The organism is Cupriavidus sp. MPR-AND1C (assembly GCF_058809705.1).
On record NZ_JBXASU010000002.1, the window covers coordinates 1 to 115,343 of the forward strand.

Below are 115,343 nucleotides of genomic sequence, written 5' to 3' on the forward strand. Positions count from 1 at the left end.
CCCTCCACTGCCGCCACCCGGCCAAGGTACATGTCCCGGGGCTCGGTCTGGATGACGTTGCCGAACACCACATGGCCGACGTCGTCGCCGCTGACCTGCGCGCGGGCCAGCGCTTCGCGCACCACCATGGCGCCCATCCGGGTCGGGGAAAGATCCTTCAGGCTGCCGCCAAAGGTACCGATCGCGGTCCGGACGCCGCTTACCACCACCACTTCACGTGTCATCTCTCATCTCCACAGTTTCAGTTGCCAGGCGCGGTCCGGTTTCACGTACCGGTGCGCGGTGTTGTTTCGAGCGAGGAGCGGCAAGAGTGGCTCTGCCAGAGGCAGACCGCATCGGCCTCGGCGGCAAATGCACGCCAGCGCTCAGCCTGCCTTTTGACCTGGATGATCGACGACTCCATCGCCTCCTCGCCCGGACTGCGGACCGGACACGGTCCACTGTCCTCGATAGATACACCCATGCTGCTCCCTTTAGCGGTCGTTGGTCAGGGTGCGGAAATGGCGTGGCTGGATCAGCCATGCGTCGTGCTGCACTGTCGAAGATGCAATCATCGGCACGCGCTGCGAGAGCCAGCAGCGTGTCGGCAGTTCCCAGTCGGCGACACTTGCGCGTAGCGCGGCGATGTCACTGGGCAGGTCGGCGAGCGTGGCACGGATCGCCTCAATCTGCGCCGCAGCGAGATTCCGGACAATGAAGACCAGCCGCCCGCGACCATCCTCGAACGGCCTTCCGTGCGGCCAGGCCCGCAAGCGCACCGGCGGATACGCCACGTCCTGCACGCACTGTACGACCCGAGGGTGCGCATCGCCTGCCACGCACATCAAGCCTTTGGCACGCAGCAGCGCAGCACCATGCCGGCGCAGGATCTGCCCCATCGCGACCGCGAAGCCGAACCACGGCACTGGCCGGTCGAAAGTGATGACGAAGCTGTGAACATGGGCGCTATGGCGTCCGCGCTTGTGTGCTTGGGGCAGATAGCGTCCCGATCCGGCCACCTCAGCGCCACTGATACCCCCTGCGGCCTCGTTCTGGTGCGCAATCTCGGTGCCCAGCCACGCCTGCAAACCAGGTGCCAGGTCGGTGCGACCGTAGACACCAGTGGATGACAGTAACACGCCAAGATCGGCAACACCGTGACGCACCTGAACACGGCTCGCCTGTGGGTTTAGCGACTGCAACTCCTCCTCAAGCCGGCCCAGTTCCGCCGTAGACGCCCGGTCGCATTTGGTGATCAGCACCCGGTCGGCTGCCATGATCTGTCGCCGACTCTCGGCGTATTCGTGCAACTGCTCCAGCCCATGGGTCGCCGAGATCGCCGTGACGACCTCAGCGCACACATATCGCGCACAGACAAAGGGTTCTTCCATCAGTGTGTAGAGCACGGGCACCGGGTCCGCGAGACCGGTGGTCTCGATCACTACACGCGTGATCGGCGCAATCTCGCGGCGCGCGACACGCGTGAACAGGCTCTTCAGCGCGGCAACCAGATCGCCCTGCATATTGCAACATAGGCAGCCCGAATCGAGCAGCAGCATCCGATCGCTGACAGCGTCGACAAGGTGATGATCGATGCCGACCTCACCGAACTCGTTGACCAGTACGGCCACGCCAGCCATGCCTGGCTGGTGGACCCAATGGTTCAGCAAAGTGGTCTTGCCCGCGCCCAGGAAGCCGGTAAGCAAGCTGACCGGAATGCGATCGACGGGGACCTTGCCCGCTACGGGCGGCGTGGCGGAAATGAGATTCATCGAAAAGCCTCCTGATAAGCGGATGTCATTGCAGGTACGATCCCTGGCTGGCGTAACGTCTTAGCATGCACAGCATCACGCCGAAAGTGCCCGCAGACGCACCAACATCTCAAGCACCGCCTCGGGTCGGAGCCCCGGCGCGATCTCAACGAATTGGAACTGTCCGGTCGGGGGCGGTGCAATGGTCTGACCGGCCGCGAACGCCGCACTAATGTCGCTTCCGAACGGAAGTGAGCCGTCATAGCTCCCAGCCTCGGCGATCACCGCGTCGAGCCCGGCCATTGCCTCGGCTGGCACCTGGGTAAAAGCGGGCAGCCGCAGCGCCACCGACCAGCGATAGTGACGCGCAACGTTGATCACCGACCTGTAAGGCTCGACAAAGGCCGTCCCGAGGTCTCTGTCATCCGTCTGTTCCTCCAGCAACAGGCCCGAGATCGGGAAGGTCGAGACCGAGCGGATCAGGTCGGCCACGTACATCGCTGCATCCTCGATGGCATCGGGGGCGAGGTCTTCGTCAGCGCCGCCGGCCAGCCGGTTGGCGTGCATCAGCCACGCGCGCGGCGATGGCATCGCCAACACGAGCGGCGTCTGACCACGCAAGTGCGCCAGCACCGCCTCTACCACCTCAGCCAGCACTGCCTTGGGTGCCGCAGGCTCCAGCAGCTTGCGCAGCGCCGTCGCCGGCCGGCGACGGCTTCCAAGTCGGGCCTCTAGCCCGCCCTCGCGTCTGCTCCAGGCTTCGAAGAGATCACCGACCTCGATAACCGCCACGTCCGGCTTCAGCAGGCCATGTGCTTGTGAGAAGTAGGCCAGGAAGCCCGCGGCACTTCCCCACGGGTCCGCATCGTCCGCGCCGAGCAGCAGGCGCTTCGTGTAGGCCGAGGATTTCAGCCACACACGGATCGCGCTACTGCCCGCCGAGCGCGGCAACAACTCGGCGAATGGCGTGCTCATTGCTTCGCGTCCTTCAGCACGCCGGCGACGGCCAGTCTGGCTTCCAACTCCTCGATGCGCACGTCCTTGGGATTGCGCATGTAGTTAGGCTTGGGTTCCCTTGCGCTACGAGTGTTATCTGGGCTGCCAACGTAGAGCGTGTCCACGTCATCGCCCCAACAGCCAAAATACTGCATGTGCGACGGCGGCTTGGGCTGGTTCCACGTCTTGACGAACTCCTTGAACGGCACGCTGCGAGCGATGCGCGCCTTGCGCTCAGCATCGCGCGCGGCCTGAGTTGCCTGGTGATTGATCGCCAGTGTCACAGGGTCGAACTTCACCTTGTAGAGCCGCTCGGCTACGCCCGGGGAGATCAGGCCATCCTCAATGTCCTTGATGACACCAGCCGGGTCACGCTCCAGCAAGTCGCCGTAGCCGGCGCCTGCTCCTTGCGAGATCATGAAAAGCTCCCCTCGTTTGGAGATCTCGAATCCCATGCCCATGTGGTGGGTGGTATAGCTTGCGCCCTCGAACGGCTGCTCGTTCATGATCTCCTCAATCGAGTGCTTGAACTTCTCCGGCTCGTTCATCAGTACGTCGTACACATCGACGTCCTGCACCTTGCACAGTGGATATGCGCCGCAGGCGTAGCCACCAAACAGGCCCTGGATGGGCGGGATCTTGGCGCCCTGGCAAACGGTCATGAAGCCCCACTGGTCGCTGTCCTTGGTGGCCACCATCATGGTGTAGCCCTGACCACCGCGGTACTTGCCGGGGGCGATGGCGTCCCGCGTCATCTTCTTCGAGACGAGTTGAAGAAACGGCACTTCCTCTTCATTCAGTTCCTGCTCGCCGATGTCTGCCATGGTCGCGAAGATCGGCGCCAACGCATGCTCGCCGTCGCGATCGACCGTCGCACCCGCGCCCATGCCATTCAGGTCCGCGCACAGATTGCCCAGCGTCTCGCCGTGCTGGCTGACCCCACCCCAGATGAAGGTGTTGATCATGTTAAAGGTTGGCGCATGAACCTTGGTGTACTTCTCCGGGCAGCTGTAGAGGAATTTGGCCACCGCATGCTGACCGGCGGTGAAGCCGGTAAAGATCGACATCAGGCTCTGCGAGTTCGGCGCTGCATACGAGCAGTTGACGATCGAATGCGGATCGGTGATGACCTCGATTGGCGCGAACGCCGCCTGGCCGCGCGGCAGATCCGGCCAGACATAGCACAGGAAGACCTGTGCCAGCATGCCTTTGAGCCCGGCGACGATCGTGTTGGTGGCGCGATTGGTGAATTCCGGGCTGGATCCTCGGAAGTCGAAGATCAGCCTATCGCCAGTTTTGGTGAGCTGGCAATTGATTCTCACCACGCAGTTCTCACGCAGCGTCGAGTCCTGGATGATATAGGTGCGCACCGTCATGTCAGGCCACTCGCTAATGCGGCGCTTGACCTCGGCACGGACATTCTCCATTGTCAGGCGCAGCGTTGAAACCAGAGCCTGCGGGCCGTCGGTATTCAGTGTCTCCTCGAGGCGCTGCTTAATGCGCAGGCAGGCAAAGAGCTTGACTTTCATATCCTCGTACTGCAGCTTGGGCTCGCGCACAGAGTTCTGCAGGAAGGTCAGGATGTCGCGCTTGATCTGATAGTTTTCAACCACTTTGAAGGGCGACATCTTGAGCCCCTCGTCGCAAGGGCTCTCGGCCATCGAGGGCATGCCGCCGGGCTCAATGGCGCCGTTCTCACCCTCATGCACCGTGGACGCGACCCAGCATACCAGCTTCCCTTCGTGGAAGATGGGCAGGATCATGCTCTGGTCGGTATTGTGGACGTTACCGTAGCGTGAGTCGTTGTGGATGAATCCGTCGCCCTCGCGCACGCCCACAGTCGGGTCGTTCATCCAGTTCTTGACGATGAACTTGATCGGATGGTGCACCAGCGCCGAAAAGATCAGCACCCCGCCCGCACTGGCAATCGCCAGATCGCCCGAGGCGGAATACACACCGGTGATCACGTCGCCCCACTTGGCGCCGGGTGCTGCGCCCATCTGCTCGACCATCTCGTAGCCCTCGTCGCAGCCAGCCTGGATGCGGTCGCGGATCTTTGCGACGGTGTGAGCGTCGCTGACCTGGTGGATGGCTACGTCCTCGTCCGCCGTGCGCGGCATCAGGTCGTGGTTCTGCATAATCTCGGGGTCGGGTCCGAGGAACAGCGTTGTGTCGTTGAGAAATTTCTTGATCAGCGCCACTTCCTCGGCGCTGGGCATCTTTGCCTTGACCGGCACATTAAGTTCGCTCATGTTCAGTCCTGCAATTGTGAGTGTTGGATGAGGTTGCGGCCGCGCTCAGGCACGCAGAAACCAGGAGGCGCCCTGGCGCGCTGCGACGAAGTTCCATCCCGGGTTGACCAAGAAGGTAGTCACCTCGGAAGCGACAACGGCCGGCCCCGAGATCTGCACACCCGGCTTGATGTCGGCGCGGTTCCACACCGGGGTGTCTAGCGAACCCTGATGGCCCACGAAGTAGCACTTTCGCGAGCTACCCGGAGGCGGCGGCGCCTTACGCTGCTCGGGAGGTAGCGGTTTGATGTCCTCGAATTGCACCGTTTCATGCCGCACGAAGGCCGCCACGCGAATGGTGTTGATGCGAATGCCCGCCTCGGGTGCTTGCGAACCCTCGCCGAAGCGCTTGCCGTAATCATTTGAGAACTGCGAAATCAGCGCCAGCACGTCGCCAGGGCCATGCACCTCATGATTGGGAATCACCGCCGTGGTCTGCACCAGCTGATTGCCATATCGCATGTCCAGTTCCAGGTTGTGGCAAATGTCCTCGCGCGAAGCGCCTTGGCGTAGCAGGTCCTGCGTGCCCAATTCCTTTAACTCGGTGACGATGCTGTTGAAGCGGTCGTAGTCATCGAACAGGTGACGGGTGTTAGAGTCGTACAAAACCATGTACAGCGACTGCTCGTGGATATGCAGTTGATGCATGTTGCCGGCGCCCACCGCCGAGAACACCGAGCTAAGCGGCGGCGCCAGGATCTTGTCGATGGCCAGATTCTGTGCGATGCCACAGCAGTGCAGGGGGCCATTGCCGCCGTAGGCCAGCATCGTGAAGTCTTTCGGGTTGTAGCCACGCGCGCGCAACTCGGTGAACAACCCGTTTGCCATGTTGTCGTCCACCTTCTCGCGGACTAACAGCGCCGCTTCGATGACCGAGCAGTCGAGGTCGTCACAGAGCGTGTCTTCGATTGCCGCCTTCGCGCGGCGCGGGTTTAGCGGAATCGATCCGCCTGCGTAGTTCTTCGGGTCCAGATAGCCCAGCACAAGGTCTGCGTCCGTCACCGTCGGGCGCATGCCGCCGCGATCGTAGCAAGCAGGACCGGGGTCGGAGCCAGCCGATTCCGGACCGCACTTCACAGTGTTGTACATGCGGTCATAGCTGGCAATCGAGCCGCCGCCGGCGCCCAGCGTCACCAGGTGCACCATGGGCACCGACACCAGCCAACGGTCGATCACCGGGTTGAAGTCGTAGTGCTTGATGCCGCCGTCAACGACGATGCCGATGTCGTAGCTCGTGCCGCCCATGTCGGTGGCCACCACGTTGCCCAGACCGGCCTGCATTGCAAGGTGCTCGGACGCGCCTATGCCAGAGACAGGGCCGGAGTGGATGGTCTGCAGCGCATCGGTCGAGTTCAATTGCGCCATACCGCCGGAATTATGGATCACCAGCATCGGCTTCTCGTAGCGGTGCGCGCGCAGGTTCTGCTCCAACGCCGACAACGCGTGGTACATCGTCGAGTGCAGGTAGCCATCGACAATCGCCGAGGTAGCGCGCACGTACTCACCCTTGCGTCCCGCCACCTGATGCGACAAGATGACAGGGATCGCGCCTAGCAGGTGCGATGGGTATTCTTCCAGCAAGATTTCCTCGATGCGCTGCTCGTGTGTCGGGCTCACCACCGCATTGACCAGGGCGACAACGATGATCTCGGCACCCCTGTCCACCAGCAAACGGATCTGCGTGCGTACATCGTCTTCGTCCAGCGGCATCACCAGCTTGCCCTGAAAATCTACCCGTTCGCGCACACCGCAGATCATGTGCGGCAGCACCAGCGGGTCCGGACGCTGCGCGTTGGGCATGTCCTGTTGGCCGAGGTTGTCCAAACCTTCGCCATAGCCGCGTGCCCGGCTAAGGGGCACCGTGGCTTCAAAGCCGGCCGTCACCAGCATTCCGATCTTCGGGCCCTTGTGCTCGATCAGCGCATTCGTGCCCAGCGTGGTGGCGTAGCGTACCGAATCGACCTGCGACAGAATCTGCTCCAATTGCAGATCCAGCACGTTGCAGGCCTTGCCCAGCGCCTCATTGAATCCCAACGCCAGATTGTGATGGGTGGTCAGGGCCTTGGCTTCAATGTACTCGCCATCCCAGACTACGAAACAATCGGTGAACGTCCCACCGATGTCGACAGAAACTCGCCTCATGCTATCTCCTCAATTCATGGGTACCGGCGTGCGCCGACCCGGCGGCGGGTGCGTACACCCTCCTCCGCATCGGCTCGCCAAGCCGGTTCAGGTAGTCAGTTCAGCAGGGGTTCAGTGGTTGTGTCCCTGGTCGGGCACGACGGCCGGACCGACCACCGCCTCGCCCATTTCCCCGCGCCGCGCCCACTGTGCTTTCAGGGCGGGCAGGTCCGGCTGCATGTCGTGCAGCGGCGGGTGGCCAGGAATCGCATATTCGACTTCGGCCTGCGTGCCGCAGCCCGGGCAGCAATATTCGAGAATCCGTACCCACTCCGGATCGGGGCTGAAAGTGAAGCGGTACTTCTCGGGATCGATGATCGGTGGGTGGATCTCGCGCGGATCCCGGTTATGCACCAGGAGCCCTTCCTTGTAGCTTTCGCTGGCTGGTCCGATCACATGCCCACAGACGCGGCATTCCCATTTCTCGGTCTCCAGATCGATCTGGAGATACTCCGTCATTAGCACTTTCATGGCTTCAGCCTTTCCTGTTAAGCAGAATATCGCCGGCATCGCTGATGGCGAATGCCCAGCCATCGAGCACCCGACAGGTGAAATAATCTTCTTCGAGAATCGCTGGCCCGGTCGCCCAGTCCCCGGCTTTCAATTGCGCCAACTTGTAGACCGGTACGTCAATGCGGCCCCTATCTCGCGTGAGGACGTTGCGCACCCCGTCGGACGGGGCAGGATTAGCCTTAGCGAAGGAGGCAGTCCTGGACGCGTTGGAACGCAACGCCTTGACCGCCTTGAATTCCAGCTCAACCGAGCGGGCTCTGGCGAATGCGGTCGGAAAGACCGGCGACGCATCGAGCGACTGCACCGCCTCCTCCCCATCTCCCAAATCGGCCACCAGCTTCGCCTCGACCGTGTAGGATCCCGCAGCGCAGCCTTCGGCAAACATGTCACGCGATGCCTTAACCTCCAGTGCGTTGAGCACCTCCTTCAAGCAATCCGTGCTGTGGTCCCCCAGCGTCACCGTGTAGCGCTGCGAGATATCGCAGGCGCCGATGCCGTAGGCGCTGAACACCGCTGCCATCTGCGGAATCGCCACCTGATCAATACCGGCCTTCTCCGCCACACCGCAGGCGTTTAGCGGGCCAGCACCACCGAAGGCGAGCATCACGGTGTCCTTCGAGATCGTTGTGAACCGATGCAATTCGACGGCGATCTTCTCTTCGTAGGCGTGCTCCATCTGCAGGATCGCCTCGTCCGGACTCACCTGCAGCGGCTCGGCGATGTTGATGTAAATGGCAGTCGCGGCCCGATCCAGATCGAGCGCCATATCGCCGCCGAAGTATGACTTCGGGTCCAGCAACCCGCACAGCAAACCGGCATCGGTGATCGTCGCCTCTTTGCCGCCACGACCGAAGCAGGCTGGGCCGGGCACCGCGCCGACGCTCTCGGGGCCGATGGTGATGCGGCCGTTGACAACCTTGAAAATCGAGCTGCCACCTGCCCCTGCACTCAGGATTTCGCACAGTGGGAACGAAACACTGATCCCCTCCACGTGGCCGCGGCGCACCTCTGCAACTGCGCCATTCAGGTACTGGCCGATGTCGGTGGTCGTCCCGCCGACGTCGATTGAAACGGTGTCATTGAAGCCGTAGCGCTTCGAGAAAGCCTTAACGCCTTCCATGCCACCGCGCGGGCCGGAACTGTAGGTCTTGATTGCTACCGTTTTGGCGACGCGCGAGGCGTCGCCGTCATTGCGGAAGATCAGCAGCGGATTCTTCGTCCGATAGGCGCGCAGGCGGTTTTCCGCGTTGAACAGGAACGCCTCCATCGCCGGATGGAGAAACGAGTTGATCAGCGCCGTCCAGGTGCGGCGCACCACGTCACGGTCGGAGGTCAGATCGCTGCCGTACAGAATCGGTACGGCACCCAGCAGGTGCCGGGGATACTTGCGCAACGCGATCTTCTTGAAGCGGTCTTCCACCGCCAGGAAATTGCTGCCGCCGAAACTCGCCACCAGGCGGTTCGCGCCGTTCGCGGTGAGGTGGTTAATTGCCTTGACCACGTCGATCTCGGCCTGGTCGCCCATCACGACCGCGGAATCGAGAAAAGCCACGCGGTCGCCTACCAGCGCCTCGAATACATCCGGGTCATGCTCGGCCAAGCGCACCGGCAGATCGCGCGCTTTCGCGTCGACAATTAGCCCCAGCCGCGGCCCTTTGCGTTCGCAGATGGCGTTGGTGCCCTGCGTCGTCGAATAACGGATCAGGTCTACCTCTTCCAGCAGACGCTTTACGTCCGGCTTTCCGTAGACAATGCCCGATGCCTTTTCCAGCCCCTCGAAAAAACACTTGCTCAGGTCGTATGGCGTGGTCAGGACTTTGGTCTTCCTGACCGTCGAGTCATCCAATATGCAGATATCGGTGAGCGTCCCGCCGTTATCGATGTTGATTTGCAACGTCATGTCGTGCCGTCTCCTAGCGTTGATCTCGCAGTCATTGCCCCCGATGTCCGGGTAGCGTCGGTTGAGTTCCGCAGTCCCTATAACGCGAAACCCGTGCCAGATCTGGAGAGGCCGACAAAAAAATCTATCTACTTGATTTCACTGTATTTTTACTCCCTTCAGAAAAGACCGCCTCAGATCTACTGTCCGATTCCCGGACAGACATCATGAGCCTCGCTGGACATTCTGCGACGCAACATTGGGAAACCGGAAGTGCAGCTGCCGAAAAACCCGGCAAATACCCTGGCGAGGTAATGAACAGGATGCAACGTTATTCCGAAAATTCATTGCGATCTTGTCCAGAGCAGGGTAGTGGCCGGATTCCCCAGGACAGGCCGACGGGAGCGCAACGTCAATCGATGAGGCAAACAGATGACAAGACACCGCCGACAATCCGGTGCCAGCCGAAAGCGAGAAGCCGTATGGATTTTCAAGACTCTAGCCCTATCGGTTAAGGAAATAGACCGATGGATAAAGGCGGAATCGTGCGCTGCGTTCTGCCGGAACGCGCTAGTTTTCGATGGCGACCCATGGTAAACATGATCAACCATTCACGGGGAATGCAATTGACCGGCAGTGCGATTGGTTCGAGCAATACTGGGCGCGAGTATCGTATGTCGCGTAGATCTGCTCCGCCCGGCGCTGGATGTACCAGGCGGTGGCAGTCCATATGCCTGCACTGAGCACCGGGCGATGCACGCGCGCCGCGCGATCGTTTGCAGTGTGAACTGCAAGGGGTGCCGGACCTTCCCTTATTGGGCGCTACTTGCTGGATCTGACGATGGAGAGGCAGGGGCAGTATGCGAATCAAACCGACGCCCGGCGTGATATCACCTGGTACATTGCCGGGCATCTATAATCCGACGCGTTTGCATGCACGCCCATGCGCTCGATCGCCCCAAGCCTACGAGGCGAAGCTGGCCGCAAAGCAACCTGGCGGCTTATCCGGAATGACTTGCCCACCGGACGCGCTGCTGCGCAACTCATCCACTACGCCGTCAAGACCGAAGCGCTCGAGCTTGAGGTATAGGGTGCTCCTGGCGATCCCCAGGTGACGCGCCACGGCAGTCATGTTGCCCTGGCATTGCCGAATGGCCTCGTACAGCGCCCTCCGCTCGGCTGCCTCTAGACGCGTCAGAACACGCGGCCGACGGCCGTTATCGACAGCCATTCGCTCGCGATCGCCTGCCTGGGGCTGAAAAAGCTCCACCGGCAGATCTGCCTCGGTGATCAGGGTATTGCCTGCCGTCAACAGCATGTTCTCGATCACATTCCTGAACTCGCGCACATTTCCGGGCCAGGCATAATCCTGAAGCCGCTCGAGCACGCCGGGCGTCACCTGCACAGACTCGAGTCCGTGTTGCCGCGACAGTAGTTTCAGATAGTGATCGACCAGCAAGGGAATATCATCGGCGCGTTCACGCAGTGGCGGGATGTTGATGCTGGTGACCGCAATACGATAGAACAGGTCCATCCGGAAGTTGCCATCGCTGATCTGCCTGCGCAGATCACGGTGCGTGGCGGCGATCAGGCGGAAGCTGACCTTGCGAGCCTTGTTCTCGCCGAGGCGATAAACCTCGCTCTCCTCCAGCACGCGTAGAAAATGCGGCTGCAGGTCGATCGGCATCTCGCCGATCTCATCGAGAAACAGCGTGCCTCCGTCAGCTGCTTCGATCTTGCCAATCATCCCGCCACGCTTTGCGCCAGTGAACGAACCCTCGGCATGACCGAACAGCTCACTGCTAAGCAGCTCGCGTGAGAGGCCGCCACAGTTCAGTGCCACGAATGGCGCGCTCTTGTCCGCATTTGCTTCGTGAATGCCGCGCGCGAACACCTCTTTGCCGACTCCGGTTTCGCCGAGCAGCAGCACCGGCACGCGTGACTTTCCCAGATGCCTTGCTCGGGAGATGGTCTGCTGAATCGCCGCGGAGTGGCCGATAACGCGCTCAAACGAGCGGTCGGAAGACGCAGCCACGGGCTCAGGAACCGACCGGGCGGTGCCGCGCGCGCGCTGGTGGAAGGGCAATGTCAGCAGCGCCCCGACCTGTCTCCCGCTAACCATCACCGGCTCCAGCCAGTCACGACTCGCCCACGCCGGCAGCGTGATCGGCACACCGTTGCCACCGATCGTGATCTCGGTCAGCCGCGGTCCTGCGGGGCGACCATCTGCGCGCCCTAGCTCGGCCAGCATCTGCGTGGCGAGGCCGTTGGCCTTGATTGCCCTGCCTCTGCGATCAAACAGAATGACGCCATCGCTCATATTGTCCGTAACGCGCTCGATGCAAGCCTCAAGCAGGCTGCAGCGGATGTCCAATTCGGTCTGCGCCAGCCTTCCCTCGATGCGCGCCGCCGTAGATACCACCAGCGCCAGCGCGTGGCGGCTGTAGGACGTGGTGAGACCCGACACATCGAGCACCCCCAGCGTGCTGTTGTCGAGCGGATCGCGGATCACCGTGGCGGAACACGACCAGCGCTTGATGCCCTCGCAATAGTGTTCTGCCGAGTGTATCTGCACGGGCTGCCCGATCTCCAGCGTTGTGCCGATCGCGTTGGTGCCGCAGGCCGGCTCGCTCCAGTCGGCCCCCGAGATCAGATGGACGTTCTCCGCAGCGCCCAGTGTTGAGGTATCGCCCTCCAGATTCAGAACCGTGCCGCGGGCATCGGTCAGGACCATCACCGTACCCGTCTCAGTCAGGAAATCTCGCGCCAGTGCCATCACCGGCGTGCTGGCGCCGAGCAATTCGGCGCATTGATCCCGCAGTAGATGCAGCTTGTCCTCGGACATCGGTAGCGGTGCGTTGGCGCGGTCCGGGTTGACGCTGGCTTGCTGGCAGCGGCGCCATGAATCGTCGATCAGCCGCCGGAGGGTGCTCGAGTCGGCTTCGCGACCGCACTGGAATCGTTCCCAAGCGGACATGACGCGGCCGTCATTCTCCGGTCGCGAGAACATCTGCTCTAAAGCTCTGGCGGGCATTCTGGTTGTCTCCTGCGTGTGTCGTTCACTTCTCATCGACCAGAGTCTGATCATTCAGCCGGACAACCGTAGGTTAGAGCCGGTGGCGAATTGGATCACCACCTAAAAGAGTGGTATGGCTGGATACATTGGGTAGTACTGGCGCCGCTGACAGCACACCCACCTCCTGAGGCTTGGGCAACAGCGACGAGTCGGCGAGGAATTCACCCGGTCCACTCGCCTATCCGCGATGGTCTGCATTCGAAACCTGCGCGCTACCAGCCTGCCAACAGCAAGAGTGCGAGTGCAATGGAGAAACTTCCGGGGGAACCCTGACGGCGGCATAACGTGGTCAAGCAGCGTTGGCTATGTGCGCGTCCGCTTGGGGTTTTACGGACTCTGGGGGTGATTTATAGTAAGGGTACCAGGGCCGGAAATGCCGCATCGCAGCATGGTCCCTCAAAAATTGCTACATCGGAGACAAGTTGAATGACAGCGTCAGCACCCCCGTCAAGGCCCGCCAGTCCGTCGGCGATGTGCACGTTAGAGTTCACATTCTTCCCGCAACGTCAACAATGACGCGTCAGTCGTCGGTCAATTTCCCTCGCATGCAAGACAGAAGACAGACCTCATGACTGAACGTGTACCCAAGTTTCCGCCCACGACGGGTGTGGGCAATCCCAGTCAGGAAGAGAGAGTCGGAATCCGCCAAAGCCCACTGGTTACAACAAAGCTAAAACCGCCCTTCAACAAGGCGAAGCTGATTGAACGCGCGCGTCTTGTGGGGATTCTCGGGCAAACACTAGCCCATAAGCTGGTACTGATCCACGGCCCCGCCGGCTTTGGCAAGACAACGCTGGCAGCACAATGGTACGCACGGCTTTCACAAGAAGGCGCAGTGGTTGCCTGGCTCTCTGTAGATGCGTCGGACAACGACCTTGAGCGCCTTCTTGCCTATGTCGTCGAAGCCATCCGCACCGTTGAGCCGGATATCGGCTCCGGTCTGGCACAAGTGATTGAATCGAATCCTGGCAATGCCACGGAATTCGTCATGGGTAGTCTCATTAATGAATTCGAGCTTTATGATCAGGAATTCGTGCTCTTCCTGGATGATTGGCACCTGGTCAGCGAGCCAAAGATTCATGCGGCATTGGAACTCTTCCTCTCACGCGTTCCACCGAACTTCCATCTGGTCGTCGCAAGTCGGACTCGGGTTGGCTTGCCGCTAGCGAGGCTCAGAGTACAAAACGAACTCATCGAAATTAACGCGACGGATCTGCGATTCGACTACGAAGAATCGAGCATGTTCCTGTCCAATACCAAGGCGCTCGAACTTAGCCCAGTGGATTTAGCCACGTTGTGGCGCAGCACGGAGGGATGGGTCGCAGCACTTCAACTGGCGGCAATATCGTTGCGACGTGCCGGGAACCGAGAGAGCCTCCTACACTGGGCTTCCGGCACACCTCGCGATATCGGTGAATATCTCGCCGAAAATGTGCTGGCCAGCCTGCCCAATGACATGATCGACTTCCTGCTCAAGACTTCGTTGCTAGGGCGACTATCTCCTGGCCTGTGCAACGCTGTCACCGGGCGGCAGGACAGCGCGCACATTCTGGATGTGCTCGAACGACAGGATCTCTTTCTGCTGCCCTTGGACGAGGACAGGCAGTGGTTCCGCTATCACCATTTGTTCGCCGGGTTCCTGCAGCGAAAACTGGAGAGGGACTTTCCCACACTCATCCCGTCCCTTCATCTTGCCGCCTCAGTCTGGTTTTCTCTGCATGGGCAGACCATGGAGTCTCTGAGTCATGCATTGGCCGCCGGTGAGAAACATCGTGCGATCGAGCTGGTTGAAAAAGATGCGATGTCGCTGGTGCAGAACAGTTATATGGGTTCCCTGCTCGGCCTCGTGAGCCAACTGCCGAAAGACCTGCTTGTCGACAGGCCTCTACTCCAGACGGCGATAGCGTGGGCTAACTGCCTCACACATCATCCTCACGCGGCAGAGGAGGCACTATCGCATGTTGCGCGAATTGCGGCCAATGCTACTCCCTCGGAAAAAAAACTTCTGACTCATGAGGCTGATGTCATTCGCGCCTGCATTGCCATATATGCGGACGAAATCGATGACGTGGAGCGAATGGTCCAACCATGCCTTGAATCCAGCTCCGAATACCCACCCTGGGTCGTTGGGGTCGCAGCCAATATCTTGACTTACCGATACATCCATACGTTCCAGTTTGACAAGGTTCCGCCATTGCAGACTTGGGCTCGCGATTTCCAGGACCGTGCGCAGGGGCTATTCAGTGCGGTATATGGTCGTTGTTTCTCCGGTATTGCAGCCTACTTGTCCGGAAACCTCCACCTAGGCAAGAAGCATTTTCTTGACGCATTTGTACTGGCTCAAAACACCGCCGGAAAAGAATCACACGCCGCCCATCTATCAGGTTCCCTCCTGGGTCAGATGAAATACGAGATGAATGAGCTTGAAGAAGCGGAACAACTCCTTCAAGACAGCCGAGTACTTGGATTCGAAGGCGGAGTTGTTGACTTCTATATGGCGACTTTCATTTCCTCTGCCAGGTTGATGGTTCTGAAGGGTGATCGCGGCGCCGCAAGCATTATCCTCAAGGAAGGTCAGGAAACAGCCAAGCATGTGGGACTCACTCGCCTCGGTGTGGCCGTTGCCTGCGAGCAGGCACGGATCAGCCTCTTGGCTGGCGACATTCACACAGCCGAGCAAATACTAGACGGCTCGCACTTCCAGCAATACCACGGTGAGGTGCCAGCCGCAGGGATAGGGGGGCAAATTTGGGATACCCTCCAAGTTGCGAGAGCTCGTCTACTCTGTGAGCAGGGTCATCCGGAACAGGCGATCGCTATCCTGCGCCTCCAATCAGAGCGCGCCAGAGCAACTGGACGCATGTATCACGAGATCGTAGTGAGCGTCTTGATGGCTATTGCACTCAGTCTCTCTGGAAAGGAATCGGAAGCGGAAGACGTGTTGACAAGAGCGGTAACAGAAGGGGTATCGCTCGGCTTCGTTCGAATCTTCCTGGACGAGGGACAGCGCGTCATCAGGCTTCTGGAGCGGCTGCGTGAGAAAGCACGCCGTCACCAAGGATCCTCCGGCGCGCACTCCGATGTCGGCGCGGCAGCAAACCTGTTGATCACAGCTAGTAGAGCCCCTGCTCGAGGTCTGCCTCTACAATTGCCAATGAAGCAGCCAATTCCTAAGCTAGATGCTGGAGACGATCCAAAGCCACCCTTCGATGATCGCCTGAAAGGTCGTGAAATCGAAATTCTCAAACTTATTGATCAAGGTCACTCAAACAAAGAGATCGCGCGAGCGCTGAGCATTAGCGTTGATACGGTCAAGTGGTACCTTAAATCGATATTCAATAAGCTGTGTGTGGCGCGCCGCGGTCAAGCGATTGCTGAGGCGAGAAGGCTACGGCTGCTTGATAAGGCGTAACACGGATCCAGATTGAGCAGCCCCTTCGCTAAGGCTGCTATTGAAGAGAATGACGACCTGTGCAAGCTGCTTGCGCATGAGACGACGTAGAAGTGTCTTACTAAAAAGGCTGAGACCAATGTTTTCAGTCAATGACAAACCACGATCAGGATAATTACCTCTAAATTCTTTGTAAGCAAAAAACACGGCGGACGCCACGCAGAAAACAAAGAACCCGATCATAATCCATGCGGTTATACACATCTCTGACCTATCAAGGCGACCGAGGGGACGCAGGAAAGCTGTTTACTTTCAATGACTTGAGACGGCACTTGTAAACTCCCCGAGCCTCGCGCTTACTCTCGCATTTTGGGCGACGCATTATCTACTGAATCGACGCACTGGGCAGCGACTGAATTTGCTCAACTGGATCTCGGTGATGCGCACCTCGACAAGCGAACGAGGATATTCATGGAGCGATTGGCGGCCGATCCGATGGCCAGCGTTCCGAAGGCATGTCACGGCTGGGGAGAGACTATGGAAGCCTATCGCTTCTTTGGCAACGACAGCGTTGACTGGCGCGATATTCTGGCGCCGCATTGGCAGCAGACCCAACAGAGAATGCAGGCTCAGCCGGTCGTGCTGCGTCTTCAGGACACGACGGAACTTGATTTCAACGGCCAAGGGCCGATCGGTCTGGGGCCGCTGAGCTATGAAGCGCAGCGCGGCATGTATTTGACCCGCCCTATGCCGTCACACCGCAACGCGAGCCGCTTGGCGTGCTGCACGCGTGGATGTGGGCACGCGAGAAGCGGGACAAATTTGGCAAGTGCAGTGGGCCAAAGGTACCTGTTGACCCGTGTCAGGCAGCCCGCCAAGCCAAGCCTGAACGAAGTGCTGCGCCCGATTGCTCGCCTTGGCGGATTCCTTGGTCGCAAGGGCAATGACGATCCAGGCGCGAATACGATTTGGCTTGGCTGCAAGCCAAAATGATTTCCGCGCAGTGACCACGCAGTAATCGGGTCATTCCAAGATGTTGTGGTTCGCCATTCCGTTCACGCTCTCCCGGATTCCATTCCTCGCCATCCCGTCGCATCGCCAACTGTACTGTCTTGCACATGACAATGTGGCGTCTCACCGGGCAGTAGCATCCGGCCTGACGCTTGTACAACGGACACAGAGAATAACTGAAGCGTCTTGACGAGACGCAATGGTCATGGGCGAGTGGCCGACCATTGCTACAAAACATCAGAGGAGACCAGACACATGAAGTACCATGCATTCATGCACACAGTCCGCAAGGGCTTTGTTCTCGCTATTGGATCGACCGCAATACTTGCTGCATGTGGAGGAGACGATAATACGGCATCGTCTGCGGCGACCACGACATCACCAAGTAGCCCGAGCGCGCCAAGCAAGACTCCTGCCGAGTTGTGTGCGGGTTTTCAAAATCTCGAGATTCCCGCTTCGGCGATAGGTCTTCCCACAACTGGCGCATCTGTATCCAGCGCGACCTTGGTAGCGTCAACTGAAACCGGCAACCAGTCGGGCGAATATTGCAAAGTGTTGGGGAAGATTCATCCGGTGGATTTTCAGGCGCCTGATATCCGCTTTGAAGTGGACCTTCCGAGCAACTGGAATGAAAAGTCCGTTCACTTCGGTGGCGGTGGCCTGGACGGTACCATTCCGGCAACTGCCAGTTTCGCTAGCTCCGCGCTCACTCTCACGGAGCGCACCGGAACCAAGACGCCGTTGGCACGGGGCTTCGTGACCCTCGGCAGTGACAGCGGGCACCAGGGAACCTTTTCTGAAGGCGTGTTCTTGCAGAACGATGAAGCTCTGGCGAACTACGCCGGTGAGCACGTCAAGAAGACGCACGACGTCGCTGCGTTTCTGGCGCAAAGCCGCTATGGAAAATCCTTCCTTCACAGCTACTACATTGGTGGTTCGGGAGGCGGCCGACAAGGCCTGGTGGCCGCCCAGCGATATCCAGCCGACTATGATGGCGTAATTTCAACTTACCCGGCCTCCGAGCTTCTGGGCCTCTCCTTTGCCATGGGACGGGTCTCGCAGGCCTCGCTTGCACCTGGAGGATTTATTACATCGGCGAAGGCGACAGTTCTTAAAGCGGCTGTGATGGCTCAATGCGATGCGCTGGACGGCGCAACAGATGGTCTCATTAGCAACCCGTCGACCTGCAACTTCGATCCGTCGACATTGCGGTGCCCAGGGGGGGCTGATACAGGCAATACCTGCTTGTCTGACGCACAACTTAATACCGTCAACACTATCGCTACGCCGTTGACGACCACTTTTGATTTCGCTAACGGCATCCATACGATCCCCGGTTACAACATCCTCGCCGGGACCGACTTCTGGAACGGCCTCGTGGCGCCTCTGGGTCTGTCCCCAACAGAGGCCTTGGCGGATCCTGCCTCGGGCCAAGGATCGTTCTTCTATGCGTTCCCATATGCGCTTGTGAATTTTGCGATTTCCCGCACCCAACTTGTAGACTTCATGTCGTTTAACTTTTCCAATCCCGGCACCCTCACGGCGCGGACGCAGGCGGTCAGCAACATGATGGATGCCACGAGCACCGATCTGGCCACCTTCAAGGCGCGGGGCGGAAAGCTGATTCTTCAGCACGGGCAGTCCGACCAGTTCATCCCTGCCCAGATGTCAGTTGATTACTACAATCGTCTTTTGACACGATATGGGCAAGCGACCGTTAATGAATTTGTGAAATTTTATCTGGTGCCAGGGGCGGCGCATGGCTTTGGCGGACAATTTGGGGGGGCCTATGACGCCCTGACTGTCCTTGACAACTGGGTGACAAGCGGTAATCCGCCCAACCAACTCGTCGTCACGGATGCGAATGGGCCGACAGCCAACCGCACGCGTCCCCTTTGCGAATATCCAACGTGGCCAAAGTACGTCAGCGGCGACGTGAATTCCGCGACTAGCTTTACCTGCGCACAATAGCGACGAAAGCACGTTGACGATACCTCCACGGTGCTACATTGCGGCGCCGGCATTCATGCCGTCCAGCTAGCCGCCAATGGTTGTTCGAGGTCTCCAGACCTTTGTCACATGGCGTTAGGGGTAGTGCCAGGCATCTTTAATTGGAGGGGCGCAGGGCCTAAGAACGGAGCGAACTTTGCGCAGGTTTTACGGGTGGGCCGAGGAGAAGCGTTTGCTCCAAAGCGCCGGACCCACCCCTTTTCGCTCCCACCTAGCCCACCGCTGTCAGCCTTGCGTCACAAGCCTATACCGTTCGGACTATCGGTGTGCAGACTAGATCCTGAGATCCGCGACGACTCGTCAAAATGCAACCGAGCTGCTTCGACCTCGGGCAACTTGGCAAGCGTCCATTCGTGCAGCGCTCGAAACGGTTGTTGCAAGGTTCGGCCAAGCGGAGTGATCTCATACTGCACCGCCACCGGCGAAAACGTGATGACGTGCCGCGAGACCAGGCCATTACGTTCAAGCCGCCGGAGGCACTGCGTGAGCGCCTTCTGCGTCACCCCCTCAAGTCGACGCCTGATGGCGTTGAAGCGCTGCGGCCCGTCATCGAGGACGGCCAGAACCATCATCGACCACTTATCTGCGATCTGGTCAAAAAGCGCCCGGCTAGGGCAATCCGACGAGAAGCATTGCGGCTTTAATTCGAGCACTGGAGGTTTCCTCTGATATACCTAGGCTACTAGTGGCGCCTAATTGAAATTTGATTTACCAAATATACTACATGCCCTCCTGACGCAATAGGGTTCATTTCGATGTCAATCCTGATACCAACCGAGTGCCGCCCACCCTCGCCGCGGGGCAGAGGGTCCGAACTGCGCAGGTTGGGCGAAGAAAGTGAAGGGAGTCGCCACAATTGGTGTTGGTTCAGTTGGTCTGGACAGGACGTCACTAGCGCCTATGCCGACATGGGTTCAGCCCCGTACCCTGACAGTAGGTATCCTCAGACCTACTAGGGCGATCAAGAGTGCCTAATTGACACTAGGTTTGTTATTGATACCATGCCCATTGTCACCTTGAGGAAAAACGGTCCGAGCCGTCACCCTCGTTCGCCACGCTTGCTGGCGGTTTGCAACCCGTCAATAGTCATCCGACAGGAGGCACTTCTTTGATTAAACCGTGGGTGAGCAATCGTTGAGCGCGAGTGGACACCCATAGATTGAACATCTCAGGAAAGAATGAAAAACTCAAAGCTTTTAACTGCCGTGGGCAACGAAGATCTCTCCTTCAAGAATCGAGTCTTCATGGCACCGATGACAAGAGGTCGATCCAAGGATCAGGTTGCCAACGAATTAACTGCGACCTATTACGCGCAGCGCGCATCGGCGGGTCTTATTTTCTCAGAAGGCACTCAAATCAGTCCCCAGGCGGTCGGATGGGCGAATACCCCCGGAATTTATGCTCCTGAGCAGATTGCGGGTTGGAAGAAGGTAACCCAGGCTGTTCATGAAGCCGGTGGTCTTATTTTCGCCCAGCTCTGGCATACCGGAAGAGCATCCCACCCTGATTTTCATGGTGGAAAACTCCCGGTCGCACCATCGGCAGTCCCCTTCCATAGCCAGGCGTTCACGCCAGAAGGCGTCAAACCGTCTGTGACACCACGCGAACTGACAATCGATGAAATCAAGGCCACCATCGCAGACTACGAAAAAGCTGCACAGGCCGCGAAAGAGGCGGGCTTTGATGGTGTCGAGGTTCATGGTGCCAATGGTTACCTGCCCGCCCAGTTTCTAGAGGACGGCCCAAACAAACGAACAGACGATTATGGCGGCACCATTGAGAAGCGAGCTCGGTTCCTGCTTGAGGCCACCGACGCTGCAATAAAGGTCTTCGGACCGGCCCGCGTCTCGGTCAGGCTTTCGCCCCGTATTCCGTACAATGACATGGGCGACTCCAATCTCGAGCAGACCTACATGTTCGCGGTGGAAGCGCTGGAAAAGAAAAAGATTGGAATCCTGCATTTCATGGAATCTGCGACCCTACCGGAAGGTCTGAAACCGCTGGCGCCCGAGGCTCGAAAGCGTTTCTCAGGGCTTCTCGTATTAAACGTTGGCTATGATCAGACGTCCGCGGAACAGGCGCTGCAAGCTGGCTTGGCCGATGCAATTACATTTGGGACCCTGTTCATAAGCAACCCTGACCTGCCGCAACGCTTCGGCTTGGATGCGCCTCTGGCCACCTCGGACACCTCTACCTACTACAGCGGTTCCGAAGAAGGCTATATTGACTATCCTCCGCTGGCGTAGCCGACATCCTGGCTCCAGACTCAGGAGAACTATATAGATCGAAGCGGAATCGGTTAGCTGAGGTTTCCTAATCTTTCTCATCTTGTTCCGTCCAGCTCTACGCTTTCGCACCCCGGCGACGGACAAGCCTGCATCGCACTCGTTGCCTAGGACAACAATCCGAGCTGGGAACACCTCTGCGAGGGGCTGTCGGAGTTGGCCACCTTGCTTGGCCTGCCGCGGTGCCGCGCCATCCGCCTAGTCCAGCGAACCGGTTCGGCCCAAGGATTCTGATCACGGCCCTGGCGCGAGCCGGCGAAGGCGCCTTGCCCTGATCCGGTGGCATAATTGGCTCAGCGTTATCGATGACTTCGCACTTTCCTGGTGCGAGCAGAGCGACGAGTAGCCTGGCATGCAAGATCTTTTGAATCCCCAGCGTGTTCGCATCCGGCGCCGCGGCGCCGACAAGCATCCGCTTATTCTCAAAGCTGCGCGGGACCTGGTTTCACGGTCGGGATTTCGCGAGGCACAGATGACGGCTATCGCTGATGCCGCGGGCATCGCCATTGGCACGCTTTACCGCTACTTTCCCTCCAAGACCGAGCTCATGGTCGAAGTCGTCAAGACCACGGCGCAACGGGAAGTGGATGTGGTCGCAGGCATCGCCATGGGCGACGGGACTGCGTGCGAGCGGCTCGGTGCGGCCGCCTGGACCTTCGCCAGTCGTGCCTTGCGAGGTCGCCGGCTCGCGCACGCGCTGGTTGCTGAGCCGGTAGAGCCAGAGGTGGAGGCTGCAAGGCTGACTTATCACCGTGCGCTGTCCAGGGTATTCAAGACGATCATCGAGCAGGGCGTTGCCGGGGGCGAGTTTCCAGCCCAGGATGTTGCGGCGTCGGCTGACTGCATCGTCGGCTGCCTGTTCGAAGGGCTCGTCGCGCCGCTGAGCTCCGAACCCCGGCCAGATACCGCGCCGTTGATCCCGCAGGCGGCAACCATTATCACTTTCTGCCTTCGCGGTGTTTCCGGTCGCCCTTTGCGTTTCCCGCCCTAGGAGTGCGTCGTTCGCGGCTCATGCAGGCATGTGCGACACGCCTTTCACATAAAATGAACCTCCGTTTCACTTACGGTAAACTATCGACGCACACGATTTGTGGCTCTTGCGCCGCAAATCTTCCGGATGATCCCCTTTTGTTAGGATTTTCCCTGCCTAGCTAATCCTTGACAGAGGATGGGACGCGCCGTAGTCTTAAGTGAAATCACAATTTCACTTAAGACTGCGGCAGCCTGACCGGCGCTGAATGCAAGGAGACACGCATGCACACTCAATCGTGCCACCCACGCAAGAAAGGAGTTGTCATGCAAACGCTGTCGAACCCGCATCGGGAACGATCCGTTACCCCCGAATTTCTCCTGCGCACGCGCTCGTCCCGCTCCGCCTCATTAGAATCCTTCGTCGAAAGCGCTACGTGGTTTGCTGGCTTGACGGCCGAGGAACAAGCCAGAGTGCAGGCCGACGCCTACGAGCGCCAATATCCCGCCGGCGGAGTGGCTTGCCATCGTGGGGACCCCGCCGATCACTGGCTGGCCGTGATCGAAGGCATGGCGAAGGTCGACACCGCATCGGCCTGCGGGCGGGCTATCACGTTCGCCGGCGTTCCGGCCGGATCATGGTTTGGTGAGGGGGCGGTCCTGAAGCGCGAGCCGCGCCCATATTCGGTAGTTGCGATCAAGGAGAGCCGCGTGGCCTTTGTGCCCCGTGCGACTTTCCTTTGGCTCCTTGACCGCAATCCCGCCTTCAGCCGCTATGTCATCGACCAGCTCAATGCCCGGTGCGGCTACTACGTTGGCCTGGTCCACAACCTGCGCCTGCATGAAGCTGCAGCTCGCGTCGCATTCTGCCTGGCCGAACTGTTTCACCAGCAACTCTACCCGTCCACCGACCGGACACTGAGCCTGTCTCAGGAGGAAGTCGGCCGTCTGTCCGGCCTGTCAAGGCAGAACACCAATCGGGCGCTTCGCGAACTGGCCGACGCCGGCATGCTTGCCATGGAGTATGGCTCCATACAGATCCTCGATCTCGAAGGGCTGCGGCAGTTTGCCCACATCGGTGACTGAAGGCCGCCGCAGGGGCTCCCGTGACGCGCGCTGGAAGACAAATGGCGGCGCGCCACGTTGCCATTGATGGCGTCAGACCAGTTCGACTGCCACAGCGGTAGCCTCACCGCCCCCGATACAGAGGCTTGCAATACCTCGCTTGCCACCGATTCTTCGAAGCGCACCAAGCAGCGTGACGAGAATTCGCGCGCCCGAAGCGCCGATAGGATGTCCCAATGCGCACGCCCCGCCGTGGACGTTCACCTGGTCCCGATCCAACTTGAGATCATGAACAGCCGCCATTGCGACCACTGCGAAGGCCTCATTGATTTCCCACAGATCGACATCGGCGGTCGCCCATCCGGCGCGATCCAGGAGCTTGCGAATGGCATCAATCGGCGCCGTCGCGAACTTGGCGGGCTCCTGGGCATGGCTCGCATGACCGACGATCCGCGCGAGGGGGCGTACGCCCATGCGCTCGGCGACGGACTGGCGGGTAAGCACCAGCGCCGCGGCGCCGTCCGAAATCGAACTGGAGTTTGCTGGCGTCACGGTGCCATCCTGCCTGAAAGCGGGCTTCAGGGTAGGAATGCGGCACAGGTCGGCCTTGAGCGGCTGCTCGTCTTCCCGGACCGTCGCACTGCTCTTGCGCCCCGTGACGGTCACCGGCACGGTCTCCCAGGAAAAGTGCCCCGCCTGAATGGCCGCCTGCGCGCGCAGCGTCGAGAGAACCGCCCACTCGTCCTGTGCATGCCGGCTGAAGCGATATGCGTCGGCGCAATCTTCCGCAAACGTTCCCATCAACCGGCCACGCGTATCGTCGCCATAGTGGTCCTCGAGGCCATCGAAGAACATGTGGTCAATGAGCTTGCCGTGGCCAAGCCTGTATCCCGCACGCGCTTTCGGCAACAAGTACGGCGCGTTCGACATCGACTCCATGCCGCCTGCCACCATGAGGTCGTTCGATCCAGCAAGAAGGAGGTCATGGGCTAACATCACCGACTTCATGCCCGAACCGCAGACCTTGCTGATCGTCGTGCATGGCACGCCAAGCGGCAGGCCTGCGTTGATGGACGCCTGCCGCGCCGGGGCTTGCCCAAGTCCGGCGGGAAGGACACATCCCATCAGCAGTTCCTGGACCGACGCGGGATCGATCTTTGCCCGCTCCACGGCGGCCTGGATGGCGGCGCCCCCCAGCTCCGGCGCTGTCAACGATGCCAACGCGCCCTGGAAGCCACCGATCGGTGTGCGGGCCGCGGACATGATCACCACGGGATCGTTTGTGTTCGTCATGCCAATCTCCTTCATTTTGCCGCCATGCGGATTGCGCCATCGAGACGAATGACTTCGCCGTTCAGATATGGACTGCCGATGATGTGTTTCACAAGGTCCGCGAACTCCGTTGGCCGTCCCATACGCTGTGGAAAGGGCACGGCGTCCCCAAGCGCCTTTTGCACTTCTGCCGGCATACCCAGTAGCATCGGCGTCTCCATGATTCCCGGCGCGATTGCCATGACCCGGATGCCGAAGCGCGCCAGCTCGCGGGCCAGCGGTAACGTCATGGCGACGATGGCGCCCTTCGAGGCGGCGTAGGCGGTCTGCCCAACCTGGCCATCGAATGCGGCAATGGAGGCCGTGTTGACGATGACGCCCCGCTCGCCATCCGCCAGCGCCTCCTGACCGGCCATAATCTCCGCCCCAAGGCGCAGCACGTTGAAGGTGCCACCGACGTTGATCTGCATGGTCCGGCTGAAAGAAGCCATGGCATGCACCCCGCTCTTGCCAATGACTTTCTCAGCGGGCGCCACGCCAGCGCAGTTGATCACGCCGCGCAGTACGCCCAATCGCGTTGCGAATGCGTACATGCCCTGCACGCTTTCTTCGTCCGTGACATCGGTCCGCACGAAGGCGCCGCCTGATGTTTTGGCGACAGCTTGGCCGGCATCCGCATCGCGGTCCGCGATCACGACTTTGGCGCCATTTTCGGCAAGGGCATGTACCGTGGCAGCGCCCAGCCCAGATCCGCCGCCCGTCACTATAAAAACATTGTCCTGAATTTGCATATCGGTAAATCGGTAAGAGTGGTTTAGTGATGAGTGGACGACCGTACATCCAGCGAGGCGAGCGAACTACCTTGTTTCGTCCGCACGGAGGCGCTGCGGCGGTGGTCGACCAGCGTGACGGCAAGCGTTCCAATCACACCGGCAATACCGATCGCAAGAAAGTTCTGCTCAAGCGGCAGCTTCATAGCGACCAGCATCCCAATCAGCACCGGTGCCACGATGGCGCCAAGACGGCCAATTCCCGAGGCGAAGCCGACGCCGGTCGATCGAATGGAGCCGGGGTAAAACTCGCCAGCGTATGCGTACGCGAGCAACTGCGTACCCAGCGTCGATGCGCCGACGACGAAGACAAGTACGAAGAGCAGCTCAGTAGCCTTCGTGTATCCCATGAGGGTGAGCGACACCGCACCGGTCGCGTAGAAGGCCACCAGTACATGCTTGATGTTGAACTTGTCGCCCAGCCACCCACCGCCAATCGCCCCGCATGCTGCCCCGATGTTGAACACCAGCACGAAGTTCAGCGCCGATCCGAGGCTGTAGCCAGACATCGCCATCAGCTTAGTCAGCCACGAGCTGAGCGAATAGACCATGAAAAGCCCGGTGAAGAACGCCGTCCACAGCATGACAGTGCTCAGCGCACGGCCATCGGCGAACAATGCCTTGACGGGAGCGTTGGACGCCATCGCTTCCTGCGGTACGACAAGACGATCGTCATCGGCGATGCGTAGCTCCGGCGCGATCTTCTGTACAACACGCCGGAGTGCCTCCTGCCGATTCTTCTTGGCGAGGAAGGCCATCGATTCCGGCATCGTCCACAGGATGAACGGAATGAAGAGGACCGGCAGGCCCGCCACCAAAAACACGGCCGGCCATCCGTAGGCGCCGATGAGCTGCTTGCCGGTCAGGGCGACCAGGATGCCGCCGATGGAATAACCGGCGAATACGATCGTCACCAATCTCGCCCGCACCTTGCCAGGGGCAAACTCTCCCATCTGGGCAGTGACCACCGGCAGGACACCGCCGATCCCCAACCCGGCGAGAAAGCGCATCGCGCTGAAACTGACCGGATCGCTGGTCAGGCCTGCAGCGGCAGTGAACACACTGAACAGCCCCACGCAGATGCAAATCGACAGCTTGCGACCAATCTTGTCGGCAAGCGTCCCCAGGTAGATAGCGCCCAGCATCATGCCGAACAGAGCCGAACTGGCCATGAATCCGGCCTTGGTGGCGTCCACGCCCATTGCCTTCATGATCGAAGGAAGTGCAGCGCCGACGACCGCCAAGTCATAGCCATCGAGCACGAGAATCACCACACACCAAAACAGGATGATGCCGTGAAACCCGGAGAACCGGGCGTTCTCTGCAACCTTTTGCACATCGATATCTTTTTTCATCGTCTCCTCCATGCGTGATGGATCAAGTCATTGTTGTGAAATCTTCGGTCAAGCGCGTTCCAGGCCGTGGAAACAGGTGAAGCTCGACACCGGCTCGCGCTCGGACACGAGTGTGTTTTCCACGCGGCTCTCGTCTGCGTAGCCGAGGCTCATTCCCACCAGGAACTTCTCGGTTGGCGCCAGGGAAAGCTGCTGTTCGATGATCGTGTGGTACTTCATGAACGCCGCCTGCGGGCAGGTGCTTAAACCGTGTGCACGGGCGACCACCATGATGTTTTGAAGGAACATCCCGTAGTCAAGCAGGCTGCCCTCGCTCATCACTCGGTCCACGGTGAAGAGCAATCCGACCGGCGCATCAAAGAACAGGTAATTGCGGCCATGCTGCTGCTGCATCCGCGACTTGTTGCCTTTTTCGATGCCAAGCAGCCCGTAGAGCTGCCATCCCAATGAACGGCGACGGTCCACATACGGCGAGACCCACTGCTCCGGGTAGTAGTCCCATTCATCGGAATGGCTGGTGGAAAGCGCAGGATCGTCATCGACGCGCCGGATCGCTGCGCAAAGGCGTTCCTTTGCCTCTCCGGCAACCACGTGGACCCTCCACGGTTGAATGTTGACGCCTGTTGCGGCGTAGCGAGCCACGTCAAGGATCGCTTCAATCGTTTCGACCGGGACCGTCTTCTGCAGGAAGGCCCGCACGCTGCGGCGGGTGACGATGGCCCATTCCACGGCCTGACGAATCGTTGCCAACTCGCCAGGCGGCGACGCCAATCTGTTTGCTTTCGCTTTCACTTTCACTTTCGCTTCCCTTCTCACCAGCTCACACGAGCGTGTGGGAAGGAGCGTAGTGCCGGCCCAGAGTTCTCACTGTCACGTAGCCGACAATCGCGTCAGATGGCTGCGGATGCTTCGAGCACGGCATTGTCCTGTGCAAGACATTGTTTGCGCGCCATGAGCGGTATCGTCACCCACTTAAGCACCTAAGATCAATCGCTGGCGGAGCACGCCCGCCAGCCTCGAAAATCTGCAGGAGACAACGCATGAACACGAACATCTACCAGGTCGGACTGGATCGCCGCGCCGCGAACCACATGCCGCTCACCCCCCTGCACTTTCTTGACCGGTGCGCCGAGCAGTATCCGGACCGCACCGCCATCATCCATGGCCCCGCTCGCCAATCCTGGAAGGTAACAAGGGAGCGTTGCAGGCAACTGGCCAGCGCGCTGGTCAAGCGCGGCGTCGGCCGCGGAGATACGGTGTCGATTCTGGCGCCAAATACACCCGCAATGGTCGAAGCCCATCACGGCATTCCGCTTAGCGGTGCCGTGCTGAATGCGATCAACTGTCGCCTGGATGCTGACGGCATTCGGTTCATCGTCACGCACGGAGAATGCAAGGTGTTGTTCGTGGACCGTGAGTTCTCGGCACTGGCTGCCGAGGCCTTGCAAGGCTTGCCGAATGCGCCACTGGTGATCGACATTGCCGACGCGCTGGCGCCGGCGGGCGAACCGATCGGCGCAATGGAGTATGAGCAATTCCTGCGCGAGGGCGACATCGACTTCCCCGGAGTCTGGCCCGATGACGAGTGGAATGCGATCGCGCTGAACTATACGTCCGGCACGACATCCGACCCCAAGGGCGTGGTGCCTAGTCATCGCGGCGCATATCTCATGAGCATGTTGCAGCTGACAGACTGGGGAATGCCGCGCGCGCCGAAGTACCTGTGGACGCTCCCCATGTTCCATGCGAACGGCTGGTGTTTTTCATGGGCCGTCACGGCGGCCGCCGGCACCCACGTTTGCCTGCGCAAGGTGACCGCTGCCAACATTTTTAGTGCAATCGAGGCATACGGTGCGGACCATTTCTGCGCCGCGCCGATCGTGCTTGCGTCACTTGCCACCGCGACGCAGGAGGAGCGCCGTCCCTTCTCGCACGTTGTGCGTATCCGCACCGCTGGGTCTCCGCCGCCTGCAAGCGTGCTCAAGGCAGTGATCGAGCAGGGCTTTGACGTCGAGCATGTGTATGGCATCACCGAAGCGTCGGGAACGCCGGTGAGTTCGTACGCGAATCCCGCATGGAATGAAAAGTCCGGCGATGAGAAGGCCCGCTTGATGGCTCGCCAGGGCAACCGCGCCGCAGGCCTCGAAGGGCTCCGTGTGGCCGACCCGGACACGATGGAATCGGTCCCCTGGGACGGCACGACACAGGGCGAGTTGCTCTTGCGCGGCAACATCGTGATGAAAGGCTACCTGAAGAACCCCGAGGCCACCGAGGCGGCTTTCGCCGGTGGGTGGTTCCACACGGGTGACCTCGCCGTCGTGCATCCGGACGGGTACGTCCAGATCACCGATCGGTCGAAGGACGTGATTATTTCAGGCGGAGAGAATATTTCTTCGGTCGAGGTCGAGGACGTCCTCCACCAGCATCCCGCCGTGCTGATTGCCGCTGTCGTGGCGCAACCTCATCCCAAATGGGGCGAGTCGCCGTGCGCGTTCATCGAACTCAAGAACGGTGTGGCAGCGCCGACGGAAGCTGAGATCATTGCGTTCTGCCGCAGCCGTCTGGCCCACTACAAGTGCCCGACCAGGGTTGTGTATGGGGCGTTACCCAAGACGGGAACCGGGAAGATTCAGAAGTATCGCTTGCGTGCGTTAGCGGGCAGCCGGGAAGCGATCACGGAACTGGCTGCCAATCACACAGATTGAGGGCACTGTCCGCGATCTACGATAGTCAGCTGCGTCGCTCTTCGCTCGTCGCCATTCGGAGCATCAGTTATTCGCCATCTGGCCCGCATGACTGATGCAGATTTTCCCGAAATGTTGGCCAGTAGCCAGGTAATCCATGGCGTCTCGCAATGCTTCGAACGGAAATACGCTGTCGACGACCGGGCGCAGCCGTTGTCCGGCAATATGTGCCGACATGGATTCGAAGTCCGCCCGGCTTCCGACGGTAATGCCTTGTAGCCGAACATGGCGCGTGACAACCTGGCCGAGAGGAATCCTGGGTTCGGAACCGGAGAGCACGCCGATCATGCTGATGGTGCCCCCCGTGCGAACTGCACGCAGCGACTGCTCGAGCGTCCCCGCTCCTCCGACTTCGATAACGTGGTCAACCCCGGCTTCGTCCGTCATCGCTTTGACGGAGCGTCCCCATTGCGGATCCGTGGTGTAGTTGATGGTCTCATCCGCACCGAGCTCTCGTGCCCGCGCCAGCTTCTTGTCACTCGACGAAGTGATGATCACATGCGCACCCAGCGACTTGGCGAACTGCAAAGCGAATAGCGAAACGCCTCCTGTGCCCTGCAACAGGACCCTGTCTCCCCCCTTCAGTCCCCCTTCAGTCACCAAAGCACGCCACGAAGTGACAGCCGCGGTGGGCAGTGTGGCCGCCTCAAAGTCGCTAAGGTGTGAAGGGACGTGACAAACGCCTTCGGCCGGCAGCACCATGTAGTCACTCATGGTTCCATCCTGTTCGCAACCCAAGCTGGAGAGCATTGTCTCGTTGCTGGGCTTTCCAGCCAGCCAAGTCTGGTAAAAAATCGGACAAACTCGATCACCCAATGCCACTCTTGACACACCATCACCCATAGCGTCAACGATGCCCACACCATCGCTAAGCAGAATCAATGGCAGATCCTGCATTCGCCTACCGTATCCACGCATGGGAATGATGAGGTCACGATAATTCAACGCCGCAGCGCTCATTCTCACTCGCACCTGGCCAGGCCCTGGTGTCGGTCGCGTACGGGTGGCCATTTTGACGTTATCCATGGACCACGCCTGATCTACTTGAAACGCGCGCATCAATTCCACCTCTCTTGTCAGCTCTTCCACTGGATCGTTGAACCGGTACTGTGCCAATTGAACTCAGGACCGCGCCTCACCGATATCGACCTTAATCGACTCTTCTGGTTCCAATAGTGCCCCGCCTGTGTCAGCCTCAATTAAGTCGCGAAGGCTCCTGTACTGCACTCACATCTTTCCGGGCGGCAGACTTGGCTCCACTTCTGCGCATGTTCAGTATCAATGTATTGAGTTCGCCGACTACGCCCATTCGAAAGACTAGCACGCAGCCAATAAACGTCAAACCAGTCACGATAGTCACCGATTCGCCGAGGGCTCCGAACCATTCAATATGCGTGAGATCTGCGAGGAATACACCGATTTCGCCAAGCTTGTTCTCGAGGATGAGAATGATGATTGCACCGACTATCGGCCCGGTGAGCGTGCCAACACCGCCGACCAAGGTCATCAAAACCACTAGTCCCGACATTTGCCAGTGAACATCCACGAGCGTTTCGAACCCGAGGACAAACGCTTTTGTCGCGCCCGCAAGCCCAGTCAGCGCCGCGGAAAGAATGAAGGCAACAAGCTTGTAGCGATCTGCATCGTACCCGAGCGAGATGGCACGAGGCTCGTTCTCCTTCACCGCTCGCAGGATTTGCCCAAACGGAGAATGGACAATGCGGGCAATGAGTGCGAGTGTCAATGCAAAGATGACCAGGACGACGTAGTACATGACCGTATCATCAGAAAGGTCGATCATCCCCATCAGTTTCCCTCTCGGAATTCCCTGCATTCCATCCTCGCCACCCGTGAAGGAAGCTTGAAGGAAGACAAAGTAGACCATCTGCGCCAGCGCAAGGGTAATCATGGTGAAGTAGATACCCTTTCGCCGAATTGCCAGACCCGCCATAAGGAACCCCAACAACGCAGATGCCAACACGCCAAGAACGATCGATCCTTCAATCGGAATGCCCAGGTCCCTGGCTGCGTACCCTGCCATATAGCCAGCTGCGCCGAAGAGCGCGGCATGTCCAAATGAAAGGAGTCCGGTAAAGCCAATTAACAGATTGAAGGCGCAGGCAAACAGTGCGAAGCACATGATCTTCATCAATAACACCGGGTAGATCAGTGAAGGCAGGAAAATGGCGCCGCACAGCGCGATGAAACAGAACGCTATCTTACTCATCGACTACTCCATCAATTCTCTTTACCAAACAGCCCGGATGGCCGTACCAGCAGCACGATCGCCATGAGGATGAAGACCACGGTCGCGGACAATTCAGGGTAGAAAACGCGTGTCAGACCCTCAATTACGCCAAGTCCGAGACCTGTCAGGATCGAACCGATGATCGACCCCATCCCCCCGATGACGACCACCGCAAAGACTGTGATGATCAGGCTCGAACCCATGAGCGAAGACACCTGGATCACGGGCGCAGCGAGAACTCCGGCGAACGCGGCAAGCGCCACGCCAAACGCATATGTCAGCGTGACCATGACTGGCACATTGACACCGAATGCCTCAACGAGCTTCGGGTTCTCCGTCCCCGCCCGGAGGTAGGCTCCAAGCTTCGTGCGCTCAATCACGTACCAGGTACCCATGCAGACCAGAAGTGAGGCTGCCACGACCCATGCTCTATAGGTAGGCAACACCATGAACCCAAGGTTTATGCCACCGGACAGCGCATCCGGTGCGGCATAAGGCTGCCCCGAGACACCGTAGGCGGCCCGGAATACACCTTCCACAACCAAGGTAATCCCAAGGGTCAACAGTAAGCCGTAGATATGGTCTACCTTGTACAGCCAACGCAGCATGGTCCGCTCGATCAGGAGTCCAATAACGCCAACAATGAGTGGCGATGCGAGCAGCATCACCCAATAGTTGATACCAAAGTAATTCATCCCCATCCAGGCGAGGAACGCTCCTACCATGTAAAGCGCCCCATGCGCGAAGTTGATGACGTTGAGCAACCCAAAAATGACTGCCAGCCCAAGCGAAAGCATCGCGTAGAAGGAGCCATTAATGAGGCCAATCAAAAGTTGGCTCATCAGGGCTGGCATTGGAATTCCAAGAATCTCGTCCATCTCATCAGACTCCCAGTAGTTCACCTAGCAACGAGGTCTTTTCATGAAGCTCGCCCGCGGTAAAATGTTCGATGGTTTCGCCATGCTCGACGATGTAAAAGCGATCCGCCAACGGCGCCGCAAAGTTGAAGTTTTGCTCTACCATGACGATGGTGTACCCTTTTTCCTTAAGCCTGAGTATCATGCGCGCGAGAGCTTGAACGATCACGGGGGCCAGACCCTCCGATATCTCGTCAAGAAGAAGTAGCCTCGCGCCGGTGCGGAGAATTCGCGCCACAGCAAGCATTTGCTGCTCTCCTCCAGACAATCTCGTGCCGGGGCTATTTTTTCGCTCCGCGAGGTTCGGAAACATGCCGTAGATCTCATCGATCGACATGCCACGGTCGGATCTCGACAACGTAGGCGGCAGCATCAGGTTCTCTTGCGTAGTGAGACCGGAGAAGATGCCGCGCTCCTCCGGGCAGTAGCCGATCCCCAGGTGGGCAATCCTGTGGGTTGCCATATGCACTGACTCGATCCCACCCACCTTAATCGAACCCCTCCGGCTACCTGTAAGCCCCATAATTGCCCGGAGTGTTGTGGTTCGGCCGGCACCATTTCGGCCAAGCAGCGTAACAACCTCCCCCTTGTTCACCGAGAAGTTGAGCCCGTGCAAAATGTGGGACTCCCCATACCAGGCATGCAAATCGACGACCTCAAGCGCCTTTTCCATCCCCACTCCCCCTGGCGAGCAATCTCGCCCTATGTTCAATGCGAGCCCACCAAGGACCCGCTTGTAGTTCCCATATACGCTTCCATGACCTGCGGAATCGCGGATACCTCCGCATACGTTCCTTCGGCCAGTAGCGCTCCACGCTGCAAGACGGAAATTCGATCGCAGATGCCAGAGACAACATTCATGTTGTGCTCAACCATCAGGATGGTTCGGCCTGCAGATACGCGTTTGATCAGCTCGGCTACCCGGGAGACATCTTCATGCCCCATCCCCTGCGTCGGCTCATCGAGCAGCATCAGCTCTGGCTCCATGCCCAGAGTGGTTGCAATCTCGAGCGCCCTCTTTCGCCCATAGGGAAGGTCTACAGCGATGGCGTCGGCATAAGCGGCGAGGTCAACCTCCTCCAGCAACGCCATGGCGCGCTCATTGAGACGATGCAGTGTGCGATCGCTCTTCCAGAAGTGGAAGGAGGTACCAAGCGCGCGATGAAGGCCGATCCGCACGTTCTCCAGGACCGTAAGGTGGGGAAACACCGCAGATATCTGGAACGAGCGGATGATCCCGTCTTTCGCCAACTGTGCGGGCTTGGCACCGGTGACGTCTCGACCGTTGTACAAGATTGCCCCGCTACTCGGAGCAAGGAACTTCGTCAGAAGGTTGAAGCAGGTTGTCTTGCCTGCGCCGTTTGGTCCAATCAATGCGTGAATATGGCCACGTTGAATCTTCAGATTCACGTCTGATACGGCGGTAAAGCCTTTGAACTGTTTCGTAAGGCTGCGCGTCTCTAGGATGACGTCCATCATCGTCACCTCCCAATCATGAATGTAGGTCGCTCCGTGCAGTGCGGCCGCAGCGATGAGCCGCTCGCGGGTCGGGTTGGCGGTAGGGCCAATCCCGACGCGTTGGGAGCAGGGAGTGATATCTGTCCTGGAATCTCAAGCGCTGGAGGAACTTGGCTCCAACGCGTGCCAGCCTGATCGAAAACAAAAATCGTGCGGAACCACGCTTCGCTCGCGCTTGAGAATAGGCGTCCGGCTATAGGTCTAGCCTTTCTTGAGCAAGGGGCACTTGCTCTGTTCAACCGGAATAGTCACGGTACTCGCGGGCAGCGTCTTCTTGAGTTTGTAGTAGTCCCACGGGTACTTTGACTCCGCAGGACTTTTCACCTGCATCAGATACATGTCATGCACCATTCGTCCGTCTTCGCGAATCTTTCCATTTTTCGCGAAGAAATCGTTAATGGGAAGCTCGCGCATCTTGGCCATGACGTCCTTTGCATTATCGGTACCTGCGGCCTGAACCGCTTTGAGATAGTGCATGATCGATGAGTAGTCGCCGGCATGAACCATATTCGGCATTTTATTCATCTTGTCAAAATAACGCTTCGACCATTTTCTCGTCTCGTCGTTCATGTCCCAATAGAACGGCGTCGTCAGCAGGAGGCCTTGCGCAATATTCAACCCCATCCCGTGAACGTCGGTAATGGTGGTTGCAAGCCCGACGAGGCTTTGCTTTCCACTTCTGGTTACGCCAAACTCCTGGGCGGACTTCATGGCGTTGACAGTGTCAACACCTGCGTTGGCCAGGCCGATAACTTTTGCCTTCGACGCCTGTGCTTGCAATATGAATGAAGAGAAATCCGACGCACCGAGCGGGTGCTTTGCGGAACCGACGACTTTTCCTCCTCCGCCCTTTACGGTGCCAGCGAGTCGGTCCAGCATGAGGGTGCCAAACGCGTAGTCAGCTGCCAGAATGAACCAGGTGTCGCCATTTTGCTCAAGCATCGCCTTCGCGGTTCCGTTGGCAAACGCGTATGTATCTGCAACGTAGTGGACTGTGTTCGGTGTGCATTCCTCGTTGGTCAGCTTCTCGGTCATCGCGGCGGTCACAATCGCGATGCGATTCTTTTCGTATGCGAGCTTGCTTACCGCAATGGCTACAGCAGAGTTCGTCAGATCCGCTACCACGTCTACCTTCTGCGTGTCGAACCATTCCCGCGCTTTGGTTGACGCCGCATCTGGCTTGTTGAGGTGATCGGCAACCACGACTTCGATCGGCTTGCCTAAGACTTTCCCACCGAAATCTTCGACTGCCATCTTGATGGCTGTCACTGCTCCAGGCCCGGAGAACTCGGAGTAGGTGCCAGACAGATCCGTCAACACACCGATCTTGATGACGTCGTCCGACACCTTCGACTGCTGTGAATGCGCCGTATTGACACTCAGCGCGACGCTGATCGCCGCAGCGCCAAACTTGATGTAGCGTTTCATCCTGTCTCCTTATTTTCTTTAGTTCTGTCTCTTCTACATCTTGAACATCTGCACAATCGCAGTGATGTCCTTCGATCCTTCACCCTTCAGACTCAGCAACTGGAAGAGTTGCTTGGACAACGCTGTCATGGGCAGCGGTTGCCTCGTGCCACTCGCTGCATCAAGAGCAAGAGAGAGATCCTTGATCATCAGATCGCAGGCAAAGCCTCCGGAGAAGTCGTTCGATGCAGGCGCACTCTTCACCACGCCGGGGTATGGGTTGTAGACTTCGGATACCCAGCAACGGCCTGAGGACGTATTGATAATTGCGGCCAGCACGTCAGGAGCCAAGCCGAGGCTCACACCGAGGCACATCGACTCGGACACGGCGATCGTGGATACGCCAAGCAGGAGGTTGTTGCAAATTTTGGCCGCTTGTCCGCTTCCTGCAGGCCCGCAGTTGACAATATTCTTGCCCATTGCCATAAGGATTGGCCGGGCTGCAACGAATGCCTCTTCCGTGCCACCGACCATGAACGTCAGCGTTCCTGCTTCAGCGCCCGGGACACCTCCGGAAACCGGAGCATCAATCATCGCTTTGCCGGACGATTGAGCCATCGACTCCAGGTCACGAGCCGTTTGAGGGTCACTTGTGCTGCACTCGATGATCAGCGTGCCGTCCTTGGCATGTGCGAGCACACCGTCCGGCCCGGCAACGACACTGCGTACAATGGCCGGATTGGGGAGCATGGTGATGACGACGTCCACGGCTGCCGCAAGGTCGGCAATCGATCCGGTGGCGATGGCCCCGCGCTCAACGGCAAGGCCGATGGCCTGGGATGAAGTGTCAAATACGTGTACGGCATTCCCGCTTCGCAGCAGGTTGGAAGCCATGGGCAGGCCCATGTGGCCAAGACCGATAAAGCCGATTTTCATAGCGTCTCCTGATCGTTTGTTTTCTATTCGCGTTGGGCGGTATTAGGGATGAAGCAAGATCTTCCCAAAGTGTTTGTCCTCTGCCATGGCGTCTTGCGCGGTCAGTGCTTCAGACAATGGGTAGGTGGCCGCGATGACTGGCACTAACGCCCCGGAGACGAAAAAGGGGTAGACGTCGCGCGCGAACTCCGCAAACAGCGCGGTCTTTTGCTCGATGGTTCGCGTTCTGAAGGAGACGCCGACAAGGCTGATCCGCTTCTTGGCCAGCGTGTCAAGGTCAATCTCGCCTTTCGTGCCGCCAACCCAGCCAACGTTCACAATTCGCCCCCCAAGGGCGACGCATTCGAGGTTGTCCGAAATGACAGGACCGCCGACCATGTCGACCACAACATCTACACCGCGCCCATCGGTGACCTTGAGCACTTCTGTCGGGATATCGTGCTGTCCGTTGATCAAGAACCGATCCAAGCCCAGTTCCGCCAGACGGTCTGCTTTGGCATTGGGTCGTCCCGTGCCGATCACCCGCTTTGCCCCCATTGCCTTCGCAATTTGCAGCGCGGCAATCCCTACCGCAGAAGCGACACCTTGGATCAAGACAGTCTTGCCGGACGAGAATTGACCATTCGTGACAAGTGCGTTATGCGCGGTGGGATACACGGTTGCTACCGCGGTCGCCTGGTCGTAAGTGAACGTTGGCGGCAGACGCAGTGCGACACGGTGATCGATCGTGGCGAGCTCAGCATAAGCGCCCATCGTCATCCCCATTACCTTGTCGCCGATTTTGAATTCGCTGACGGCGGCGCCGACCGCAATGACGTCACCGGACATCTCGAGCCCGGCGATCAAGGGCTTGCCAGCTGCGGGCCCACCGTGCGCAGTGGAACGATGCAGGTCGATGCGATTGATCCCGGCGGCACGCACTGACACCAGGAGTTCGTTGGCCTCGGGTACTGGATCTTCAACGGTTCGGTACTCGAGCGTCGGACGCTCTTGTCCTGCTCCATTCACAATAACAACTGCTTTCATCATTCGTCTCCATTCCTCTATGTAGATCCGATGTTTCCATGGCCTGGGCGGCCTGACGGCCGCCGCGTATGGGATTTACGCGCTGGGATTGAATGCGAGAGAGATAGGCAGTGCGCGTTCGTCAGGCTCGGGCCAGCGTTGCGAGACCGTTTTGATCTTCGTGTAGAAGCGGGCGGCATCCGGGCCGTAGAGGTGTCCTTCGCCAAACTTGGAGCGGCGCAAACCACCAAAATTGAAGTAGGCGGACGGCAGCGGAACGGGAACATTCACACCGATCATGCCGGACTCGACCTCCATCATGAAGCGATGTGCCGACTTTCCGTCGCGGGTGAAGATCACCGAGCCATTGCCATACTCATGCATGTTAGTGATTTCGATTGCCTCCTCGAAGCTTGTTGGCCGCATGATTCCTCGCACGGGGCCAAACACTTCCTCTTTATAAAGGTGCATGTCGGTTGTGACGCGATCAAACAAGGTCGGGCCCAGGTAGAAGCCATTGGGATGGCCGGGAATCTCGATCTCTCGTCCGTCAATCACCAGCTCGCCACCTTCCTCGATACAGCGGGAAATGGCGCGTTCGACAGACGTCCTCGATTCCCTGGACACAACCGCGCCGAAGTCCGCGCTGGCATCGTTGTAGGGTCCGACCTTCAGCGCCTGGATCTTCGGAATGATGAGATCCCGCAGGCGTTCAGCCGTTTCATGGCCCACGGGAAGGAGAAGCGAGACCGCCATGCACCGCTGGCTCGACGACCCAAAACCGGCAGAAACAAAGGCACTTGCTGCAGCTTCCAGGTCGGCGTCGGGCAGCACGACCATATGATTCTTTCCACCTGTGAAGGCCGCGACCCGCTTGTTGTGTGAGGTACCCTTCTGGTAGATGTACTCCCCGACAGTGGTGGAGCCCACGAAGCTCACACCAGCGATTCCCGGGTGCTCGAGAATCGCGTCCACCACTTCCTTGTCGCCCTGCACGACGTTAAACACGCCGTCCGGCAGGCCGGCCTCTTTCCACAGGCGGGCAAATTCGAGCGCCGCGCTGGGTACCTTTTCGGAAGGCTTCCATACGATGGCATTTCCGACAGCGACCGCCATCGTCATCATCACGGCAGGAACCATAATCGGGAAGTTGAACGGGGTAATGCAACCAACGACACCGATTGGTCGACGCATCGAGAAGACCTCAATATCGCCGCCGACGTTGTTCGCATATTCCCCCTTGGCCACATGGGGGGCGTTGCAAGCGAACTCAATGCCCTCAATCGCCCGACCCAGTTCGCCCTTCGCGTCCGGGATCGTTTTGCCGTGCTCGCGCCCGATTGCCTCTGCCAACGTATCCAGATTGGCGATCATCAGCTCACGCAGTTTGTAGATTACTGCCTGGCGCGCAGCATGCGAGGCACGCCCCCAGCGCCGCCCGGCCTCGGTGGCCACCATCACCGCGTGGTCTACGGTCGCGAAAGAGCCATAAGCGCACCGGGCGATCTCTTCGCCCGTGGACGGATTGTGTACGGCGCCGGTACGCGTACGAGGTTCGGAATAGGTCGTGCCGGCGATGAAGTGCTCGATCAGGCTGGACATGGGAAACGTGCCTCCGTGGTTTCTATGGACTGTCGGTCTCGGGCTCCAGTGACACCCGGGCCCTCGGTAGGAGGCATCTTATTTCAGCGTTTCTGCATTTGGTATAAGATAAATTGGAAGATCGGTATCCAAAAATGCATACGCAAGATGACCATGAATCACTTTGATTGGGATAACCTCAGAATTTTCTTAGCGGCGGCCCGCTCACAGTCGGCCTCGGAGGCGTCGCACACGCTCAAGTTGAGCCAGTCGACGATATCGCGACGAATCCAGCGCCTGGAACGCGATACCGGATCGAAGTTGTTCGAACGTAGCTCTCTGGGCCTTAGCCTGACAAGCGCTGGTCATCGGCTCTTAGAGCATGTCGAGAAGCTGGAAAGCACGTTGTCCGCTGTCGAGACAAGCGTGTTCAGTGACAGCCTGGCGTTAACCGGTGAGATCCGTTTGGGCGCCACGGAGGCCTTCGGAACATTCTTCCTCGCACCGCATGTTGGCCAGTTTTGCGCTCGACATCCGGCCATTGCGGTTGATGTTCTCCCAATGCCTCGTTCCCTGAATCTCTCAAAGCGGGAAGCGGACGCTTCAGTGGCCATTGACCGGCCGAGTGCAAACAGCTTTGTGACCTGCAAGCTTTCCGACTACCGCTTGCTGCCATATGCAACGCCCGCTTACTTGGCGGAACATCCTCCAATCCGAGAGGTGGAAGATCTTCAAAGCCATAGATGGATTGACTACGTTGATGATCTGATCTTTTCGCCGCAACAATTCTCACTGCAGAAGTGGTTGCCCTCCAGCAAGCCATTCCTGCGTAGTACAAGCGTCATTGCTCAAGCTCAGGCAGTGAAAACCGGGTTAGGCATCGCCGTCCTTCCCTGCTTTCTGGGCAGCGTGACTGAGGGATTGGTGCCAATTCTCTCGGACAAGGTAGACGTCACCAGAACGTTCTGGCTGGTTGCTCCGCCTGAGCGAAGAGAGGTAGCGCGGGTCAAGGCACTCTGGGACTACATTCGCGAAGTCGCAGAAGTGAATCGGGACTTTTTGCTAGGTCGAACGGCGACCATAACATGGGTGCCATAGTCGTGATTCGCCCGATTTTCTGAGCGTGAGCCAACAACTTCAGCCTGAGGAGCGCGTGACGATCGCGAGCATGAGCTAGAGCCGTTCGAGTGTGCTGGCCATGGCCCGCACACTCGGGCGCTCGGCGGGCATCATCAGCTTTTGTTGAAGATCGTCATTCGTACGACCCGCGCTCATCATTCAAGCGACCATCGCTTTTTGCTCGCATCATTCATGCGAATGTAGCTTTTCAATGCGAAACGAGGTCCCGGTGGCGTTTTGCGCTCGCTGTGCGAGGCAACGGATTTAAGTTGCCAATCCCGTTGAGCCGCCAGTACCCAATCGTTTCGAGCTCGTGAAGTGAAGCAATCGCGGGTCTTCCGCAATTTGTGTGACGACGGCGAACTCGCGTGGAGGACCTCGCCGCCGTCTTTCCCGCCCCACCACCACTCTTCTGCCTGTTGACAAACGTGGGCGAGACCGCCAGCTTCGTCCTGGCCGTACAAACTCACCCGCCTGCGATGGCGACCAGACTATCCGGTCCGGCACGACAAAGCAGGCCGGCTTAACTTGGCTTCAATACCCGCAGCCGTAGAAGCTCGATATTCGCGCGGCCATACATCGGGCGCTTGAGGAACTTGAGCCGGTTGACGTGACCCTCGGTCTCGCCATTGCTCCAGGGCAGCATGACGGCCGCCCGCACAGCCGGTAAGTCGGCTCGCAGGCTCGGAGTAGGCGCCGGCCCGGTTTGGACTAGAACTTGTGGCGAATGCTCATGGATACGCCGGTCTGGTTTTGTCCCGGACCGATTGCACTGCCAAAGCCATTCAGGCCCAGGTTCGAACCCGCTTTGTTCTTCACGTAGCCGACCGTCAGGAACGCATCAGTACGCTTCGAAAAAACGTAGTTGGCGGAGACAACGGTTGCCCAAGGATCGCGCGCCGTATCCTTGTCGTTAAAGTAGTAGCCTGCGGCAGTCAGCGCGAGCGCGGGGAGCAACTGGTAGCGATAGCCCAGCCAGTACACGTCGTTACGTTTGGGGGCGGCAATACCACCGTTCAGCCAGCGGTATCCGACGTAGACATTGGAGCTTCCAATAGCCAGGTTGGCGGCGGTGGCAAACCGCCGATCGCGCTGGCCGGAGTTTTGCCCGACAACGCCTGCTGTGCCGTCTTGCTGCTCGAAGATGGCAGTCACGCCAAACGGGCCAGTGGCGTACTCCACGCCTGCGCTGAACGCGCGATCGCTCTGGGGATCCCCTGGCACTTCGCTCGCGAAGCCGCCCCCAGCCAGGGACGTGCCACGCGCTGCGCTATACACAGCAACGGCGGAGATGGGACCAGACTTTCCAGCAAACTTCACCGAATTGTCGTATCGGCCAACGAAGTTCGGCTCCACGAGCTGCGCGGAGTATTTGCCGCCGAGCATCATCGGATCATAGTTAATCAGCAGATCGTAGAACGCATTCTGCTGCCGGCCGAGTGTCAGGCGGCCCCATTGGTTTTCAAAGCCAACGAAGGCTTGCCGCCCGAAGAGCCGGCCGCCCTGTGAAGAGACGCCGGTATCGAGTTCAAATCCGCTTTCAAGCGCAAATACGGCACGCAGCCCACCGCCAAGATCCTCGGAACCGCGCAAGCCCCAACGCGACCCGGACATGGTGCCGGACGTCACACGCGCGAGGCTGTTGCCAGCAGCGTTGGCGTGCGTAAGGTACTCCAAGCCTGCATCGGCGACGCCGTACAGCGTAACGGAAGACTGCGCCCATGCGGCTGGCGCGACTGCTGCAAGCAAAGCGACAAACGGCAACTTCTTTCTCATGCCCCCTCCTGTTTTGGGTACGCTCACACGTGCCCGTATCTTGTTTCAAAGCAAACGAACCTGGACTCCGGACCGTGACGCCAAGGCGCGGCCATTCCGGTTCGGAAGATACGAACCGGAAGCGTGTAAAGGCGCCAGAAGAAGCTGGCTCGACCTATACCATCTTCTTCAGCGAAGTCTTGTAGGTAGCGCCGCGCTTGACGTAGTCGGCAGCATTGGCGTGCAGGTTCGCGACTTCGCTGTCGGAAAGCTCCCGAACCGCTTTCGCCGGTGAGCCCAGAATGAGCGACCGCGCAGGGAAGCGCTTACCTTCCGTCACGAGCGCACCGGCCGCGACCAGCGAGTCTTCGCCAATCACCGCCTTGTTCAGAATCACTGCCTGGATGCCTATCAGAGACCCGCTCCCCACAGTGCATCCGTGTAGCATGGCCTGATGACCAACGCTGACGTTCGCTCCGATGGTAAGAGGGATGCCGGGATCGGTGTGCAGAACGGCGCCTTCCTGAATGTTGCTTCCCTGCCCGACTTTGATGGGTTCGTTGTCAGCCCGAATGACGGCGCCCGGCCAGATGGTGACGTGTTCTGCGAGTTCCGCGCGGCCAATGACAGTGGCCTCCGTTGCGACGAACGCCGAGTCGGAAACGAAAGGTGAATGTTCGCCGAGCTGATATAGGGACATGCTAATTTCCTGTTCTAGTAATGAGACCAACGACAGTGCTATTCGATGGTGACGTTGGCTTTCCTGACAAGCGCGGCATAGCGTTCGGCTTCGGACTTGAAGTACTTGATCGCAGCTTCCGGGGTGCTCGGATTCACGCTGGTTGCTTGCTCCTCCATGGCCTTCAGGACTTCGGGGCTCGTGAATGCTGCTGCGAAGGCGTCATGGACTCGCTTGACTTCGGGCGGCTTCATTCCTGCGGGACCGATGACTGCAATCCAGCCTTCAACGTTGAAGTTGCGAAGTCCTTGTTCTGCGAGCGTGGGAATTTCGGGCGCAGCGGCGGATCGCTTATCGCTCAGCAAGCCAATCGCGCGAAGACTGCCTGCCTTGAGAAATGGCTGCACCGCGTTGAGTGCAACTACGCCCATCTCGACCTGGCCGCCGAGAATGTCGGTCACCATTGGGCCGGTTCCCTTGTAAGGAATGTGACGCGCCTTGACGCCCGCCTCGAACAGGAACATTTCTCCCGCAAGGTGGAGAATTGTTCCATTTCCAGACGAACCCATATTGAATCCGTCGGGCTTGGCCTTCATGAGAGCCACGAGCTCTTTCATGTTCTTCGCAGGCACCTTCGGATTCACAACCAGGACAAAGGGCACGGCACCAATGATGCTGATCGGCGTGATGTCCTTCAACGCATCGAAGGGCATCGACTTGTAGACACTTGGATTAATGACGTGGTTGTTTGACACAAGACCCAGCGTGGAACCGTCAGGAGAGGCCTTGGCAACTTGTGCGGTTCCTGTTACTCCGCCAGCACCCGGCAAGTTCTCGATCACGACCGGCTGCCCCATGGCTTTGCTGAGCGCGGGACCAGCAGCTCTTGCGATGGTGTCGGTTCCAGATCCAGCGCTCAATGGCAAGATGAGTCGCACTGGCTTGCCGGTCTGCGCAAGGGCGGGAAGGCTAGGCATGCCTGCCATCACCGCCGCAAAGGATGACGTGGCAACGACACAGAGCAATTTGCGGCGGCTGAGCGACGGCCACTGCGTCGAATGAAAAAGCATCAGTTGTCTCCTTTTTATTGATGTATGGGTTCTTTACCCTGCTAGACAGTCGAACGTAGTCGCGACAGGATCTCGGCGTTATGCTCACCGGCACTCGGGAGAGGCCTGCGCACCCCGGGGCGTCGACCATTCATGGTCAGCGGCAACAAGACGACCGGCGCCGTGGACCCGTCCTCCACTTGCATCGGGACAAGGCCGCCGCTCGCCTTCAGGTGCGGATCCTCGATCAGTTGATCAGGGCGGACAATGGGAGCGTATGGGACACCGGCGGCTTCCAGTTTCGGCGCCAGCTCAGCGACGGACATCTGACTCAAAATCTGGCCAAGTTCTTGGAGCATCGTCGGTCGCGCTGCCACGCGCAGCGTGTTGTCCGCATACTCCGGCCGGCCGATCAGTTCAGGATGCCCCAGCACGTTGCACAGTGCGACGAATTGCTTGTCGCTCACCGCGCCAATGAAGAGCTGCTCTCCTTCGGCGAGCGCAAAGATGTCGTATATGCTCCAAGCCTGTGCCCTGGCAGGCATCGGGGGTGGCGCTTCGCCAGTCATTGCATACTGCTGCATGTGCTGTGCCGACAGAAACACGCAATTTTCAAACAGCGCACTCTGGATCTCCTGTCCGCGCCCCGTATGGTCGCGCTCGCGCAACGCCGCAAGTACGCCAATCGCACCGAACATCCCACCCATGATGTCATTCACGGACGTGCCAGCACGCAGCGGCTGACCGACCGGACCCGTCATGTAGGAAAGGCCAGCCATCATCTGGACGACTTCATCCAGCGCCAGCCGATGTTCATAGGGTCCCGGCAAGAAGCCCTTGTGGGTCACGTAGATGAGCCGAGGATTCTTCTCGGCAAGGGTCTTGTAGTCGAGGTCAAATTTCTGCATCAGGCCGGGGCGGAAATTCTCGATCAGAACGTCGCACTGCTCCGCGAGCTCGGCGGCGGCGGCACGCCCCTCTTCGGTCTGGATATCCAGTACAACACTCTTCTTGTTGCGATTGAATGTCCGGAAGAAACCAATACCGACGCCAAGCATGTGCCGCGTCTTGTCTCCACCAGGCGGCTCGATCTTGATGACTTCGGCGCCAAGGTCGGCGAGAATCATCCCGCATGTTGGGCCCATGACCATGTGTGAAAACTCGAGCACCCGGATGCCGGCCAGCGGGAGCCCCTGTTCGTCCGACTGCTTCACTTCGTATTCCATGTTGCCTCTCTGGCTGCTGCGGTGACTTGGGTAGGCTCAAAAGTTCTCGGAAGCCCGGCTTTCCACAAGGTTCCATGCATGATTTCGCCTGCCAGCCATGCGGCAAGCTTTTCGCGCAAGGTCAGCAGTGCAGGGATGTCGACTCCCGTCTGAATGCCCATGCTCTCCAGCATGTAGGCCAAGTCCTCGCTGGCCACATTGCCGCTTGCACCCGGTGCGTGCGGGCAGCCGCCAATACCGGTCAGACAGGCGTCGAAGCGCGTGACGCCTGTCTGAAGTGCAGCAAACACATTGGCGAGGCCTAAGCCGCGAGTGTCGTGAAAGTGACCACACCAGAGCTTGTCGCCAGCGACAGCGCGCGCTCGCTCAAAGAGGTCCAGGACCATCAGGGGATCGGCATAACCAACCGTATCGGCGAGACAGACGCGGTCCGCACCAGCATCAAGCAACGCTTGCATCAATCGAAGGACTTCTGCGATCTTCACTTCGCCCTGGATGGTGCAGCCGAAAGCGGTCCCTACTCCGCCTTCGATAACCGTCTTCGAACCAGCGGCATCTCGTGCAGCGCGAATGCGCCCGACGTCCGCTACCACCTCGTCGGGGGTCTTTCTCAGGTTCGCAAGGCTGTGCGCGTGGCTTGCAGACAAAGGCACGATCATCAAGTCCGCACCGCTGGCGATGGCGTCTTCTGCGCCGCGCAGGTTTGGTACAAGAACAGAAACAAAGAGGCCTCGGAAAGTGCGGGCGAACGCTACGATCTCCGCCGTGTCGGCGAGTTGTGGCAAAAGGCGGGCTGGCACAAAGGAGCCGACTTCCAACTCCCTGAGTCCTGCGTCGTAGGCCGCGCGGATCCATTCCTTTTTCCGTTCGGTCGGCAGAATTGTCTGGATGCTCTGAAGTCCATCGCGTAAGCCGACTTCGCGGATCACAGCGCGGTGTGGGAACGTAGCTGCCATGTGTGATTTAGATGAGATTGGGTTGTTGGCCATCAATTTATGACGTTAACGACACGACGAACAGCGATCATTCGTGTAGGCTATCGTGACGAACTGGAACGGCTGACCCACCACTGAAGCTCAGCCAACACTTGGGGGAATGCCTAGGTTGCTCTCTATGCAGCTCTTCCGATATGGCCTATGAGAGACTTTGACCTAACATCGCTGCGCCTATTTGTCGCCACGTGCGAAAACCAGAACATCGCTCGTGCGGCGGAACAATCGCACGTGGTTGCTTCCGGTGTCAGCAAGCGCCTCACTCAGCTAGAGGATCTGGTTGGAGCGAAGCTGTTCGAGCGGGGCCGGCGCGGCGTCATTCCGACGGCTGCGGGCGAGGCGCTGCTAGCCCATGCGCGTGCCATGATTGCTGCAGCGGACCGCGCCGCTCGCGACCTGGCGGACTTCGGAAGCGGCATACGAGGTCACGTACGTTTAATCGCTACGGTGTCATCGATGGCGGAGTCGCTGCCGCAGGACATAGCATCGTTTTTACGGATCCCGGAGCATCGAGACATTGCTGTGACGGTCGATGAGGGATTGAGCAATGACATTGCTCAGGCTCTGCGGGAAGGCACCGCTCCCTTGGGCATATGCTGGAACGCGGCGGGCCTGGAGGGGTTTCAGACAAGACCCTATCGCAGCGATCATCTGGCGGCAGTTGTCCCTGTCGAACACCCCCTCGCAAACGCGGATCGATGCACGTTTGCACAAACGCTCGCGTTCGACCATATAGGCATGCCCGCGCAATCCGCCATTCAGGCATTACTAGGTAGGCAGGCGGCCATTCTTGGCGCAAGGATGCTCTATAGAGCGGTGGTCTCCACGTTCGATGGCGCTCTTCGATGCGTCCAGGCAAACCTCGGGGTCTGCATCATTCCGGCCGAAACGGTACTGCCCATAGCTGGAGCCTTCGGAGCCAAAGTGATCCCCCTTGACGATGCGTGGGCGCGGCGAAGCTTTTCACTTTGCTTCCGCAACTTTGAGGCTCTGTCGCCCGCGGCGCGCCTTCTCGTCGCCCACTTGTCAGAAAAACGCCATGCGGAGCAGTAGAGAGAGAGAGCAGCAGCCACCCCGCCGCACCGGTTCCTGAGCATTGCCACTTCTGCCACTGCGTCTGTTCAGGCGTTGTACGCCTCGGGCCGTTGCGCCGTCGGGTCTTCCTTGAAACTCCTGCGACAGGATGCGACCCATGACCATTGGAGCCGGACTCCAAGCGAAAATCCTGCGCTACTACCGTGCCGACTCGTACGCTCGCAACGCGCATCAAGTCCGCTGCCCGACCACGCTCGCGTCGTGGCTGTGCGAAGAGGCCGACGACTTATGCTTGATCAGCGCAACCGCGACACCGCCGATCACCGCGGCCATTGCAATCGCGAGGAAGTTCTGCACCAGCGGCAGCTTCATCGAGACCAGCAGCCCGATCACGATCGGCGCCGCGATCGCGCCGATGCGCCCGACCCCCGAGGCAAAGCCGAGTCCCGTCGAACGGATCGACGTCGGGTAGAACTGCCCGGCATACGCGTACAGCAGGATCTGCGTGCCCAGCGTCGACGCGCCGACGACGGCAACGATGAGGAACAGCGGCCGCGCGCCGTAGCCGAGCAGCGTCAGCGAGACCGCCGCGACCGCGAAGAAAGCGGTCGTCACCCACTTGATGTTCAGCTTGTCGGCGAGCCATCCGCCACCAACGGCGCCGACGACTGCACCGGCGTTGTAGGCGAGCAGGAAGTTCAGCGCCGAACCGAGACTGTAGCCGGCCATGCCCATCAGCTTGACCAGCCACGAACTGAGCGCATAGAGCATGAACAGGCAGGTCATGTAGGCGACCCAGAACATCACCGAACTGAAGCCGCGGCCGTCCAGGAACAGCCTGCCTACGGTCGGACCTTCGGCCTTGTCCTCGGCCGGAACGAGGAACTCTTCGTGCGGCTCGAGCCGCATGTCCGGCCGGATTTTCCGGACCACTTCGCGCAGATGCGTGTCGTCGTGCTGCTTCATCAGGAACGGCAGCGACTCAGGCATGTACTTCAGGATGAACGGGATCAGCACCGCCGCGGCGCCCGCGGCGATGAACACAGATTGCCAGCCATAGGTCTCGATGAACTGCTTGCCGAGCAGTGCGGCGAGGATGCTGCCGACCGCGTAGCCGCAGCACATCAGCGTGACCATCACGCTGCGCACCTTCTTTGGCGAGTATTCGGTCATCTGCGCGGCTGCATTCGGGATCGCGCCGCCGATGCCGAGCCCGGCGAGCAAGCGCATCACGCTGAAGGTGATCGGGTCGTTGGTGAACCCGGCGGCCGCGGTGAAAGCGCTGAACAGGAACACGCAGATCGCGATCGCCCAGCGGCGACCGATCTTGTCGGCCAGCGCGCCGAGCGCGATCGCTCCGAACATCATGCCGAACAGCGCCGAACTGGCCATGAAGCCCGCGGTCGCGGCATCCACATTCATCGCTTTCATGATTGACGCAAGCGCGGTGCCGGCGACCGCCAGGTCGTAGCCGTCGAGCACCAGGATCACGAAACACCAGATCAGCGCGGACCAGTGAAAGCTGTTGAACTTGGCCTCATCGGCCAGTTTTTGAACATCGATCCGGTGCACGCTTGAAGGTGCTGTTGCCAGCTCAGGGCGGATTGACTTCATTGACTTGTCTCCTTTTATCTTCAGTTTGAGGTTCGGCATGCGGCGCAGTCACACATTCCGGGCCGACACCTCACGGCCAACGACCGCCCGAGCATAGACAAGGTCGCTCCCCTTGGTCCGTGCAGGCTGCCCCCCCTCACACGCGAGGGGCTTCGGGCAGGCGTTCACCGCCGCGCACGACGTATTTGGCGGGATACAGTGCGACGAGAACCTCGACTTCGTCCTCCGTTGCCCCGGTGCTCGCGCTCCAGATCGCGCTCACCTTTTTGGCCAGCGATAGCACGGCGCCGTCGCTGCGCCCATCACGTATGTGGCAGAAGATCAGCGTTTCGGATGTGGGCTCTCCCGAACGGTAGGTATTCTCGGGCGTGGATTCATGGAATACGACGCTAATCAAGTCGAGCGGCGAGAGGATGATCTCCCTGATCGCGCTCGTGAACTCGCTGGCGATCTTGGCCTTGACGCCTGCTTCGATTCCGACCTTGCATTCGCAAACAATGACGGGCATGTTGTGTCTCCGTGAAGATAGGGTTGTTGAGGCTTCAGTCTCTCGGAACGTCGCCGCGGGCGATTGCATCGGGGTGCCACCACTTGCTTGGAAGTGCCATGACATGGCGTCGTGCCACCGGTCCAGGCCAAGCTCCCTATCGGTGGGCCGGTGCCCGCCAGTGCGACGTGCACCAAACAGCGCCCACGCGTTTGGCCTTTCGTGCGAACGTTCTTCCAGCGAGCACTGCCTTACCCTGGTCCCCGGGGTCGGGGAAAGCACCGACCGGCTAGCGCCGCGAGTCACGCTCAAGAATGGATGGAGGAAACCCTCGTTGACAGGGGACTGGCGATAACATACGCTTCGTTTACTAAACGATCGTATTGTTAAGCGCACCTGAGGTGTGGCCGCGCGTCTTCTTACTCATCCATGGAGAAATTCACATGGCAGGCAAGAAAGCCATTCTGGTGATTGGAGCCGGCGACGCTACCGGCGGCGCCATCGCCAGGCGCTTTGCCAAGGAAGGCTACATCGCGTGCGTTACCCGCCGCACCGTCGACAAGCTCAAGCCCCAGTTTGACGAGATCAGGATCAAACGCGGCGAGGCGAACGGCTTCGGTTCCGACGTGCGCAAGGAGGACCGCCAATGCTGCCACGGGAGCCCGGCACCATGATCTTTACGGGCGCAACGGCCAGCTTGCGCGGACGCGAAGGTCTCGCCGCATTCGCCGGCGCAAAGCATTGCCCGCGCGTACCCCTCTCAGCGCTTCGCCCACGCCGTCACGAATATGCACGCATGACTCGGGACCGCGTCTCTGGCTAAGCCTTCAACGTATCACTCCTTCTTTCACAACAATTTGCCGGCTTTGACCGGCGTACGGAGACAAACCTTGGCACAAAGTCGCAGCACATTTCTCAAGGCCGCCGTCGCGCCGGCGGCCTTGCCGGTCGCCGGTTGCCGCTCGTCATCGGATGACAGCGCCGCACTGAAAGCCAACGCCGATCCCGTGCTGATCCGTGCCGTCGCATCCGGCGACACAGCCGGCGTAGCCGCCGCGGTGATCACTCGCGATGAGACCCTCTACACCGCGGCGCAGGGAGCGCGCACGCTGGGCGCCTCCGCAGCGATGGACCTGGACACGGTGATGCGCATCGCCTCCATGACCAAGCCGATCACCAGCGCCGCAGCCATGCAGCTGGTCGAGCAGGGCAAGTTGAGCCTGGACGGACCTGCGGCCGCGGTGATCCCCGAGCTGGGCGCTCTCAAGGTTCTGAAGGGATGGGACACGAATGGCGCACCCCAGCTGCGAGATGCCAAGGGCCAGCTCACCCTGCGGCATCTGCTCACCCACACGTCCGGCTTCACCTACGAGATCTGGAACGCGGACCTGGAGCGCTTCTACCGCACGCAGAACGTCCCAGACGTCCTGACGGGGCAGAAAGCGGCGCTGCGGGTGCCTCTGTGCTTCGACCCCGGCACGCGCTGGGAATATGGCATCGGCATCGATTGGGTGGGCCAGCTGGTCGAAGCCGCAAGCGGCATGCGCCTGAGCGACTACTTCCAGCGCAATATCACAGGACCGCTGGGCATGGACAGCACGGCGTTCAAGATCAGCACGGCCATGCGTACTCGACTGGCCGGCATGCACTCGCGCGGAGACGACGGCGAGTTATCCGTGATCGATCTCGGAACAGTGCAGGATCCCGAGTTCGAGTCGGGCGGCGCAGGCCTGTACTCCACCGCCAACGACTACCTGAAGTTCATGCGCATGATCCTCAATGCGGGGCGGGGCAACGGCAACCAGGTCCTCAAGCCGGAGACGGTGGCCCTGATGTCGCGCAATGCCATGGGCGCACTTCGCGTGAGCAAGCTGCCGACGCAGCTTCCTTTTTTCTCGCGCGACATGGAATTCTTCCCCGGCGTGCCCAAGACCTGGGGCCTGGGCTTCATGATCAACGAGAGCGCGACGCCCACGGGCCGCAGCGCCGGCAGCCTGGCATGGGCGGGACTGGCCAATACGTACTTCTGGATCGACCCCACCCTGAACATCGCAGGCCTGGCCATGATGCAGTCGCTGCCGTCCGTGGATCCGAGAACCGTGGACGTGTTCTACGGTTTTGAAAAGAGCGTTTACGCCTCGCTGATCTGATGCCTGAAGGGCAGTGACCGCCCTTCAGGATCGAGGGCGCAGGGTCTATGACATGGCTTGTTCATTCACAACACTTTGCCGGTTTGACCGGCGCACGGAGACAAACATGAAAACACTGACTCGCAGACTCTTTGATGCCGCTGTCATGGTCGCGCTTTGCAGCGCCGCCGCCGCGACGGCGCAGCCCTATCCGAACAAATCCATCCTGATCAAGGTCGCTTACCCGCCCGGGTTCGGGGTTGACGCTTCAGTGCGTCCATCCGCACCCGTGCTGGAGCGCGCCCTTGGGCAGACTCTCGTGATCGACAACATGCCCGGTGCGAACGGCTCCATCGCGGCGATGAATGTGTTGAAGGCGTCGCCCGATGGATACACGCTGCTCGCGACGGCCGGCCCGGATTTACTGGTGGCGCCCCTAACGGTCGCGTCGGCCAAGTACACCTTCGACAGCTTCAAGCTCATCGGTTCGTTCGGGATCTCGGACATGGTCCTCGTCAGTCATCCCGACCGCCCTTTCAACAACCTCAACGCGCTCCTCGAACAGATGCAAAAGCGTGGCGCGAAGGAGCTTTCCATTGCCCACTGGGGCCAGGGCACGCTCGCTCATCTCGCGGCCGCTGAATTCCAGAAGCGAGTCGGTGTCAAGTTGCTGGAGGTGCCGTACAAAGGCATCGCTCCCATGGCCACGGCCGTCGCCGGTGGCGAGGTGGACCTCGCGTTTGTTCCTCTAGCGGGGCCGATCCTGGGAATGATTCAGACCGGGCGGATCAAGGCCGTCGCCTTCGCGAGCGCCAAGCGACATCCGCTCATTCCGGACGTCGCGACGTTGAGCGAGCACGCTCGATTCAAGAACTTCGAATTCGGCATCTGGACGGGCTTGTTCGCGCCCGCGCGCACCGCCGATGCTATCGTCGCGCGCCTTAGCAAGGCCTTCCAGGAGTGGAACGACAGCCCGGAATTCCTCGCGCTCGCGACCGCGCAGGGCTTTCGCAAGCTGGACCCAATGACGCCGCAGCAGGCAGCGGCCTTCTTGCGTGTAGAGAACGAAAAGTTCATCAACATCGCGAAGACCCTTAATCTGGCGGCGCAATAACGCCACCGCACCGGAAAGGCCCATACGATGACCGTTCGAGACTTTCACTACTACGAGCCCGCCAAGGGCCACGGGCTGAGCCACAACCCGCTCAATGCGCTGGTCGCCCCGCGGCCCATCGGCTGGATCTCGTCACGCGACGCGCAGGGGCGGGTCAATCTCGCGCCCTACAGTTTCTTCAACGCGTTCAACTACGACCCGCCGATCATCGGATTTTCTTCGATCTCCTGGAAGGATAGCGTTCAAAACGCATCGGAAACGCGCGAGTTCACCTGGAACCTGGTCACCCGCGAACTGGGTGATCAGATGAACCAGACCTCATCACCACTTCCGCGCGGCGAGGACGAGTTCCAGTTCGCCGGCCTCACGGCCGTGGCGGGTCGCAAGGTCAACGTCCCGCGAGTGGGCGAAAGCCGCGCGGCCATGGAATGCAAGGTGATCGACATCGTGCAATTCCGAAACGCCGAAGGCGAAAAGGTAAGTGGCTGGCTCGTGTTGGGCGAAGTGGTGGCCGTGTACATCGACAAGACACTCCTGAAAGACGGCGTTTATCAGACAGCCGACGCCTATCCGATCATGCGGTCCGGCGGACTGAATGACTATGTCCAGGTCTCGCCAGACAATGTCTTTCAGATCGCGCGGCTCGCGGGCGCCAGCAGCCCGTCGTCGCACGGCAAGGGATAGCGACATCCGAAAGACGGCACATGCCAAGGAGATGCAACACCCCCATGCCGGACTGGTACCTGCACACGCAGCCGCGTGATGCCTGGACTTACGAACTCGATCTCAGGCCCCGCATGAAACGCGTCTGAGACGGACCCGACCCACAACCACTACGACTCAATCCCATGAAGACACGAATCACTGAGCTGTTCGGCATTCGACACCCCATCGTGCAAGGCGGCATGCACTTCGTTGGACTGGCCGACCTGGCGGCCGCCGTCTCGAATGCCGGCGGGCTGGGCGTCATCACCGCGCTGACGCAGCGCACGCCAGAACTGCTGGAGAAGGAGATCGCCAGATGTCGCGACATGACGGACCAGCCTTTCGGCGTCAACCTCACTTTCCTGCCGACTTTTTCCGCCCCGCCCTATGCAGAGTACATCCAGGCAATCGTGGAGGGAGGCGTGCGCATCGTCGAAACAGCAGGGCGCAGCCCTGAGGAGTACATACCGGCGATGAAGGCGGCCGGCATCAAGGTGATCCACAAGTGTACGTCAGTCCGGCATGCTCTGAAGGCTGAGAGGATCGGGTGTGATGCGGTGAGCGTGGACGGCTTCGAGTGCGGCGGCCATCCCGGCGAGGATGATATCCCGAACATGATCCTGCTGCCCCGGGCCGCCGACGAGCTCTCGATCCCGTTTGTGGCCTCCGGCGGCATGGCGGACGCCCGCAGCCTGGTGGCCGCCCTCGCCCTTGGCGCCGATGGCATCAACATGGGCACACGATTCGTGGCGACCAAGGAAGCGCCGGTTCACCAGAACGTGAAGCGCGCCATCGTCGCGGCCACCGAGCTCGACACACGACTCGTGATGCGCCCGTTGCGCAACACGGAGCGTGTGCTGAAGAACGCCGGCGTCCAGAAGATCCTGGATATCGAGCGCGACAAGGGTGAGCAGATCCAGATCTCCGACATCCTTGAGCAGGTCGCAGGCGTCTATCCGAAAGTGATGGTCGACGGTGAGATGGATGCAGGGGCCTGGAGCTGCGGGATGGTCGCCGGCCTCATCGACGACATTCCGAGCGTACGCGAGCTCATCGATCGCATCATGGCCGACGCCAGCCACCTGATCGGGCAGCGCCTCTGCCGAATTCTCGGGTCCGAACAGACGCCCGAGGACAGCGTTGCCCCCTGACGAAGCTCGACGTACACATCGGAAATCCATCAGACTCAGGAGAAAACTCATGTCCAGGACCGCGGAGTTCTATTTCGACGTCGGCAGCCCGGCATCGTACCTCGCATGGACGCAATTGCCGACGATCTGCGAAGAAACTGGTGGCACACTTGTCTACAAGCCCATCTTGCTCGGCGGGGTATTCCAGGCTACTGGCAATGCCTCGCCCGCGACAATCCCGGCCAAGGGCGCATACACCAACATCGATTACGCCCGGCACGCAAGGCTCTACGGCGTTCCCTATCAGAGCAACCCGCACTTTCCCGTCATTTCGCTCACGCTAATGCGAGCCGCCACTGGCGTACAGATGAGAATGCCCGAACGGTTCCAGGACTATCTGCGCAGCGTCCTCCATGCGTTGTGGGTCGATGCGCTGAACCTCAACGAGCCCCAGGTTGTCGCCAAAACGCTGGTCGACGCGGGGTTCGACATCGAGGCGATCCTGGCGCTCGCCAACGATGCCGAGGTGAAGTCGCAGTTGCGCTCGACGACGGAAGAGGCCGTCAAGCGTGGCGTGTTCGGCGCCCCGACCATCTTCGTCGGCGAGCATATGTTCTTCGGCCAAGACCGCCTCGAATGGGTCTGTCACGCACTGCAAGGCAAGCCTCTGTGAATGGATCCGGCCGTCTCCGGCGGCCTGGTTCTGCCGCTGCATTTTCCGCTCGCGAATGCTTCTTCGCTGCCGTGTATCACCACAGCGCGAATTTATTGCTGTCTCCTAAACACCGCGCCGATTTGGCCAGCTTGTGCGATACCATTTCCCATCGTTCCAGCGCCGGCAATTCCTGCTATTTGCATTGCCTCAGATAACGATTCTTTTTGCTATGTAGACCAGATGGGCTGCGCCCCCATTTCCGCATCCGCCGCGACGTTCGTCAAAGCCTTGACGGCATGGCGGCGCAATCGAAGGCAGGCAGCCACCTGGGCGGGCTGAGGCCGGTTTGTCGGCCGTCAGCACATGCGGCTATCCTGCGGCCTTGACCATGTCCTCGACCACCTTCTTGGCGTCGCCGAACACCATCATGGTCTTGTCCAAATAGAACAGCTCGTTATCCAGGCCAGCATAGCCGGCCGCCATCGAGCGCTTGTTCACGATGATGGTCTTGGCCTTGTACGCCTCCAGGATCGGCATGCCGGCGATCGGCGAGTTCGGGTCGGTCTTGGCCGCCGGGTTGACCACGTCGTTGGCGCCCAGCACCAGCACCACGTCGGCCTGGCCAAACTCGCTGTTGATGTCTTCCATCTCGAAGACCTGGTCGTAGGGCACCTCGGCCTCGGCCAGCAGCACGTTCATGTGACCCGGCATGCGGCCTGCCACCGGGTGGATCGCATACTTTACCGTCACGCCGTGCTCCGTCAGCTTCTCGGTCAGTTCCTTGAGCGCGTGCTGGGCGCGCGCCACCGCCAGCCCATAGCCCGGCACGATGACCACCGTCTCGGCATTGCTCATCAGGAAAGACGCGTCATCGGCCGAACCCGACTTGACGTTGCGCTGCTCGGCGTTGCCGCTGACCGCGGCCGTCGCCGCACCGCCAAAGCCGCCCAGGATCACGTTGAAGAACGAGCGGTTCATGGCCTTGCACATGATGTACGACAGAATCGCACCGCTGGAACCCACCAGCGAGCCGGCGATGATCAGCATCGGGTTGTTCAGCGAGAAGCCGATGCCGGCCGCGGCCCAGCCCGAGTACGAGTTGAGCATCGACACCACCACCGGCATGTCCGCGCCGCCGATCGGGATGATGATCAGGACACCGAGCACGAAGGCGATCGCCAGCATCAGCAGGAACGGCTGCCAGTCCTGCGTGAGGAAGAACGCCACGCCAAAGCCGACCATCGCCACGGCCAGCGCCAGGTTCAGCATGTGCTGGCCGGCGAAGACCACCGGCGCGCCCTGGAACAGGCGGAATTTGTAGCGACCTGCGAGCTTGCCGAAGGCGATCACCGAACCCGAGAACGTGATGGCACCGACGAAGCAGCCGATAAACAGTTCGATGCGGTTGCCCGTCGGGATCTCATGCGAGCCCGCGGGCGCGATGCCGAAGGCCGACGGCTCGGCCACTGCCGCCACCGCGATGAACACCGCCGCGAGACCGATCAGCGAGTGCATCGCCGCGACCAGCTCAGGCATCTTGGTCATCTCGACCTTCTTCGCTACGTAGGCGCCGATGCCGCCGCCCACCACCAGCGCGCCGAAGATCAGCGCCAGGCCCGATGCGACCGAGGACTGCGCCGTGCCGGCCGTGAGGAACTCGTTCTTGAGCTTGACGATCAGCGCCACCGTGGTAATTGCGGCCACCGCCATGCCGAGCATGCCGAAGGCATTGCCCTTGCGGGCCGACGCTGGGTGCGAGAGTCCCTTGAGCGCCTGGATGAAGCAGATCGATGCCAGGAGGTAGAGCAAGGTCACAAGATTCATGCTGACGACATCCATCACACACCCTCCTTGCTAGCCGCCTTAGCCTTGGGCTCCTTCTTCTTGAACATCTCCAACATGCGCTGCGTCACCAGGAAGCCGCCGAACACGTTGACTGCGGCCAGCGCCACAGCAAGCGTGCCCATCGCGCGGCCCACGCCGCCTTCGGTCAGGCCGGCAGCCAGCATGGCGCCGACGATGATGATGGCCGAGATCGCGTTGGTCACCGCCATCAGCGGCGTGTGCAGCGCAGGCGTGACCGTCCACACCACGTGGTAGCCCACATAGATCGCCAGCACAAAGATGATCAGGTTGATCACCGTGTGATTAGTCATTTCCATTTGTGTCTCCTTAGCCGGCCAGCGCCGCTTCTTCCTGCCCGGTCATCAGGCAGGCGGCGACGATGTCGTCCTGTCGGTCAATCACGAGCTTTCCTTCCTTGTCGAGAATCAGCTTGAGGAAGTCCAGCACATTGCGCGCGTACAGCGCCGAAGCGTCTGCCGCGACCATGCTGGCCAGGTTGGTATGGCCAACCAGCACCACGCCATGCCGCTCGACCACCTGGTCGGCCACCGTCAGCGGGCAATTGCCGCCTTGCGCGGCGGCCAGGTCGACCACCACCGAGCCTGGTTTCATGGCCATCACGGTCTCTTCCTTCAGCAACACCGGCGCCTTGCGGCCCGGAATCAGCGCAGTGGTGATCACGATGTCGGCCTGGCTGGCACGCTGGTGCACCAGCTCCGCCTGGCGGCGCATCCAGCCGGCCGGCATCGGGCGGGCATAGCCGCCCACGCCCTGCGCGATTTCGCGCTCCTCCTCGGTCTCGAAAGGCACGTCGAGGAACCTGGCGCCGAGCGACTCGATCTGCTCCTTGACCGCTGGGCGCACGTCGGAGGCCTCGATCACCGCCCCCAAGCGCTTAGCCGTGGCGATCGCCTGCAGGCCGGCAACGCCGGCGCCGAGAATCAGCACGCGCGCGGCCTTCACTGTGCCGGCCGCGGTCATCAGCATCGGCATGAAGCGCTGGTAGTGGTGGGCGGCTTCGAGCACTGCCTTGTAGCCGGCGATGTTGGCCTGCGACGACAGTACGTCCATGCTCTGCGCGCGCGTGGTGCGCGGTGCGGCCTCGAGTGCGAAGGCGACGATGCCGGCCGCGGCCATACGCGCGTTGTTTTCGGTGTCGAAGGGATTGAGCATGCCGACCAGCGTGGCGCCGGGCTTCATCTGGCCGAGTTCGGCCTCGTCCGGCGCGCGCACCTTCAGCACCAGGTCGGCGCCGAGTGCCTGCACGGCGGTGCCGATGCGGGCGCCCGCGGCCTCATAGGCCGAGTCCGGCTGGCTTGCCCTGACTCCGGCGCCCGCCTGGACAATGACTTCGTGAGCTTGCGCGACGTACTTCTTGACGGTCTCGGGGGTGGCGGCAACACGGGTCTCGCCGGCCCGCGTCTCCCGCGGGATACCGATTTGCATCTCGTCTCCTCATGATGTATTTTTTCCTGGAGTGGTACCCGGCGGGGCCAGCCTTCCATTCTAGATTTTGCTGCCCTTCTTGAGGGCCATGATTGTCGCTCACCGAGCGTGCGCGCTGCCCCGGCGTCTTGAGGCGCCGTGGGCAACGGTTCGCTTACCTTAGGCGTGCTTTCGCGTTCTCAATCTCGTCCTCCACTTCCCGCAACTGATCCTTCCCAAAGAACATCTCGTCGCCGACAAAGAATGTCGGCGAGCCAAACGCACCGCGTTCGAATGAATTCTGGGTATTCGCCAGCAAGATCTGCTTGACTTCGGGATCCGCAATGCGTGCCTCGAAGCCTTCCCCGTCCAGACCGGCGACATCCAGGGCCGCCGAGATGACGGCGGGATCATCCATCTTCAAGCCTTGTTCCCACATGTTTGCGAACACGGAATTTACGTAGGGCATGAAGGTGCCGTTCTTCTGGGCAGCCACGGCCCCACGCATGATCTGCAATGTATTGACGGGCCAAAACGGATTGTCCCGATAGGCAGTGAGTCCGTGCTTGGTGATGAAGCGCTGGATCTCCAGACGCCCAAACTCCGGCTTGTTCTTGATACCCGCGAAAGCCTCCGCAGGAGAACGATTCCCCGTCAGCCTGAACAGCCCCCCAAGAAGCACCGGAACATATTCGAACTTGACGCCCTGCCGTGCCTCAATACTCGGAATGACTTTGTGGCTAAGGTAGGAATTCGGACTGCCGAAATCAAAGTGGAACTGAGCTCGTACGTCGCTCATGGTGTCTCCTAATAGATAGACGTGATGAAATTTGTGTGGAAGGCGTGGCAAAGCCCGTTTACCTGTGCGGATCTGACGACGGACTTGCACGATCCTTGTCGAGATCGCGGGCGGAACTCTCCCGTCTTCCAACGGGGATTTACGCTACCTCGAACAGCCCCGCGGCCCCCATTCCACCACCGACGCACATCGTGACGACAACATATTTCTCCCCACGGCGTTTTCCCTCGATCAGGGCGTGACCGACAAGCCTTGCCCCCGTCATGCCATACGGGTGCCCGATGGAAATCCCGCCACCGTTCACATTCAATCGGTCTGGATCGATACCAAGGCGATCGCGACAGTAAAGAACCTGGCACGCGAACGCTTCATTCAGTTCCCACAGACCGATATCGCTAACCTTCAACCCATGCCGCTCCAGGAGTTTCGGGATCGCAAAAACCGGGCCAATACCCATTTCCTCGGGCGCACAGCCCGCCACCGCGATGCCGCGGTAGATGCCAAGAGGCTGCAATCCGCGCCGCTCGGCCAGGCGGCGGTCCATCAGGACCGAAGCCGAGGCACCATCTGAAAGCTGACTTGCGTTCCCCCCGGTGACGACGCCGCCGTCGATGACTGTCCTGAGCTTTGCCAACCCCTCAACCGTTGTGTCGGGACGGTTCCCTTCGTCACGGTCCAGTAGCACGTCACGGAAACTGATCTCCCCCGTCTCCCTATCCTGGATCGCCATGGACGTTTGGAACGGTACTATCTCGGCCGCGAAGCGGCCCTCCTCCTGGGCAAGTGCCGTACGCCGCTGTGATTCCGCCGCGTAAGTATCCTGCGCCTCTCGGGAAATGCCATATCTCCTTGCGACGAGTTCAGCGGTCTGCAGCATCGGCATGTAGGCATGTGGAACCCGCTCGATCAATTCCGAGTCGGCCGCACTCGTCATCCATTCGACAAAACGGTCCTGAACCAATGAGATGCTCTCTTGCCCCCCTGCCACTACCACATCCATCTCGTCCACAATGATTTGCTTTGCTGCGGTGGCCATCGCCATCAAGCCCGAGGCGCATTGTCGATCGATGGACTGGCCCGCGACGTTGACCGGAAGTCCGCCGGCTAGCGCGCTAAGACGGCCAATGTTCATGCCAGCCGTGCCTCCCGGCATCGATGTACCGATCACGACATCCTCAATCTCTTCCGCGGCGATTCCGGCACGCTGAACCGCATGCGATATGACGTGCCCCATGAGGGTCGGCGATTTTGTGTGATTCAGCGAACCCTTATAGGCGCGACCGATCCCGGTCCGTGCCGTCGAGACAATGACTGCTTCCCTCATGCTGCCCTCTTGATGATGTGAATACCGGGGTAGACGTCCCGCTATGACCGCGTCTCTCTCTGGCGCATCGCGAAGCTTGGCCATCAACAGACAGAATAAAAAGTTTCTTCGGGTGGCAAGGCATTGCGATCGTGTGCAAGCGGTCTCTGTCCCATGTGGTCAGACGTTTTGATTACCAGGTCTCTGTCCAGGGACGCAGGTCGAGCTCAAAGGTCCAGGCATCGCGCGGTTGCGAATGAAGATACCAGTAGTTCTGCGCGATATGCTCCGGATTCAGAATGCCATCCTGGTCTTTCAATGCATAACGATCCGGAAAATTGGTGCGGATAAAGTCGGTGTCGATCGCGCCGTCCACCACAATATGGGCCACATGGATGTTCTTCGGGCCGAGTTCGCGGGCCATGCTTTGCGCAAGCGCGCGAAGTGCATGCTTGGCGCCCGCAAACGCGGCATAGTTTTCCTTGCCTCGCAGACCCGCAGTAGCGCCGGTAAAGAGAATCGTGCCGCGTTGACGCTGCACCATGCGCTTGGCAACTTCCCTTGCGTTCAGAAATCCTGCAAAGCAGGCCATCTCCCAGATCTTGAAGTACTTCCGCGCTGTCTCCTCAAGGATGGAAGAAGGCACATTGGCGCCAATGTTAAATACGAGAACGTCAATTGGACCGATCTCGGACTCAATCTTGTCGATGAGGGCGATCACCTCCTCTTCCTTGCGCGCGTCCGTGCCAAACGCGTAGGCCATCCCGCCGGCATCGCGAATGGAGTCAACCAGCGGTTGGAGCTTGTCCGCTGAACGACGCGTCACACAAGCGACCATGCCTTCCGCGGCGAAACGCTTCGCGATTGCACCACCCGTTGAGTCCCCCGCGCCGATCACGAGCGCGACCCTCTGCTCTTTGACATCCATCATCGTCTCCTTTATTAACAAACGAACGTTTAGTAAAAGGAGGTTATTTCATCCCTGTGCAGGAGTCAAGGGCAACTTACCCTAACGCACCTATGATGAGAAAGCTCAGGAGCACGCACCGCGCGGCACGCGCAGTGGCGAAGCTGTAAGGATGGAAGAAGAAAAGCCGCGACGGCGCTTGGCTGCATGGCTTCGCGCGCTGGGGCCCGAAGCGCAAGCATCGACAGCACGTGCGGTGCGGCCGGGTCCGACAATCGAAGCCGTCGCAATGAAAGCGTGGTACCGCGGCATGCACGCACCTATCTGCGCGCATCGACAAGAAGCCAGAAGGGCGCAGAACTGCGCCCGGAGGGGTGGGTGCTACATTGGCACCGCTCAGGTCTTGCTGAGGGGTCCGAGCCGTTCAATAGACCGCCCGAGAAAACGACGGCTGGAAGCGAGAATCTGCTGCCTGGTCCGGTCGGTTTCAACCACCCGGGCCAGCAAAATGGCACCCACGCACTGCGCAATCAACGCCCAGGCCGCGTCCGGATCGTCCAGACGCTGCTTCCAACTGCTCTGCAGCTTCTTCGCGCTTTCCTCCACCGAGGCGCGGACTGCTGGCCCGGACCTCGCGATTTCAGGTCCCAAGGTCGGTAGGGCGCAGCCTGATTCCGGATGCAGCGCATGAGAACTGCTGAGATAGCTTCGGATGCGTTTCACGAAATGATCTTCTGCCGTCTCATCCTCGCCCGCGAGCATTTCAGCGCTGTTGGCCAACTCCCGCTGGATGACCTCCGCGAACAGTTCCGCTTTGGAGCCAAAATGACTATAGAAGGCGCCCCCCGTAAGCCCGATGGCCCCCATCAGGGCATCGACTCCCGTGGAATCGAATCCTCCCTTTTTGGCAATCGCTTGACTACTGTTGAGGAGTTTTTCCCGCGTCTCCTGCTTGTGCGTGCTTGAGTAGCGCATTTTCGGCTCACTTCGAACTCAGGACATGGCAGGAATTGTAGCATGACGATCGTTCAGGAAAGTTCTGCCTCCGTTGTATGCTGCGGCGCACGGTCTGCCGATCCCCAAGATACTGGCCTGCGCCAGGCAGGGCCGGGAGCCGCGGATTCCGTCCTGCACACCGGCCGTCGTAGCCCGTCTAAGCGCTGTCTCTTCGCGGCCCGACTGAGTGCCTTCCTCGGGACACGAAGGCGCCCTGCCCGCGTCCCACTCCTGTGCTGGGGGGCACCCAACGGCATACGCAGATCAGATCACAAACCGTAAATACTTGTTGACATCACTCAGTGTGCAACCTAGCATCGTTTGCAAAACGATCGTTAACTAACGAATCACGCGGAATCTGTTGGCGCCAATCCCCGGCACGAGTATTCGGTCGGTAGGCCTACCGGTGAGCTGCGCGTTCGTCACGATGCATCTCACTACACGGACCCGATTTCGTTCGGGAAGCCGTGGGGCGGATGGCAACAGAGCGAAACAACCTGGATATTAACCAGGGTATAACAACTGAGAGACATGAATATGGAAGCCAGACGCTGGCATAGCTCCTATCCCGCCGGGATACCGCTTGACATTGAGGTGGACGCGACAGCGACACTGGGGCCCATGATTGCACGCGCGGCCGCCTCGTTCGCCACGCGTCCTGCGGTAACCTGCCTGGAGGAATCACTTAGTTACGCAGAGTTCGGTATTCTGTCCGAGGCGCTCGCGACGTTCCTGCAGCAATCGGGATTGAAAAAGGGGGACCGTGTAGCGTTGATGCTGCCAAGCTGCCCAGCTTTCCTGATCGGCCTGGCAGCGGTATTTCAAGCAGGGATGGTGGCGGTTCCAGTCAACCCCCTGTATACACCGCGTGAATTGAAGCATCAGCTGCAGGATTCTGGCGCCACCTGCATTATCGTCGCCGACCAACTACAGCAGTCGCTGCAGCAAGTGCTGGAGGAAACCAGCATTGTTCAGGTGCTGACGGCACCGGTTGTTGGAATGAAGCCTATTGCCGTTCAACTCGCGGCACTCGCAAAAGATGCTGGCGCTGTTCAACATGCCGGCACGACCGGTGGTCGCACGTGCCAACCTTTAGCCCACGCGATTCTGCAGGGAAGCAGGGGCAGTCTTTCCCCGGTCGCACAGACCGCTCAGGACATCGCCATTCTGCAATACACCGGTGGCACGACGGGCGTGTCCAAGGGGGCAGTCCTCACGCACAAGTCAGTTTGCGCGAGTCTGGCGCAAGTTTCGACTTGGGTTGGACCGCCTCTAGCAGGCTCGGAGGCATCAATGGTGACACCACTGCCTCTGTATCATATCTTCCCGCTTGCAACTGCACTACTGGCGCTATTGCTCGGTTGTGAGAATCGCTTGGTTCCCAATCCGCGTGAGGCTGGTGCTGTGCTTACTGAGTTGAAGCGGCGGCCATTCCAGATTTTTATCGGGGTCAACACCTTGTTCAACAGCTTGGTGAACACACCGGAACTCATTTCCGTAGACTTCAGCGCCACGCGTTTGGTGATTGGCGCCGGGGCATCAATCCAGGACGCTATTGCAAAGCGATGGCTCGCGGCCGGTGCTCCCCCTGTTACCGAAGCCTATGGTCTTACAGAGACCTCACCGAGCGCCACCTTCAATCCTCCTGGGCGAAGCGGGACGATCGGCATTCCTGCGCCTTCGACCGACGTTCGCCTGGTAGATGAAAGTGGGCACGACGTCCCACTTGGTGTTGCAGGCGAACTTCTGATCAAGGGACCACAACTCTTCAGCGGATATTGGAATCAAGACGACGAAACACGGAAAGCGTTCCTTGATGGTGGCTGGTTCAGGACGGGCGACATTGTTGTCATGGACGAATTGGGCTTCATGACAATGGTCGACCGCAAGAAGGACATGATTCTCGTCTCAGGCTTCAACGTCTATCCGAATGAGATCGAGGCCGTCGTCGCAATGATGCCCGATGTCCTCGAGGCAGCCTGTATCGGGGTGCCTGACGAGCGTTCTGGCGAGGCCCCGCACCTCTTCATCGTGCCACGCAACATGGCGCTCACCACGGAACAAGTGGAGGCACACTGTCGCTCCCATCTTGCGGCCTATAAAGTGCCACGACACATTACGCTGATCGATGCCCTCCCCAAATCAACGGTTGGCAAGATCCTGCGTAGAGACTTGCGTTCGCGCTTGGTTGCCGAGCAAAGCAATGCATAACGCCCCGCTCATCCCTTCTCGATTTCTCTCTGGCCTGCCATGCGGCTGCCACCACACCCGAACCATATGAACTACTATCACGCCCCCGTCCGCGATCTTCAGTTCGTGCTGCATGAACTGCTCGACGTGTCCGCCGGTTCCCCAATTGCCGAAATTGCCGATCCCGACACGATCAACCAGGTAATCGAAGCCGCAGGTCAGTTCGCTACAGAAATTCTGGCGCCCTTGAACGGCATTGGAGACCGTCAAGGCTGCACCATGCCTTCGTCAGGTGTGGTGACGACGCCTGATGGATTCAAGAACGCGTACAAGCAATTTTCTGAAGCAGGCTGGACCGCACTGGCATGTCAATCGGAGCATGGTGGCCAGGGACTGCCGAACGCGGTCAATGCGGCTGTCATGGAGATATTCGCTGGCGCTAACATGGCCTGGGCGGCCTATCCTGGTATGTCGCAGGCGGCTTACACATGCCTGGCGGCTAATGGTTCGGACGCGCAGAGGGCGCTCTACCTCCCGAAGCTGGCTTCCGGCGAATGGGCGGGAACCATGTGTTTGACCGAGCCGCATTGCGGCACCGACCTCGGACTTTTGCGCACCCGTGCAGTACCGAATGCCGATGGCACCTTCGGCATAACCGGTACGAAGATCTTCATTTCGGGAGGCGAACACGACTTCACGGACAATATCGTCCATCTGGTACTCGCCCGGTTACCGGACTCGCCCCCCGGCGTCAAGGGTATCTCCCTCTTCCTTGTTCCAAAGTTCCTGGTGTCGCCTGAAGGAGATTTGGCCGAACGCAACGCAGTCACTTGTGGCTCCCTGGAGCACAAGATGGGCATCCATGCGAACGCCACCTGCACGATGAACTTCGATGGTGCAACAGGTTATCTGGTGGGCGAGCCAGACAAGGGGCTCGCGGCTATGTTCGTCATGATGAACCACGCGCGGCTCCTTGTCGGGGTCAATGCAATCGGACTGATGGAGGCGGCGTACCAGAAGGCACTGGGCTATGCCAAGGACCGCACACAAGGAAGGTCCCCGACAGCATCGACCCGTAACGGCCCTGCGGATCCGATTATCGAGCATGCTGATGTGCGCCGTATGCTGCTGACTCAGAAAGCATATGTCGAAGGAACACGAGCATTCGCGCAGTGGGCATGCCAGCTGGCCGACACCCAGCACTTCGCCGATGACTCCGGCGTCCGGCATCAGGCGGCAGAACTCTCTGCGCTGGTTACTCCGATCGTTAAAGCATTCAGCAGCGACCTCGCCGTCGAATGTACCAGCTTGGCAATGCAAGTCTTTGGTGGACATGGCTATATCGTGGATAACCAGGTCGAACAGCATCTTCGTGACGCACGTATCATCCCGCTCTACGAAGGTGCCAACGGCATTCAAGCCATGGACTTACTTGGACGCAAAGTTCTCCCCGACCAGGGCACACGGCTGGAGATGTTCCTTGCAATCGTCACCGAGTTCATCGACGCGAATGCCGACAATCCAGTCCTGCGGGAATTTACCGCCCCGCTTTCGAGCGCGACCGAAGTGTTGCGGAACGCGACGCACGAAATATCGATGCAAGCCAAAACGGATCCTCATGTCTTGGGAAGCGTTGCTGCATCCTACCTTCGGCTTGCCGGCCATGTCGGTCTAGCATGGATGTGGGCACGCATGGCTGCGATCGGGCTCGTCAACCCCGCCTCTGCCGACCCGATCTATGCATCGAAAGTCGCGACGGCGCGCTTCTATTTCAAGAAGCTGCTACCCGAAATACAATCTCTGGCAGCGGCTATCGCTGCCGGCTCCGGTCCGATCATGGAGCTTGATTTCGGCTAACGCCTCCACTTTCGCCATGGTCTTTTTGGCGGCAGCCGCAGCAGAATGCGCTGCCGCCAGAACATACAGAGTTTGCTGCCTGCCGGGCGCCGAAGAAGCTTGGCTCTACAACCAGGCACCCTCTGACAAATTGGAACGAACGTTCCGTGATACATCCTAAAGGTACTGACATTGCTCTCGAAGCCTAATATCAAAAAACCGCGGATCGCCATCGCGGGCGCAACAGGACGCGTTGGCGCTACATTGACGGCGTTGCTCGCCGCTGACCCGATCGACCTGGTCGCACTAACGCGCCAACCCAGCACAGCGCGACTGCCCGAAGGGGTGGTAACACTCAAGGCCGACTTCAAACGCGCGGACACGCTTGAGGAGACCCTGCGCGGCGTCGACCGGCTCTTCATCGCGCATGGCACCTCCCTCGAACAGGTCGCCAACGAAATCGCGTTGATCGATGCAGCAGTTGCATCAGGCGTTCGGCACATCGTCAAACTGTCCGCCCTCGGTCCCGCGACCCGACTTCTTCCCATCGCTTGGCACATGCAGATCGAAGCGCATCTGGCGCAGCAGCCAATCGCATCTACCGTCTTGCGCCCTGGCACTTTCAGCCACGTGCTCAAGCGCCTGGGGCCACACGTCGCCGCCGGTTCCTGGGCCGGCGCAGCAGGCAATGGGCGTGTGAACTTCATCGATACCCGCGACGTTGCTGAAGTAGCCCGCATTGCATTGCTCGAGGAGATCGAGCCGGCGTCGCAACGTGCGTACCACCTGTCTGGCCCGCGTGCGTGGACCATGAACCAGGTGGCAGAGGAGTTGGCGCGCCTACTTGGACATCCGGTTACTTACGTCGACCGTTCGCCTGCTGAGCAGAGAGAGGCGCTGCTCGGCGCCGGACTTTCTCCGCTCGTAGCCGATCTTTTGGTTGGACTCGACCAAATGTTCCGCGAGTCTGTGATCGCCGAAACGACGTCGACGGTCGAGGAACTGACCGGAAAGGCCCCACGTTCGTTGACCGAATGGTTGACCGACAACCTGGACGTATTTCGAGCGTGAGCTCTCCATCGGTTGGTGTCCCAGGAAGTGAGGTAAGTCTTGTGCCACTCGCTGCGCGGCAAAGCGCGTAGGGCTTAGCCCGAAGCAGCTTGCCGCGCAGCGACCACTTCGCTCGGGGTGGCCATCGTGAAGTCTGGATTCGTTTGATGTGCGATCCACCGAACTTTGTCCTTGAAGGAAATCACGATGACCAACGCCACTATGGCACCCGGGGCCGCGTAACGCATTAGCGCGTCGCAGCCCTGCGGAAATCGGACGGCGTGACGCCGGTCGCCTTCTTGAATGCGGTGCTGAAGTGCTGAGCGTGGCTGAAGCCGCAATCCAGCGCGACTTCGGTTGCGGTGCGACGAGGATCCAGGAGGAACTCTTTGGCACGCTCGAGACGCAGACCGTACACAAAGCGCAAGGGCGTCTGCCCGGCACTTTCGCGAAAAGCCCGCATGAAATGCCGGGGACTGACACCGGCGACTTGCGCCAGGTCCTTGATCGTGAACGGCCTCGACAAGTCGGCCTCGATGTAGTCGATAACGCGCCGCAAGCTGCCAGGTGCGAGGCCACCGCACTGGCGAATGGTGGCTGGCTGGCTGCCGTCGACCCGCGCCAGTAGGGCGAGTGCTTGCATTGCCCAGCCCTCGGCGAACAACCCGTAAAGGCTGTCTGCATTGCGCGCCTCACGGCATAGGACTGAAAGGCCACGTTGCAGATCTTCGTTGCCAAAGGCAATCAGCGGCCGATTGAAGTGGCAGCCGGCGTCGGAGGCAACGATCGGGTCGAGGAAGACCACCGTGTAGTCGAAGTTCGGGGCTACGTCGAACTCGCCTTCGACTGAAATCGAGGCCGGGAACAGAGCAAGGTTTGTTCCTTGTTTTATTCCCGAGTGGATGCGGCGGCCGTCGAGTTCCAGATGCAACTCTTTGAGGCCGTTCCGAAACCAGAACAGCGCGAGCCGCGGTTGACGAAAACGCCAGGAGATGGGCCCGGTCGCCCGGCGCGCGAGGACTTCAACATGTGTGGTGCGCGAGTCAACAATGGTGCCGGATACGAGTTCGCCCCCTACCTCGCGGTATTCATCTTGTGAGTCTAGGTGACCATGCATTGCTTACCTCCGCTTCGACCTTGCTTCCGGCCTCATTGTGCGCGCGGCCCCTTGGCCTCGCAAGCGAATCAGTCGCGGGTGAAGACCCCTTATGGGGAGGGGGTCGCTGACGCATCCCATCCAGCATCGCACTTGCTGCCCAAGACGATAGTCCGCGCCCCTCGATGTGCCGCACGCTAAAGCAGGAAATCCCGGCCCATCGGCAGGCGATCGAAGTGCGGACAGGGCAGCCGAGGTAGGTCGCCGAGATGCGTTGCTCAACGAGGCCGCGGCGCAATGGCATCAAGCACGGTAAATCCGCGACTCAGGCCTGGCCGATGGCGTCCCAACATCCCGGTGAAAGGCACTGCTGACCGATTGCGGCGTCGGCCGCACCGGGCGCGCGTGATCTCGGCGCGCGGCCCCATGGGCCTGGCCACGCGGTTTGCCTGGGCAAAGACGTCGACCCTGTTCCTTCTCAGAACCCGACTTTCCCAATGCCCTTCAATTGCAAGATGTCTCGGGCTTCGTTCGGGCTGGCGATTTCGAGTCCAAGCCCCTCGATAATCTGCCGCACCTGCCGCACCTGCGCTGCATTGCTCTCGGCGAGCGTGCCCCGCCCAAGCCACAGGCTGTCTTCCAATCCGACGCGCACATTGCCGCCCATACTGGCAGACATTGCTGCAAGGCGAAGCTGATCCTTGCCTGCCCCCAGCACCGACCAGCGATAGTCATTGCCGAACAGTCGGTCGGCCGTCCGCTTCATGTGCAACACGTCTTCAGGATGCGTGCCGATACCGCCCAGGATGCCGAACACAGTCTGGACAAAGAACGGCGCCTTGACCAGCCCGCGCTCGACGAAGTGCGCCAAGTTGTAGAGGTGGCTCACGTCGTAGCACTCGAATTCGAAGCGCGTGTCATTGGCAGCACATTGCGCCAGGGCGTATTCAATATCCTTAAAGGTGTTGCGGAAAATCAGGTCACGACTGGCTTCCAGCGCTTCGCGCTCCCATGCATGTTTGAACTCCTTGAAACGCGCGAGCATCGGGAACAGCGCGAAGTTCATGGAGCCCATGTTGAGTGAAGCCACCTCGGGCGCAAAGCGCATTGACGGCTGAATGCGCTCCTCGATCGTCATGTAGGGCGAGCCGCCACTGGTGATATTCAACACGGCGTCGGTGCATGCCTTGATTTGCGGCAAGAATCGGCCGAATGCATCGGGGCTCTGGTCCGGCTTGCCCGTGACAGGATCGCGTGCATGAAGGTGAATGATCGCGGCGCCCGCTTCGGCCGCGCCGACCGAGGCTTCGGTGATCTCTTCCGGTGTGACCGGTAGATACCGTGACATCGAGGGCGTATGAATCGCACCGGTGACAGCGCATGTGATGATGACTTTACTCATGATATGAATCCGGAAGTCCGCATCGGGTGGCCTGAATCTGCGATTACCGGCTTAGGGCGGGTTGACTTCATTGACTTGTCTCTTTTTATCTTCAGTTTGAGGTTCGGCATGCGGCGCAGACACACATTCCGGGCCGAGACCTCACGGCCAACGACCGCCCGTGCATAGACAAGGTCGCTCCCGTTGGTCCGTGCAGGCTGACCCACCCTCACACGCGAGGGGCTTCGGGCAGGCGTTCACCGCCGCGCACGACGTACTTGGCGGGATACAGTGTGACGAGAACCTCGACTTCGTCCTCCGTTGCCCCGGTGCACGCGCTCCAGATCGTGCTCACCTTTTTGGCCAGCGATAGCACGGCGCCGTCGCTGCGCCCATCACGTATGTGGCAGAAGATCAGCGTTTCGGAAGTGGGCTCTCCCGAACGGTAGGTATTCTCGGGCGTGGATTCATGGAATACGACGCTAATCAAGTCGAGCGGCGAGAGGATGATCTCCCTGATCGCGCTCGTGAACTCGCTGGCGACCTTGGCCTTGACGCCAGCTTCGATTCCGACCTTGCATTCGCAAACAATGACGGGCATGTTGTGTCTCCGTGAAGATAGGGCTGTTGAGGCTTCAGTCTCTCGGAACGTCGCCGCGGGCGATTGCATCGGGGTGCCACCACTTGCTTGGCAGTGCCATGACATCGCGTCGTGCCACCGGTCCAGGCCGAGTTCGTTATCGGTGGGCCGGTGCCCGCCAGTGCGACGTAGGTAGTGCCCCACCCGCTAGGCGCCCGGGCGCTGCAGGAGCCGCTGACGGCAGCATTGGCACAACGCTGACAGCCTGTCCGAGGGTACCCCGCTTCGTCGGACAGTCTTACATCTGAATTTTATGTCGATAGTTGGGTTCCTTTTGATGGCGTCGTTCGAGTTGTCCGCAGGCGGGCGGCGAGTCGCCTTTGTCGACCACGACGCCGCCCGGCGGTGGGCAACTCACTGGCGACGGCGTCGCAACGTGAAGGGCTTTGGCTGGAACCACAAGCGCGTGTATCGCATCTACCGCCAGTTGGAGCTGAACTTGCGCATCAAGCCCCGCAGACGACTGGTACGCGAGCAGCCGAAGCCTTTGGCAGTGCCACAGTCGTTGAATGAAAGCTGGTCCATGGACTTCATGCACGACCAACTGGCCGACGGCCGCAGCATCCGGCTGTTCAACGTTATCGACGATTTCAACCGTGAGGGGCTGTGTATCGACGTGGACTTCTCGCTGCCATCACCGTGGGTGATCCGTTGCCTGGATCAGATCATCGAGTGGCGGGGTAAGCCGCAGGCGATCCGATGCGACAACGGCCCGGAATACGTCAGCGAAGCGCTGAAGGACTGGGCCGGCAAGCGAGGAGTCAAGCTGCAGTTCATCCTGCCAGGCAAGCCGCAGCAGAATGCTCACATCGAGCGGTACAACCGGACCGTCAGGTATGACTGGCTGGCGCACTACCTGTTCGACACCGTTGCCGAGGTTCAGGACTACGCTACCAGATGGTTGTGGTCTTACAATCACGAGCGCCCGAATATGGCGCTCGACGGCATTACCCCGAAACAACGATTGGCCATCATGGCCTAGCCTCTACTTCCAACGACCGCTAGAAATGGGGGGGAATACCGTGTGGCCGAAGTGGCCTACGAGCCGGCGGCACGCCTTGCTAAGGATCGTGTCCAGTTCGGCAAGCCGATCGGATCGTTCCGTGCAAGTACTGGGCTTTGGCAATTTCGGCCACCTCACCCCGATACGACGCCTCATCCGCTTCCTGTTCGTCAGGCCAGCGCTTTGCCTCGGACTTCCTTCATACTCCCAGTCGCCCGGGAAACCCTTGTCTCTGGCTGACACTTCCCCTTGCCGGGCGTGTAAGGGACTTGCACCCTCAAGTCAGTGGGCCCTGACGGGCGCACCGAAAAGAAGAGCCCCGCGGCGAGCCGCGGGGCATAAGCTCGCTGAGGCGAGCATGGAGACAACGGCTACCGCATTCTGGCGTGTACGCGTTCACTATGCTGTATCGCAGGAAGATTACCAATCGCTCTGTGCGAACTCTCCCGTACTTTGAAAGATCCAGGCAAGCTCCCACTGTGCAGCCGCGCCGTGGCATTCCAAGGTACGGAACTCCCGGTCTTTTCGGTTGAGCTGGCGGGCGTCGTCGCCGTAGCATTGCCGGCGATGGCACAGGGAAGGCATGGCCGGGAACACCCGGGCTGGGCCTGGCAATGACATGACAAGGCAACCATGACTGAACACCACGCCACAAGCACGAACGCCGCACGCGCGCAGGCCGTCCTGCAAGATGTCAAGCGCCGCTGGAATACTGCCGCACTGACATGGAACGCCGACGCGCTGACCGCGCTGTACGCACCCGAAGCCCTGTTCTTCGGGGGCCGCCCGGGCCACGCCGTGGGCCACGCGGCGATCCTGGGGTACTTTGCCTCGTACACCGGGACGCTGCGCTCGGCATCGATGTCCCTGGCCGACCAGACCCTGGTCGAGCTCGGCGAGGACACGCTGCTGGCGCAGGGGCATGCAAACTTCCGCTTCGTGCTCACAGACGGGCGCGAAACCGACTCGACACTGCGGACGACTTGGGTGCTGGTCAAGCGCCTAGGCGTGTGGCAGATTCTGCAGCACCACTTTTCCCCGACACCGGAGGCACCGCCTATCCAATAGCCGGAGCCCCCTCATCGAGAAGACCCGATGCACGAAGACCACGCGCCCGCCGACCATTCCGCGCCAACGTTTGCCAACGAATTGCCGCCACCGGCACCACGACGCCACCTGCATACCCGCGCTGTCATCATGCAAGGCTTTCGCCGTGATGACGGCTTATGGGATATCGAAGGTGAGATGAAGGACAGCAAGACCGCGCCCTGGCCCAGCTGGGAAAGCGGTGAGCAACCGCCCGACGTGCCAATACACCACATGCGGGTCCGCATCACGCTGGACGACACTTATACCGTCCGGGCCATCGCAGCGGCACTGCCTTCCACTCCTTTTCCCGAATGCACCGGGGGCATTCCGCCGCTGCAAGGCCTGGTTGGCGCGAGCATCGCGCGCGGCTGGCGCAAGGCGCTGGAAGCCACATTGGGTGGCACCAGAGGCTGCACGCATCTGCGCGAACTGCTGATGAATTTCGGTACCGTGGCATACCAGACCGTGGGCGGAGAAACGCGGCGCCAGGAATGGGAGGCCCTGCCCGAACCGCGCATCAGACCTCCGATGGCGACGTCGCCCAAGCCGCATTGGGGCAAGTGCCTCGGCTGGCGCCTTGACGGCGAAGTGATAAGGCGGTGGGCCCCGGACTTCTACCAGCCCCCCGGCAACGCTTCGGCAGGCACCAGTCCAACCGCTTCGGACTAACCACCGCACTTCATTATTGCCGGCCCGCCCCCAGGAGGCTGCCACTCCTGGAGCTCCGGCCCATTCCATTGGCGCATGGCGGCATTGTTCTTTGTATGGAACATGGCAGGGCCACCGCTTGACGGTTCCTGGCGGCGGCCTCGAAACTCGTTTGCGCCAACGCCTCACTGGATCTGTGTGACGACGACGAGCTTGCGCCCCGCCTAACGGCCACTACGAAGGAGAAGCATGCAGCCACACGCAACTGACGATTTCCCCATCGAGCGCCGCGTTGCCACGCATCTTGCTGCGACGGCCTGGGACGATCTGCCGGCGCCATCGCGTGAGAGTGCGTTGCGTGCCATCCTGTGGTGGCTGGCGACAGGACTGGAGGGCGTCACCGAAGCGAACCATGCAACGCTGCTGCGCTATGTTGAACAACTGGCGGGGCCAGCCGAAGCCGCGATACTGGGCACCAGCCAGCGCACGACTGCCGAACTCGCAGGCCTGGTCAATGGCCGAGCTGGCAAGGCCTGGGAGCACGAGGACAAGTATTGGGTTGACGAGACCATCGGCTTTGCCGTCGGTTGTTGCGTTGTGCCCGCGGCCATTGCAGCGGCCGAGGCGCGAGGCGCCGTAAGTGGCCCTGCCCTGGCGACGGCGGTCGCCCTGGCCATCGACCTGGAGATTCGGCTGCTGCGGCCCCTTGGCCTGGGTTTTGTGCCCGGCCAGGCCGTAGCCAACGCGACATTTACGCTGGGCACCTACGGCGCCGCGGTGGCAGCGGCCAAGATCTTCAGTCTAAATGCCGATGGCTTCCTCGACGCACTCGGACTTGCGCATTGCCAGGCCTGCGGCAACTTCCAGGGGCAGGTTGAAGGACGCGGGGTGGCAACTCAGGCCGGCATCGCCGTGCGCAATGGCATTGCGGCGGCCCGGATGGCCGCGGTCGGCATGCCTGGCCCCAGAGGATCGCTGACCGGTCGCTGCGGCCTCTACGCAATGCATTTTCCGCGTTGCACGGTTGCAGCCGATGAAATCGTCCATCGCCTGGGCGAAGATTTTCTCAACGTCCATCTGGGATTCAAGGGATATCCCTGCGGCGTGGTGGCGCACCCCGTCATCGACGCCGTGCTGGAGACTCGTGCCTCGCTGAACGGTCGCCCGGTTCAGTCGATCGACGTCTTCGGAGCAACCAGCCTGGCCATCATGGCCAGCCCCATCGACCGTAAGCGCGCACCCGCCAGCGTCATCGAAGCCCAGTTCAGCATTCCATGGGCGGCCGCGTGCGCAATCCGCGATGGTCACTTTTCCATCAGTCACTACGACGACGCAGCCCAGCGCGACCCGGAGTTGCGGCATCTGGCAGGACTGGTCAATGTACACATGCGAGACGAGGCAAATGGAACCGTGGTGACGCTCACGCTCTCCGACGGCACAGTCCTCGAATCCCCGGTGATCACGGGATCGAGAGGCAACCCGAAGAATCCGCTACCGACTACGGAAATCGAAGACATCCTCTACCGGGCAGCGGAGCGGCTCGGCATAAGAAGTGCCTCGGCCAGGCGCGCGGTTGCGCTATTGCGCGAGATCGAGTCGCTCAAAGATTGCCGCGACCTCATGACCCTGCTGGGCGATCGAGAGGCTTGACCGCCTCGCCCTCTCTTCCGGAGACATTCTTCATGTACCGACTCATCAACCAAATCGCGTGTGCCACGCTTCTGCTGACCGGAACCGCTGCCGCCATAGCGCAGGAGCACTATCCCAATCGCCCGATCCGAATCGTCGTGAACTCTGCTCCGGGCGCGCTGCTGGACATCACCACGCGGGCCGTGGCACAGCAAATGGCAGAGAACCTGGGGCAGCCCCTTGTCATCGACAATCGTCCCGGCGCGGACGGCCAGATCGGCATTCGGGCCGCGAAGGCCGCACCGGCCGACGGATACACGCTGCTGGCCAGCGCCAACACCGTTGCGCAACTGCCGGCGATGAAGAAGGACCCTGGCTACGCGCTAAAGGACTTCGTCGGCATTGGCATGATGAACGAAGCACCGCTACTGATGGTCACCTCGCCGAGCTTGCCATATCGCAGCGTGGCTGATCTGACAGCCGCGGCCCAGGCCAGGCCTGGCAAGCTCTCATACGCGTCAGGCGGCAGCGGCACCACCACTCACGTGGCTGCCGCGATTCTTATGCACCAGGCAAACCTGGATTTCGTACACGTGCCGTACAAGGGTATCGCCTCGGCCATGAGCGACGTTATCGCAGGCCGCGTCGATTTTGCATTCGATGGCGGCAATTCCTCGGGTCCGCAAGTCAAGGACGGCCGGTTGCGCGCCCTGGGCGTGACATCCGCCAAGCGTTCCCCGGCATTCCCCGATATCCCCACGCTGGCCGAACAAGGACTCGCCGGGTATAGCTACACCGTGTACCTTGGCCTGCTCGCCCCCGCCGGCACACCGAAAGAGGTCGTACAGCGCCTCAGCCAGGCGTTGCTAGCCTCGCTGGCAAGTGCCCCGGTGAGAGAGCGTTTCCGCCGCGATGGCGCAGAGCCCGGCACGATGACGCCGGAAGCCTTCACCCGCTTCCTTCAGCAGGATCTGCAACGCACGATGAAGATCGTCGCCGACCTCGAACTGGCAAAGGAGTGAACGCCCATGGGCAAGACCATTATCGAACGCCTGGCAGAGTTCTCGGTGAAAACCGATATCGCGCGGCTGCCGGCGAATGTCATTGAAGAATGCAAGCGCGACATACTCGACTCCATCGGCTGCGCGCTGGCGGGCATGGAACATCCGAAGGGGCGCATCGGCATTGAGGCCGGCCGGCGGCTCGGTGGCACCGGAGGCAGCGCGACAATCATCGGCACCGGTGACAAGTCCACCCCTCACGGCGCGGCATTTGCCAACGGCGAGATGATCAACGCGCTGGACGCGGACTCCGTGCTGCTGCCTGGCCACGTGAGCCCCTATGTGCTGCCCGGAGCCTTCGCATCCGCTGAGGTGCACCAGCGCTCGGGAAGTGACCTGATCGCTGCCGTCGCCGTATCCCACGAAATCTCCTGCCGGTTGGGAGCCGCCATGAGCGGCTATCGCGACACCAAGGACGGTACGGCTGCGCATACGTCGGTCGTCGGCTACAGCAGCACGGTGTTCGGCGCGACGGCGTCGGCCGCGAAGCTCAAGGGGCTTGCCGTGGACCGACTGGCGAATGCCCTGGGCATCGCCGCCGCCACGGCACCGGTCAACTCGCAGCGTGCCTGGTTCATGCACACGCCGACAGCGACCATCAAGTACCAGATGGCCGGCGCGTTGACCAATGCTGCCCTGTCGGCGGCCGACATGGGCGATCTCGGCCACCGTGGTGACCTGCAGATGCTCGATGACGAGGAATTCGGCTATCCGCGCTTTATCGGCACCGCGCGCTGGTCACCCGAGCTTCTCACCACGGGCCTCGGCGAGGAATGGCGTTTCCCCGCCTTCCAGATTTTCAAGCCTTATCCGCACTGCCGCGTCATGCACGCACCCCTGGATATCCTGATCGATCTCGTGGCGCAGCACAACATACGTGTCGAGGAAATCGAGGGCATCACTTCCTACGGAGAGGGCTGGGCCTACGAGCTACCTTGCTTCACGAACCACGAGATTACCGAACTGCACGACGCGCAGTTCTGCTTCGCGCATGGCCTGGCCGTCGCTGCTCACCGCATCCCCCCCGGCAGACAATGGCAGGACCCGTCCGTCGTTTTCGACCCGTCGGTCATGACCTTGATGCACCGGGTAAAACTGGAAACACACCCGACCTACTTCCAGTCCATTTCCGCAGACATCACCAGCCGCCCGTCACGCGTCGAGATCCGTGCACGTGGCCAGACGTTCGCTGCCGAGAAGCATTTCCCCAAGGGCACCCCTTCGGCCGACCCGCAGACCTACATGACCACGGAGGAACTGGTTTGCAAGTTCCGCACCTTCGTCGATGGTCTTCTTCCAGTCGCGACCATCGACAAGGTCCTGGACAGCGTGCTGCACCTTGAGCAGGTCGATGACTTTGGCAAGCTCATGCGCCTGCTGGCGCGGCAGTAGGAAAAGTAGAGCGCCAACCCTTCCACGCGTCGTGCCGGATTCTCTCCCAAAGCAGCACGCTGCCCACGTGTTTTGGTCGGTGCCACGCGCGCGACGGCCAGTGTCTCCTTCAATGGCCCGCTTCATGCTCAGAGAGGCGCACTGATTCAGAGGCCGCTTCGGCAGCGCCTTTATCCCGTTGCACGTCGCTTCTTCATGTTTCGCCGCCTATTCTCCAAAGCCGATTTTTCGGCCTCCAGGAGGCCTCTCTTTTCAATCAGAAAGTCCATGAGGACGCGAACCTTCAGGGGCATCTGGGCGCGCGAGGGAACATAGAGGTAGAACCCCGCAAAAGGCTTGCACCAAGGCTGAAGGACGCGCATCAATGAACCGTCCGCTATCAGGTGGCGCACCGCAATATCCACATGTTGGACGAGTCCGGCGCCTTGAAGGGCCATGCGAATCATGCTGTCGTCATCATTGGTGATCAAGGACCCCTGAGGCACCACAACGAACGCATGGCCATTCGGCTCCGGGGAACTGAACTCCCACCGAAAGATGGCTCCGCTCGATGTGTGTCGGTAAGCCACGCAGTCATGCTTGGCCAGATCAGCGGGAGACTCAGGCACACCGCGGCGCTTGAAGTAGTCGGGCGACGCAACGACGGCCATCTCCAACGACGGCGAAATCGGGACAGCCACGACATGTTGCGCCAGGCTTTCTCCCATGCGGATGCCTGCGTCACATCCATCCGCCACAATGTTGGAAAACCCGTCATCCAGCAAGATTTCCAGCTTCAACTGGGGATAGCGCGCCAGGAATTCCGCAAGATGCGGTTCAATCAGGTTCCGGGATGCAATCCTCGACGTGTTGATTCGCAACAGACCCGATGGGGACGTATTGGCTTCGCCTACGCTGCGCACGGCTTGCTCAATGGTCCCGAATGCCGGACGGATCTGGTCGAACAGGCGCTGCCCTTCCTCTGTCAACGACATGTCGCGCGTCGTGCGGTAAATGAGCTTGACATTCAGTTGCCGCTCCAGAGTCTTAAGACTCTGCGACAGCGCCGCCCGCGTGATCCCCATCTCCGCTGCAGCCTTTGTGAAACTACCGTGCTGTGCGATGAGAGAGAACCAAGCGAGCGAGGGTATTTTGGACGGATCCATCTTGCCTCATTGTTAAGCCAGATTTACATGTGCAGTAGATGCCAATGGCTTGCTGGTTGTCAATACGCTTCCTACCATTCGAACTCAAGCGACAGGCTCGGGCCATGCCCCAGGGTGAATTAGGTGCCCCATATGCCACCGCAGGTCTGAACTCGCCCGTGCTTTCGCCTTGGTAGGAAGCGTCGTAGGCAATGGCGACGAAGCCATTATCTGCCAGCTTCCTGGCGTAGAGGCCGGTGGTCTGCTCCTTCACGCCGCCTCCCGGATGCCGCCTGACGAGATGCTGCGCGCCATCGACGACGAATGGTTCGCGCCTCAATCCGGGCGTTGATGCTCTTTCAGGGCTTCGGCACTTGCGCCATCGGCGTAAGACATCGGCGTAAGACATCAGATTTGAAGATCAAGCATGACATCATCTAACGACTTCCTGTTCCAAACATTTTCATTCGCCAACGGCATCACACTGCGCAATCGCGTGGTGATGGCGCCGATGACCACCTGGTCCTAGAACGCCGACGAAAGCATCTCCGACCAAGAGCTGGCCTGGTACCGCGCTCGCGCAAAAGGTGTGGGTCTCATCTTGACAGGCTGCACCCACGTGCAGGCCGGCGGCATCGGCTTCACCAAGGAATTCGCGGCCTACGACGACCGATTCATTCCCAGCCTGATCCCGAACGGCGAACTGATCAGCGCCAGCGCCATGGCCGCGTTCCCTTGATGGCGGCCGGTGAAGTCCGTACGCCACGAGAGGCTCGCGAAGCGCTGGCCCTGGTGACGCCGCGAGAGGCCCCTGCCGCCCCATTCCGGATCCCTACTTTCGGATCGGCGCAAATAGGCGCTCAACCTCAAAGCCTGAGTTCGATCAACAAGTCCTTCGCCGCCACTCGGTCGCCCTGCTGCACATGTACTGCGGCAATCTCACAATCGCGATCGGCCGCGATGTGGGTTTCCATCTTCATCGCCTCCAGCGCAAGCAGCGTCGTGCCTGCGGCCACGCGCTGTCCCGGCTGCACCGCCACCGTCACGATCGCGCCCGGCATCGGCGCGGCAACATGCAGCGGATTGCCAGGTTCGGCAACCGGACGGCTGTGGCGCACCACCGCCGCATGCGCGGCGCTGCGCTGTTCGACCAGCGCCGTTCGCGACTGGCCGTTCAGCTCGAACTGGACCTTGATGTTGCCCTCTTCGGCGTCCGGGTGCATGCCCTGCAGCGACACCAGCAGCGTCTTGCCCGGCTCGAGGTCGACGGCCGTTTCTTCCTGCGGCTGCAGGCCATACAGGAAGGCCGGCGTCGGTACGACTGACGTATCGCTATAGGTCCGCACATGCGCGTGGTAGGCGATCGCCTGCTTCGGATACATCAGGTAAGAAGCGAGCTGCCGGTCGTCGAGCGCCTGCTCGCAGGCCGCTTCGCCCGCGGCACGCGCCGCCGCCAGATCGACTGCCGGTATCTGGTCGCCCGGCCGATAAGGCGCGGGCGGCTCCCCGCGCAGGACCTTGCGCGAGAGTGCCGCCGGGAAGCCATCTGGCGGGAAGCCGAGTTCCCCCTTGAACAGGGAGACCACCGATTCGGGAAAGGCAATCTCCTTGCCCGGATCGCAGACATCGGCAGCACTCATGTCGTTGGCCACCATCATCAGTGCCATGTCGCCCACCACCTTGGAAGTCGGCGTCACCTTCACGATGTCGCCGAACATCTTGTTGACATCGGCGTACGCGCGCGACACCTCGGTCCAGCGATGCTCAATGCCGAGCGAGCGGGCCTGCTCGCGCAGGTTCGTGTACTGGCCACCGGGCATCTCATGGCGGTAAACATCGGCCGTGCCGGCGCGGATCTCCGATTCGAACGGTGCGTAGTAGCGACGGACGCCTTCCCAGTACATCGACGCCTCATGCAGACGCTCCAGGTCGAGTCCGGAGGCGCGCTCGCTGCCGGCCAGTGCCGCCGCGATGCTCGACAGGTTGGGTTGCGAGGTCAGCCCGCTCATCGCATCCAGCGCGCCATCGACCGCATCGCAGCCGGCATCGATGGCAGCCAGCGCCGAAGCGGCCGAAATGCCGCTGGTATCGTGGGTGTGGAAATGCACGGGGAGGCCCGTCTCTTCCTTGAGCGCCTTCACCAGCGCGGCGGCAGCCTGCGGACGGCAGATCCCCGCCATGTCCTTGATGCCAAGCACGTGCACGCCGGCAGCCTGCAGTTCGCGCGCGATCCCGACGTAGTACTTCAGGTCGTGTTTAGGGCGGGAGCCGTCGAAAATGTCCCCGGTGTAGCAGATTGCGCCCTCGCACAGTGCACCGCTATCGCATACGGCGTCGATCGCCACACGCATGTTGCGCACCCAATTCAGCGAATCGAACACGCGGAACACGTCCACGCCGGCGCTGGCGGCCTGGCGGACGAAGAACTTCACCACGTTGTCCGCATAGTTCGTGTAGCCGACCGCGTTCGAGCCGCGCAGCAGCATCTGGAACAGGATGTTGGGCACGCGCTCGCGCAGTTGCTCAAGACGTTGCCACGGATCTTCCTTCAGGAAGCGCAGCGCCACGTCGAATGTCGCCCCGCCCCAGCACTCCATCGAGAACAGTTGGGGCAGTTCGCGGGCATAGAACGGCGCGATCGGCAGCATGTCAGCAGTGCGCATGCGCGTGGCGAACAGCGACTGGTGCGCATCGCGCATAGTCGTGTCGGTCAGCAGCACCCGCTTCTGCTCCAGCATCCAGCGCGAGAATTTCTCCGCGCCGAGTTCTCGCAAGAGGTCGCGCGTACCGGTCGGAAGCGGGCCGCCGGTATCCACCGCAGGCAGCACCGGGGTGGGCAGCGGCAGCGCAGGCAGCGAGCGGCCGCTCATTTCCGGATGCCCGTTGACGCACACATCGCCGAGATAGCGCAGGAGCTTGGTCGCGCGGTCCTGCCTCTTGGTGAAGGCCAGCAGTTCCGGCGTCTTGTCGATAAAGCGCGTGGTGACATCGCCGGACCGGAAGGCCGGATGGTTGATGACGTTCTCGAGGAACTGCAGGTTGGACGCGACGCCGCGGATGCGGAACTCACGCAACGCGCGGTCCATGCGCCGGATCGACTCGGGGGCAGTCGGCGCCCACGTGGTGACCTTGACCAGCAGCGAATCATAGTACGGCGTGATCACTGCGCCACCGTAGGCAGTACCAGCGTCCAGGCGCACGCCGAAGCCCGCAGCGCTGCGGTAGGCGGAGAGCCTGCCATAGTCCGGCAGGAAGCCGTTCTCGGGGTCCTCGGTCGTGATCCGGCATTGCAGGGCATGCCCGTTCAGAGAGATTCCCGCCTGCTCCGGCACGCCGGCCGCGCGCACGACGATCTTGCCGTCGGCGTCGCGCGTGTTCTCGGTCATGCCGATATGACCGCCCTCGGTGATGCGGATCTGCGCCTTGACGATATCGACCCCGGTAACCAGCTCGGTGACCGTGTGCTCCACCTGGATGCGCGGATTGACTTCGATGAAATAGAACTGGCCGGAGTCGGCATCCATCAGGAATTCGATCGTGCCCGCATGCGTGTACCCGACCGCGCGCATCAGCCGCATCGCCGCATCGCACAGCGCGGCCCGGCCGCCATCGTCGAGGTATGGCGCCGGCGCGCGCTCCACCACCTTCTGGTTGCGACGCTGCACGGTACAGTCGCGTTCGTACAGGTGCACCAGATTGCCGTGCGCATCGCCGAGCGCCTGCACTTCTACGTGGCGCGCGTTGCGCACCAGTTTCTCGACATACACCTCATCATTGCCGAACGCCGACAATGCCTCGCGCCGCGCGGCCGGCAGCGCGGTCTCGAGATCCTGCTCGTTCTCCAGCATGCGCATGCCGCGCCCGCCACCGCCCCAGCTCGCCTTGAGCATCAGCGGGTAGCCGATGCCGGCCGCCAGGCGCTTGCACTCGTCGAGGTCCCTGGGCAACGGATCGGTCGCCGGCATCACTGGCACGCCCGCCTCGATCGCCGCATTGCGAGCGGCTACCTTGTTCCCCAGCTTGCGCATGACCTCCGGCGACGGGCCGATCCAGCGAATCCCGGCGTCCATCACGGCTTGCGCGAAATCCGGGTTTTCCGAGAGGAAGCCATAGCCCGGGTGGATCGCGTCGACCTTGGCCTGCCGGGCGATGCGCAGGATGTCGTCGATGTCGAGGTAGGCCGCCAGCGGCTTCTTGCCCTCGCCAACCAGGTAACTCTCGTCGGCCTTGAAGCGATGGAGCGCAAGCCGGTCCTCCTTCGAATAAATCGCCACCGTACGGATGTTCATTTCCGCAGCGGCGCGCATCACACGAATCGCGATCTCGGAGCGGTTGGCAATCAACAGGGATTTGATTGGGGTGTAGTCCATGGGTGCACAAGAAAGTAGGCCATGCCGTGCACAAGCGTCACGGCGTGTCAGATGATCGGGGATGCAGCGCCGGGCCTGAGGCTCCGCGCTGCCGTCAGTCGGAATGGGCAAAATTGGGGGGCGAATCCATCCAGTCGTATTGCCCTGTCGCAGCCGCCCACGCCCAATTTTTCCGCCGTGGCGACCGCTTATTGCTATCGTAACGCTCGCTTGGCGTCTGTCCGGCACGCGGCTGGCTGTCATCGCCTGCAAGCTCGCGGCTGTCCGCGCCGGCTCCGCTTCTGCCGTCGTACATCGCGGTTCCTTCCTCTTCCAGATCCAAGGCGCCTGCCCTTCAACGTAACGCGAAAGCCAAGCGACGGCAAATGGCAGGCACAACCAGATGCGTGCCCGCCAGATCGTCTTGGCGCAAGAATGGAGCGTAGCCCAGCGGCGATCCGATCGATCCGCTCCGCTGACATGGCAATCAGATAGGCTCACATCCTTCGACGGTGAACGCCTGCGCAAGACCCACGTCGATTCCTTGGGAAGCACCGGTGAACAAGCACCTTGCGCCCGGTCAGCCCAAGTTCCATGCTTGCCCCTTGCATGGCTCAGCCAAAGCGTCCCCCGCTCACATGCAGTACCTCGCCGGTAATGAAGCCCGCGCGCTCGGAGGCCAGAAAGGCAACCGCGTCGGCGATATCTCCCGGACGACCAACACGCTTGATAGGCTGCATCTGCACCGCACGCTCCTTGATGGTCTCGTACGAAGGCAACGCCTGTACCATTTCCGTCTCGATAAAGCCCGGTGCCACGCAGTTCACCGTGACGCCATAGCGCCCTTGCTCGATGGCCAGTGCCTTGGCCATGCCAATCAGCCCTGCCTTCGCAGCCGAATAGTTGGCCTGTGTGGGATTGCCGAGGTGCGCGCGCGAGCTGATGTTGATGACGCGGCCCCAGCCCTGTTCGATGAAATGCGGCATCACCGCCCGGGTCGCCAGGAACGCCCCCTTGAGCATGACCGCAATGACGAGGTCCCAGTCTTCCTCGCTCATCTTCACCAGATACTTATCCCGCGGGAATCCGGCGTTGTTGACGAGGATGTGCACCCCGCCAAATTGGGCAACCGTTTCTTCCACCAGCCGGCTCACGTCTTCAGCCTTGGTGATGTCGGCGATTACGCAATGGGCTTGCAGGCCATCAGCACGCAGCGCCGCGACAGTCTCTTCTGCCCGCTCGCGGAGCACGTCCGTCACGACCACGCGCGCGCCCTCTTCCGCCAGCCGGCGCGCCGTTGCCGCACCCAGGCCTCGTGCGGAACCGGTAACGATGGCGACACGGTCCTTGATCTGAAGATCCATTTCCTTCCTTTTCATTAGCCGCGGCGGCGGATGCCATCGCGATGGACAGGCGGTCCGGCAACGAGGCCGAACGAATACCGGAATCGTATAAGTCGTACCGCGCCGCATCAAATGGCGATCGGCGAAGCCGCGATTCGCCGCCCGCGAACACCTGCCGGCCTGGTTCGTGTTCCGGCAATCGCCGGCTCGCGAATCGGCATTTGAGCCACGCGGTTGCCGCCTCTACCATCAGTTCCAGCGGTATGGAAAACGCACCGCAAGGCGCGGACAAGAGATCAGACAAGCACCCTCCCGGAGTGGTGCACTGAAAGGGCAACCCGATCATGACACCTCCCGCACAGATCACGATGACCCTGGAACGGGGCCTTCATGTGCTTCGTGCCTTCCGTGCCGAGCGTACGCCGCTCACAAACAGCGAGATCGTCAAGCGCACCGGCCTGCCGAAAGCGACGGTGTCACGCCTGACCACCACCCTGATCGCGCTGGGCTTCCTGCGCCGCGTTGCCGGCAGCACGCAGTTCGAGCTGGCCCCGGCTTCCCTCCACATCGGCGACACCTACCTGGAAACCAACCCGGTCACCGATCGCGTGCACCCCTTCCTGCAGGAACTGGCGGACCGACTCAATGTGTCGGTCGCCCTTGCCGTGCCTGATCAGCTCGATATGCTCTATATCGCACATCGAACCAGTTCGCGCATTGCGACCCTGCGCCTCGGCGTGGGCTCGCTGCTGCCGATGGGCTGGACGGCGACCGGCCGTGCTTGGTTGTGGGGGTTGCACCCCGAGGCCCGACATGAATACCTGGAAACCCTCAAGCGCGCGGACGGCGCGCGCGTCGCCGAGCTCGAACGCGGCATCGCTGCAGCCTTTCAGGACCTGCAGAGCCTTGGGGTCTGCACTTCCCTGGGCAAGTATCAGCGCGGTGCTTACGGGATTGCCCTGCCGGTCACGGTGGGACGTTCAGCCACACTGATGTCGCTGAGCTGCGGCGCGGTTGAGTTGGAGCCGGACATGGCAGCCATCACAGAACGCCTCGCGCCAGTGCTGAAGGCCGCGGCAGCCGACCTCGTCGAACTGCTGCGGGATATTGATACGCTGATCTGACGGTCGATCCGCGGCGCCTTCCCGGGCGCCATGGCGGCATCAGTGACACGTGCTCAATCGCTCCTCTAGGGCATGCGCCGTCGCGGCGAGCCTCGGGCCCAACTCCCGCTCCATCCTGGCCCGATTCATGCCCGCGCTGCGGCCAACGCTGGCCAGCACCACTGACGGATGTCCCGGCACGCTGAGCGGTACCGCAACCGATGCCAGCTCGCGCCCGCAAGGCGACATGCAGAAGCCATACTGGTGGAGCTGTGACATGCCCTCGGCCATCTGCCTGCGCACCGAAGGCCAGTCACGGCCGCTCTTGCGCTCAACGTTACTCTGGAGGTAGAAACGCTCCCGTTCCGGCAATGCGGCCAGCAATGCCCAGCCCATCGGGGACGAAGCAATCGGCACGCGGATCCCGGCGGCAAGGTGCGTGTCGAGATAGACGTTCTTGCCAACCTGCGATTCATTGACGATGACATCGAGCCGGTCGCGCGCACCCAGGATGACATGGGTATCGCTGGCGTCGGCGAATTTCTGCATCTCGATGCGGGCGGCGCGTTGCACGCTGTCGCCCGATACGGCTGCGTAGCCCAAGGTCAATGCGGCCGACGCAAGCCGGTACTTGCGCCGGCTCTCGTCGTAGCGCAAATAGCCGAGTGCTGCCAGGGAATGCACCATCCGGGACACGGTGGGCGCCGGAATGCCGGTCGCCACGGCAATCTCCTGGTTGCCCATCCACGGATGCTCAGCGCTGAATGCAGCCAGCACGGCCAGGCCGCGGGCCAGCGGCACCACCCGCACGTCACCCTTGTCGAGATCACGGTTCGATTGCTTCACGGCTTGAACGGTTGCCATGGCTGTCTCCATTTTTTCCGGCCAGGCCTTCATTGGACCGAGCCGCTATTCTCATCACGCCTCAAGGGTAATCAGCTGGCGGCGATGGACCAAGTTGTGTTCCGCGACGCGGCGATTCGCCAACCGCGATCCAGCACCCCGCGTGCCGGGCAACTGGCTCAGGATGACGCCGGCCCAGGCTGCCCGGCCAGCTGAGAACTCGGCGCGCGCGTCAGACCAGGCGCAGGATATCGTCGACCCGGGCGCGCTCGGTGCGGTAGCCATTCACCGGATGTGCCCTGTCGGCGTAGCCGAAGGAGATGCCGCACACCACCTTGCGTCCCTCCGGAATGGAAAAGTAATTGCGAATGAAGCTGGACTGCATGGCCAGCGCAGCCTGCGGCGTGGTGGCCACGCCATGAGCCTGGGCTGACAGCAGGAAGGCGCTGACGAAACCGCCCGCGTCCACAGCGCCATACGTTCCCAGCTCCTCCGGCACGGTGACGATCGCCACATGCGGCGCGCCGAACAGGCGGAAGTTTTCGAACGACTGGTCTTCGCGCTTCTCCTTGTCGCCGCGGCCAATCCCCAGCGCTTCATAGAGCTGAAAGCCGGCTTGGCGGCGACGGTCGAGGTAGACGCCCCGGTATTCGTCCGGAAACGGAAAGTCGGAGTCCAGTTCGGGGTGCTGCCGCACCTGCTCCATCAGCGCATTCCTGAACTTTTCAGTGCTCTCGCCCGAAGCAATTACCAGATCCCAGGGTTGCGTGTTGCACCACGAGGCGGTGCCGCGCGCGGCGTCGACGATGCTGCGGATCACGTCCTCTGGCACCCGTTCGCGCAAATAGGCGCGGCACGTGGCGCGCCCGAAGATCAAGCGCCGTAGCGCATCAATATCGGCATTTAGTGCGGTCATGGGGACCAATCCTTCCAGGAGTCAGTTCGTGCCGGGCAGCGGCCCGGCGATGCTCGCCAACCTTCCCCGAACGGGAAAAGGTTGGCGCCATGGCCTATCGGCACGCCTTGCGCAGACCCAGCACGTTGTGGGCCACGAACTGCTCAATAAGACTTCGGCAGCCCGAGCTTGCGCTCGGCGATGTTCGACAGGATAAGCTGCGGGGTGACGGGCGCAATGTAGCCGATCCAGGCTTCCCGCATGAATCGCTCCACGTGATACTCCTTCGCGTAGCCGAAGCCTCCATGCGTGAGGATCGAGGTCTGGCAAGCGTTCATGCAGGCCTCGGATGCCAGCAGCTTGGCCGCATTGGCCTCCGAGCCGCAGGAGATCCCTTTGTCGTAGAGATCGGCAGCGGCGAGCAGCATGTGGTTGGCAGCCTCGAGCTCCGCCCAGTTGCGGGCCAGCGGATGCTGGACACCCTGGTTCTTGCCGATCGGACGACCGAAGACGACGCGGTCCTTGGCGTATTGCGTGGCAAGCTTGAGCACCGCGCGGCCGATACCGACCTGCTCGGCGGAGACGAAAACGCGCTCCGCGTTCATGCCGTGGAAGATGTACTTCAGGCCCTTGCCTTCCTCACCGATCAGCGAGTCTTTGGAGACCGGCAGATCGTCGATGAACAACTCGTTGGTGTCGACGGCGGCGCGGCCAAGCTTGTCGATCTCCCGAATCTCCACATATTTGCGATCGAGCTTGGTGTAGAACAGGCTCAACCCTTCGCCGTGCTTCTTGACCTCCTCGACCGGCGTGGTGCGCGCGAGAATCAGCATGTGGTCAGCGACCTGCGCGGTCGAAATGAAGACCTTCTTGCCCGAGATCAGGTAATTGCCATCGGGCTGCTTCTTCGCCACAACCTTGAGCTTGGTGGTATCAAGGCCCGTGTCCGGCTCGGTGACTGCGAAACACGCCTTGTGTTCGCCCCGGGCAAAGGGCGGCAGCCAGGCCTTCTTCTGTGCATCCGTGCCGAAATGCACGACCGGCTGCAAGCCGAAGATGTTCATGTGGATAGTGGACGCGCCCGCTTGCCCGCCGCACTCGGCCACGGTACGCAGGAAGAGCGCAGCTTCAGTCACGCCAAGGTTCGAGCCGCCGAACTCCTCTGGCATGCAGATTCCGAGCCAGCCGCCGCTGGCGACAGCCTCGAAGAACTCGTGCGGAAACTCGTGGTTCTTGTCCTTGTTCCGCCAGTACTCGAGCGGAAAGTCCGCACAGATCTTTTCTGCCGCATCAATAATGGCGAGCTGATCGGCGCTGAGTTGGTAATCCATCGCTTCACTCCTGCAGGTGTCAGATTAGGCCTTGTCGGCAGGGCGCAGCATCATCAGGCCGGTGCGCACGGCAGTGCAGACGATTTCGTCGCGCTGGTTCTTGGCAACGTGCTTGAAGGTGACGATGCCAGAGTCTGTGCGGCTCTTGGAGATGCGGGTTTCGATGATCTCAGTCTCGACGCGGATGGTGTCGCCGTGGAAGGTGGGCTTGGGGAAAGCAATCTCGCCAAAGCCGAGGTTGCCCAGCGTGGTGCCCAGCGTGGTCTCATACACCGTGATGCCGGCCACCAGCGCCAGCAGGAACATGCTGTTGACCAGGCGCTGGCCGTAGAACGTATTCTTGCTGTACTCGGCATCGATGTGCAGCGGTGCACAGTTGTAGGTCATGGCCGAGAACAGGACGTTGTCGGTCTCGGTGACCGTGCGGCGGATGGCGTGCTCGATCACCATGCCGGGCTTGAATTCTTCGAAGTAAAGGCCTGCCATTTTTCTATCTCCTTGGGTGGTCACAATCAGTTGTTGAACGATTGCGCAAGCTCGATGATTTCGCGCGCCGTCTTCACATGCGCGATGTCGATGTGTTCGCCGTCATAAATGCACGAGGCGCGCCCCTCGGCCTGGGCCTTTTCCAGCGCGTCGATCATCCCCTGGTAGAACGCCACTTCTTCCTCGGTGGGACTGTAGGTCTTGTTGACGATCTCGACGTTGGAGGGATGCAGCACCAGCTCGCCGCTCATGCCCAGCTGGCGGTCGTTGGCGGACGAGACCTTGAGCCCTTCCAGGTCATGCACCTGCTGCCATACTCCGCCGATGGGCAGCTTGCCCGCGGCGCGTGCGGCCATGACGATGCGCGACTTCAGGTACAGGGTCTCGCGCCCTTCGAGCGACCAGACGGTCTTGAGGGCACGGGCCACGTCGGCGTTCTTGGCCGTGGCGCCGACAATGGCGGGCACGCGCTCGTGCTGGGCGATCTCGTAGGCGTATTGCAGCGAGCGGGCGGTCTCCAGCAGCGGAATCACCCGGGTGTGGCCCACCGGCACGCCGGCGCGGTATTCGGCCTCGGCCAGCATGGACGAGACGGTATGAATGTCCTCAGGGCCGCAGGGCTTGGAAATCACAATGCCCTCGACCACCGGATTGACGATTGCCAGGATGTCTTCGTAGTCGTACAGGTGTGCGCTGCGATTGATGCGCACCCAGATGCGCGGTTTCTGCCCAGCCAGCCAGTCCAGCTTGGACTTGACGATCTCACGCGCCTCGACCTTCTGGGCCGGCGGCACGCTGTCCTCCAAGTCCAGGATCAGCGCATCCGCTTTGGCTGCCACAGATTTCTCGATCCAGTCTGGCTTGTTGCCCGGCACGAACATCATGGATCGTATCGGTTTCATGGCACTTACACTCATCCTCGTCTCCTGGTAATGATTACTGCCTTACAACTGTTAGATAAACGGCGAAAAAATTTTTGGAGCTCCCGTGGCCTTGATGCTAGATGGGCCAGGTGGTTTTACTCAAGTAGTGACTGGCGAACCACCGACTCGCATTGCGCGAATCGGCGATGCACGGACGGCTTCAGCCCGCCGGATGGCGCCTCGGCAACCGTTGCAGGCAGCGAAACTTGGCCACCACCTCGTTGCGCTGGTTATAGGCGCGACGTTCCAGTTCGATCAGGCCGGCGTCAGGGCACTCGGGGTCGTCGCGCTTGTCCAGCACCTCGCTTTCCACATGGATGGTGTCGCCGATGAAGACGGGCCGCGTGAAGCGCGCGTCGCTGAAGGCCACGGTGCCTGACACCGGGTCCCGTGCCAGTCCGGCCGCACCGATGCCGCATGCCAGCCCCAGCAGGAGGATGCTGTTTACTGCACGCATGCCATATGGCGCGGCTTCGGCATACGCCTGGTCCACGTGCAATGGCTCCATGCCATAGGTCAGCGTGCTGAACAGGAGGCTATCGGCCTCCGAGAGGGTCTTGCGGATGGCATGCCGGTAGGCGCTGCCAATCACAAAGTCCTCGAAGTAGCGGCCGGTCGCGGCGTCGGACATGGATGCATTCCCTTGAAAGGCGGGACTTGATGCGCATGCCACGACGCAGCGTCCCGTCACGCTTCAAGGGTAATCAGCAAGCGGCGAGGCGCCAAGTTGTGTTCCGCGACGCGGCGATTCGCCAACCGCGATCCGGCATCAGGCATGCCGGACGGCTCAGGATGACGCCTGCTCTGGCTGCTCGGTCAGCTGGCGGATCAGCGCGCGCGTCGCCGCCGTGATCGTCTTGCCGCGACGCGTGCCGATGCGCACGCTGCGCGTCGTCCATGGTTCGGGAATCCGTAGCACCGTCGAGCGCGTGCTGGCCTCGAGCGAGACCATGCACTCCGGCAGGATGGTCACGCCAAGGCCCGCCTCAACCAGGCTGCGCGCCGCCTCGGGACCACTGATTGTGAACTTGGGATGCAACACCCGGCCGATCGCGCGCGCGGCGCGGTTGACATCCGACATCAGCGTGGTGTTCGGGTGCATGGCAATGAACGGCTCGCGGATCAGGTCGGCGAGGGCGACTTCAGGCTGCTCGCCCAGCGGGTGGCCATGCGGCACCAGCGCGACCAGACGGTCGACGCGATATGGCAGGCTGTCCAGCGGCTCATCGTCGATATCCGGGCTGACGATATACACCGCCATGTCGACATCCCCCGCCACCACCGAACGCACCAGGTTGGTATTGGCGTCCTGTTTCAGCTCCAGCTCGACCAGCGGGAAATTGCGGGAGAACTCGCCGATCTCGCGCGCCAGGTACTGGATGATGACGGCACCCGTGGTGCCCACGGTGACGTGCCCACGAACCCCTTCGGAGAATTCGCCGAGTTCCCGGCGCATGTCCTCGAGGTTCTCGAACAGCAGGCGCAGATGGCGCGCCAGGACTTCGCCCGCCGCGCTCGGCGCCACCCCGCTGGGATTGCGCTCGAACAACTGCACGCCAGCAATGTCTTCCAGATCCTGGATGCGCTTGGTTGCCGCGGAGGCGGCGATGTTCTCGCGGATGGCGGCGCGCCGGATCTGGCGCTCTTCCACCACCGTCAGGAACAGCCGCAGGGTGAACAGGTCGACCCGCCGGGTCAGGCCATGCACACTCAGCGTGCTCATGGTGTCTCCTTCAATGGTGGAACCGGTCTGTCGCCGGGTCGGGCGTCGCGGGCATGCTGCATGGCAGCATGCGCTACGTGTGCCGCGAATCGTACCGCGAGTATACCGCCATGTCAGGCGGACCTGCACGGCTGCCGCGGCCAGGCGCGTGCCGCTCAGCCCGCGCCAACGCCGCCGCTGCCATGCAAGCTGGAGACTTCCTGCAGGTCCAGGTCGTGTTCCAGGTGACGCAGCAGTTCGTCGCTGAGCTGTCCGGCGCGATGCATCTTGAGTAGTTCGGCCCTGGCGGCGGCAAGCCCGGCCAGGACCACGGCGAAGTGGGCCGATCGTGCCTCGTCGGGAAAGACGCTGTCCTTGAAGCGCTCGGTCAGTTGCGCCCGGTAGTTGTACTGCTCCCACAAGCGCGGGTGCAGCAGCTTGCCGTCGGCGTCGAATACCAGCGGGCGAATGGCATCCAGCTGCACTTTCTCCAGCCGGGCCCAGGCCTGGGGTTCGGTCAACTTGACGACACCTCCGCCCGCTTTCATCTTGCCGACGTCGAACATGCCGATCAGCGGGCCAATGGTCGTGCCCTGGACCAGCACCGTCACCAGGATCACGGCGAATGCCGCCACCAGGATCAGGTCCCTGCCCGGCATCGCCTCCGGCAGTGCCAGCGCAATCGCAAGCGTCACCACGCCGCGCATCCCCGCCCAGCTCACGATCGTTGCCGAGCGCCAGTCCGGCCGTGCCTGGTGCCTGTGCAACAGGCGGTGCCAGGCCGGCTTCAGCGCTTCCGTGGCAAAGACCCACACAAAGCGCGACAGCACCACTGCCACCATGACGATGGTGACCGGCAGCGCCAGATAAGCCACCGCATCCGCCGTGCCGCCGAGCCGGCCAATCACGCCGCGCAGCGACAAGCCAATCAGCAGGAAGACCAGCGCTTCCAGCAGGAACACCATCATCTGCCAGAACGCCGTGCCACGGATCCGGGTCGTTGCCGAAAACACTCGGTGCTGATGCCACCCCAGCATCATGCCCGTGGTGACCGTGGCGATCACGCCGGAGACTTCCAGCCATTCCCCCAAGATGTAGCTGATCCAGGCCGGCAGGACCGATGCCGTGATGATCAGGTACTCATCTGTCAGCACCGTGATGACGCGTATTAGCGCGACACCGACACCGACGCCGACAGCGACCCCGCCCAATGCCAGCACCACGAATTCGGCCGCGGCGTGCTGGATGCTGAATGCGCCGGTCAGCGCGGCCGCGACCGCGAAGCGGTAGAGCACCAGCCCTGACGCATCATTGAGCAGGCTTTCGCCTTCCAGCAATGCCATCATCCGCCGCGGCAACGCGACGCGCTCCAGCAGCGCCTTTGCCGCGACCGCATCGGGCGGGGACACGATGGCGCCCAGGGCAAAACATGCGGCCCACGGCAGACCGGGGACCACTAGATGGACTGCCACGCCGACGACCAGCGTGGTGAACAGCACGGCCCCGATGGCCAGCATCAGGATGCCGCGCAGGTTGCGCCGGAACTCATCCCAGACCGAAAAGTAAGCGCCGTCCATCAGCAGCGGCGGCAGGAAGACGACCAGGACCAGGTCCGGGTCAAGCTCCACGTCGGGCAGCCCAGGTATGAAAGCCATGGCGATGCCGCCAACGAGGAAGGCGGCTGCAGGGGGCAACCGGAGCCGTTTGGCAAGCAGATCCAGGCCGATGATGACGACCAGCGATAGCAGCACCAGCTTGAAGGCAAGAACCGGCGACATGGCGTTTCCCCCAGGGGTTCGGTGTTGCGGCAATTATCCACGAAACATCGATAGCTACGTGATGCAAGAGGCTTGTGCTTTCGATTTCCGGAACAAGCGCGGCAATCGGATTGCCGGGGGCGGTACCCGACGCTCTAATCGTTCGCAACGAGCGCCCGCCTTTTCTCATCAGCCAGCCAGGCGGCCGCCCGATTCATGCCGTGGGGTCACCCGTCGGACTGCTGGCGCGCGACCCCATGATGGCTAACCACCCACAAAAATCTGCCATGACGAGATTTCCACGCCAGAGTTCCGAAGACCCGATGGCTACGCTGTGCCGCATGGCATTGCAAACGCAGTACGAGGACCTGCCGGCAGACGTCATCCGGCATGCCAGGCATACGTTGCTGGACGCCATGGCCGTCACCATCGGCGGCTCGGCGATGGACGGCATACCGGCGATCGTTGAGTTGGTGAAAGACAAGGGAGGCAAAGCGGAAACCATGCTGCCCTTCTATGGCGGCAAGGTCCCTGCCGCAGAGGCGGCGCTGGCCATCGGGCCGATGCCGCGCGCCATGGATTGCGGCGACCTCCATGAAGAGGCCGGGCACGTCAGTGAATACATCGTTGCCAGCCTGCTGGCCGCTTCGGGCCTGCGGCAGAAAGTGACGGGTAAGGAGTTCCTCGCTGCGCTGGTGATCGGCCAGGAGATCCTGATCCGCCTTGGTTCGGCCTACAAGGTCATCAGCCGGGCAGTCAAGGCCAACGACTGCGGCGGCCACTACATCTTTGGCGCGGTCGCGGCGGTCGGCAAACTTCTGGGACTGACCCAGGAGCAGCTCGAAAACGCCCAGGGCATCGCGCGCACCATGACGCAGCCGCATACGATGGCCATCTACGCCCCCGCCACGCTGATGGTCCGCGTGCATCACGGACTGGTGTGCCAGGCGGCGATCACAGCGTGCCAGCTGGCCGCGCGCGGCATCACCGGACCGCGCGAGGAGGTGCTGCTAGGCGCCAACGGCTACCTGAACACGGCCCGCTGGGAAACGGAACCCGAAGCGCTGACACGGGATCTCGGCGGGCGCTGGGAACTGGCGAGCATCATCACCAAGGGCTACAGCGCCTGCTATTTCTCGCATTCCTCCATCGACGGCATCCGTGACCAGATGCGCAGCAATGGCTTTGGCGCGGCCGACATCGCGAGCATCCACATCGATGTCTCCACGTCTGGCTGGCGCGCGGTCTGCGAACCGACCGAAAAGAAATGGCAGCCACGGACCGTACCGGAATGCCAGTTCAGCCTGCCCTACGCCGTGGCCACCGCGGCGTTCGACGACAAGGTATTCCTGGACTCCTACAGCGCCAAGGCCAGGGAGCGGGAGGACGTCCGCGAACTGATGACGCGGATCACCGCATCGGAGGACCCCTCCGTGTCCGACTGGGGCGCACGGCTGACCACCAGGCTGCGTGACGGGCGCGTGGTCAGCAAGGAATACGTCTACGTGAAGGGCCACCCCGAGAACCCGTTCAGCGAGCAGGACTTCATTGCCAAGTTCAGGCTGTGCGTGCCCTATTCCGCGTACCCGTTAAGCGAAGAGCGCGTTGACACGCTCATTGACGACATCCTGCACCTGGAGCGGATCGACGACGTGGCGCAGGCCCTGCTCGCGCCGCTGACCCCCGCCGAAGCCTGAACCAACAGGCATGGCAAAACTACTGGAGACAATGTTCAAATGGAAACGCTCGAACAACGCGTCATGCCGAAGGTGTTCCGGCGCCTCGTCCCGCTCCTGATCCTCTGCTACTTCGTGTCCTTCCTGGACCGCGTCAATGTCGGCTTCGCGGCCTTGCAAATGAACAAGGACCTGGGACTGAGCGCCACGGCATTCGGACTGGGGGCCGGCCTGTTCTTCCTGACCTACTTCCTCTTTGAAGTGCCGTCGAACCTGCTGCTGGTCCGCTTCGGGGCGCGCCGCTGGATCGCGCGCATCATGGTGACGTGGGGACTGGTTTCGGCTGCGACCGCGTTCGTCACCGGGCCGACCGGCTTCTACATCGTGCGCCTGCTGCTCGGCCTGGCGGAAGCCGGGTTCTTCCCGGGTGTAGCCTATTTCCTCACGCTCTGGTTCCCTTCGGCATACCGCGCGCGCGTGATGGGCTACCTGCTGGTCGCGGCGCCGATGTCCACCGTGATCGGTGCCCCGATCTCAGGCGGGCTGCTGAACCTGGAGGGCGTGATGGGCCTGCATGGCTGGCAATGGATGTTCATCCTGGAGGCGCTGCCCGCCGTCATTCTCGGATTCATCGCGCTGAGGCACCTGAGCGGCGAACCGTCGGATGCCCCCTGGCTGTCGGCGGACGAGCGCAGCTGGCTGTCCCAGCGCATGGCGACGGAGGACCGTGAGCGTCGCGCCGAACATCACCTCTCGGTGGCACAAGTGTTCTTCACCCCCAAGGTGTGGCTGCTGTCGATGATGGCCTTCGGCTTCTTCCTGAGCATCTTCGGCGTCGGCTTCTTCCTGCCGCAGATCGTCAAGTCGTTTGGCCTCAGCAATGTGCAGACCGGGTTCGTGGCCGCGATTCCGTACGTGATCGCCTCGTTGAGCATCGTGTTCTGGGCCAGGCGCTCGGACGCGCGGAAGGAACGCCGCCTGCATATCGCGGTGCCCGCGTTTATCGCCGGGGTGGCGCTGATTGCCGCGGCGCTGGTGGACGACTCGATCCTGAAGATGATCGCCTTCAGCGTGGCTGCCTTTGGCATCTTCGGCGCCCTGCCGGCGTTCTGGGCCATCAACACCACCCTGCTCAGCGGACCCGCGTCCGCCGCCGGCATTGCCTTCATCGGGGCGGTCGGCAACCTGGGCGGCTTCGCGGGGCCGTCGCTGCTCGGGCTGTCCAAGGACCTGACCGGCAGCTATGCTGGCGGGCTCATGATCCTGGCCGCCGTGGCCTTCGTCGCTGCCGCCGTTGCGCTGGGGGTCGGCAGGCGCAGCAACCCGCCCGCAATCGCCCTGACACCAACCGGCGAATAATCCGCTCACCCCGGGGCGCGTCTTGCGCTCACTGTACGGAACCGGAGTCCGCCTCGGATTGACAGCCCCAATACTTGCGAGGAATCTGGTCACCATGCCAGCGCATGTCGCCATCGACCGGGCGACGCATCAACGACACTTTTCCCAGGGGACGCACCTGTGACTACCACCCAATCCGATTCCAGTTCGCCGCCCAACTGCCCCCCCCTCGAGCAGGCAGTGGTTCGCCTGATCCAGGACCTGACCTTCGACCAGCTCGATGCGCCGGCGCATGCCGGCGTCAGCCGGCTCATGCGCGACCAGCTCGCGCTGCAGGTCGGCACCTCGCAGATGCCCTGGTCGCACCAGGTGCTGGCATTCGCCATTGCCCAGCAACGCCCCGGGCGCAGCCGGGTGGCCGCCAGCACCGCCACCATGAGTGCGGCGGACGCCGCCTTCGTCAATGGCGCTTATGGTCATGGCTTCGAGTACGACGACGCCCACGGCGCCAGCGCTAGCCACCCCGGCAGCTGCGTGATTCCCGCGGCGCTCGCGATCGGCGAGGAACTGGGCTCGACCCTGGAGGAGGTCATCACCGCGATCGTGGCCGGCTACGAGGTCTACACCCGGATCGGCGTGCTGGCGGCGCCGGACCTGCTCAAGCGCGGCTATCACCCGCATGCCGTACTGTCCAGCTTCGGCGCCGCGGCAGTCTCGGCCAAGTTGCGCAGGTTCGATGCGGAAACCACCCTGCACGCGCTCTCCATCGCGCTGAGCCATGCGGCCGGCACCACCGAGTACACCTCCACCGGCGGCTCGGTCAAGCGCGTGCACGCTGGCATCGGCACGCGCAGCGGCATGGTCTCGGCCGACATGGCACAGGTCGGCATCACCGGGCCGCGCGCCTTCCTGAGCGGCAACAAAGGATTCTTCCGCACCCTCCTGCAGCGTGGCCCGGGCGATCGGGCCGAGGAGCGGTTCCGTCTCGACCAGCCGTTCGAGATCGGCACGGTCTGGCTCAAGGCGTACTGTGCCTGCTATTGCACCCATGCATATATCGACGCAATCCGCCCGTTCGCGGCGCGCCGCGCCGACATTGCTGATATCCAGGCCCGCATCCATCCCGCCTTCAACGTGGTCGTCGGCACCGCCAACGCCAATGCGTATGAGCCGAAGAACATCGAGCACGTCCAGTTCAGCCTGCCGACACAGATGGCATTTGCCGTGCTCGGCATGGGCAATGGCTACAAGGTGCACCGCGACTACCTGGACGGCAAGCTCGACATGGGCCCCGTGAAGGAAGTCGCGCGCGGCATCGGCATTACGGAAGCACCGGAACTCGAGCAGCGCTACCCCGGCAAGTTCGTCGCCGATGTCACGGTGACCTTCCGCGATGGCTCGTCCGAGCATGTCTTCGTAGAGGACCCGATTGGCTCGCTGGCCAACCCCATGTCGGAGGCAGAGCAGGACGCGAAGTTCATGGAGCTGACGGTTGACGTGCTCGGCGAAGACCGGGCGCAGACGCTGCTGGCCACGCTCAGGAAGATGGATCCGCGCCTCAAGACCGCAGACTTGGTGGCATTGACGCACTGAGGAATGACACTAGGCAGGACGCGCGCCGACACGGCCCAGCGTGCCAGGTCGGCCGCTCATGATAGTCAGGAGATAGCAATGCAGCAGCACCCCGTCAGCCGCCCGTCCGGCAGCGACGTCGACACCTTCACAAGATTGATGTCCGAGCGCTTCACGTGCCGCGCATACCTGGACAAAGCCGTGCCCGACGCGGTGATCCGAAGCATCGTCAACGTTGCCAAGAAGAGCGCATCCTGGTGCAACGTGCAGCCCTGGCACCTGGTCATCGGCTCGCAGGCGACCACGGAGCAGTTTCGCAATGCGCTGCTCGAGCACGCCGCCAGCTCACCCGAAGTCGATTCGGACCTGCCCTTCCCGGAAGAATATCGCGGCGTCCACGCGCGACGCAGACAGGAAACGGGTTACCGGCTCTATGAAGCGCTGGGCATCGAGCGCCACGACCGCGAGCGCCGCGCTAGCCAGGGCTTCGAGAATTTCCGGCTGTTCGGGGCGCCGCATGTGGCCATCGTCACGATGGCTGCGGATCTGGGGCCGTACGCGGCTGTCGATTGCGGCGGGTTTATCGCTTCGCTCCTGCTGGCCGCGCACGCGCACGGTATTGCCACCACGCCGCAGGGGGCGCTGGCACGGCACGCCAGGTTTGTGCGCTCCCATTTTGGCATCGGCGACGACCGCAAGATGATCTGCGCGATTTCGTTTGGCTACGCGGATCCCGATCATGCGGCGAACAGCTTCAGGACGAGCCGGGCGCCTGACGAAGAGATTATGCGGTTGGTGTAACTACCGGCGTTTTCGTGATAAAGCAAGCGAGCCGACCTGGTCGGCTCGTTCTCTTTGTCGGAGACTTATCGGCCGGCTTTCAGCCAGTTTTTGACTTGGCCTCCGTCAGCGCCACCAACTTCTTCCACCGCTCCAGTTCAGCCGGCGCACTGGCGCGAACCGCGGCGGCATCCGCTATATCGACCTCCAGCCCCTGCCCGATGCAGTAAGACTTAAAAGCGGGCGTCGCAGCCGCCGCAGTCATTGCCCTGGACAGCTGCGAGACGATGGCAGGCGGCGTGCCATGTGGAGCCATGACCCAGATCGGCGAGATCAGCTCATAGCCCTTCAGGCCAGCCTCGTCCATCGTCACGACACCCGAAAGCTGGCTCGAACGCTGCAGGCTGGTGACTGCCAGCACGCGCAATCGTCCCGCCTTGATCAGAGCCAGCGACGAGGCCACGCCCCCGAAACCGACGTCGACCTGGCCGCTCGCCGTATCGACCGCGACCTGCGCCGGCCCCTTGTACGGGACGTGGATCATCTCAATGCCGGCCATGCTGCTCATCAGCGCCGCCGCCATGTGCGACGTGGTGCCATTTCCGGAAGACCCGAAGGACACGCTCCCGGGCTTGCGCTTCGCCGCCGCGATGACGTCCTTGACCGTGCGGAACTGCGAATTTGCCGCGGTAGTCAGCAGCAGTGCGGACATGCCCAGCCGCGCGATCGGCTCGAAGTCCCTGACCGCATCGTATGGCGTCTTCTCGACCCACTGGTTCGAATAGTGCGCGGCATACGTGCACAGCAACGTGTAGCCGTCCGGTGCCGCCTTGGCCACGAAATCCGTGCCGATGATCCCGCTCGCGCCAAGGCGGTTCTCCACGACAAACGCAGAGCCCAGGGCCTGCGTCAGCACGGCGCTCATATAACGCGCCACGACATCGCTGCCCGAGCCAGGGCTGACGGGCACGATGATTCGCACCGGGCGGGAGGGATAGGCCTGGGCGAGCACCGAAGCCGGGAACGATGCCGGGATGGCCGCCAGCGCCGGCAGCGACTGCAGGAAGGTGCGGCGCTTCATCATTGCGCTGCTCCATTCTGGATGCGGCCGGCGGCCGCCAGGTTGTCGAGCTCTTCCTTGGAGAGCCATTGCGCCAGTGCCAGCGCCGCGTTCTCCGGCGTTGCCGCAGCGGGGGGAGCCGGATCGGCCGGGCGCGTACGCGAAAAGCGCGGCGCCGGGCGCGGCTGCATCACGCCATCGACCTCGACAAAGGTGCCGCGCGCCTTCAGGTGCGGATGTTCAAACGCCTCTTCCTGGTCGAGCACGGGCGCAAAGCACACGTCGCTGCCTTCGAGCAGCTCTGTCCACTGCGCGCGCGTCCGCGTCCTGAACTGCGCCGCAAACACGCGGCGTGCGGTTGGCCAGTCAGTGCGATCTGCCTGCTTGCCCAGCGCGGACGGGTCCAACTCCAGTCGTTCAAGCAACTGTTGATAGAACTTGGACTCGATCGGGCCGATCGACACGTATTTACCGTCGGCGCACTCGTAGACATCGTAGAAAGGCGCCCCCGAATCCAGCAGGTTGGTGCCTCGTTCCGGTCCGGTCAGGCCCGCAGCCCGTAGCCCGGTATGTACGGCCAGCAGCGACGCCACGCCATCGACGATCGCTGCGTCGACCACCTGTCCTTTACCCGAGGAACGCGCCTCCAGGATCGCGCTCACGATGCCGAGTGCGGCATAGACCGAGCCGCCGGCATAGTCGCCGACGACATTGAGCGGCACCGTCGGCGGCTGGCCCTCACGCCCGATCGCGTTGAGCAGCCCGGTGATGGCGATGTAGTTGATATCGTGCCCCGCGGTCTGGGCCAGCGGCCCATCCTGGCCCCAGCCCGTCAGCCTGCCGTACACCAGCCTGGGATTGCGCGCGAGGCACACCTCAGGCCCGAGCCCGAGCCGCTCGGTGACCCCGGGGCGGAATCCCTCGATCAACCCATCTGCCTTGTCGATCAGCGTGCGAACCAGTTCCAGTTCGGCCGGGTCCTTCAAGTCGACCTGAATCGACTTTCGGTTGCGCAACACCAGATCGAACTGTAGCGGCCGCGATAGGCCCAGCCCCGACGGCTCCTTCCGGTCGACGCGGATGATCGTCGCGCCAAGGTCTGCAAGCAACATGGCGCAAAAGGGAGCCGGCCCGATGCCCGCCAGCTCCACGATGCGCACTCCAGCAAGTGGTCCCACGATGGTCTCCTGATAGCTATGCCCGGTTTCCGCGCGCCAACTGTAATGAGCGCGAGAGCGGTCAGTACTGCACCGGGGGGCGATCTGCCTGACTCAGGCTCGCCGATGCTCCCCGCGCGTACTTCCGCCGCATACCAATCGTGCGCGCCCTCCCCCCGGAACTCAACTCGCCAGCCCGTGCCGTTCCGTGCTTTGAGAGGCGGGCCTGCGCCTGCTCTCAAAGCACGGAACGGCACACCAGCGCCAATTGCCCAGCCCGCCGGCCGCGCCTATCGTCGAAAGCATAAGAGAGGAGACATTATGTTCGGCAGAAGGAATTTCCTGAAATCACTGGCATCACTAGCTGCGGTCGCCTGCGCGCCGTCGGCCTTTGCGCAGCAATATCCGTCGCGGCCGATTCGAATTGTCGTGCCGGCCTCTCCAGGCACGGCGGTGGACATTACTGCGCGATTCATGGCCGAGGCACTGGCAGAGAGCCTGAAAACCCCCGTCCTGGTGGACAACCGTGCCGGCGCTGGCGGGCTCATCGGCACGGACGCCGTGGCCAAGGCTCCCGCTGACGGCTACACGCTGCTGTTCGCCGGTGTTCCCCACCTCACCACGCGATGGTTTGCCGCCGGGCCTGTCACGTTTGACCCGGTCAAGGACTTCGCGCCGATTGCCAAAGTGAGCAGTTCCGCGCTGGCGATCGTGGTCAGAGCCGACTCGCCTTACAAGACCTTGGACGACCTGATCGCCGCCATGAAGCGCAAGCCGGGCGAGATCACGTACTCATCTGGGGGGGCGGGCAGCACGTCTCATCTCTGCTCGGTGATGCTGAATGACCTGACGAAAACGCGGGCCAAGCATATCCCTTACAAGGGCAACGGGCCAGCTGTGACCGACGTCATGGCCGGCCAAGTGGACTTCACCTGCCAGGGCGCGCCGAGCGTGGTGCCGATGATCAAGGCGGGCAAGCTGCGCGGCCTCGCCGTCACCAGCGCCGGGCGCTGGAGTGAGATCCCGGAAGTTCCGACTGCCGCGCAAGCCGGCGTGCCGGGCTTCCAGGTCTCGTCGTGGATCGGCGCGCTGGCGCCTGCAGCAGCGCCGGCGCCGATTGTGGAACGCTTGTCCGAGGAACTGGTTCGAATCGCCCAGTCGCCCGAGTTCAAGGCGTTCTGTGCTCATCAGTCGATGTACGTCGATATCGCGGATCGCCGCCAGTTTCTCACTGCATTTCCGAAGGAGGATGCGCACTGGAAGCGCATCGCGCAGCTGTCGAAGGAATCCTGAGCTCGCGGGCTTCTCCCTCCCCAAAATTCAAAGTACGGGACAAACCGCGTTGCTCACTTGGCGCGGCTGTACGACCTCAAGTGAAATGGTTTCCGGCGGCTATCCGACGAGTGTGCGGCTGCGCCAAGCATAAACAATATCCAGGAGACAAAGACCATGTGCCTAGAACGCCTTCTTTCGCTGCGCCTAGCTAGCCTCGCGGCCCTTGCCGCCTGCGCTGTCGCGCAGGCCCAAGCCCAGGAAATCCCGATAATGTCCATCCAGTCGGTGACCGGCGCGGCTGCCTTCGCTGGCGCGAGCTACCAGAACGGCATCCGCCTGGCAGTCGACGAAGCCAACAGGAAGGGCGTGCTCGGCAGCGCCAGGATCAAGCTGATCGAACGCGACAACGCGAGCGACAAGGGGCAGGCCATCAACCTGGCCAACCAGGCGATCGACCGGGAGCGGGTGGTGCTGTCACTCGGGCCCTCGGCGACTTCCGACTCCGTCGGCGCGGCACCGGTCTTTAATGACAAGCGCACTCCCATGATGTCGATGGCCAGCTCGGACGCCATCATCGCCCCCGGACCGTGGGTGTTCAAGTTCCAGCAGAGCGCGACTGATATCAGCCCGCGGATGGCAAAGTACGTGCTCGAGAAGACGCCGGTGCGCAAGGTCGCGATGGTGTACGACCGCGGCAACGAAGCTCTGATCGAGTACAAGAATTACTTCCGCGACCCGTTCAAGGCGGGGGGCGGAACGGTGGTGGCCGAAGAAGCGGTCGTCACCAGCGACACCAACTTCCTGCCGCTGGTGACGAAGCTCAAGGCCATGGACCTCGATGCGGTGTATCTCGCCACCTATTCCGAGCAGAGCGCCAACATCATCCTCCAGCTGCGCCAGGCCGGCTTGCCGGAGAAGGTGCGCTTCATCGGCACTATCGCACTCGTCACCCCGCGCTTCCTGAACATCGTCGGCAAGGCAGCCGAAGGCACGCTGGCCGTGTCGGAGTTCGTCAACGGCATGGACCTGCCGCTGAACAAGGCCTTCGAGGCTGCCTACAAGGCGCGCTACAACGCCGAGCCTGATGGCTGGGCCGCGACCGGTTACTCGTCCGTCCAGGTCGCGCTCGCAGCGCTCAGGAATGCGGGGGCAAATCCCGACCGGCAGAAGGTGCGCGACGCCTTGATGACGGTGCGCGACGTGCCGGTCGTGGTCGGCTCGGGTAGCTGGAACCACAGCGATCGCCGCCCCAGGTACGGCAGCATCGTGCTCGTAGTCAAGGACGGCAAGTTCGTCCAGGCTGACAGGTGAGACGCCGTGCTGATCCAACAACTTCTCAACGGCCTGGTCATGGGCAGCACGTACGCCGTGTTCGCGCTCGGGTTCACCTTGCTGTTCGGGGTGAACCACATCATGAATATGGCCTACGGCTCCCTGTTCATGTGGGGCAGCTTCGCCGGCCTCTACGCCGCCACCCTGTTCAAGGCACCCTTTTTTGTATCGATGCTGGTTGGCATGCTGGCCGGCGGTGTACTGTCCATCGCGCTTGACCTGGTGGCATTCCGCCCCCTGCGTCGCCGACATGCGCCCGACTTCTCCTACATCCTGGCCTCGATCGGCGCTAGCCTGGTAATGCTGGCGCTCGCGCAGAAGGTGTCCAACACGTCGGTGATGCAGTTTCCCGAAGGGACGTTCCCCATCGTCGTGTATGAGTTCCTGGGACTGCAGATCCAGCTGCTGCAGATCATCATCGTCGGCGCCGGCATGGTGATCGTCGCTGGCCTGGTCTACGCGCTGTACGGCACCGGCATGGGACGCAGGATTCGCTGCGTCGCCTATTCGGAAGCTACCGCGCGGCTATTGGGCATCAATGCCGAGTGGGTCAACGCACAGGTGTTCTTTATCTCCGGCGCCCTGGCGGGCCTTGCAGGCGTGCTGATCGGCGTGGCCTTCAACTCGGTCCACTTCATGATGGGCGAGTCCTTCCTGATGCGGGCCTTCGTCGTCATCATCGTCGGCGGCCTCGGGAGCATTCCCGGCGCCCTGGCAGGCGGGATCCTGATCGGTGTGGTCCAGTCGCTGGCCTATGCCTATATCTCGTCGGCCGCCGCCGACGGTATCGCCTTCGTGGTGCTGTTTCTCATCATCCTGATCCGCCCGACCGGCCTGTTCGGCCAGGCCAGCGCGGTCGTGCGGGTGCAGCGCGTATGATTGACTATCTCCTTTCCTACCAGTCGGTCCTCGACCACATCCTGATCTATTCGCTGCTGGCCATGAGCCAGGCGATCGCACTGCGTGCCGGCACGTTCTCGATCGGGTCGGCCGCGTTTGCCGCCATCGGGGCGTACACCACCGCCATCCTCGTCACTCGCCTGGGCTGGTGGCCCCCGTTGGCGATGGCGAGCGGCGTTGCCCTGGCCGGCGGCATCAGCCTGATGATGGCGTTCCCGTTGTCGCGCCTGCGCGGCGTATTCCAGGCGGTGGCGACGCTGGCGCTGGTGCAGGTGATCGTCACGGTGGCCATGAACTGGGACGACGTGACGCGCGGCGCGCTGGGCATCACCGGCATTCCCAAGGCAGCGACCACAGGCTGGCTGATCCTGATCGTGGCCATGGCCATGGCGCTGGTGCACACGCTGAGCCGCTTCAGCCTGGGGCGGGCGATGGACGTGATCCGGCAGGACGAGACGGTCGCGGTGTCGCTCGGCATCTCGGTGGCTTACCACCAGCGCCTGGCCATGACGCTCTCCGGCCTGCTGGCGGGCCTGGCCGGTGCACTGTCGGCCTGCAATGCCTACGCCGTCAATCCGGAAGATTTCGGCTTCCACATGCTGGTGCAAGCGCTCGCCATGGCGGTGCTCGGCGGCCAGACCTCCCTGTGGGGGCCACTGGTCGGCGCCACCGTGCTGACGCTGCTGCCCGAGCTGTTCCGAGTCTTCGAGGAATTCCGCGATGTGGCCCAGGGCGCGCTGCTGATGCTGATCATCATCTACCTGCCGCACGGCATCGCCGATACGCTGGCCGGACTCGCGCATGACCGCCGCGTAAAGCGCGTGGCGGCGCAGGGTGCGCGGACAGCTTCCCAACAAACGGGAGGAGCAGGCGCATGAACCCGACGATCAACCCCATGCTCAGGCTCGATGAGGTCGCACGCAGCTTCGGCGGTGTCCCGGCGCTGAGCGGACTGAGCCTGTCCGCCGCGCCCGGCACCATCACGGGCCTGATCGGGCCCAACGGCGCCGGCAAATCGACGGTGGTGAACCTGGTGATGGGCCTGCTGCACCTTTCCTCCGGCCGGGTGCTGCTGGATGGCCGGGATGTCTCCACCATGGAGGCGTCCCAGCTGGCACGCGCCGGTGTGGCGCGGACCTTCCAGAACATCCGCCTGGTGCCGCAGGCGACGGTGCTCGACAACGTGCTGGCCGGATTCCACCGGCACCAGACCACCGGCTTCTGGGCCAACCTGCTGGGCCTGCGCGCGGCGCGCGCGGAGACGGCCGCGCACCGCGCCGAGGCCATAGCCCTGCTCGAACGCTTCGGCATGGCCAAACTTGCGCAGCACCGGGCCGGCAACCTCTCCTACGGGCACCAGCGACGTATCGAGATGATGCGCGCGCTGGCGATGAAGCCGCGCCTGTTGCTGCTGGACGAGCCCGTGGCCGGCATGAACGACGTCGAGGCGGCCAGCCTCGGCCGCATCTTCCAGGAGGTGGCGGCCGAAGGCGTGGCGGTGCTGCTGATCGAGCACAACATGCGCTTCATGACGCAGGTCTGCTCCTACCTGTACGTGCTCGCGTCCGGGCGCGAGATCGCCGAGGGTCAGCCCGAGGCGGTCCTGCAAGACCCAGTCGTGATGCAAGCCTATCTGGGGACCTGAATGACGAGCCATCCACCTCCCATTGCCGCGCCGGAGGCCGTTCCTGGCCAGGCCGGCGCCGACGCCCTGTCGATCACGAACCTTGAAGTGCACTATCGCGGCATCACCGCGTTGCGCGGCGTCTCGCTCACGGTACGGCGCGGCGAGATCTTCACGCTGATCGGCCCCAACGGGGCTGGCAAATCCAGCTTGGTCAATGCGATCTGCGGCATCGTGCCCGGCTCCGGCTCGATCCGCTTCGACGGCAGCCCGCTCGATGCCCTGCCCGCGCACCGGCGCTCGCGCCTGGGCGTGATCCAGGTGCCCGAGGGACGCCGCGTCATCGCACCGCTGTCCGTGATGGACAACCTGCTGCTGGGCTGCGAGGCGGCCGGAGTGCGTGGCGGCGACTTCGAGGCCGACCTGCAACGGGTCTTCGAGCTGTTCCCGATCCTTGCCGAACGCCGCAACCAGGCCTCCGGCACCATGTCCGGCGGGCAGCAGCAAATGCTCGCCATCGGCCGCGCGCTGATGGGACATCCGCATGTGCTGCTGCTCGACGAGCCGAGCCTGGGCCTGGCGCCCGTGATCGTCGCCGACGTGTTCCGCGCGGTGAAGCGGCTCAATGCGCAGGGCATGACGATCCTGCTGGTGGAACAGAACGCCCGCCTGGCGCTGGAGACTGCCCACCGGGCCGCAGTGCTGGAACAGGGGCGCATCGTCCGGCAGGGCATGGCGGCCGACCTGGCCAACGACCCCGTGATCGCGGACCACTACTTCGGCCAGGCGGCCGCAACCTGAAGCGAAACGAATCATGAGAAAGATGACTGTCCTGCTGAAAGGCCTGACGCATACCGAAGGTGCCCGCTGGCACCAAGGGCGCTTCTGGTTCAGTGACCTGTACACCTACCGCGTGTACTCCGTGAAAGAGGACGGGTCGGACCTGCGCACCGAACTGGAGGTGCCCGGTTGCCCGTCCGGGACTGGCTGGTTGCCGGATGGACGGTTGCTGGCGGTGTCGATGCACGATCGCAAGCTGCTGCGCCGCGAGCATGACGGCACGGTCGTCACGCACGCAGACCTGTCTGCGCACCTTGAGTTCGAACCGAATGACATGGTGGTGGACCGCAACGGCCGCGCCTGGGTCGGAAACCTGGGGTTCGACGTCATGAACCTCGCCCCGCGCCGGCCCGCGCGGCTGGTACGCGTGGATCCGGACGGCTCGGTAACCGCGGTGAGCGAACCGCTGCATTTCCCGAACGGCTCGGTCGTGATGGACGGCGGCCGCACGCTCGTCGTCGCCGAGTCGTTTGGCAACCGCATGTCGGCTTTCGATATCCGGCCTGACGGGACCCTGTCCGGGCGCCGGGACTGGGCGCGCTTTGGCGCGGTGCCCGAGAACCCTGATCCGATCCAGGCGATGGCCGAGATCGTGGTGGCGCCCGATGGCATCGCGCAGGCGGACGCCGAGGGTGCGATCTGGGTTGCCGACTTTATCAGGACGCGCGCGATCCGTGTGCTTCCGGGCGGTGAGATCGTCGACGAGGTTTCGACGGGCGACCTCAACTGCTATGCCTGTGCCTTGGGCGGCGAGGACGGGCACACGCTGTTCCTGTGCGCCACGCCGGCTGAGTTCAATCCGGAGATCCGCAGGAACCATCCGCTGAGCCAGGTGTTGTCAACCCGGGTGGACGTGCCCGTCGCCTGATGGCGTTGCATCGGCCGGATCCCGCAGGGATGCCGGGTACATCTGCCAACCCGAATGTAGCGATCGTACGATCGCCCCGAAGACAAGGAGTGCAATATGGGAAATGAAACAGCAACGGCAACCGCCGCGGCCAACAAGGCCGACACGGGACTGGCCAGGGCACTGGCGTGGATCGGCTCGGGACCCAAGCGCCTGCTCATTGGCGGGCGGTGGGTAGAGGCGGCATCCGGCAAGACCTTCGAGGTCATCAACCCGTCCACGGAAGAACTGCTTTGCCATGTGGCGGAAGCCGACAGTGCCGATATCGATGCGGCGGTGGCCGCGGCGCGCCACGCCTTCGACAACTCATCCTGGGTCGGCATGTCGCCGCACGCGCGCACCCGTGCGTTGCTGCGTATCGCCGATCAGATCGATCGGCACGCCGACGAGCTTGCCGCGATCGAGACCCTCGATAACGGCATGCCACTGTGGTTCAGTACCGCCGTTGCCACCACGGCGGCCGACATCTTCCGCTATTACGCCGGCTGGTGTACGAAGATCCTGGGCTCCACGATTCCGTCGGATGCTTCCGGATTCGTCTATACGCTGCGCGAGCCCCTCGGCGTGTGCGGACAGATCATCCCGTGGAACGTGCCGATCCTGATGGCGTCGATCAAGCTGGCAAACGCGCTGTGCTGCGGCAACACGCTGATCCTCAAGCCCGCCGAACTGGCCTGCCTCACGTCCTTGCGGCTGGCAGAGCTGATCCAGGAGACGGACCTGCCGCCGGGTGTCATCAACATGCTGCCCGGCTTCGGCGCCACCGCCGGCGCAGCGCTGGCGCTCCACCCGGATGTCGACAAAATCGCGTTCACTGGCTCCACGGCGATCGGCAAGCAGATTGTGCAGGCCTCCACCTCGAACCTGAAGAAGGTGACGCTGGAACTCGGCGGCAAATCGCCGAACGTCGTCTTCGCCGACGCGGATCTCGACAAGGCCGTCCAGGCCGCGGTCAAGACCTTTTGCGGCAATTCCGGCCAGGTGTGTTCGGCGGGTACCCGGTTGTTCGTCCATGAAAGCGTGCATGACGAAGTTTCGGAACGCGTCACCCGCCTGGCCGCCACCTACACGGTAGGCGATCCGCTGGCGCCGGACACCAAGCTCGGCCCGCTGATCTCGGCCAAACAGCGCGACCGGGTGCTGTCCTATATCGAGGCCGGCCAGGCGGGCGGCGCCTCGCTGCAACTGGGCGGCTCTCAGTGGAGCGGCGGCGGCTACTTCGTCGCGCCGGCCGTGTTCGATGGCGTGACCAACGGCATGCGCATCGCGCAGGAGGAAATCTTCGGGCCCGTCCTCTCCATCATCCCGTTCCGGGACGAAGACGACGCCGTCTTCAAGGGCAACGACACCACATACGGCCTCTCCGCGGCCGTATGGACGCGCGATGTTGCGCGGGCGCACAAGGTGGCGCGCGCGCTCAAGGCCGGGCGCGTATGGATCAACACCTATGGCGAGGCCGATCCCGCCATGCCTTTCGGCGGCTACAAGCAATCCGGATGGGGGCGCGAATTCGGCCAGGAATCCATCGACGCCTATACCCAGGTCAAGGCTGTGATGCTGAGGATGTAAGCGGCACGGGCGCGGGGGCAAGCCCCCTGCCCTTCACAAGAATATTTCAGGAGACATTGCATGAGCAGCACGACATACGGCGTGCAGACGCCGGCGTTCGTCGGCGGCACCAAACGCCTCTTTATTGGCGGCGCATGGGTGCCAGCCGCATCCGGCAAGGCCTTTGACACGGTCAATCCAGCCACTGGCGAAGTCATTGCGCGCCTGGCGCAGGCGGACCAGGCCGACATCGACCGGGCCGTCACCGCGGCGCGCCAGGCCTTCGAGGGCCCCTGGAACCAGTGGACGCACAGCGATCGCCAGCGCCTGCTGATCCGCATCCACGACGTGGTGGAGAAGCACTTCGATGAACTGGCATTGATCGAGACGCTGGACATGGGCGCGCCGCTGGTGCGCACGCGCGGCCTCAAGTCATTCCTGCTGCAGCTGATCCTGTTCTACGCGTCGCAGACGGCCGCCGGTGGTGTGCAGACTCCGCTCAACGCGCTGCCCGGCAAGTTCGCGACGCTCAAGATCAAGGCGCCGGTGGGCGTGGTCGCCGGCATTATTCCCTGGAACGGCCCGCTGTTGAGCCAATGGTGGATTCTCGGCGCGACCCTGGCCACCGGCTGTACCGCGGTGCTCAAGCCGGCCGAGGATGCTTCGCTGAGCGCGCTGCGCATGGCCGAACTGCTGCAGGAAGCAGGCGTACCAGCGGGGGTAATCAACGTGGTGACAGGCTACGGCGGCGAAGCGGGCAGCGCCCTGGCCGAACACCCTGGCGTGGACCGCATCGCCTTCACCGGCTCACCCGAGACCGGGCGCAGGATCGTCCAGGCGTCGGCCGGCAACTTCAAGCGGGTGTCGGTGGAACTCGGCGGCAAGTCGCCCGATATCGTGTTCGATGACGCCAACCTGGACAAGGCGGTGCCGGGCGTGGCCATGGGCGTGTTCACCAACACCGGCCAGATCTGCGCCGCCGGTACGCGCGTGCTGGTGCAGCGCCGGATCTACGACGAATTCATCGAACGGCTGAAGGCCTTCAGTACCTCGCTCAAGATCGGCAACGGCCTCGATCCGCAAGTGCAGCTGGGACCGATCGTCTCGCAGCGCCAGCTCGATCGCGTGATGCACTACGTCGACGTGGGCGGCCAGGAAGGCGCAGAGCTCGCCTGTGGAGGCCGGCGCCTGGGCGGTGAGCTGGCCGCGGGCTATTTCGTCGAGCCGACCGTGTTTACGGGCGTGCACAACGACATGACCATTGCGCGCGAGGAGATCTTCGGCCCGGTCGCTTCGGTCATGCCCTTCGACACACCGGAGCAGGCACTGCGCATCGCCAACGACACCAGCTTTGGTCTGGCCGGGGGTGTCTGGACGCAGAACCTGTCCACTGCGCACAGGTTTGCGCAGGGCATCCAGGCAGGAACCATCTGGGTCAACTGCTATGGCGTGCTGGATCCACAGGTCGGTTTCGGCGGCTACAAGCTGAGTGGCTATGGCTGGAAGGGCGCCACCGAACAGGTGGACAGCTACCTCTACCAGAAGGCCGTCTACATGAATCTCGACTGAGGCCCCGGACCGGGGCGCCCGTCTGTCTGAATACCGTCTAAACGGAGAAATCTATGCGTGGTGTTGTATTCAAAGGTGATCGCAAGCTCGAAATCATGAACTTCCCCGACCCGACCCCGGGCCTGGGCGAGGTAGTGATCGAAATGAAGGCGTCTGGCATGTGCGGCAGCGACCTGCATTTCTACCGGCACGATCCCGCCGAGGTGATCCGGTCCCTGGGGTTCAAGGACCTGGCGTCGCGCGGCATCGACGAGAATGCACCGATCATCGGCGGCCATGAGCCGTGTGGCGTGGTCGCTGCAGTTGGCCCGGGCGTGAACCCGAAAGCGTTCAAGGTTGGCGATCGCGTCATGGTGTTCCACTACGAAGGCTGCAGTTTCTGCGACTCCTGCCGCACTGGGTGGACCCAGCTGTGCGATCACGGTGCCACTGTGCACGGCGTGATCGCCCACGGCGGCCATGCCGACTACATGAAGGTGCCGGTCTCGTCCCTGGTCCACCTGCCAGAAGAGGTGTCCTTCGCGGGCGGCGCGGCCATTTCCTGCGGCACGGGCACCGCTTACGGTGCGCTGCAACGGCTGGATATCAGCGCGCGCGACACCCTGGCGGTGTTCGGGCTGGGACCCGTCGGCCTGTCTGCCGCCCAACTCGCGGCCGCGATGGGCGTCGAGGTCATTGGGGTGGATATCTCGCCGGATCGCGTCAAGCAGGCTAAGGAGTTCGGGGTCGCCCATGCTATCGATGGGAGCCAGGTGGATGCCGTGGCGGAAATCCTCCGGCTCACCGGTGGCAAGGGAGTGAGCTGCGCAATGGACTGCGCGGGCAGTGAAGTGCCCAGGCAGCAGGCCGTGCGCTGCACCCGGACATGGGGGAAGGTCGCCTTGGTGGCGATCGGCGGGAATCTCAACGTCGACGCCATGAAGGACCTGATCGGCAAGCAACGGACCGTGATTGGCTCCTACACATTTTCGGAGGTCGGCATGAAGGAATGCGCCCACTTCATCGCCCGTCGTGGCGTTGAAGTGGACAAGCTGTTCACTGACCACTGGCGGCTCGAACAAGCCGAGGAGGCGTATCGTCGCTTCGACGGCCAGGCCGGGGGCAAGGGCGTATTCCTCTTCTGAGCGCGGTTACGCTCATCCATCCGGTATGCGTGCCGTCACATGGCGCGCATACCGGACGGGTTTTCGCGTTCACACGGCGGTGTAGCCACCGTCCACCGGCAGGGTCACGCCAGTGACGAACGACGCGGCATCGGACAGCAACCACATGGCAGCCTGAGCCTGTTCAATCGGCTCGCTGGCGCGACCGAGCAGGTGCAGGCCGTTGACCCTTTCCTCGTGATCGGGCTTGGTCTTCAAGTAGTGCAGGTACATCGGCGTGCGCGTCGAGGAAGGCGCGATCGCGTTGACGCGGATGTTTTGCAGGCCATAGTCGGCGGCCGCGGCTTTGGTCATGCCGGTGATCGCATGCTTGGACGCGGTGTATTCGGCCGCGCGGGCGGTGTAAATCAGGCCGTGGATCGACGAGCAGTTGACGATGGCGCCGCCGCCGGTCTTGAGCATGGCCAGAATCTCATGCTTCATGCAAAGGAACGTACCAATAACGTTGACGTCGTGGCAACGCCGGAAGTCCTCCTCGGTAAGCTCGGCCAGCAGCTTGCCGGCATTGGGTACACCGGCATTGTTGAATGCGCGATCCAGTCGGCCATAGCTTCGTACCGCCGCCTCGACCATGGCAATGACATCCGCCTCGGACGATATGTCCGTCTCGACGAACTGCGCCCGCAGGCCCTCATCAGTCAGTTCCTTTGCCAGAGCCACTCCGTTGGGACCCCGGTCCGCGATCGTCAGTAGTGCCCCGTTTGCGGCCAGCAGCCGCGCCGCGGCCTCGCCGATGCCACTGGCGCCGCCAGTGACGATGATCGATTTTCCTTCGATACCATTGATACCATTGATACCATTGATACCGTTGATACCCATCGGATTCTCCATAGATTCGATCTACAGCACTTCAGGTCTTGTTCGCCATATGACCAATACTCTGTGGTATTGACTTGCTTCGCAATCGTCTTGAAAGCCAATGTCCCGTACCTTGGAAGAAGAAGGCAGTGGCGAGCCACCAGAAGCCGGGCCTGGAGTCGCTTCGGTGACAGGTCGACAATGAACGTCGGGAAGGTCGGTATCCGTTCCGAGGGCTGCACTTCGACGCCCGGAACGGCTACGTGGGGGGGTGTTGCTTCGGGAAGGGAAACCATGAATGACGAGCCTCGCGGCTAGCCGTTCCTGCAGATGGCCGCAGCCGCATTGCCGGCGGATGCCTTCAGCGCCTGGCTCATGGGCCAGGCGCGCACCACCTGGTCGCTCAGAACGACCGCGGCAGCCCCAGCACGTGCTCCGCGACGAAGGAGTAAATCAGGTTGGTCGAGATCGGCGCCACCTGGTACAGGCGCGTCTCGCGGAACTTGCGCTCGACGTCGTATTCGCAGGCGAAGCCGAAGCCGCCATGGTACTGCAGGCAGGCGTTGCCGGCCTCCCAGCTGGCCTTGGCGGCCAGGTACTTGGCCATGTTGGCCTGGGTGCCCATGGGCTCGTGCTTGTCGAACAGTTCACAGGCCTTCCAGCGCATGAGGTTCGCGGCCTCGATCTCCATAAACGACTCGGCGATCGGGAACTGCACGCCCTGGTTCTGGCCGATGGGGCGGCCGAAGACCTCGCGTTCCTTGACGTACTTGGTCACCCGGTCCATGAACCAGTAGCCGTCGCCGATGCACTCGGCCGCGATCAGCGTGCGCTCGGCGTTCAAGCCATCCAGGATGTACTTGAAGCCCTTGCCCTCTTCACCGATCAGGTTTTCCTCCGGAATCTCCAGATCCTCGAAGAACAGCTCATTGGTCTCGTGATTGACCATGTTCGGGATGGGCCGCACAGTCAGGCCCTTCTTCTGCGCCTCGTGCAGGTCCACCATGAAGATCGACATCCCCTCGCTCTTCTTCTTCACGTCGGCCAGGGGCGTGGTGCGCGCCAGCAGGATCATGAAGTCACTGTGCTGCACGCGGCTGATCCAGACCTTCTGGCCGTTGACCACGTAGCGTCCGTCCTTTTTGACGGCGGAGGTCTTGATCTTGGTGGTGTCGGTGCCCGTGGTGGGCTCGGTCACGCCCATCGACTGCAGGCGCCATTGCCCCGAGGCGATCTTCGGCAGGTACTTTTCCTTCTGCGCCTGGGAACCGTGCCGCAGCAGCGTTCCCATGTTGTACATTTGGCCGTGGCAGGCGCCGGAGTTGCCGCCGCAGCGGTTGATTTCCTCCATGATGACCGAAGCCTCGGTCAGGCCCAGGCCGGAGCCACCGTACTCCTGCGGGATCAGGGCCGCCAGCCAGCCGGCTTCCGTAAGCGCATTGACGAACGCCTCCGGATAGGCGCGCTGCTCGTCCACCTTGCGGAAGTACTCGTCGGGAAATTCACCGCAAAGTGCGCGTACGGCATCGCGGATGTCGTGGAAGTTGTTGGATTGGGTCTGTTCGATCATGGGGAGTCTTTGGCGGTCAACATCGTTGGTCTTGCCGGGAATACCATGGGCCATCCCAGCGTGATGTGGCAATAGTCGCGGCTATCCGCCATTCGGACAATCAGCCTTTGCCAAAGCGCGCCTTCAAGCGCGCTTAAGCCCGCGTTTTCGCAATCGCCGAAGGCCGCCATTGGCATTGTCAAATAGCGCAAAACCCGCTTTGACGACATGCTTTGCACAATTTCCTGACGATCACATAGGAACAAGGACATGGCAGTCAGCTACCACCATCTCAAGCAACGTCCGTTCGCCCCCGTCCGCCAGACCTACACCGAGCGCGACACCATGCTGTATGCACTCAGCCTTGGACTGGGCAGCGATCCGCTGGACGAGGCAGCCCTGCCCTTTGTGTTCGAAGGCGCCCCCGGCGGGTTGCGCACGCTGCCGTCGCAGGCGGTGGTGCTGGGTTATCCCGGCTTCTGGGCGCGCGAGGCCGATACCGGCATCGACTGGGTCAAGCTGTTGCATGGCGAACAGCGCATGCGCCTGCACTGCCCGCTGCCGGCCAACGCAGACGTCGTCGGCCATAACCGCATCACGCACCTGACCGACAAGGGCGAAGGCAAAGGCGCCATCATGGTCACAGAACGCCGCCTGGAAACGGCCGAGGGCGAACTGCTGGCGACGGTCCAACAGGTCAGCTTCCTGCGCGGCGACGGTGGCTACAGCCAGCTCGGCGGCGGCCAGCCCAGCGACGAGCCGCTGCCGGCGCTGCGCCCGACGCCGGAAGACCGCGCGCCGGACTTCTCCGACACGCAGGCGATCCGCCCCGAGGCCGCGCTTCTGTATCGCCTGATGGGCGACTTCAACCCGCTGCACGCCAACCCGGCGGTGGCCAGGGCCGCTGGTTTCGAGCGCCCGATCCTGCACGGCCTCGCCAGCTACGGCCTGGCGGCGCATGCGCTGGTGCGCCAGTGCGCGCAGGGCGACCCCACCCGCCTGCGCGCGCTCGATATCCGCTTCACCGCGCCGGTCTTCCCCGGCGAGACCCTAGTCACCGATATCTGGCGCACGCCGGAGAACCCCAACCACTACCAGGTGCGCGCCCGCGTGGCCGAGCGCGACAAGGTCGTGCTCAGCCACGGCTGGGCCGAGATCGCCTGAGCCGGCACCCGCCCAATCCGCACATGAATCCCACTGCCATGGACCC

The 115,343-nt window shown here is 61.6% G+C and carries 94 protein-coding genes and 5 pseudogenes (1 of these 99 running past the window's edge); 43 read left to right on the plus strand and 56 right to left on the minus strand.

The genetic code is table 11. From position 1 onward, the window contains the following. The 8 genes from AC1RWI_RS01345 to AC1RWI_RS01380 form a co-directional block, all read right to left on the minus strand. The coding region (locus AC1RWI_RS01345) for a thiolase family protein (protein ID WP_492864069.1) at positions 1-224 on the minus strand (224 nt) is incomplete at its 3' end. Positions 225-473: 249 nt separating this feature from the next. Further along, a complete protein-coding gene (locus AC1RWI_RS01350; RefSeq protein ID WP_492864071.1) occupies positions 474-1,751 on the minus strand; it encodes a CobW family GTP-binding protein in 1,278 nt (425 codons plus the stop codon). 75 nt (positions 1,752-1,826) lie between these two features. Beyond that, positions 1,827-2,705: a hypothetical protein gene (locus tag AC1RWI_RS01355; protein ID WP_492864073.1), complete on the minus strand. Its 879-nt coding sequence runs from the start codon at positions 2,703-2,705 to the stop codon at positions 1,827-1,829. Then, entirely contained in the window at positions 2,702-4,927 is a 2,226-nt protein-coding gene (locus AC1RWI_RS01360) for a hydantoinase B/oxoprolinase family protein (protein ID WP_492864075.1), read from the minus strand. Before AC1RWI_RS01360 ends, AC1RWI_RS01355 begins: the two co-directional genes overlap by 4 nt. Positions 4,928-5,023: 96 nt before the next feature. Beyond that, on the minus strand, positions 5,024-7,159 hold the full coding sequence (locus AC1RWI_RS01365; RefSeq protein WP_043354052.1) for a hydantoinase/oxoprolinase family protein: 2,136 nt from the start codon (positions 7,157-7,159) through the stop codon (positions 5,024-5,026). A gap of 111 nt (positions 7,160-7,270) precedes the next feature. Further along, positions 7,271-7,657, minus strand: coding sequence for an acetone carboxylase subunit gamma (locus tag AC1RWI_RS01370; protein ID WP_017226736.1), 387 nt, complete (start codon positions 7,655-7,657; stop codon positions 7,271-7,273). Positions 7,658-7,673: 16 nt separating this feature from the next. Then, complete coding sequence (locus AC1RWI_RS01375) at positions 7,674-9,611, minus strand: hydantoinase/oxoprolinase family protein (protein ID WP_492864078.1); 1,938 nt, start codon at positions 9,609-9,611, stop codon at positions 7,674-7,676. A 943-nt stretch (positions 9,612-10,554) separates the two neighbouring features. After that, entirely contained in the window at positions 10,555-12,624 is a 2,070-nt protein-coding gene (locus tag AC1RWI_RS01380) for a sigma-54-dependent Fis family transcriptional regulator (protein ID WP_492864080.1), read from the minus strand. Between the two features lie 610 nt (positions 12,625-13,234). Between AC1RWI_RS01380 and AC1RWI_RS01385 the strand changes: the two genes are divergently transcribed. The 4 genes and pseudogenes from AC1RWI_RS01385 (at position 13,235) to AC1RWI_RS01400 (ending at position 19,039) form a co-directional block, all read left to right on the plus strand. After that, entirely contained in the window at positions 13,235-16,078 is a 2,844-nt protein-coding gene (locus AC1RWI_RS01385; protein WP_082055101.1) for a winged helix-turn-helix domain-containing protein, read from the plus strand. 348 nt (positions 16,079-16,426) lie between these two features. Continuing rightward, positions 16,427-16,887 (plus strand): annotated as a pseudogene (locus AC1RWI_RS01390) (IS4/Tn5 family transposase DNA-binding protein); the annotation flags it as partial. Between the two features lie 28 nt (positions 16,888-16,915). Then, positions 16,916-17,050: pseudogene (locus AC1RWI_RS01395) on the plus strand (IS4 family transposase); the annotation flags it as partial. Between the two features lie 273 nt (positions 17,051-17,323). Then, on the plus strand, positions 17,324-19,039 hold the full coding sequence (locus AC1RWI_RS01400; RefSeq protein ID WP_492864083.1) for a tannase/feruloyl esterase family alpha/beta hydrolase: 1,716 nt from the start codon (positions 17,324-17,326) through the stop codon (positions 19,037-19,039). Between the two features lie 275 nt (positions 19,040-19,314). Here the strand turns inward: AC1RWI_RS01400 and AC1RWI_RS01405 are convergent, their stop codons facing one another. After that, positions 19,315-19,731 carry a winged helix-turn-helix transcriptional regulator gene (locus AC1RWI_RS01405; RefSeq protein ID WP_492864085.1) on the minus strand — a complete coding sequence of 139 codons (417 nt, stop codon included), beginning with the start codon at positions 19,729-19,731 and terminating at the stop codon, positions 19,315-19,317. A 525-nt stretch (positions 19,732-20,256) separates the two neighbouring features. Here AC1RWI_RS01405 and AC1RWI_RS01410 point away from each other — a divergent pair. From AC1RWI_RS01410 to AC1RWI_RS01420, 3 genes are all read left to right on the plus strand, one after another. Then, positions 20,257-21,324, plus strand: coding sequence for an alkene reductase (locus AC1RWI_RS01410; protein WP_492864087.1), 1,068 nt, complete (start codon positions 20,257-20,259; stop codon positions 21,322-21,324). A 391-nt stretch (positions 21,325-21,715) separates the two neighbouring features. After that, entirely contained in the window at positions 21,716-22,354 is a 639-nt protein-coding gene (locus AC1RWI_RS01415) for a TetR/AcrR family transcriptional regulator (protein ID WP_492864089.1), read from the plus strand. Positions 22,355-22,659: 305 nt separating this feature from the next. Further along, positions 22,660-23,418: a Crp/Fnr family transcriptional regulator gene (locus AC1RWI_RS01420; RefSeq protein WP_492864091.1), complete on the plus strand. Its 759-nt coding sequence runs from the start codon at positions 22,660-22,662 to the stop codon at positions 23,416-23,418. Between the two features lie 72 nt (positions 23,419-23,490). Here the strand turns inward: AC1RWI_RS01420 and AC1RWI_RS01425 are convergent, their stop codons facing one another. The 4 genes from AC1RWI_RS01425 to AC1RWI_RS01440 are packed head-to-tail and all read right to left on the minus strand — an operon-like array spanning position 23,491 to position 27,652. Continuing rightward, positions 23,491-24,690: an acetyl-CoA C-acyltransferase gene (locus AC1RWI_RS01425; RefSeq protein WP_492864093.1), complete on the minus strand. Its 1,200-nt coding sequence runs from the start codon at positions 24,688-24,690 to the stop codon at positions 23,491-23,493. 11 nt (positions 24,691-24,701) lie between these two features. Continuing rightward, positions 24,702-25,460, minus strand: a complete 759-nt coding sequence (locus tag AC1RWI_RS01430; RefSeq protein WP_043354046.1) for an SDR family NAD(P)-dependent oxidoreductase — start codon at positions 25,458-25,460, stop codon at positions 24,702-24,704. Between the two features lie 23 nt (positions 25,461-25,483). Next, positions 25,484-26,854, minus strand: a complete 1,371-nt coding sequence (locus AC1RWI_RS01435) for an MFS transporter (protein ID WP_492864095.1) — start codon at positions 26,852-26,854, stop codon at positions 25,484-25,486. A 48-nt stretch (positions 26,855-26,902) separates the two neighbouring features. Further along, the gene (locus AC1RWI_RS01440) at positions 26,903-27,652 is read right to left on the minus strand and encodes a nitroreductase (RefSeq protein WP_492864097.1); all 750 of its coding nucleotides are present in this window, start codon (positions 27,650-27,652) and stop codon (positions 26,903-26,905) included. 242 nt (positions 27,653-27,894) lie between these two features. Here AC1RWI_RS01440 and AC1RWI_RS01445 point away from each other — a divergent pair, with 242 nt between their 5' ends. Further along, entirely contained in the window at positions 27,895-29,559 is a 1,665-nt protein-coding gene (locus AC1RWI_RS01445; protein WP_492864099.1) for an AMP-binding protein, read from the plus strand. A 63-nt stretch (positions 29,560-29,622) separates the two neighbouring features. Here AC1RWI_RS01445 and AC1RWI_RS01450 read toward each other — a convergent pair whose 3' ends face one another. The 9 genes from AC1RWI_RS01450 to AC1RWI_RS01490 all read right to left on the minus strand — a co-directional run bounded on the left by AC1RWI_RS01450 (position 29,623) and on the right by AC1RWI_RS01490 (position 39,231). Continuing rightward, positions 29,623-30,624: a zinc-dependent alcohol dehydrogenase family protein gene (locus AC1RWI_RS01450; protein WP_492864101.1), complete on the minus strand. Its 1,002-nt coding sequence runs from the start codon at positions 30,622-30,624 to the stop codon at positions 29,623-29,625. A gap of 169 nt (positions 30,625-30,793) precedes the next feature. Then, a complete protein-coding gene (locus AC1RWI_RS01455) occupies positions 30,794-31,825 on the minus strand; it encodes a branched-chain amino acid ABC transporter permease (protein ID WP_492864103.1) in 1,032 nt (343 codons plus the stop codon). 11 nt (positions 31,826-31,836) lie between these two features. After that, positions 31,837-32,724 carry a branched-chain amino acid ABC transporter permease gene (locus AC1RWI_RS01460; protein ID WP_043357885.1) on the minus strand — a complete coding sequence of 296 codons (888 nt, stop codon included), beginning with the start codon at positions 32,722-32,724 and terminating at the stop codon, positions 31,837-31,839. 4 nt (positions 32,725-32,728) lie between these two features. Beyond that, positions 32,729-33,436, minus strand: a complete 708-nt coding sequence (locus AC1RWI_RS01465; protein WP_492864106.1) for an ABC transporter ATP-binding protein — start codon at positions 33,434-33,436, stop codon at positions 32,729-32,731. Between the two features lie 35 nt (positions 33,437-33,471). Next, entirely contained in the window at positions 33,472-34,242 is a 771-nt protein-coding gene (locus AC1RWI_RS01470; RefSeq protein ID WP_043357883.1) for an ABC transporter ATP-binding protein, read from the minus strand. A 240-nt stretch (positions 34,243-34,482) separates the two neighbouring features. After that, a complete protein-coding gene (locus AC1RWI_RS01475; RefSeq protein WP_492864108.1) occupies positions 34,483-35,709 on the minus strand; it encodes an ABC transporter substrate-binding protein in 1,227 nt (408 codons plus the stop codon). A 33-nt stretch (positions 35,710-35,742) separates the two neighbouring features. Then, on the minus strand, positions 35,743-36,624 hold the full coding sequence (gene mmsB, locus AC1RWI_RS01480) for a 3-hydroxyisobutyrate dehydrogenase (protein WP_043354033.1): 882 nt from the start codon (positions 36,622-36,624) through the stop codon (positions 35,743-35,745). A 42-nt stretch (positions 36,625-36,666) separates the two neighbouring features. After that, a complete protein-coding gene (locus tag AC1RWI_RS01485) occupies positions 36,667-37,653 on the minus strand; it encodes a zinc-binding dehydrogenase (RefSeq protein ID WP_492864110.1) in 987 nt (328 codons plus the stop codon). Positions 37,654-37,725: 72 nt separating this feature from the next. Next, entirely contained in the window at positions 37,726-39,231 is a 1,506-nt protein-coding gene (locus tag AC1RWI_RS01490; RefSeq protein WP_492864112.1) for a CoA-acylating methylmalonate-semialdehyde dehydrogenase, read from the minus strand. Between the two features lie 153 nt (positions 39,232-39,384). On the opposite strand from AC1RWI_RS01490, the gene AC1RWI_RS01495 reads away from it, so the two are divergent. Further along, entirely contained in the window at positions 39,385-40,308 is a 924-nt protein-coding gene (locus AC1RWI_RS01495; protein WP_043354030.1) for a LysR family transcriptional regulator, read from the plus strand. Positions 40,309-41,040: 732 nt separating this feature from the next. Here AC1RWI_RS01495 and AC1RWI_RS01500 read toward each other — a convergent pair. The 5 genes from AC1RWI_RS01500 to AC1RWI_RS01520 form a co-directional block, all read right to left on the minus strand. Beyond that, positions 41,041-42,105, minus strand: coding sequence for a porin (locus tag AC1RWI_RS01500; protein WP_492864114.1), 1,065 nt, complete (start codon positions 42,103-42,105; stop codon positions 41,041-41,043). 154 nt (positions 42,106-42,259) lie between these two features. After that, a complete protein-coding gene (locus tag AC1RWI_RS01505) occupies positions 42,260-42,784 on the minus strand; it encodes a gamma carbonic anhydrase family protein (protein WP_043354024.1) in 525 nt (174 codons plus the stop codon). A gap of 38 nt (positions 42,785-42,822) precedes the next feature. After that, entirely contained in the window at positions 42,823-43,833 is a 1,011-nt protein-coding gene (locus AC1RWI_RS01510) for a Bug family tripartite tricarboxylate transporter substrate binding protein (RefSeq protein WP_043354023.1), read from the minus strand. 41 nt (positions 43,834-43,874) lie between these two features. Continuing rightward, positions 43,875-45,038 carry a CaiB/BaiF CoA transferase family protein gene (locus AC1RWI_RS01515; protein ID WP_492864117.1) on the minus strand — a complete coding sequence of 388 codons (1,164 nt, stop codon included), beginning with the start codon at positions 45,036-45,038 and terminating at the stop codon, positions 43,875-43,877. Beyond that, positions 45,023-45,994 (minus strand): hydroxymethylglutaryl-CoA lyase, encoded by a 972-nt coding sequence (locus AC1RWI_RS01520; RefSeq protein WP_492864119.1) that lies wholly within the window; start codon positions 45,992-45,994, stop codon positions 45,023-45,025. Before AC1RWI_RS01520 ends, AC1RWI_RS01515 begins: the two co-directional genes overlap by 16 nt. Positions 45,995-46,174: 180 nt before the next feature. Here AC1RWI_RS01520 and AC1RWI_RS01525 point away from each other — a divergent pair, with 180 nt between their 5' ends. After that, positions 46,175-47,083 carry a LysR family transcriptional regulator gene (locus AC1RWI_RS01525; protein ID WP_492864121.1) on the plus strand — a complete coding sequence of 303 codons (909 nt, stop codon included), beginning with the start codon at positions 46,175-46,177 and terminating at the stop codon, positions 47,081-47,083. A 213-nt stretch (positions 47,084-47,296) separates the two neighbouring features. Here AC1RWI_RS01525 and AC1RWI_RS01530 read toward each other — a convergent pair whose 3' ends face one another. Together AC1RWI_RS01530 and AC1RWI_RS01535 are read right to left on the minus strand one after the other, a co-directional pair. Beyond that, positions 47,297-48,637, minus strand: coding sequence for an MFS transporter (locus AC1RWI_RS01530; RefSeq protein ID WP_492864347.1), 1,341 nt, complete (start codon positions 48,635-48,637; stop codon positions 47,297-47,299). A 178-nt stretch (positions 48,638-48,815) separates the two neighbouring features. Continuing rightward, complete coding sequence (locus tag AC1RWI_RS01535; protein WP_492864123.1) at positions 48,816-49,187, minus strand: tautomerase family protein; 372 nt, start codon at positions 49,185-49,187, stop codon at positions 48,816-48,818. Positions 49,188-49,609: 422 nt separating this feature from the next. On the opposite strand from AC1RWI_RS01535, the pseudogene AC1RWI_RS01540 reads away from it, so the two are divergent. The 6 genes and pseudogenes from AC1RWI_RS01540 to AC1RWI_RS01565 all read left to right on the plus strand — a co-directional run. Further along, positions 49,610-49,908, plus strand: a pseudogene (locus AC1RWI_RS01540) (SDR family NAD(P)-dependent oxidoreductase); the annotation flags it as partial. A gap of 148 nt (positions 49,909-50,056) precedes the next feature. Continuing rightward, positions 50,057-51,316, plus strand: a complete 1,260-nt coding sequence (locus AC1RWI_RS01545) for a serine hydrolase domain-containing protein (protein ID WP_492864125.1) — start codon at positions 50,057-50,059, stop codon at positions 51,314-51,316. A gap of 106 nt (positions 51,317-51,422) precedes the next feature. Then, positions 51,423-52,409: a tripartite tricarboxylate transporter substrate binding protein gene (locus AC1RWI_RS01550; RefSeq protein ID WP_492864127.1), complete on the plus strand. Its 987-nt coding sequence runs from the start codon at positions 51,423-51,425 to the stop codon at positions 52,407-52,409. Positions 52,410-52,436: 27 nt separating this feature from the next. After that, positions 52,437-53,093: a flavin reductase family protein gene (locus tag AC1RWI_RS01555; protein ID WP_043354010.1), complete on the plus strand. Its 657-nt coding sequence runs from the start codon at positions 52,437-52,439 to the stop codon at positions 53,091-53,093. A 164-nt stretch (positions 53,094-53,257) separates the two neighbouring features. Continuing rightward, entirely contained in the window at positions 53,258-54,265 is a 1,008-nt protein-coding gene (locus AC1RWI_RS01560) for an NAD(P)H-dependent flavin oxidoreductase (RefSeq protein ID WP_492864129.1), read from the plus strand. A gap of 49 nt (positions 54,266-54,314) precedes the next feature. Continuing rightward, positions 54,315-54,917, plus strand: coding sequence for a 2-hydroxychromene-2-carboxylate isomerase (locus tag AC1RWI_RS01565; RefSeq protein ID WP_492864131.1), 603 nt, complete (start codon positions 54,315-54,317; stop codon positions 54,915-54,917). Positions 54,918-55,268: 351 nt separating this feature from the next. Here AC1RWI_RS01565 and AC1RWI_RS01570 read toward each other — a convergent pair whose 3' ends face one another. From AC1RWI_RS01570 to AC1RWI_RS01600, 7 genes are all read right to left on the minus strand, one after another. Next, on the minus strand, positions 55,269-56,738 hold the full coding sequence (locus tag AC1RWI_RS01570) for an NAD(P)(+) transhydrogenase (Re/Si-specific) subunit beta (RefSeq protein ID WP_492864133.1): 1,470 nt from the start codon (positions 56,736-56,738) through the stop codon (positions 55,269-55,271). Next, positions 56,738-57,061 (minus strand): NAD(P) transhydrogenase subunit alpha part 2, encoded by a 324-nt coding sequence (locus AC1RWI_RS01575; protein WP_043354000.1) that lies wholly within the window; start codon positions 57,059-57,061, stop codon positions 56,738-56,740. Before AC1RWI_RS01575 ends, AC1RWI_RS01570 begins: the two co-directional genes overlap by 1 nt. A 10-nt stretch (positions 57,062-57,071) precedes the next feature. After that, the gene (locus AC1RWI_RS01580) at positions 57,072-58,190 is read right to left on the minus strand and encodes a Re/Si-specific NAD(P)(+) transhydrogenase subunit alpha (protein WP_492864136.1); all 1,119 of its coding nucleotides are present in this window, start codon (positions 58,188-58,190) and stop codon (positions 57,072-57,074) included. 154 nt (positions 58,191-58,344) lie between these two features. Next, complete coding sequence (locus AC1RWI_RS01585) at positions 58,345-58,968, minus strand: 2-hydroxychromene-2-carboxylate isomerase (protein ID WP_043353989.1); 624 nt, start codon at positions 58,966-58,968, stop codon at positions 58,345-58,347. A 139-nt stretch (positions 58,969-59,107) separates the two neighbouring features. Further along, on the minus strand, positions 59,108-60,292 hold the full coding sequence (locus AC1RWI_RS01590) for an acetyl-CoA C-acyltransferase (protein WP_043353986.1): 1,185 nt from the start codon (positions 60,290-60,292) through the stop codon (positions 59,108-59,110). 172 nt (positions 60,293-60,464) lie between these two features. Beyond that, positions 60,465-61,199: an SDR family oxidoreductase gene (locus AC1RWI_RS01595; protein WP_492864138.1), complete on the minus strand. Its 735-nt coding sequence runs from the start codon at positions 61,197-61,199 to the stop codon at positions 60,465-60,467. Between the two features lie 375 nt (positions 61,200-61,574). Further along, positions 61,575-62,153: a TetR/AcrR family transcriptional regulator gene (locus tag AC1RWI_RS01600; RefSeq protein ID WP_043353982.1), complete on the minus strand. Its 579-nt coding sequence runs from the start codon at positions 62,151-62,153 to the stop codon at positions 61,575-61,577. Between the two features lie 552 nt (positions 62,154-62,705). Between AC1RWI_RS01600 and AC1RWI_RS01605 the strand changes: the two genes are divergently transcribed. From AC1RWI_RS01605 to AC1RWI_RS01615, 3 genes are all read left to right on the plus strand, one after another. Continuing rightward, on the plus strand, positions 62,706-64,385 hold the full coding sequence (locus AC1RWI_RS01605) for an AMP-binding protein (protein ID WP_492864140.1): 1,680 nt from the start codon (positions 62,706-62,708) through the stop codon (positions 64,383-64,385). A gap of 66 nt (positions 64,386-64,451) precedes the next feature. Beyond that, entirely contained in the window at positions 64,452-66,221 is a 1,770-nt protein-coding gene (locus AC1RWI_RS01610) for an acyl-CoA dehydrogenase C-terminal domain-containing protein (RefSeq protein ID WP_492864142.1), read from the plus strand. Positions 66,222-66,392: 171 nt separating this feature from the next. After that, entirely contained in the window at positions 66,393-67,271 is an 879-nt protein-coding gene (locus AC1RWI_RS01615; RefSeq protein ID WP_043353977.1) for an SDR family oxidoreductase, read from the plus strand. A 226-nt stretch (positions 67,272-67,497) separates the two neighbouring features. Here the strand turns inward: AC1RWI_RS01615 and AC1RWI_RS01620 are convergent, their stop codons facing one another. The 3 genes from AC1RWI_RS01620 to AC1RWI_RS01630 all read right to left on the minus strand — a co-directional run bounded on the left by AC1RWI_RS01620 (position 67,498) and on the right by AC1RWI_RS01630 (position 70,328). Further along, a complete protein-coding gene (locus AC1RWI_RS01620; RefSeq protein ID WP_492864144.1) occupies positions 67,498-68,367 on the minus strand; it encodes an AraC family transcriptional regulator in 870 nt (289 codons plus the stop codon). Positions 68,368-68,824: 457 nt separating this feature from the next. Then, complete coding sequence (gene kce, locus AC1RWI_RS01625) at positions 68,825-69,748, minus strand: 3,5-dioxohexanoate:acetyl-CoA acetone transferase (protein ID WP_492864146.1); 924 nt, start codon at positions 69,746-69,748, stop codon at positions 68,825-68,827. Between the two features lie 208 nt (positions 69,749-69,956). Further along, positions 69,957-70,328 (minus strand): tautomerase family protein, encoded by a 372-nt coding sequence (locus tag AC1RWI_RS01630; protein ID WP_492864148.1) that lies wholly within the window; start codon positions 70,326-70,328, stop codon positions 69,957-69,959. 409 nt (positions 70,329-70,737) lie between these two features. Between AC1RWI_RS01630 and AC1RWI_RS01635 the strand changes: the two are divergent. From AC1RWI_RS01635 to AC1RWI_RS01660, 6 genes and pseudogenes are all read left to right on the plus strand, one after another. Then, a pseudogene (locus AC1RWI_RS01635) lies at positions 70,738-71,349 on the plus strand (IS3 family transposase); the annotation flags it as partial. Between the two features lie 654 nt (positions 71,350-72,003). Continuing rightward, a complete protein-coding gene (locus AC1RWI_RS01640; RefSeq protein ID WP_492864150.1) occupies positions 72,004-72,438 on the plus strand; it encodes a YybH family protein in 435 nt (144 codons plus the stop codon). Between the two features lie 27 nt (positions 72,439-72,465). Next, entirely contained in the window at positions 72,466-73,128 is a 663-nt protein-coding gene (locus AC1RWI_RS01645) for a DUF2889 domain-containing protein (protein ID WP_052494954.1), read from the plus strand. A gap of 228 nt (positions 73,129-73,356) precedes the next feature. Then, positions 73,357-74,757, plus strand: a complete 1,401-nt coding sequence (locus AC1RWI_RS01650) for an MmgE/PrpD family protein (RefSeq protein ID WP_492864152.1) — start codon at positions 73,357-73,359, stop codon at positions 74,755-74,757. After that, a complete protein-coding gene (locus AC1RWI_RS01655) occupies positions 74,754-75,758 on the plus strand; it encodes a Bug family tripartite tricarboxylate transporter substrate binding protein (RefSeq protein WP_492864154.1) in 1,005 nt (334 codons plus the stop codon). Before AC1RWI_RS01650 ends, AC1RWI_RS01655 begins: the two co-directional genes overlap by 4 nt. Positions 75,759-75,764: 6 nt before the next feature. After that, a complete protein-coding gene (locus AC1RWI_RS01660) occupies positions 75,765-77,189 on the plus strand; it encodes an MmgE/PrpD family protein (protein ID WP_492864156.1) in 1,425 nt (474 codons plus the stop codon). Positions 77,190-77,359: 170 nt separating this feature from the next. Here the strand turns inward: AC1RWI_RS01660 and AC1RWI_RS01665 are convergent, their stop codons facing one another. Together AC1RWI_RS01665 and AC1RWI_RS01670 are read right to left on the minus strand one after the other, a co-directional pair. After that, positions 77,360-78,334, minus strand: a complete 975-nt coding sequence (locus tag AC1RWI_RS01665) for a LysR family transcriptional regulator (RefSeq protein ID WP_492864158.1) — start codon at positions 78,332-78,334, stop codon at positions 77,360-77,362. A gap of 145 nt (positions 78,335-78,479) precedes the next feature. After that, positions 78,480-78,614 (minus strand): annotated as a pseudogene (locus AC1RWI_RS01670) (alpha/beta hydrolase); the annotation flags it as partial. A gap of 300 nt (positions 78,615-78,914) precedes the next feature. Between AC1RWI_RS01670 and AC1RWI_RS01675 the strand changes: the two are divergent. Beyond that, entirely contained in the window at positions 78,915-79,052 is a 138-nt protein-coding gene (locus AC1RWI_RS01675) for a hypothetical protein (RefSeq protein WP_236702186.1), read from the plus strand. A 127-nt stretch (positions 79,053-79,179) separates the two neighbouring features. Here the strand turns inward: AC1RWI_RS01675 and AC1RWI_RS01680 are convergent, their stop codons facing one another. Then, complete coding sequence (locus AC1RWI_RS01680; RefSeq protein ID WP_492864160.1) at positions 79,180-82,683, minus strand: pyruvate carboxylase; 3,504 nt, start codon at positions 82,681-82,683, stop codon at positions 79,180-79,182. Between the two features lie 593 nt (positions 82,684-83,276). Beyond that, on the minus strand, positions 83,277-84,026 hold the full coding sequence (gene fabG, locus AC1RWI_RS01685; RefSeq protein ID WP_492864162.1) for a 3-oxoacyl-ACP reductase FabG: 750 nt from the start codon (positions 84,024-84,026) through the stop codon (positions 83,277-83,279). 323 nt (positions 84,027-84,349) lie between these two features. Here fabG and AC1RWI_RS01690 point away from each other — a divergent pair, with 323 nt between their 5' ends. Next, positions 84,350-85,129, plus strand: coding sequence for an IclR family transcriptional regulator (locus tag AC1RWI_RS01690; protein ID WP_043353961.1), 780 nt, complete (start codon positions 84,350-84,352; stop codon positions 85,127-85,129). Positions 85,130-85,168: 39 nt separating this feature from the next. On the opposite strand, the gene AC1RWI_RS01695 is transcribed toward AC1RWI_RS01690, so the two are convergent. The 8 genes from AC1RWI_RS01695 to AC1RWI_RS01730 form a co-directional block, all read right to left on the minus strand. Then, the gene (locus AC1RWI_RS01695) at positions 85,169-85,972 is read right to left on the minus strand and encodes an IclR family transcriptional regulator (protein ID WP_492864164.1); all 804 of its coding nucleotides are present in this window, start codon (positions 85,970-85,972) and stop codon (positions 85,169-85,171) included. A 211-nt stretch (positions 85,973-86,183) separates the two neighbouring features. Further along, entirely contained in the window at positions 86,184-86,867 is a 684-nt protein-coding gene (locus AC1RWI_RS01700; protein ID WP_492864166.1) for a nitroreductase, read from the minus strand. 143 nt (positions 86,868-87,010) lie between these two features. Then, positions 87,011-88,177, minus strand: a complete 1,167-nt coding sequence (locus AC1RWI_RS01705) for an acyl-CoA dehydrogenase family protein (protein ID WP_043353958.1) — start codon at positions 88,175-88,177, stop codon at positions 87,011-87,013. Positions 88,178-88,201: 24 nt separating this feature from the next. Beyond that, on the minus strand, positions 88,202-88,663 hold the full coding sequence (locus AC1RWI_RS01710; RefSeq protein WP_042877232.1) for a MaoC family dehydratase: 462 nt from the start codon (positions 88,661-88,663) through the stop codon (positions 88,202-88,204). A gap of 26 nt (positions 88,664-88,689) precedes the next feature. Next, positions 88,690-89,565 carry an HpcH/HpaI aldolase/citrate lyase family protein gene (locus tag AC1RWI_RS01715; RefSeq protein ID WP_492864169.1) on the minus strand — a complete coding sequence of 292 codons (876 nt, stop codon included), beginning with the start codon at positions 89,563-89,565 and terminating at the stop codon, positions 88,690-88,692. Positions 89,566-89,746: 181 nt separating this feature from the next. Next, positions 89,747-90,217, minus strand: a complete 471-nt coding sequence (locus AC1RWI_RS01720; RefSeq protein ID WP_492864171.1) for a MaoC family dehydratase — start codon at positions 90,215-90,217, stop codon at positions 89,747-89,749. Between the two features lie 156 nt (positions 90,218-90,373). Further along, a complete protein-coding gene (locus AC1RWI_RS01725) occupies positions 90,374-91,309 on the minus strand; it encodes a LysR family transcriptional regulator (RefSeq protein ID WP_492864173.1) in 936 nt (311 codons plus the stop codon). A gap of 155 nt (positions 91,310-91,464) precedes the next feature. Then, complete coding sequence (locus AC1RWI_RS01730) at positions 91,465-93,066, minus strand: Na+/H+ antiporter (protein WP_492864175.1); 1,602 nt, start codon at positions 93,064-93,066, stop codon at positions 91,465-91,467. Between the two features lie 266 nt (positions 93,067-93,332). Here AC1RWI_RS01730 and AC1RWI_RS01735 point away from each other — a divergent pair, with 266 nt between their 5' ends. The 4 genes from AC1RWI_RS01735 (at position 93,333) to AC1RWI_RS01750 (ending at position 98,432) form a co-directional block, all read left to right on the plus strand. Next, entirely contained in the window at positions 93,333-94,742 is a 1,410-nt protein-coding gene (locus AC1RWI_RS01735; protein WP_043353951.1) for an MmgE/PrpD family protein, read from the plus strand. Between the two features lie 39 nt (positions 94,743-94,781). Continuing rightward, positions 94,782-96,080 carry an MFS transporter gene (locus AC1RWI_RS01740; protein ID WP_043353949.1) on the plus strand — a complete coding sequence of 433 codons (1,299 nt, stop codon included), beginning with the start codon at positions 94,782-94,784 and terminating at the stop codon, positions 96,078-96,080. A 159-nt stretch (positions 96,081-96,239) separates the two neighbouring features. Further along, entirely contained in the window at positions 96,240-97,652 is a 1,413-nt protein-coding gene (locus AC1RWI_RS01745) for an MmgE/PrpD family protein (RefSeq protein WP_043353947.1), read from the plus strand. A 78-nt stretch (positions 97,653-97,730) separates the two neighbouring features. Then, positions 97,731-98,432 (plus strand): nitroreductase, encoded by a 702-nt coding sequence (locus AC1RWI_RS01750; protein ID WP_492864178.1) that lies wholly within the window; start codon positions 97,731-97,733, stop codon positions 98,430-98,432. 79 nt (positions 98,433-98,511) lie between these two features. On the opposite strand, the gene AC1RWI_RS01755 is transcribed toward AC1RWI_RS01750, so the two are convergent. Together AC1RWI_RS01755 and AC1RWI_RS01760 are read right to left on the minus strand one after the other, a co-directional pair. Then, complete coding sequence (locus tag AC1RWI_RS01755) at positions 98,512-99,495, minus strand: Bug family tripartite tricarboxylate transporter substrate binding protein (protein WP_492864180.1); 984 nt, start codon at positions 99,493-99,495, stop codon at positions 98,512-98,514. After that, positions 99,492-100,649, minus strand: a complete 1,158-nt coding sequence (locus tag AC1RWI_RS01760; protein ID WP_043353940.1) for a CaiB/BaiF CoA transferase family protein — start codon at positions 100,647-100,649, stop codon at positions 99,492-99,494. Before AC1RWI_RS01760 ends, AC1RWI_RS01755 begins: the two co-directional genes overlap by 4 nt. 453 nt (positions 100,650-101,102) lie before the next feature. Here AC1RWI_RS01760 and AC1RWI_RS01765 point away from each other — a divergent pair, with 453 nt between their 5' ends. The 10 genes from AC1RWI_RS01765 to AC1RWI_RS01810 all read left to right on the plus strand — a co-directional run bounded on the left by AC1RWI_RS01765 (position 101,103) and on the right by AC1RWI_RS01810 (position 111,747). Continuing rightward, on the plus strand, positions 101,103-101,921 hold the full coding sequence (locus AC1RWI_RS01765) for a tripartite tricarboxylate transporter substrate binding protein (RefSeq protein ID WP_492864183.1): 819 nt from the start codon (positions 101,103-101,105) through the stop codon (positions 101,919-101,921). A 252-nt stretch (positions 101,922-102,173) separates the two neighbouring features. Then, positions 102,174-103,214, plus strand: a complete 1,041-nt coding sequence (locus AC1RWI_RS01770; RefSeq protein WP_492864185.1) for an ABC transporter substrate-binding protein — start codon at positions 102,174-102,176, stop codon at positions 103,212-103,214. A 6-nt stretch (positions 103,215-103,220) separates the two neighbouring features. Continuing rightward, positions 103,221-104,114, plus strand: a complete 894-nt coding sequence (locus tag AC1RWI_RS01775) for a branched-chain amino acid ABC transporter permease (RefSeq protein WP_492864187.1) — start codon at positions 103,221-103,223, stop codon at positions 104,112-104,114. Further along, positions 104,111-105,013: a branched-chain amino acid ABC transporter permease gene (locus AC1RWI_RS01780; RefSeq protein WP_052494951.1), complete on the plus strand. Its 903-nt coding sequence runs from the start codon at positions 104,111-104,113 to the stop codon at positions 105,011-105,013. The genes AC1RWI_RS01775 and AC1RWI_RS01780 overlap by 4 nt, the downstream gene beginning before the upstream one ends. Beyond that, positions 105,010-105,780, plus strand: coding sequence for an ABC transporter ATP-binding protein (locus AC1RWI_RS01785; protein ID WP_043353933.1), 771 nt, complete (start codon positions 105,010-105,012; stop codon positions 105,778-105,780). Before AC1RWI_RS01780 ends, AC1RWI_RS01785 begins: the two co-directional genes overlap by 4 nt. After that, entirely contained in the window at positions 105,781-106,560 is a 780-nt protein-coding gene (locus tag AC1RWI_RS01790; protein ID WP_492864189.1) for an ABC transporter ATP-binding protein, read from the plus strand. Positions 106,561-106,582: 22 nt separating this feature from the next. After that, positions 106,583-107,467: an SMP-30/gluconolactonase/LRE family protein gene (locus AC1RWI_RS01795; RefSeq protein WP_043353931.1), complete on the plus strand. Its 885-nt coding sequence runs from the start codon at positions 106,583-106,585 to the stop codon at positions 107,465-107,467. A 96-nt stretch (positions 107,468-107,563) separates the two neighbouring features. After that, positions 107,564-109,075, plus strand: coding sequence for an aldehyde dehydrogenase family protein (locus AC1RWI_RS01800; RefSeq protein WP_492864191.1), 1,512 nt, complete (start codon positions 107,564-107,566; stop codon positions 109,073-109,075). Between the two features lie 60 nt (positions 109,076-109,135). Further along, positions 109,136-110,623, plus strand: a complete 1,488-nt coding sequence (locus AC1RWI_RS01805) for an aldehyde dehydrogenase family protein (RefSeq protein ID WP_492864193.1) — start codon at positions 109,136-109,138, stop codon at positions 110,621-110,623. A 53-nt stretch (positions 110,624-110,676) separates the two neighbouring features. After that, positions 110,677-111,747 carry a zinc-dependent alcohol dehydrogenase family protein gene (locus tag AC1RWI_RS01810; RefSeq protein WP_492864195.1) on the plus strand — a complete coding sequence of 357 codons (1,071 nt, stop codon included), beginning with the start codon at positions 110,677-110,679 and terminating at the stop codon, positions 111,745-111,747. A 69-nt stretch (positions 111,748-111,816) separates the two neighbouring features. On the opposite strand, the gene AC1RWI_RS01815 is transcribed toward AC1RWI_RS01810, so the two are convergent. The 3 genes from AC1RWI_RS01815 to AC1RWI_RS01825 all read right to left on the minus strand — a co-directional run bounded on the left by AC1RWI_RS01815 (position 111,817) and on the right by AC1RWI_RS01825 (position 114,405). Beyond that, positions 111,817-112,605, minus strand: coding sequence for an SDR family NAD(P)-dependent oxidoreductase (locus AC1RWI_RS01815; protein WP_492864197.1), 789 nt, complete (start codon positions 112,603-112,605; stop codon positions 111,817-111,819). A gap of 382 nt (positions 112,606-112,987) precedes the next feature. Continuing rightward, entirely contained in the window at positions 112,988-114,154 is a 1,167-nt protein-coding gene (locus AC1RWI_RS01820; RefSeq protein WP_492864199.1) for an acyl-CoA dehydrogenase family protein, read from the minus strand. Beyond that, positions 114,151-114,405 (minus strand): hypothetical protein, encoded by a 255-nt coding sequence (locus tag AC1RWI_RS01825; protein WP_492864201.1) that lies wholly within the window; start codon positions 114,403-114,405, stop codon positions 114,151-114,153. Before AC1RWI_RS01825 ends, AC1RWI_RS01820 begins: the two co-directional genes overlap by 4 nt. Between AC1RWI_RS01825 and AC1RWI_RS01830 the strand changes: the two genes are divergently transcribed. Together AC1RWI_RS01830 and AC1RWI_RS01835 are read left to right on the plus strand one after the other, a co-directional pair. Beyond that, complete coding sequence (locus AC1RWI_RS01830) at positions 114,404-115,297, plus strand: MaoC/PaaZ C-terminal domain-containing protein (RefSeq protein WP_043353921.1); 894 nt, start codon at positions 114,404-114,406, stop codon at positions 115,295-115,297. The two genes, AC1RWI_RS01825 and AC1RWI_RS01830, sit on opposite strands and share 2 nt — an antisense overlap. A gap of 38 nt (positions 115,298-115,335) precedes the next feature. Beyond that, on the plus strand, positions 115,336-115,343 hold the 5' portion of the coding sequence (locus AC1RWI_RS01835; protein ID WP_082055096.1) for an acetyl-CoA hydrolase/transferase family protein. It continues 1,294 nt past the right edge of the window; the window shows 8 of its 1,302 coding nt (coding positions 1-8); the start codon lies at positions 115,336-115,338; the stop codon falls past the right edge of the window.

Coding starts and splice junctions, on each gene's coding strand:
- AC1RWI_RS01350 (WP_492864071.1), bottom strand. CDS start 1,751: ATGAATCTCATTTCCGCCACGCCGCCCGTAGCGGGCAAGGTCCCCGTC.
- AC1RWI_RS01355 (WP_492864073.1), bottom strand. CDS start 2,705: ATGAGCACGCCATTCGCCGAGTTGTTGCCGCGCTCGGCGGGCAGTAGC.
- AC1RWI_RS01365 (WP_043354052.1), bottom strand. CDS start 7,159: ATGAGGCGAGTTTCTGTCGACATCGGTGGGACGTTCACCGATTGTTTC.
- AC1RWI_RS01370 (WP_017226736.1), bottom strand. CDS start 7,657: ATGACGGAGTATCTCCAGATCGATCTGGAGACCGAGAAATGGGAATGC.
- AC1RWI_RS01375 (WP_492864078.1), bottom strand. CDS start 9,611: ATGACGTTGCAAATCAACATCGATAACGGCGGGACGCTCACCGATATC.
- AC1RWI_RS01380 (WP_492864080.1), bottom strand. CDS start 12,624: ATGCCCGCCAGAGCTTTAGAGCAGATGTTCTCGCGACCGGAGAATGAC.
- AC1RWI_RS01385 (WP_082055101.1), top strand. CDS start 13,235: ATGACTGAACGTGTACCCAAGTTTCCGCCCACGACGGGTGTGGGCAAT.
- AC1RWI_RS01400 (WP_492864083.1), top strand. CDS start 17,324: ATGAAGTACCATGCATTCATGCACACAGTCCGCAAGGGCTTTGTTCTC.
- AC1RWI_RS01410 (WP_492864087.1), top strand. CDS start 20,257: ATGAAAAACTCAAAGCTTTTAACTGCCGTGGGCAACGAAGATCTCTCC.
- AC1RWI_RS01415 (WP_492864089.1), top strand. CDS start 21,716: ATGCAAGATCTTTTGAATCCCCAGCGTGTTCGCATCCGGCGCCGCGGC.
- AC1RWI_RS01420 (WP_492864091.1), top strand. CDS start 22,660: ATGCAAACGCTGTCGAACCCGCATCGGGAACGATCCGTTACCCCCGAA.
- AC1RWI_RS01425 (WP_492864093.1), bottom strand. CDS start 24,690: ATGACGAACACAAACGATCCCGTGGTGATCATGTCCGCGGCCCGCACA.
- AC1RWI_RS01430 (WP_043354046.1), bottom strand. CDS start 25,460: ATGCAAATTCAGGACAATGTTTTTATAGTGACGGGCGGCGGATCTGGG.
- AC1RWI_RS01435 (WP_492864095.1), bottom strand. CDS start 26,854: ATGAAAAAAGATATCGATGTGCAAAAGGTTGCAGAGAACGCCCGGTTC.
- AC1RWI_RS01445 (WP_492864099.1), top strand. CDS start 27,895: ATGAACACGAACATCTACCAGGTCGGACTGGATCGCCGCGCCGCGAAC.
- AC1RWI_RS01450 (WP_492864101.1), bottom strand. CDS start 30,624: ATGGATAACGTCAAAATGGCCACCCGTACGCGACCGACACCAGGGCCT.
- AC1RWI_RS01455 (WP_492864103.1), bottom strand. CDS start 31,825: ATGAGTAAGATAGCGTTCTGTTTCATCGCGCTGTGCGGCGCCATTTTC.
- AC1RWI_RS01460 (WP_043357885.1), bottom strand. CDS start 32,724: ATGGACGAGATTCTTGGAATTCCAATGCCAGCCCTGATGAGCCAACTT.
- AC1RWI_RS01465 (WP_492864106.1), bottom strand. CDS start 33,436: ATGGAAAAGGCGCTTGAGGTCGTCGATTTGCATGCCTGGTATGGGGAG.
- AC1RWI_RS01470 (WP_043357883.1), bottom strand. CDS start 34,242: ATGATGGACGTCATCCTAGAGACGCGCAGCCTTACGAAACAGTTCAAA.
- AC1RWI_RS01475 (WP_492864108.1), bottom strand. CDS start 35,709: ATGAAACGCTACATCAAGTTTGGCGCTGCGGCGATCAGCGTCGCGCTG.
- mmsB (WP_043354033.1), bottom strand. CDS start 36,624: ATGAAAATCGGCTTTATCGGTCTTGGCCACATGGGCCTGCCCATGGCT.
- AC1RWI_RS01485 (WP_492864110.1), bottom strand. CDS start 37,653: ATGATGAAAGCAGTTGTTATTGTGAATGGAGCAGGACAAGAGCGTCCG.
- AC1RWI_RS01490 (WP_492864112.1), bottom strand. CDS start 39,231: ATGTCCAGCCTGATCGAGCACTTCATCGCCGGCACGACCTATTCCGAA.
- AC1RWI_RS01495 (WP_043354030.1), top strand. CDS start 39,385: ATGAATCACTTTGATTGGGATAACCTCAGAATTTTCTTAGCGGCGGCC.
- AC1RWI_RS01500 (WP_492864114.1), bottom strand. CDS start 42,105: ATGAGAAAGAAGTTGCCGTTTGTCGCTTTGCTTGCAGCAGTCGCGCCA.
- AC1RWI_RS01505 (WP_043354024.1), bottom strand. CDS start 42,784: ATGTCCCTATATCAGCTCGGCGAACATTCACCTTTCGTTTCCGACTCG.
- AC1RWI_RS01510 (WP_043354023.1), bottom strand. CDS start 43,833: ATGCTTTTTCATTCGACGCAGTGGCCGTCGCTCAGCCGCCGCAAATTG.
- AC1RWI_RS01515 (WP_492864117.1), bottom strand. CDS start 45,038: ATGGAATACGAAGTGAAGCAGTCGGACGAACAGGGGCTCCCGCTGGCC.
- AC1RWI_RS01520 (WP_492864119.1), bottom strand. CDS start 45,994: ATGGCAGCTACGTTCCCACACCGCGCTGTGATCCGCGAAGTCGGCTTA.
- AC1RWI_RS01525 (WP_492864121.1), top strand. CDS start 46,175: ATGAGAGACTTTGACCTAACATCGCTGCGCCTATTTGTCGCCACGTGC.
- AC1RWI_RS01535 (WP_492864123.1), bottom strand. CDS start 49,187: ATGCCCGTCATTGTTTGCGAATGCAAGGTCGGAATCGAAGCAGGCGTC.
- AC1RWI_RS01550 (WP_492864127.1), top strand. CDS start 51,423: ATGAAAACACTGACTCGCAGACTCTTTGATGCCGCTGTCATGGTCGCG.
- AC1RWI_RS01555 (WP_043354010.1), top strand. CDS start 52,437: ATGACCGTTCGAGACTTTCACTACTACGAGCCCGCCAAGGGCCACGGG.
- AC1RWI_RS01560 (WP_492864129.1), top strand. CDS start 53,258: ATGAAGACACGAATCACTGAGCTGTTCGGCATTCGACACCCCATCGTG.
- AC1RWI_RS01565 (WP_492864131.1), top strand. CDS start 54,315: ATGTCCAGGACCGCGGAGTTCTATTTCGACGTCGGCAGCCCGGCATCG.
- AC1RWI_RS01570 (WP_492864133.1), bottom strand. CDS start 56,738: ATGGATGTCGTCAGCATGAATCTTGTGACCTTGCTCTACCTCCTGGCA.
- AC1RWI_RS01575 (WP_043354000.1), bottom strand. CDS start 57,061: ATGGAAATGACTAATCACACGGTGATCAACCTGATCATCTTTGTGCTG.
- AC1RWI_RS01580 (WP_492864136.1), bottom strand. CDS start 58,190: ATGCAAATCGGTATCCCGCGGGAGACGCGGGCCGGCGAGACCCGTGTT.
- AC1RWI_RS01585 (WP_043353989.1), bottom strand. CDS start 58,968: ATGAGCGACGTACGAGCTCAGTTCCACTTTGATTTCGGCAGTCCGAAT.
- AC1RWI_RS01590 (WP_043353986.1), bottom strand. CDS start 60,292: ATGAGGGAAGCAGTCATTGTCTCGACGGCACGGACCGGGATCGGTCGC.
- AC1RWI_RS01595 (WP_492864138.1), bottom strand. CDS start 61,199: ATGGATGTCAAAGAGCAGAGGGTCGCGCTCGTGATCGGCGCGGGGGAC.
- AC1RWI_RS01600 (WP_043353982.1), bottom strand. CDS start 62,153: ATGCGCTACTCAAGCACGCACAAGCAGGAGACGCGGGAAAAACTCCTC.
- AC1RWI_RS01605 (WP_492864140.1), top strand. CDS start 62,706: ATGAATATGGAAGCCAGACGCTGGCATAGCTCCTATCCCGCCGGGATA.
- AC1RWI_RS01610 (WP_492864142.1), top strand. CDS start 64,452: ATGAACTACTATCACGCCCCCGTCCGCGATCTTCAGTTCGTGCTGCAT.
- AC1RWI_RS01620 (WP_492864144.1), bottom strand. CDS start 68,367: ATGCATGGTCACCTAGACTCACAAGATGAATACCGCGAGGTAGGGGGC.
- kce (WP_492864146.1), bottom strand. CDS start 69,748: ATGAGTAAAGTCATCATCACATGCGCTGTCACCGGTGCGATTCATACG.
- AC1RWI_RS01630 (WP_492864148.1), bottom strand. CDS start 70,328: ATGCCCGTCATTGTTTGCGAATGCAAGGTCGGAATCGAAGCTGGCGTC.
- AC1RWI_RS01640 (WP_492864150.1), top strand. CDS start 72,004: ATGACTGAACACCACGCCACAAGCACGAACGCCGCACGCGCGCAGGCC.
- AC1RWI_RS01645 (WP_052494954.1), top strand. CDS start 72,466: ATGCACGAAGACCACGCGCCCGCCGACCATTCCGCGCCAACGTTTGCC.
- AC1RWI_RS01650 (WP_492864152.1), top strand. CDS start 73,357: ATGCAGCCACACGCAACTGACGATTTCCCCATCGAGCGCCGCGTTGCC.
- AC1RWI_RS01660 (WP_492864156.1), top strand. CDS start 75,765: ATGGGCAAGACCATTATCGAACGCCTGGCAGAGTTCTCGGTGAAAACC.
- AC1RWI_RS01665 (WP_492864158.1), bottom strand. CDS start 78,334: ATGGATCCGTCCAAAATACCCTCGCTCGCTTGGTTCTCTCTCATCGCA.
- AC1RWI_RS01680 (WP_492864160.1), bottom strand. CDS start 82,683: ATGGACTACACCCCAATCAAATCCCTGTTGATTGCCAACCGCTCCGAG.
- fabG (WP_492864162.1), bottom strand. CDS start 84,026: ATGGATCTTCAGATCAAGGACCGTGTCGCCATCGTTACCGGTTCCGCA.
- AC1RWI_RS01690 (WP_043353961.1), top strand. CDS start 84,350: ATGACACCTCCCGCACAGATCACGATGACCCTGGAACGGGGCCTTCAT.
- AC1RWI_RS01695 (WP_492864164.1), bottom strand. CDS start 85,972: ATGGCAACCGTTCAAGCCGTGAAGCAATCGAACCGTGATCTCGACAAG.
- AC1RWI_RS01700 (WP_492864166.1), bottom strand. CDS start 86,867: ATGACCGCACTAAATGCCGATATTGATGCGCTACGGCGCTTGATCTTC.
- AC1RWI_RS01705 (WP_043353958.1), bottom strand. CDS start 88,177: ATGGATTACCAACTCAGCGCCGATCAGCTCGCCATTATTGATGCGGCA.
- AC1RWI_RS01710 (WP_042877232.1), bottom strand. CDS start 88,663: ATGGCAGGCCTTTACTTCGAAGAATTCAAGCCCGGCATGGTGATCGAG.
- AC1RWI_RS01715 (WP_492864169.1), bottom strand. CDS start 89,565: ATGAAACCGATACGATCCATGATGTTCGTGCCGGGCAACAAGCCAGAC.
- AC1RWI_RS01720 (WP_492864171.1), bottom strand. CDS start 90,217: ATGTCCGACGCCGCGACCGGCCGCTACTTCGAGGACTTTGTGATTGGC.
- AC1RWI_RS01725 (WP_492864173.1), bottom strand. CDS start 91,309: ATGAGCACGCTGAGTGTGCATGGCCTGACCCGGCGGGTCGACCTGTTC.
- AC1RWI_RS01730 (WP_492864175.1), bottom strand. CDS start 93,066: ATGTCGCCGGTTCTTGCCTTCAAGCTGGTGCTGCTATCGCTGGTCGTC.
- AC1RWI_RS01735 (WP_043353951.1), top strand. CDS start 93,333: ATGACGAGATTTCCACGCCAGAGTTCCGAAGACCCGATGGCTACGCTG.
- AC1RWI_RS01740 (WP_043353949.1), top strand. CDS start 94,782: ATGGAAACGCTCGAACAACGCGTCATGCCGAAGGTGTTCCGGCGCCTC.
- AC1RWI_RS01750 (WP_492864178.1), top strand. CDS start 97,731: ATGCAGCAGCACCCCGTCAGCCGCCCGTCCGGCAGCGACGTCGACACC.
- AC1RWI_RS01755 (WP_492864180.1), bottom strand. CDS start 99,495: ATGATGAAGCGCCGCACCTTCCTGCAGTCGCTGCCGGCGCTGGCGGCC.
- AC1RWI_RS01765 (WP_492864183.1), top strand. CDS start 101,103: ATGGCCGAGGCACTGGCAGAGAGCCTGAAAACCCCCGTCCTGGTGGAC.
- AC1RWI_RS01770 (WP_492864185.1), top strand. CDS start 102,174: ATGTCCATCCAGTCGGTGACCGGCGCGGCTGCCTTCGCTGGCGCGAGC.
- AC1RWI_RS01780 (WP_052494951.1), top strand. CDS start 104,111: ATGATTGACTATCTCCTTTCCTACCAGTCGGTCCTCGACCACATCCTG.
- AC1RWI_RS01785 (WP_043353933.1), top strand. CDS start 105,010: ATGAACCCGACGATCAACCCCATGCTCAGGCTCGATGAGGTCGCACGC.
- AC1RWI_RS01790 (WP_492864189.1), top strand. CDS start 105,781: ATGACGAGCCATCCACCTCCCATTGCCGCGCCGGAGGCCGTTCCTGGC.
- AC1RWI_RS01795 (WP_043353931.1), top strand. CDS start 106,583: ATGACTGTCCTGCTGAAAGGCCTGACGCATACCGAAGGTGCCCGCTGG.
- AC1RWI_RS01800 (WP_492864191.1), top strand. CDS start 107,564: ATGGGAAATGAAACAGCAACGGCAACCGCCGCGGCCAACAAGGCCGAC.
- AC1RWI_RS01805 (WP_492864193.1), top strand. CDS start 109,136: ATGAGCAGCACGACATACGGCGTGCAGACGCCGGCGTTCGTCGGCGGC.
- AC1RWI_RS01810 (WP_492864195.1), top strand. CDS start 110,677: ATGCGTGGTGTTGTATTCAAAGGTGATCGCAAGCTCGAAATCATGAAC.
- AC1RWI_RS01815 (WP_492864197.1), bottom strand. CDS start 112,605: ATGGGTATCAACGGTATCAATGGTATCAATGGTATCAATGGTATCGAA.
- AC1RWI_RS01820 (WP_492864199.1), bottom strand. CDS start 114,154: ATGATCGAACAGACCCAATCCAACAACTTCCACGACATCCGCGATGCC.
- AC1RWI_RS01830 (WP_043353921.1), top strand. CDS start 114,404: ATGGCAGTCAGCTACCACCATCTCAAGCAACGTCCGTTCGCCCCCGTC.
- AC1RWI_RS01825 (WP_492864201.1), bottom strand. CDS start 114,405: ATGTCCTTGTTCCTATGTGATCGTCAGGAAATTGTGCAAAGCATGTCG.